This is a genomic window from Pseudomonas abietaniphila (assembly GCF_039697315.1).
In the GTDB taxonomy this organism is placed as follows: domain Bacteria; phylum Pseudomonadota; class Gammaproteobacteria; order Pseudomonadales; family Pseudomonadaceae; genus Aquipseudomonas; species Aquipseudomonas abietaniphila_B.
Map to the genome: position 1 here is coordinate 3,440,108 of NZ_CP155619.1, position 115,343 is coordinate 3,555,450.

97 protein-coding genes, 1 tRNA gene and 2 pseudogenes (2 of these 100 running past the window's edge) are annotated in these 115,343 nt (G+C 59.9%); 50 read left to right on the top strand and 50 right to left on the bottom strand.

Annotated elements, in window-relative coordinates; all coding sequences use genetic code 11:
• The 5 genes from ABDX87_RS15370 to ABDX87_RS15390 all read right to left on the bottom strand — a co-directional run.
• Positions 1-362, bottom strand: the 5' portion of a protein-coding gene (locus ABDX87_RS15370; protein ID WP_346828657.1) for a hypothetical protein. 130 nt of this gene lie to the left of the window's left edge; 362 of the gene's 492 nt are visible here — the first part of the coding sequence; the start codon lies at positions 360-362; its stop codon lies beyond the left edge, outside the window.
• 157 nt (positions 363-519) lie between these two features.
• Positions 520-595: transfer RNA gene (locus ABDX87_RS15375), tRNA-Phe, on the bottom strand.
• A gap of 102 nt (positions 596-697) precedes the next feature.
• Positions 698-970, bottom strand: coding sequence for an oxidative damage protection protein (locus ABDX87_RS15380; RefSeq protein WP_074758025.1), 273 nt, complete (start codon positions 968-970; stop codon positions 698-700).
• The gene (gene mutY, locus ABDX87_RS15385) at positions 967-2,034 is read right to left on the bottom strand and encodes an A/G-specific adenine glycosylase (RefSeq protein WP_346833526.1); all 1,068 of its coding nucleotides are present in this window, start codon (positions 2,032-2,034) and stop codon (positions 967-969) included. Before mutY ends, ABDX87_RS15380 begins: the two co-directional genes overlap by 4 nt.
• Positions 2,035-2,301: 267 nt before the next feature.
• Entirely contained in the window at positions 2,302-4,539 is a 2,238-nt protein-coding gene (locus tag ABDX87_RS15390) for an AsmA family protein (protein WP_346828658.1), read from the bottom strand.
• A 321-nt stretch (positions 4,540-4,860) separates the two neighbouring features.
• Here ABDX87_RS15390 and ABDX87_RS15395 point away from each other — a divergent pair, with 321 nt between their 5' ends.
• The 7 genes from ABDX87_RS15395 (at position 4,861) to ABDX87_RS15425 (ending at position 11,309) form a co-directional block, all read left to right on the top strand.
• Entirely contained in the window at positions 4,861-6,522 is a 1,662-nt protein-coding gene (locus ABDX87_RS15395) for an OFA family MFS transporter (protein WP_346828659.1), read from the top strand.
• 374 nt (positions 6,523-6,896) lie between these two features.
• On the top strand, positions 6,897-7,490 hold the full coding sequence (hisB, locus tag ABDX87_RS15400; protein ID WP_062379429.1) for an imidazoleglycerol-phosphate dehydratase HisB: 594 nt from the start codon (positions 6,897-6,899) through the stop codon (positions 7,488-7,490).
• Complete coding sequence (gene hisH / locus ABDX87_RS15405) at positions 7,490-8,128, top strand: imidazole glycerol phosphate synthase subunit HisH (protein WP_346828660.1); 639 nt, start codon at positions 7,490-7,492, stop codon at positions 8,126-8,128. Before hisB ends, hisH begins: the two co-directional genes overlap by 1 nt.
• Entirely contained in the window at positions 8,128-8,385 is a 258-nt protein-coding gene (locus tag ABDX87_RS15410) for a DUF2164 domain-containing protein (RefSeq protein ID WP_081563619.1), read from the top strand. Before hisH ends, ABDX87_RS15410 begins: the two co-directional genes overlap by 1 nt.
• Positions 8,386-8,473: 88 nt before the next feature.
• Positions 8,474-9,211 (top strand): 1-(5-phosphoribosyl)-5-[(5-phosphoribosylamino)methylideneamino]imidazole-4-carboxamide isomerase, encoded by a 738-nt coding sequence (gene hisA, locus ABDX87_RS15415; protein WP_346828661.1) that lies wholly within the window; start codon positions 8,474-8,476, stop codon positions 9,209-9,211.
• A gap of 167 nt (positions 9,212-9,378) precedes the next feature.
• Entirely contained in the window at positions 9,379-10,149 is a 771-nt protein-coding gene (hisF, locus tag ABDX87_RS15420) for an imidazole glycerol phosphate synthase subunit HisF (protein ID WP_346828662.1), read from the top strand.
• A 404-nt stretch (positions 10,150-10,553) separates the two neighbouring features.
• Entirely contained in the window at positions 10,554-11,309 is a 756-nt protein-coding gene (locus ABDX87_RS15425) for a substrate-binding periplasmic protein (RefSeq protein WP_346828663.1), read from the top strand.
• Between the two features lie 212 nt (positions 11,310-11,521).
• On the opposite strand, the gene ABDX87_RS15430 is transcribed toward ABDX87_RS15425, so the two are convergent.
• From ABDX87_RS15430 to gpmI, 4 genes are all read right to left on the bottom strand, one after another.
• Positions 11,522-12,292 (bottom strand): divergent polysaccharide deacetylase family protein, encoded by a 771-nt coding sequence (locus tag ABDX87_RS15430; RefSeq protein ID WP_431061151.1) that lies wholly within the window; start codon positions 12,290-12,292, stop codon positions 11,522-11,524.
• Positions 12,293-12,335: 43 nt separating this feature from the next.
• On the bottom strand, positions 12,336-13,667 hold the full coding sequence (locus tag ABDX87_RS15435) for a S41 family peptidase (RefSeq protein WP_074758045.1): 1,332 nt from the start codon (positions 13,665-13,667) through the stop codon (positions 12,336-12,338).
• 30 nt (positions 13,668-13,697) lie between these two features.
• Positions 13,698-15,008 (bottom strand): murein hydrolase activator EnvC family protein, encoded by a 1,311-nt coding sequence (locus ABDX87_RS15440; protein ID WP_346828665.1) that lies wholly within the window; start codon positions 15,006-15,008, stop codon positions 13,698-13,700.
• Positions 15,009-15,148: 140 nt separating this feature from the next.
• Complete coding sequence (gpmI, locus tag ABDX87_RS15445; RefSeq protein ID WP_346828666.1) at positions 15,149-16,684, bottom strand: 2,3-bisphosphoglycerate-independent phosphoglycerate mutase; 1,536 nt, start codon at positions 16,682-16,684, stop codon at positions 15,149-15,151.
• A 145-nt stretch (positions 16,685-16,829) separates the two neighbouring features.
• Between gpmI and ABDX87_RS15450 the strand changes: the two genes are divergently transcribed.
• The 3 genes from ABDX87_RS15450 to secB are packed head-to-tail and all read left to right on the top strand — an operon-like array spanning position 16,830 to position 18,030.
• Positions 16,830-17,243, top strand: coding sequence for a rhodanese-like domain-containing protein (locus tag ABDX87_RS15450; RefSeq protein ID WP_120127971.1), 414 nt, complete (start codon positions 16,830-16,832; stop codon positions 17,241-17,243).
• Between the two features lies 1 nt (position 17,244).
• Positions 17,245-17,499, top strand: a complete 255-nt coding sequence (gene grxC, locus ABDX87_RS15455) for a glutaredoxin 3 (RefSeq protein ID WP_062379408.1) — start codon at positions 17,245-17,247, stop codon at positions 17,497-17,499.
• A gap of 45 nt (positions 17,500-17,544) precedes the next feature.
• Positions 17,545-18,030, top strand: a complete 486-nt coding sequence (gene secB, locus ABDX87_RS15460) for a protein-export chaperone SecB (protein WP_346828667.1) — start codon at positions 17,545-17,547, stop codon at positions 18,028-18,030.
• Positions 18,031-18,319: 289 nt separating this feature from the next.
• Here secB and trmL read toward each other — a convergent pair whose 3' ends face one another.
• Entirely contained in the window at positions 18,320-18,775 is a 456-nt protein-coding gene (gene trmL / locus ABDX87_RS15465) for a tRNA (uridine(34)/cytosine(34)/5-carboxymethylaminomethyluridine(34)-2'-O)-methyltransferase TrmL (RefSeq protein WP_074758058.1), read from the bottom strand.
• On the opposite strand from trmL, the gene ABDX87_RS15470 reads away from it, so the two are divergent.
• A complete protein-coding gene (locus ABDX87_RS15470; protein WP_346828668.1) occupies positions 18,774-19,214 on the top strand; it encodes a hypothetical protein in 441 nt (146 codons plus the stop codon). The two genes, trmL and ABDX87_RS15470, sit on opposite strands and share 2 nt — an antisense overlap.
• A 410-nt stretch (positions 19,215-19,624) precedes the next feature.
• On the opposite strand, the gene tauD is transcribed toward ABDX87_RS15470, so the two are convergent.
• The 4 genes and pseudogenes from tauD to tauA all read right to left on the bottom strand — a co-directional run bounded on the left by tauD (position 19,625) and on the right by tauA (position 23,314).
• Positions 19,625-20,458 carry a taurine dioxygenase gene (gene tauD / locus ABDX87_RS15475; protein WP_346828669.1) on the bottom strand — a complete coding sequence of 278 codons (834 nt, stop codon included), beginning with the start codon at positions 20,456-20,458 and terminating at the stop codon, positions 19,625-19,627.
• Between the two features lie 62 nt (positions 20,459-20,520).
• Positions 20,521-21,288: pseudogene (tauC, locus tag ABDX87_RS15480) on the bottom strand (taurine ABC transporter permease TauC); the annotation flags it as partial.
• Positions 21,289-21,371: 83 nt separating this feature from the next.
• Positions 21,372-22,154, bottom strand: a complete 783-nt coding sequence (gene tauB / locus ABDX87_RS15485) for a taurine ABC transporter ATP-binding subunit (RefSeq protein WP_346828671.1) — start codon at positions 22,152-22,154, stop codon at positions 21,372-21,374.
• Positions 22,155-22,336: 182 nt separating this feature from the next.
• Positions 22,337-23,314, bottom strand: coding sequence for a taurine ABC transporter substrate-binding protein (gene tauA, locus ABDX87_RS15490; protein ID WP_346828672.1), 978 nt, complete (start codon positions 23,312-23,314; stop codon positions 22,337-22,339).
• 816 nt (positions 23,315-24,130) lie between these two features.
• On the opposite strand from tauA, the gene ABDX87_RS15495 reads away from it, so the two are divergent.
• The 6 genes from ABDX87_RS15495 (at position 24,131) to ABDX87_RS15520 (ending at position 29,600) form a co-directional block, all read left to right on the top strand.
• Positions 24,131-25,516, top strand: a complete 1,386-nt coding sequence (locus tag ABDX87_RS15495; RefSeq protein WP_346828673.1) for an OprD family outer membrane porin — start codon at positions 24,131-24,133, stop codon at positions 25,514-25,516.
• Between the two features lie 150 nt (positions 25,517-25,666).
• Entirely contained in the window at positions 25,667-26,305 is a 639-nt protein-coding gene (locus ABDX87_RS15500; protein WP_346828674.1) for a peroxiredoxin, read from the top strand.
• A gap of 440 nt (positions 26,306-26,745) precedes the next feature.
• Entirely contained in the window at positions 26,746-27,711 is a 966-nt protein-coding gene (locus ABDX87_RS15505; RefSeq protein WP_346828675.1) for a sulfonate ABC transporter substrate-binding protein, read from the top strand.
• 27 nt (positions 27,712-27,738) lie between these two features.
• Complete coding sequence (ssuC, locus tag ABDX87_RS15510) at positions 27,739-28,527, top strand: aliphatic sulfonate ABC transporter permease SsuC (RefSeq protein ID WP_346828676.1); 789 nt, start codon at positions 27,739-27,741, stop codon at positions 28,525-28,527.
• Positions 28,524-29,333, top strand: a complete 810-nt coding sequence (ssuB, locus tag ABDX87_RS15515; protein ID WP_346828677.1) for an aliphatic sulfonates ABC transporter ATP-binding protein — start codon at positions 28,524-28,526, stop codon at positions 29,331-29,333. Before ssuC ends, ssuB begins: the two co-directional genes overlap by 4 nt.
• Positions 29,334-29,384: 51 nt before the next feature.
• Complete coding sequence (locus tag ABDX87_RS15520) at positions 29,385-29,600, top strand: TOBE domain-containing protein (protein ID WP_062379390.1); 216 nt, start codon at positions 29,385-29,387, stop codon at positions 29,598-29,600.
• A 202-nt stretch (positions 29,601-29,802) separates the two neighbouring features.
• Here ABDX87_RS15520 and ABDX87_RS15525 read toward each other — a convergent pair whose 3' ends face one another.
• Both ABDX87_RS15525 and ABDX87_RS15530 read right to left on the bottom strand, forming a co-directional pair.
• Complete coding sequence (locus ABDX87_RS15525; RefSeq protein ID WP_346828678.1) at positions 29,803-30,441, bottom strand: TetR/AcrR family transcriptional regulator; 639 nt, start codon at positions 30,439-30,441, stop codon at positions 29,803-29,805.
• Positions 30,442-30,721: 280 nt separating this feature from the next.
• The gene (locus tag ABDX87_RS15530) at positions 30,722-32,098 is read right to left on the bottom strand and encodes a glutamine synthetase family protein (protein WP_346828679.1); all 1,377 of its coding nucleotides are present in this window, start codon (positions 32,096-32,098) and stop codon (positions 30,722-30,724) included.
• Positions 32,099-32,375: 277 nt separating this feature from the next.
• Here ABDX87_RS15530 and ABDX87_RS15535 point away from each other — a divergent pair, with 277 nt between their 5' ends.
• From ABDX87_RS15535 to ABDX87_RS15570, 8 genes are all read left to right on the top strand, one after another.
• On the top strand, positions 32,376-33,170 hold the full coding sequence (locus ABDX87_RS15535) for a gamma-glutamyl-gamma-aminobutyrate hydrolase family protein (protein ID WP_346828680.1): 795 nt from the start codon (positions 32,376-32,378) through the stop codon (positions 33,168-33,170).
• Positions 33,171-33,212: 42 nt separating this feature from the next.
• The gene (locus tag ABDX87_RS15540) at positions 33,213-34,571 is read left to right on the top strand and encodes a glutamine synthetase family protein (protein ID WP_346828681.1); all 1,359 of its coding nucleotides are present in this window, start codon (positions 33,213-33,215) and stop codon (positions 34,569-34,571) included.
• A 73-nt stretch (positions 34,572-34,644) separates the two neighbouring features.
• A complete protein-coding gene (locus ABDX87_RS15545) occupies positions 34,645-36,009 on the top strand; it encodes an aspartate aminotransferase family protein (protein WP_346828682.1) in 1,365 nt (454 codons plus the stop codon).
• Positions 36,010-36,249: 240 nt separating this feature from the next.
• The gene (locus ABDX87_RS15550) at positions 36,250-37,347 is read left to right on the top strand and encodes a polyamine ABC transporter substrate-binding protein (RefSeq protein ID WP_074758082.1); all 1,098 of its coding nucleotides are present in this window, start codon (positions 36,250-36,252) and stop codon (positions 37,345-37,347) included.
• 277 nt (positions 37,348-37,624) lie between these two features.
• Positions 37,625-38,719 carry a polyamine ABC transporter substrate-binding protein gene (locus ABDX87_RS15555; RefSeq protein WP_346828683.1) on the top strand — a complete coding sequence of 365 codons (1,095 nt, stop codon included), beginning with the start codon at positions 37,625-37,627 and terminating at the stop codon, positions 38,717-38,719.
• Between the two features lie 55 nt (positions 38,720-38,774).
• Entirely contained in the window at positions 38,775-39,917 is a 1,143-nt protein-coding gene (gene potA / locus ABDX87_RS15560; protein WP_346828684.1) for a polyamine ABC transporter ATP-binding protein, read from the top strand.
• Entirely contained in the window at positions 39,914-40,834 is a 921-nt protein-coding gene (locus tag ABDX87_RS15565) for an ABC transporter permease subunit (RefSeq protein WP_346828685.1), read from the top strand. The genes potA and ABDX87_RS15565 overlap by 4 nt, the downstream gene beginning before the upstream one ends.
• Positions 40,831-41,721 carry an ABC transporter permease subunit gene (locus ABDX87_RS15570; RefSeq protein WP_346828686.1) on the top strand — a complete coding sequence of 297 codons (891 nt, stop codon included), beginning with the start codon at positions 40,831-40,833 and terminating at the stop codon, positions 41,719-41,721. The genes ABDX87_RS15565 and ABDX87_RS15570 overlap by 4 nt, the downstream gene beginning before the upstream one ends.
• Before the next feature lie 299 nt (positions 41,722-42,020).
• Here the strand turns inward: ABDX87_RS15570 and ABDX87_RS15575 are convergent, their stop codons facing one another.
• On the bottom strand, positions 42,021-44,420 hold the full coding sequence (locus ABDX87_RS15575; protein ID WP_346828687.1) for a penicillin acylase family protein: 2,400 nt from the start codon (positions 44,418-44,420) through the stop codon (positions 42,021-42,023).
• Between the two features lie 232 nt (positions 44,421-44,652).
• Between ABDX87_RS15575 and ABDX87_RS15580 the strand changes: the two genes are divergently transcribed.
• Positions 44,653-45,567 carry a ParB/Srx family N-terminal domain-containing protein gene (locus tag ABDX87_RS15580; protein WP_346828688.1) on the top strand — a complete coding sequence of 305 codons (915 nt, stop codon included), beginning with the start codon at positions 44,653-44,655 and terminating at the stop codon, positions 45,565-45,567.
• A 28-nt stretch (positions 45,568-45,595) separates the two neighbouring features.
• On the opposite strand, the gene ABDX87_RS15585 is transcribed toward ABDX87_RS15580, so the two are convergent.
• Entirely contained in the window at positions 45,596-46,183 is a 588-nt protein-coding gene (locus tag ABDX87_RS15585) for a DUF6436 domain-containing protein (protein ID WP_346828689.1), read from the bottom strand.
• 105 nt (positions 46,184-46,288) lie between these two features.
• Here ABDX87_RS15585 and ABDX87_RS15590 point away from each other — a divergent pair, with 105 nt between their 5' ends.
• Positions 46,289-47,230 (top strand): alpha/beta hydrolase, encoded by a 942-nt coding sequence (locus tag ABDX87_RS15590; RefSeq protein WP_346828690.1) that lies wholly within the window; start codon positions 46,289-46,291, stop codon positions 47,228-47,230.
• A 133-nt stretch (positions 47,231-47,363) separates the two neighbouring features.
• On the opposite strand, the gene ABDX87_RS15595 is transcribed toward ABDX87_RS15590, so the two are convergent.
• Entirely contained in the window at positions 47,364-48,104 is a 741-nt protein-coding gene (locus tag ABDX87_RS15595) for a DUF2059 domain-containing protein (RefSeq protein ID WP_346828691.1), read from the bottom strand.
• 195 nt (positions 48,105-48,299) lie between these two features.
• On the opposite strand from ABDX87_RS15595, the gene ABDX87_RS15600 reads away from it, so the two are divergent.
• Positions 48,300-48,938: a 2OG-Fe(II) oxygenase gene (locus ABDX87_RS15600; RefSeq protein WP_346833527.1), complete on the top strand. Its 639-nt coding sequence runs from the start codon at positions 48,300-48,302 to the stop codon at positions 48,936-48,938.
• Positions 48,939-49,269: 331 nt separating this feature from the next.
• A complete protein-coding gene (locus tag ABDX87_RS15605) occupies positions 49,270-49,707 on the top strand; it encodes a DUF4399 domain-containing protein (RefSeq protein WP_346828692.1) in 438 nt (145 codons plus the stop codon).
• Positions 49,708-49,919: 212 nt separating this feature from the next.
• Here ABDX87_RS15605 and serA read toward each other — a convergent pair whose 3' ends face one another.
• Complete coding sequence (gene serA, locus ABDX87_RS15610) at positions 49,920-51,149, bottom strand: phosphoglycerate dehydrogenase (protein WP_346828693.1); 1,230 nt, start codon at positions 51,147-51,149, stop codon at positions 49,920-49,922.
• Between the two features lie 200 nt (positions 51,150-51,349).
• On the opposite strand from serA, the gene ABDX87_RS15615 reads away from it, so the two are divergent.
• The 4 genes from ABDX87_RS15615 (at position 51,350) to ABDX87_RS15630 (ending at position 55,697) form a co-directional block, all read left to right on the top strand.
• Positions 51,350-52,744, top strand: a complete 1,395-nt coding sequence (locus ABDX87_RS15615; protein ID WP_346828694.1) for an FAD-binding oxidoreductase — start codon at positions 51,350-51,352, stop codon at positions 52,742-52,744.
• A gap of 67 nt (positions 52,745-52,811) precedes the next feature.
• Positions 52,812-53,477 carry a fumarylacetoacetate hydrolase family protein gene (locus tag ABDX87_RS15620; RefSeq protein WP_346828695.1) on the top strand — a complete coding sequence of 222 codons (666 nt, stop codon included), beginning with the start codon at positions 52,812-52,814 and terminating at the stop codon, positions 53,475-53,477.
• Positions 53,478-53,652: 175 nt separating this feature from the next.
• Positions 53,653-54,573 carry an SdiA-regulated domain-containing protein gene (locus ABDX87_RS15625; RefSeq protein WP_346828696.1) on the top strand — a complete coding sequence of 307 codons (921 nt, stop codon included), beginning with the start codon at positions 53,653-53,655 and terminating at the stop codon, positions 54,571-54,573.
• A gap of 212 nt (positions 54,574-54,785) precedes the next feature.
• Entirely contained in the window at positions 54,786-55,697 is a 912-nt protein-coding gene (locus ABDX87_RS15630) for an SdiA-regulated domain-containing protein (RefSeq protein ID WP_346828697.1), read from the top strand.
• A 162-nt stretch (positions 55,698-55,859) separates the two neighbouring features.
• Here ABDX87_RS15630 and rpiA read toward each other — a convergent pair whose 3' ends face one another.
• Positions 55,860-56,531 carry a ribose-5-phosphate isomerase RpiA gene (gene rpiA / locus ABDX87_RS15635; protein WP_346828698.1) on the bottom strand — a complete coding sequence of 224 codons (672 nt, stop codon included), beginning with the start codon at positions 56,529-56,531 and terminating at the stop codon, positions 55,860-55,862.
• Positions 56,532-56,784: 253 nt separating this feature from the next.
• Between rpiA and ilvA the strand changes: the two genes are divergently transcribed.
• Positions 56,785-58,299, top strand: coding sequence for a threonine ammonia-lyase, biosynthetic (gene ilvA / locus ABDX87_RS15640; protein ID WP_346828699.1), 1,515 nt, complete (start codon positions 56,785-56,787; stop codon positions 58,297-58,299).
• Between the two features lie 1,070 nt (positions 58,300-59,369).
• Positions 59,370-59,798 carry a DUF2269 family protein gene (locus ABDX87_RS15645; RefSeq protein ID WP_346833528.1) on the top strand — a complete coding sequence of 143 codons (429 nt, stop codon included), beginning with the start codon at positions 59,370-59,372 and terminating at the stop codon, positions 59,796-59,798.
• A 37-nt stretch (positions 59,799-59,835) separates the two neighbouring features.
• Here ABDX87_RS15645 and ABDX87_RS15650 read toward each other — a convergent pair whose 3' ends face one another.
• Complete coding sequence (locus tag ABDX87_RS15650) at positions 59,836-60,492, bottom strand: HAD family hydrolase (RefSeq protein WP_346828700.1); 657 nt, start codon at positions 60,490-60,492, stop codon at positions 59,836-59,838.
• Positions 60,493-60,657: 165 nt separating this feature from the next.
• Here ABDX87_RS15650 and ABDX87_RS15655 point away from each other — a divergent pair, with 165 nt between their 5' ends.
• Both ABDX87_RS15655 and ptsP read left to right on the top strand, forming a co-directional pair.
• Positions 60,658-61,137 (top strand): RNA pyrophosphohydrolase, encoded by a 480-nt coding sequence (locus ABDX87_RS15655; RefSeq protein WP_074751434.1) that lies wholly within the window; start codon positions 60,658-60,660, stop codon positions 61,135-61,137.
• 21 nt (positions 61,138-61,158) lie between these two features.
• Positions 61,159-63,438 carry a phosphoenolpyruvate--protein phosphotransferase gene (gene ptsP, locus ABDX87_RS15660; protein WP_346828701.1) on the top strand — a complete coding sequence of 760 codons (2,280 nt, stop codon included), beginning with the start codon at positions 61,159-61,161 and terminating at the stop codon, positions 63,436-63,438.
• Positions 63,439-63,576: 138 nt separating this feature from the next.
• On the opposite strand, the gene ABDX87_RS15665 is transcribed toward ptsP, so the two are convergent.
• Positions 63,577-64,323 (bottom strand): NRDE family protein, encoded by a 747-nt coding sequence (locus tag ABDX87_RS15665; RefSeq protein ID WP_346828702.1) that lies wholly within the window; start codon positions 64,321-64,323, stop codon positions 63,577-63,579.
• 115 nt (positions 64,324-64,438) lie between these two features.
• On the opposite strand from ABDX87_RS15665, the gene ABDX87_RS15670 reads away from it, so the two are divergent.
• From ABDX87_RS15670 to ABDX87_RS15690, 5 genes are all read left to right on the top strand, one after another.
• A complete protein-coding gene (locus ABDX87_RS15670) occupies positions 64,439-65,221 on the top strand; it encodes a sulfite exporter TauE/SafE family protein (RefSeq protein ID WP_346828703.1) in 783 nt (260 codons plus the stop codon).
• A 39-nt stretch (positions 65,222-65,260) separates the two neighbouring features.
• On the top strand, positions 65,261-66,073 hold the full coding sequence (gene lgt, locus ABDX87_RS15675; protein ID WP_346828704.1) for a prolipoprotein diacylglyceryl transferase: 813 nt from the start codon (positions 65,261-65,263) through the stop codon (positions 66,071-66,073).
• Positions 66,074-66,130: 57 nt separating this feature from the next.
• Positions 66,131-66,964, top strand: a complete 834-nt coding sequence (locus ABDX87_RS15680; RefSeq protein WP_346828705.1) for a thymidylate synthase — start codon at positions 66,131-66,133, stop codon at positions 66,962-66,964.
• Between the two features lie 962 nt (positions 66,965-67,926).
• A complete protein-coding gene (cfa, locus tag ABDX87_RS15685) occupies positions 67,927-69,084 on the top strand; it encodes a cyclopropane fatty acyl phospholipid synthase (RefSeq protein ID WP_346828706.1) in 1,158 nt (385 codons plus the stop codon).
• A 284-nt stretch (positions 69,085-69,368) separates the two neighbouring features.
• Positions 69,369-70,817, top strand: coding sequence for a catalase (locus tag ABDX87_RS15690; RefSeq protein WP_346828707.1), 1,449 nt, complete (start codon positions 69,369-69,371; stop codon positions 70,815-70,817).
• A gap of 177 nt (positions 70,818-70,994) precedes the next feature.
• On the opposite strand, the gene cadR is transcribed toward ABDX87_RS15690, so the two are convergent.
• Positions 70,995-71,453, bottom strand: coding sequence for a Cd(II)/Pb(II)-responsive transcriptional regulator (gene cadR, locus ABDX87_RS15695; RefSeq protein ID WP_346828708.1), 459 nt, complete (start codon positions 71,451-71,453; stop codon positions 70,995-70,997).
• Positions 71,454-71,537: 84 nt separating this feature from the next.
• Here cadR and ABDX87_RS15700 point away from each other — a divergent pair, with 84 nt between their 5' ends.
• Entirely contained in the window at positions 71,538-73,883 is a 2,346-nt protein-coding gene (locus ABDX87_RS15700) for a heavy metal translocating P-type ATPase (protein ID WP_346828709.1), read from the top strand.
• 368 nt (positions 73,884-74,251) lie between these two features.
• Here the strand turns inward: ABDX87_RS15700 and hutG are convergent, their stop codons facing one another.
• The 9 genes from hutG to hutU form a co-directional block, all read right to left on the bottom strand.
• On the bottom strand, positions 74,252-75,055 hold the full coding sequence (hutG, locus tag ABDX87_RS15705) for an N-formylglutamate deformylase (protein WP_346828711.1): 804 nt from the start codon (positions 75,053-75,055) through the stop codon (positions 74,252-74,254).
• Between the two features lie 13 nt (positions 75,056-75,068).
• Positions 75,069-76,274, bottom strand: a complete 1,206-nt coding sequence (gene hutI, locus ABDX87_RS15710) for an imidazolonepropionase (RefSeq protein ID WP_346828712.1) — start codon at positions 76,272-76,274, stop codon at positions 75,069-75,071.
• Between the two features lie 150 nt (positions 76,275-76,424).
• On the bottom strand, positions 76,425-77,831 hold the full coding sequence (locus ABDX87_RS15715) for an amino acid permease (protein WP_346828713.1): 1,407 nt from the start codon (positions 77,829-77,831) through the stop codon (positions 76,425-76,427).
• A 204-nt stretch (positions 77,832-78,035) separates the two neighbouring features.
• Positions 78,036-79,586: a histidine ammonia-lyase gene (gene hutH / locus ABDX87_RS15720; protein ID WP_431061152.1), complete on the bottom strand. Its 1,551-nt coding sequence runs from the start codon at positions 79,584-79,586 to the stop codon at positions 78,036-78,038.
• A complete protein-coding gene (hutH, locus tag ABDX87_RS15725) occupies positions 79,583-81,232 on the bottom strand; it encodes a histidine ammonia-lyase (RefSeq protein WP_346828714.1) in 1,650 nt (549 codons plus the stop codon). The genes hutH (ABDX87_RS15720) and hutH (ABDX87_RS15725) overlap by 4 nt, the downstream gene beginning before the upstream one ends.
• Positions 81,233-81,246: 14 nt before the next feature.
• Entirely contained in the window at positions 81,247-82,077 is an 831-nt protein-coding gene (locus ABDX87_RS15730; RefSeq protein ID WP_346828715.1) for a quaternary amine ABC transporter ATP-binding protein, read from the bottom strand.
• Positions 82,074-82,925 (bottom strand): ABC transporter permease, encoded by an 852-nt coding sequence (locus tag ABDX87_RS15735; RefSeq protein WP_346828716.1) that lies wholly within the window; start codon positions 82,923-82,925, stop codon positions 82,074-82,076. The genes ABDX87_RS15730 and ABDX87_RS15735 overlap by 4 nt, the downstream gene beginning before the upstream one ends.
• Before the next feature lie 334 nt (positions 82,926-83,259).
• Positions 83,260-84,729 carry a purine-cytosine permease family protein gene (locus ABDX87_RS15745; protein ID WP_346828717.1) on the bottom strand — a complete coding sequence of 490 codons (1,470 nt, stop codon included), beginning with the start codon at positions 84,727-84,729 and terminating at the stop codon, positions 83,260-83,262.
• 198 nt (positions 84,730-84,927) lie between these two features.
• A complete protein-coding gene (gene hutU, locus ABDX87_RS15750) occupies positions 84,928-86,625 on the bottom strand; it encodes a urocanate hydratase (protein WP_346828718.1) in 1,698 nt (565 codons plus the stop codon).
• Between the two features lie 425 nt (positions 86,626-87,050).
• On the opposite strand from hutU, the gene ABDX87_RS15755 reads away from it, so the two are divergent.
• Positions 87,051-87,635, top strand: a complete 585-nt coding sequence (locus ABDX87_RS15755) for a sigma-70 family RNA polymerase sigma factor (RefSeq protein ID WP_346828719.1) — start codon at positions 87,051-87,053, stop codon at positions 87,633-87,635.
• The gene (locus tag ABDX87_RS15760; protein ID WP_346828720.1) at positions 87,632-88,273 is read left to right on the top strand and encodes a DUF1109 domain-containing protein; all 642 of its coding nucleotides are present in this window, start codon (positions 87,632-87,634) and stop codon (positions 88,271-88,273) included. Before ABDX87_RS15755 ends, ABDX87_RS15760 begins: the two co-directional genes overlap by 4 nt.
• A 59-nt stretch (positions 88,274-88,332) precedes the next feature.
• On the opposite strand, the gene ABDX87_RS15765 is transcribed toward ABDX87_RS15760, so the two are convergent.
• The 7 genes from ABDX87_RS15765 to hutC form a co-directional block, all read right to left on the bottom strand.
• Entirely contained in the window at positions 88,333-89,073 is a 741-nt protein-coding gene (locus tag ABDX87_RS15765) for an anti-sigma factor (protein ID WP_346828721.1), read from the bottom strand.
• A 191-nt stretch (positions 89,074-89,264) separates the two neighbouring features.
• Positions 89,265-90,002 carry an anti-sigma factor gene (locus tag ABDX87_RS15770; RefSeq protein WP_346828722.1) on the bottom strand — a complete coding sequence of 246 codons (738 nt, stop codon included), beginning with the start codon at positions 90,000-90,002 and terminating at the stop codon, positions 89,265-89,267.
• Positions 89,999-90,565, bottom strand: a complete 567-nt coding sequence (locus ABDX87_RS15775; RefSeq protein WP_346828723.1) for a sigma-70 family RNA polymerase sigma factor — start codon at positions 90,563-90,565, stop codon at positions 89,999-90,001. The genes ABDX87_RS15770 and ABDX87_RS15775 overlap by 4 nt, the downstream gene beginning before the upstream one ends.
• A 101-nt stretch (positions 90,566-90,666) precedes the next feature.
• On the bottom strand, positions 90,667-91,197 hold the full coding sequence (locus ABDX87_RS15780) for a DUF3455 domain-containing protein (RefSeq protein ID WP_346828724.1): 531 nt from the start codon (positions 91,195-91,197) through the stop codon (positions 90,667-90,669).
• A gap of 121 nt (positions 91,198-91,318) precedes the next feature.
• Entirely contained in the window at positions 91,319-92,497 is a 1,179-nt protein-coding gene (nhaA, locus tag ABDX87_RS15785; RefSeq protein WP_346828725.1) for a Na+/H+ antiporter NhaA, read from the bottom strand.
• Positions 92,498-92,656: 159 nt separating this feature from the next.
• The gene (locus tag ABDX87_RS15790; RefSeq protein ID WP_346828726.1) at positions 92,657-93,250 is read right to left on the bottom strand and encodes a HutD/Ves family protein; all 594 of its coding nucleotides are present in this window, start codon (positions 93,248-93,250) and stop codon (positions 92,657-92,659) included.
• Complete coding sequence (gene hutC / locus ABDX87_RS15795) at positions 93,247-93,957, bottom strand: histidine utilization repressor (protein ID WP_346833530.1); 711 nt, start codon at positions 93,955-93,957, stop codon at positions 93,247-93,249. The genes ABDX87_RS15790 and hutC overlap by 4 nt, the downstream gene beginning before the upstream one ends.
• 196 nt (positions 93,958-94,153) lie before the next feature.
• On the opposite strand from hutC, the gene ABDX87_RS15800 reads away from it, so the two are divergent.
• Entirely contained in the window at positions 94,154-95,518 is a 1,365-nt protein-coding gene (locus tag ABDX87_RS15800) for a formimidoylglutamate deiminase (protein WP_346828727.1), read from the top strand.
• Positions 95,519-95,736: 218 nt separating this feature from the next.
• Here the strand turns inward: ABDX87_RS15800 and ABDX87_RS15805 are convergent, their stop codons facing one another.
• The 7 genes from ABDX87_RS15805 to ABDX87_RS15835 form a co-directional block, all read right to left on the bottom strand.
• Positions 95,737-96,282 carry a lipocalin family protein gene (locus ABDX87_RS15805; protein WP_346833531.1) on the bottom strand — a complete coding sequence of 182 codons (546 nt, stop codon included), beginning with the start codon at positions 96,280-96,282 and terminating at the stop codon, positions 95,737-95,739.
• A 35-nt stretch (positions 96,283-96,317) separates the two neighbouring features.
• Entirely contained in the window at positions 96,318-96,572 is a 255-nt protein-coding gene (locus ABDX87_RS15810) for an outer membrane protein assembly factor BamE (protein WP_346828728.1), read from the bottom strand.
• Between the two features lie 322 nt (positions 96,573-96,894).
• Complete coding sequence (locus ABDX87_RS15815; protein WP_346828729.1) at positions 96,895-97,497, bottom strand: DUF924 family protein; 603 nt, start codon at positions 97,495-97,497, stop codon at positions 96,895-96,897.
• A 6-nt stretch (positions 97,498-97,503) separates the two neighbouring features.
• Positions 97,504-98,514: a class 1 fructose-bisphosphatase gene (locus tag ABDX87_RS15820; RefSeq protein ID WP_346828730.1), complete on the bottom strand. Its 1,011-nt coding sequence runs from the start codon at positions 98,512-98,514 to the stop codon at positions 97,504-97,506.
• A 199-nt stretch (positions 98,515-98,713) separates the two neighbouring features.
• Positions 98,714-100,108 (bottom strand): DUF3999 domain-containing protein, encoded by a 1,395-nt coding sequence (locus tag ABDX87_RS15825; RefSeq protein WP_431061153.1) that lies wholly within the window; start codon positions 100,106-100,108, stop codon positions 98,714-98,716.
• Positions 100,105-102,954, bottom strand: a complete 2,850-nt coding sequence (locus tag ABDX87_RS15830; protein ID WP_346828731.1) for a DUF2339 domain-containing protein — start codon at positions 102,952-102,954, stop codon at positions 100,105-100,107. The genes ABDX87_RS15825 and ABDX87_RS15830 overlap by 4 nt, the downstream gene beginning before the upstream one ends.
• A 357-nt stretch (positions 102,955-103,311) precedes the next feature.
• Positions 103,312-105,795, bottom strand: coding sequence for a glycogen/starch/alpha-glucan phosphorylase (locus ABDX87_RS15835; protein ID WP_346828732.1), 2,484 nt, complete (start codon positions 105,793-105,795; stop codon positions 103,312-103,314).
• A gap of 443 nt (positions 105,796-106,238) precedes the next feature.
• Here ABDX87_RS15835 and pip point away from each other — a divergent pair, with 443 nt between their 5' ends.
• From pip to mdoH, 4 genes are all read left to right on the top strand, one after another.
• Complete coding sequence (gene pip / locus ABDX87_RS15840; protein ID WP_346828733.1) at positions 106,239-107,210, top strand: prolyl aminopeptidase; 972 nt, start codon at positions 106,239-106,241, stop codon at positions 107,208-107,210.
• Positions 107,211-107,359: 149 nt separating this feature from the next.
• A complete protein-coding gene (gene dtd / locus ABDX87_RS15845) occupies positions 107,360-107,797 on the top strand; it encodes a D-aminoacyl-tRNA deacylase (protein ID WP_346828734.1) in 438 nt (145 codons plus the stop codon).
• 264 nt (positions 107,798-108,061) lie between these two features.
• The gene (locus ABDX87_RS15850) at positions 108,062-110,041 is read left to right on the top strand and encodes a glucan biosynthesis protein G (protein ID WP_346828735.1); all 1,980 of its coding nucleotides are present in this window, start codon (positions 108,062-108,064) and stop codon (positions 110,039-110,041) included.
• Entirely contained in the window at positions 110,034-112,622 is a 2,589-nt protein-coding gene (gene mdoH / locus ABDX87_RS15855) for a glucans biosynthesis glucosyltransferase MdoH (RefSeq protein WP_346828736.1), read from the top strand. Before ABDX87_RS15850 ends, mdoH begins: the two co-directional genes overlap by 8 nt.
• 160 nt (positions 112,623-112,782) lie before the next feature.
• Here mdoH and ABDX87_RS29230 read toward each other — a convergent pair whose 3' ends face one another.
• From ABDX87_RS29230 to ABDX87_RS15865, 3 genes and pseudogenes are all read right to left on the bottom strand, one after another.
• Positions 112,783-113,679, bottom strand: coding sequence for a methyl-accepting chemotaxis protein (locus ABDX87_RS29230; RefSeq protein ID WP_431061259.1), 897 nt, complete (start codon positions 113,677-113,679; stop codon positions 112,783-112,785).
• A gap of 12 nt (positions 113,680-113,691) precedes the next feature.
• A pseudogene (locus ABDX87_RS29235) lies at positions 113,692-114,726 on the bottom strand (methyl-accepting chemotaxis protein); the annotation flags it as partial.
• Positions 114,727-115,000: 274 nt separating this feature from the next.
• Positions 115,001-115,343: the final stretch of a methyl-accepting chemotaxis protein gene (locus tag ABDX87_RS15865; RefSeq protein WP_346828738.1), read on the bottom strand. The gene runs 1,574 nt beyond the window's last position; the window shows 343 of its 1,917 coding nt (coding positions 1,575-1,917); its start codon lies beyond the right edge, outside the window; it ends in the stop codon at positions 115,001-115,003.

Consider the following 115,343-nt stretch of genomic DNA (forward strand, 5'->3'; position numbering starts at 1 on the left):
CGATACACGATCAGCAAGGCCATCAGGAAATCAGTGGCCGGGTCTTCTTCTTCCTCGGCAATCACCAGCTCCAGCACCGGGTATTGCAGGAACACGACGCACATCGCCAGCAGGCTGATCGACTCGGCAGCTTTCATCGCCTGGAACAGGTCGTCGTAGTCGGCGGGTTCGAAGCCGTTCTCCATGATGTCCTTGAAGTCGAACTTGCTCAGGTCGAGGAAAACGTCATCGAACGGCTCATTTACGGAAGGATGATTCAGCACCGGATGCACCGGACTTGGCTTGCCCTTGCCGGAACGGTTTTGCTTGGCCTTCGCTTTGGCCCGCTGGGCGCGTTTTTGCTGTTTGTCTGGGGAGGCCATGCACGTCGGTCCTTTTGCAGGCGAGGGTGATTTTGCGGTGGGCTATTGAATCGTAGCCGCTGGAAATTACCAAGGGCAGCCGGGCGGGATTGTCCCGAAAAAATCGTAGCCAATAAAAAACCCCTGAATCTTTCGATGCAGGGGTTTTTCGGTATTTTGGTGCCCAGAGACGGAATCGAACCGCCGACACGGGGATTTTCAATCCCCTGCTCTACCGACTGAGCTATCTGGGCAACGGGGCGCATTAGACGTGTTTTTCAGGAGGTCGTCAAGCGTGTTGTTTAAAAAAATTTGAATTATTTCCTCCGCTTACGATTAACACCGTCTGCAAAGGGTTATTCGGCCGGTGGAACGTAGCCTTCGGCCTTGGCGTATTCCTCGCCCGAGAGGTACTTGTCCATCTCGGCCTGCAAGAACTTGCGGTCTTCGGCGTTCATCATGTTCAGGCGGCGCTCGTTGATCAGCAGCGTCTGGTGTTTCTGCCAGTCGGCCCAGGCCTTCTGCGAAACGTGGTTGTAGATGTCTTCGCCTTTGGCGCCTGGATACGGTGGGCGGTCCAGGCCGGGCAATTCTTCTTTGTACTTGCGGCACATTACGGTGCGGGTCATGACGACTCTCCTGCGTTCAATACGTCGGCTGCGTTTTGCAGCAGCTTCTTCACCGGGGCGGCGAGGCCCAGGCGCGGCGGGGTGGCGAGGTTATACCAGAGCCAGTCGTCCTCGGCCACGTGATGGCCGGACTCCTCGACCCGGACCAGCCAGGGTTCGATGGTCAGTTGAAAATGGCTGAACGTGTGGATCAAGCCCGGCAGTGCCTGATGTTCGCCCATCTCCAGTGAGTGCTGATCGGCCAGATGCTGCATGTCATCGAAGTCGTCCAGCTCCGGCAGGCTCCAGAGCCCGCCCCACAAACCGGTCGAGGGGCGACGGTAGAGCAGAATCTCGCCTTGATCGTTGGCGAAGATCGGCATCAAGGTGCGCTTCTGCGGGACGGTCTTGCGCGGCTTGGGGATCGGGTAGCGGGTTTCCTGGCCGAGCATGTGCGCTTGGCAGCCGCGCTCCAGCGGACATAACAGGCAGCTGGGTTTGCTGCGCGTGCAGAGCGTGGCGCCCAGGTCCATCATCGCTTGAGTGTAGTGATTGACCCGGCTGTGAGGCGTGAAGCGCTCTGCAGTCGCCCACATTTGCTTCGCGACCTTGGGTTCACCCGGATAACCCTCTTGGGCTGTAAAGCGCGCCAGAACGCGTTTGACGTTGCCGTCGAGGATCGGCGCACGAATGCCCATGCTGATGCTGGCAATGGCGCCTGCAGTGGACAGACCGATGCCGGGCAGCTCCGTGAGCTTTTCGACGTCGCGGGGAAACTCGCCGCCGTGTTCGGCGACGACGATTTTCGCGGCCTTCTGCAGGTTTCGGGCGCGGGTGTAGTAACCCAGGCCGGTCCACAAGTGCAGGACTTCGTCTTCCGGCGCATCGGCGAGGGCCTGAACGCTGGGCAGCGCTTCCATGAACCGGTCGAAGTAACCCAGCACGGTGCTGACCTGGGTCTGTTGAAGCATGATTTCCGACACCCAGACGCGGTAAGGCGTGATGTCGTGTTGCCAGGGAAGATCGTGACGGCCGTGACGGTCGTACCAGTCAAGGACGGCGGAAGAAAACTGCTCGGGTTGCATCATGGTTCCGGTGTTCAGGAAAGGTGGAGGTCGGGTTAGCCCGATCCCTGTGGGAGCTGCCGGAGGTTACGACGGTGGCGAAAGCGGTGGATCAGACAGACCGCATTCGCCACCGTCGTAACCTCCGGCAGCTCCCACAGGTGTTGAGTTGTTCCGCCGATCTGAGACCGGCAGCTCCCACAGGTGTTGAGTTGTTCCGCCGATCTGAGACCGGCAGCTCCCACAGGTGTTGAGTTGTTCTGCCGATCTGAGACCGGCAGCCGACGGTTATCGCTTGAACAATCCCTTGATGGCGTCCTTGAGCTCGGGACTGACCTTGTCTCCCAGCTTTTCGTCGATCTTGTCGCCAATGCGATCCGTGGCGAGTTTTGCGGCGACTTTGCCCAGTCCTTCGTTGTCCAGACGGCAGGCCTTGGCGCCAAGTTCCAGCGGGCCGCGGCAGAGAATCGGCCATTCGATGCCGACAAAGCGCGGGTTCACTTCGCAGGCAGGGTCCGGCATGTCGCTCTTGTCGCCTTCGATGATCACGCCGACCCGGTAATTCATGCCCAGCACGCGCAGGTCGATGTCGCCATCGCCGTTGACCGTGAGACCCGGCGTGCGGACTTTGAGGTCCGGGTTGCTGGCCACGCCGTTACGGAATGTCAGATTGCCGTTGAGCTGCTGGAAAGGCGTGTCCTTGCCGCGTGGCTCGCCGCTCAGGGTCTTGCGATTGAGCACCGAAATGCCGCGACACAGCTGCTGCTCGAGGTTGGCGTTGACCAGCACGCCGTCGTTGAGCGCAAAGCTGGCGGTGCCGTTGAGACTTTCGACCAGCGCCTTCTCGCTGTTGCCCTTGGCGGTGACGTCGCTGTTCAGATTCAGCAGGCCGCGCAGCGGAGGCGTGGTGCCCTGGCTCTGGATGAAACGCTCGACCGGCACTTTGACGATGTGGGTCTTCACGCTGGCCAGCGGTACTTCCGGGCGCACGTCCAGATTGCCTTTGACTTCGAAGTTACCGTTGTAGAGGTCACCGCGCAGGCTGTCGACCGTGATGACGCCGTCCAGCGCCGAGGTCTTGAGCGCAGCGTTCTGGATCGGCAGCTTCTCGACGGTCAGCTTGCCGAAACTCAGATCGGCGTCGACGTCGAGCTTGCGCATGCGCTCCAGCGGCAACAGCCTGGTGTCGCTCCAGGCGACTTGTGTCGGCTGGTTGGGCAGGGGGCTGGTGCCCGATGCGGCCATCGCTTCGGCTTCGTTACCCTGAACTTCGGTTTTACGCGCAGCACCTGCGGCCTTGGACTGTTCGCTCTGTGGCGGGCGATATCGGTCCGCGTCAAACGTATCGGCCTTCAGTTGCAGGCGCAGCGACTGCTTGGCGAAATCATCCACGGCGACTCGGCCGGTGAAGGTGCTGTCATCCAGGCGCAGCGTCAGGTCGTCCAGCGAGACACTGGTTTGCGTTGCTGCAATGCGGCTGACCATTTCCAGTCGGGTCAGGCTGTTGTCGCCCAGGGTTGGCGCGGTCTGGCCGACGCTGTCGAGGAACTCGCGCAGGTTGAACTGGGCAATGGAAATGCCGCCGCTCAGTTGTGGCGCTTTGTCCAGATCGCGTACGTGCAGCTCGCCCAGGGCGCGCAGCTGGTTGGCGGAAAACTTGAGGTTGGTCCACTCGGCCACGTTGGCCGACATGTCGGCCAGAAGCTGGCCTTGCGCGGAGAAAGTCAGGGTCTTGCCTTGCAGCGGATCGCCTGCCGCCTCGCCCGAGAAGCGCATGTCGTCGAACTGATAACGCTTGAGCGCGCGGTCGAACCGCAGTTTGCCGGTCAGTTCTGTCTTGGTGCGGATCACCGGCTGGTTGGTGCTCAAGAAGGCTGTCAGCTTCACCGGAATGTCGGTAGCGTTGTGGACCGGGCCGGTGCTCAGTTGAATGCTCTCGGCGGTGAACTGCCGGGCTTTCTGCACATCATTGAAGTCAATGCGTGCGTTGTTCACGGTCAGGCTGTCGATGTCCAGTTTGAGCGGTTGCCAGGCCTTGTCCGGTTTGGCGGCCGCTGTGTCCGGTGCGGCATCCGGCGAGGTCTGAGCGACAGGAGGCTGCGCGGGATTGGTCGCAGCGGCAGGCACCTTGCCGATGTCTTCCCAGTTGCCGTGGCCGTTTTCGTCTCGGGTCAGCATCAGGTTGAGGCCTTCGACCCGCACGTCGCTCATCTGCACTTCTTTGCGCAGCAAGGGCAGGACACGGACCGAGAGGCCCAGCATCTGCAAATCGGCAAACGGTTTTGACGGCTCGGTCAGCGTGGCGACGCTGGCGTCGTGCAGCTCCAGGCCCAGCCAGGGGAACAGGCTCCAGCCAATGTCGCCATTGAGCGTCAGCTCGACGTGCGCCCTGTCGCGGACCAGTTTACGAATCTCGTCTTTGTAATCGTTGGGATCAAACAGATGGGTCAAGGCAAAGCCGAGAGCCACGATGATCAGCAACAGCCCGAGAATGAATAGTCCCAGGATTTTGCCGAACGCTTTCATGGGCGAGTCCTTGTAATCGAGTCGTTCAAAATTTAGCCCGCGAGTATAGCGTTCTCACGCAGACGCCGGGCTCTGGATGGCCTTATGCACTTTAGTGAAGTTCATACAGTGACAAACGGTATAAAAATCGTAGTAGCAGAGTGCTTCCTGTCATGCATCAGATGGTAATCTCTCGCCGTTCGCGGGTCATGCTGCGTCGAAATGTCACGTAATGAGGCTTTCTGCCGATAAAACTCCCGATGCTTGCGTGCATGAAGAGGGGTGGCGGAAGCAATGCCGTTGTTCTTGCGGGACACAACTATAAATAGGGGCAAAACTTAAATGACTACAAGCACTGCTCTGGGCGGCTCAATCGCTCAGCCTGCGTTCTTGTCCAAAGAACGCATTATCGCCAAGCGCGGTTTCAACCGCTGGCTCGTACCACCGGCCGCACTGGCCATTCACCTCTGTATCGGTATGGCTTACGGCTTCTCGGTATTCTGGTTGCCGCTGTCCAAGGCCATCGGCATCAAGACCGCCGTTGCCTGCGCACCGGACATGAGTTTCTTCCAGCAAGTGTTTTCGTCCAGCTGTGACTGGCCGATCTCCATGCTCGGCTGGATTTACACCCTGTTCTTCATCTTCCTGGGTTGCTCGGCGGCTATCTGGGGCGGCTGGCTGGAACACGCGGGTCCACGTAAAGCCGGTGCCGTTTCGGCCCTGTGCTGGTGTGGCGGTCTGCTGATCTCGGCGCTGGGTGTGTACACCCACCAGATCTGGCTGATGTGGATTGGTTCGGGCGTGATCGGCGGTATCGGTCTGGGCCTGGGTTACATCTCGCCTGTTTCGACCCTGATCAAGTGGTTCCCGGACAAGCGCGGCATGGCGACCGGCATGGCGATCATGGGCTTCGGCGGTGGCGCGATGGTCGGTGCTCCACTGGCGACCGCGTTGATGAGCCATTTCGCAACGCCTGACAGCGTGGGCGTATGGCAAAGCTTCGTCGCCATGGCAGCGATCTACTTCGTCTTCATGATCGGTGGCGCTCTGGCGTACCGCGTTCCGCCAACCGGCTGGAAACCTGAAGGCTGGACCGCTCCTGCGAAGAAAACCAACAGCGCGATGATCACCAACCGCCACGTACACGTGAGCGTTGCGTGGAAAACCCCGCAATTCCGTCTGGTATGGCTGGTGCTGTGCCTGAACGTGTCGGCGGGTATCGGCATCCTCGGCATGGCCTCGCCTCTGCTGCAGGAAGTGTTCGGCGGCAAGCTGCTGGGCACCGATCAGGCGTTCGGTCAGCTGGACGCGTCGCAACTGGCTGCTATCGCTGCCATCGCAGCCGGCTTCACCGGTCTGCTGAGCCTGTTCAACATTGGTGGCCGCTTCTTCTGGGCGTCGTTCTCGGACTACATCGGCCGTAAGGCCACGTACTTCGTGTTCTTCGCGCTGGGCTTCCTGCTCTACGCATCGGTGCCGACCCTGAGCCACCTGGGCAGCGTTGCGCTGTTCGTTGCAGCGTTCTGTGTGGTGCTGTCGATGTACGGTGGCGGCTTCGCAACCGTTCCGGCGTACCTGGCTGACCTGTTCGGTACGCAGATGGTCGGTGCGATCCACGGTCGCCTGCTGACCGCCTGGGCCGCCGCTGGCGTACTGGGTCCGGTGCTGGTGAATTACCTGCGTGAGTATCAGCTGAGCCACGGCGTTGCGCGTGCCGACGCTTATGACATCACGCTGTACATCCTCGCTGGCCTGCTGGTGCTGGGCTTCATCTGCAACATGCTGGTGCGCCCGGTGGCCGACAAGTACTTCATGACCGACGCGGAGCTGAAGGCTGAACAAGCCATCGGTCACGACGCTGGCGCCGACCACACCACTTCCCTTGAGTGGAAAGCGGACGCAGGCACCAAGCCTCTGGCGATCCTGGCCTGGCTGGCAGTCGGCATTCCGCTGGCGTGGGGCGTGTGGATCACCCTGCAGAAGACTGCGGTGTTGTTTCACTAAGCCGTTTTTGGTGTCGGTCTGATCGGGCCGACATCGAACCTGTAGGAGCGCGCTTGCCCGCGAAGGCGTTTTTGTTAACGCCCTTGCCGGCCGGCGTCGCTGCTAAAGGTTCGGCCAGATGCAAAACCTGTGGGAGCGAGCTTGCTCGCGAAAGCGGTCAGACACTCGACAGAGATGTTGAAAGTGAGGGCCCATTCGCGAGCAAGCTCGCGCCCACAGTTGTTTTGAGTCCGCTTGCATGCGCCTGTATGCACATGTCTAACGTGTGCGGCGCTGGATTCAGCCCGTCAGTCATATCTCCCTTCGTGTTTCTGTTTCCCTCCTACACGCCTATAATGTCCGCCTTTTCGCCCAATGATTTTGCGGAGCTGGTGATGGCCGAACGTAAGGCGTTCGTCGAGCGCGACACCCTGGAAACCCAGATCAAAGCCTCGATCAACCTGGATGGCACCGGAAAGGCCCGATTCGATATCGGCGTTCCTTTTCTTGAACACATGCTCGACCAGATCGCCCGTCACGGGTTGATCGATCTGGATATCGAAAGCAAAGGCGACCTGCATATCGACGACCACCACACGGTGGAAGACGTCGGTATCACCCTCGGTCAGGCCTTCAGCAAAGCCATTGGCGACAAAAAAGGCATCCGTCGCTACGGCCACGCCTATGTCCCGCTGGATGAAGCGCTGTCGCGCGTGGTCATCGACTTTTCCGGTCGTCCTGGCCTGCAGATGCACGTGCCGTACACCCGCGCCACCGTGGGCGGCTTCGATGTGGACCTGTTCCAGGAGTTCTTCCAGGGCTTCGTCAACCACGCGAACGTCACGCTGCACATCGATAACCTGCGCGGTCACAACACCCACCACCAGATCGAAACCGTGTTCAAGGCATTTGGCCGCGCGCTGCGCATGGCCGTTGAGCTGGACGACCGCATGGCCGGCCAGATGCCTTCGACCAAGGGCGTGCTGTAATGCAGACGGTTGCCGTTATCGACTACGGCATGGGCAACCTGCACTCGGTGGCCAAGGCCCTCGAACACGTAGGCGCTGGCCGTGTACTGATCACCAGCGACGCCGACGTGATTCGTGAAGCCGACCGGGTCGTGTTTCCGGGGGTGGGTGCGATTCGCGACTGCATGGCTGAAATCCGTCGTCTTGGCTTCGATGCCCTGGTGCGTGAAGTCAGCCAGGACCGTCCGTTTCTCGGCATCTGCGTCGGCATGCAGGCGTTGATGGACCGTAGCGAAGAGAACGATGGCGTTGACTGCATCGGTGTATTTCCGGGCCAGGTGCGCTTCTTCGGCAAGGATCTCCACGAAGACGGCCAGCACCTGAAAGTCCCGCACATGGGCTGGAACGAAGTGACGCAGGCGGTGGATCACCCGCTGTGGCACAACATTCCGGACAAGGCGCGGTTCTACTTCGTGCACAGCTATTACATCGAGTCGCCGAACCCTCGGCAGATCGTCGGTCGCGGTCATTACGGCCATGACTTCGCTGCCGCGCTGGCGGACGGCTCGCGTTTCGCGGTGCAGTTCCACCCTGAGAAGAGCCATACCCATGGCCTGCAATTGCTGCAGAACTTCGCTGCGTGGGACGGCCGCTGGTAATGAGCAAGAAGAACAAGCCGCCGATCCTGACCCTCACTCCCGAACAGGAGAGCGAGGCGTGTCACAAGATCAAGCGGTTCATGGAAGACCGCTTCGAACTGGACCTGGGTTCGTTCGAAGCGGCTGAAATCCTTGAATTGTTCACCCGCGAGATTGCTCCGCACTATTACAACCGGGCGATCTTCGATGTGCAGGCGCATTTGAAAGAGCGCTTCGAAAGCATCGAAAGCGACGTCTGGGCGCTCGAGAAAAATTAAAGGCGGCTTCACGCTGCAAGAATGATGACGCGTATCTGCTTGCAGCTTATCGCTTGCAGCTCGCAGCTCTTTGACGAAGGAAAAGCTCATGCTGATTATCCCCGCTATCGACCTTAAAGACGGTGCCTGCGTGCGCCTTCGTCAGGGTCGCATGGAAGATTCCACAGTGTTCTCCGACGATCCGGTGAGCATGGCTGCCAAGTGGGTTGAAGGCGGTTGCCGTCGTCTGCATCTGGTCGATCTGAACGGCGCGTTCGAAGGCCAGCCGGTCAACGGTGACGTGGTCACTGCCATCGCCAAGCGTTATCCGAACCTGCCGATCCAGATCGGTGGCGGTATTCGCTCGCTGGAAACCATCGAGCATTACGTCAAGGCGGGCGTGAGCTACGTCATCATCGGTACCAAGGCGGTCAAGGAGCCTGAATTCGTGGCTGAGGCCTGCCGCGCGTTTCCGGGCAAAGTGATCGTCGGTCTGGACGCCAAAGATGGCTTCGTCGCCACCGACGGCTGGGCTGAAGTCAGCTCGGTTCAGGTGATCGACCTGGCGAAGCGTTTCGAAGCGGACGGCGTCTCGGCCATCGTTTATACCGACATCGCCAAAGACGGCATGATGCAGGGCTGCAATGTTCCGTTCACCGCTGCGTTGGCGGCTGCCACGAAGATCCCGGTCATCGCTTCCGGCGGTATCCACAACCTGGGCGACATCAAGGCGCTGCTGGACGCGAAAGCACCGGGCATCATCGGCGCAATCACCGGGCGTGCGATCTACGAAGGCACGCTGGACGTTGCTGAAGCCCAGGCGTTCTGCGATTCATACAAGGCCTGAGGGTACTGATTCTGTGGGAGCGAATTCATTCGCGAGGCACCCGTTCAATCGACATTGATCGTCATCTGGATGGCCGCATCGCGAATGAATTCGCTCCCACAGAGATCCGGTTTTAAAACAAAGTTTGACGTTGGGTTCATGCCCATCAGTTTCTGGAGAACATCCCAATGGCCCTCGCCAAACGCATCATCCCTTGCCTCGATGTCGACAATGGTCGTGTGGTCAAGGGCGTTAAGTTCGAGAACATTCGTGACGCCGGCGATCCCGTAGAGATCGCCCGTCGCTATGACGAGCAGGGTGCCGACGAGATTACCTTTCTCGACATCACGGCCAGTGTCGATGGTCGTGACACCACGTTGCACACCGTAGAGCGCATGGCCAGTCAGGTGTTCATCCCGCTGACAGTGGGCGGCGGCGTGCGGACCGTGCAAGACATCCGTAATCTGCTCAATGCCGGTGCCGACAAGGTGTCGATCAACACCGCCGCGGTGTTCAACCCCGAGTTCGTCGGCGAAGCCGCTGCGCGTTTCGGCTCGCAGTGCATTGTGGTGGCGATCGACGCCAAGAAGGTGTCCGGGCCGGGTGAAGAGCCGCGCTGGGAAATCTTCACCCACGGCGGTCGCAAGCCAACCGGCCTGGACGCTGTGCAGTGGGCCATGAAGATGGAAGGCCTGGGTGCCGGTGAGATTCTGCTGACCAGCATGGATCAGGACGGCATGAAGAACGGCTTCGACCTGGGCGTGACCCGCGCGATCAGTGATGCGCTGGGTATCCCGGTCATTGCTTCCGGTGGCGTGGGCAACCTGCAGCATCTGGCTGACGGCGTGCTCGAAGGCCACGCGAGCGCCGTTCTGGCCGCGAGCATTTTCCACTTTGGCGAATACACCGTGCCGGAAGCCAAGGCGTTCATGGCCAAACAAGGGATTGTGGTTCGCTGATCCCGTATGTGAATGCTTCATCTGTGTGTGATCGCTCCCACGCTCTGCGTGGGAGTGACTCGCGTGACGCTCTGCGTCACCGGGACGCGGAGCGTCCTGCCCTGCATTCCCACGCAGAGCGTGGGAACGATCAACAACAGCTGATGCGAACACCTCATCTGTGGGAGTGAGCTTGCTTACGAAGACTCGGGTACAGCCGCTGGGGATGTGGCGGATGTACGGGCCTCTTCGTGAGCAAGCTCACTCCCACAGTGGTCGGTGATAGTCTTCGACCTCGCCACATCTACCGCCCCAGACGCTTCGAGACACCTCTGTCCTGAAAGCGACGCCACCCATTCCCGAACTGGACAACGCCCTGTGTTAACGGCACTCTCTTGCCGACGTCAGGATCGGGTGCCAGGGATATGTTCAAAGGTGTTTTTCTTGCGCTGATCAGCGTGGCCACATTGCTGACAGGAACCGCCCGGGCAGAGGATGCGCCGGCGTATTCGATGGTGTTGCTCACCGAGAACTTCCCGCCTTACAACATGGCCATCGATGGCAAGAATTTCGCCCAGGAAAGCAATATCCAGGGCATCGCCGTCGAAATCGTTCGCGAAACCTTCAAGCGTGCGGGCGTCGGCTACAACATGACGCTGCGTTTCCCGTGGGACCGCATTTACAAACTTGCGCTGGAAAAGCCCGGTTACGGCGTGTTCGTGACGGCGCGTTTGCCTGAGCGCGAGAAGCTCTTCAAGTGGGTCGGCCCTATTGGCCCGGATGACTGGATCATGTTGGCCAAAGCCGACAGCCCGATTCAGTTGAATACCCTGGACGAAGCCCGTCAGTACAAGATCGGCGCCTACAAGGGCGATGCGATCGCTGAAGAGCTGGGGCGTCAGGGCATGAACCCGATTGTGGTGCTCAGCGACAAGGACAACGCCAAGAAGCTGGTCGACGGGCAAATCGACCTCTGGGCCACGGGTGACCCGGCCGGGCGTTATCTGGCGCGGCAAGAGGGCGTGACCGGATTGAAAACCGTGCTGCGCTTCAACAGCGCCGAGTTGTTCCTGGCGCTGAACAAAGACACGCCGGATGACGTGGTGAAGAAGCTGCAGACCGCCCTGGATCAGCTTCGCAAGGAGGGAACGGTGGACAGTATTTTGGGTAAATACCTGTAAACAGGGTGCGATTTATCTCTGTGGGAGCGAATTCATTCGCGATGCGGTGCGACTGCTGAAAAAATGTGCCGGGTATACGGGCCAATCGCGAATGAATTCGCTCCCACAGAAGAAGGCTGCCTGCTCCATCCATTTCTATCGGATGACAGCCCGCATTCGCGGCCCTCGTAACCTCGGACTGCTCCTACAGGGGTCTGTGTGAGCCGGTAGATCTACCGATAAATCCCATTCTTCCCGTGCCCACCCATCGCCTGATTGCCACGGATGCTGATCATGTGGCGCAGTTCGATCCAGTCGATGCCCTGGGCCTTGAGCTTGGGCAGTTCACGTTCCAGCACCTCCATGGTCACCGGATACGGATGGCCGATTATCACCGCCGAACCCTGCTTGTGCGCCAGCCTGACCGCGCTTTGTAGCTGACCGCTGATGGCCTCGGCGGTGCGCTCGTCATCGAGAAACACATCCCGGGAAAGACTGGCCAGGCCGATCTTCTGGGCTTCGGCTGCCGCAACGGTCTTGGCACTGGTGCGGCTGTCCACCAGAAACAGGTGACGCCGCTGCAGTTCACCCACCAGCCAGTTCATCGCCACCGGCTCGGCGGTCATGCGGCTGCCTTCGTGATTATTGATCCCCGCCGCATACGGCACTTTGAGGAGCGCTGCGTTGAGCCGCGATTCGAGTTCGGTCAGCGGCAGGTCGGGACGCCAGGCGTACGGCCCGGTGGCAGGGTCCATAGGCATGTGCAGCATCACCGTCTTGCCCGCCTTGTGGGCCTGGCGCGCGAAGTCGGTGGCGTGTGGGGTGTCGGGCATGATCGCCAGTGTCACGGGGCCGGGCAGGGCCAGCGCGCGGCTGTCCTTGTCGGGACTTTGTCCGAGGTCATCGATGATCAGACTGATGTAAGCGGCCTTCGGCGTTTTGCCGTCGGTTTCCGAGGGTTCGGCGGATGCCGCGTGTGCGGCATCCGTCAGAACAACAGCCATCACTGCAAGGGCTCTCGCGAGCCCGGTCAACCAGAAGCGCATATCAATTGCCGCGTGTGACACTCAATCCCTTGAGCAGACTGAGGGCCTGGTTCAGCTGGTAATCGTCGTCCTGTGGACGCGCCTTGCCAGCCTTGGACTTGGTGGTCGGTTTGTCCGCGCCGCCGTTGCCGTTGCCCAGGTGGCCGAGCAGGTCGGCCTCTTTGTAGTTCTCGCCGTCGGCCTCGGTGGTGACCTTGGCACGTTTGACTTCGATGTCCGGGTTGATGCCTTGCGCCTGAATCGAACGACCATTCGGCGTGTAGTACAGCGCCGTGGTGATCTTCAGCGCGCGGTCGTTGGCCAGCGGCAGAACGGTCTGCACCGAGCCCTTGCCGAACGAGTCGGTGCCCATCAGGATGCCGCGTTTCTGATCCTGCAAGGCACCGGCGACGATCTCGGAAGCCGAGGCGCTGCCGCCGTTGATCAGAACAACCAGAGGCGCGCCTTCGCTGGCGTCGGCCGGGTCTGCCGAGAAGCGCAGTTCGGAGTTGGCGATGCGGCCCTTGGTGTAAACGATCAGGCCTTTGGTGAGGAAATGGTCAGCCACTTCGACCGCTGCCTGCAACACGCCGCCAGGGTTATTGCGCAGGTCGAGGATCAGGCCGTTCATCTTCTTGCCGTTGTCCTTGCGCAGCTTGGCCAGCGCCTTGCCGACTTCTTCACCGGTCTTGACCTGGAACTGGGTGATGCGGATATAGCCGTAGCCAGGCTCCAGCATCTGCGACTTCACGCTCTTGACCTGAATGGTCGCGCGGGCCAGCGTCACGTCGAACGGGTTGCCGCCGTCGCGCACCAACGTGAGGGTGATCTTCTCGCCGATCTTGCCGCGCATCTTGTCGACGGCTTCCTGCATGGTCTGGCCCTGGGTCGGCGCGCCGTTGATCTTGACGATCAGGTCGCCGGCCTCGATGCCCGCCTTGGACGCAGGCGTGTCGTCGATCGGCGACACGACCTTTATAAAGCCGTCCTCGACGCCGACCTCGATGCCCAGACCACCGAACTCGCCGCTGGTGCTTTCCTGCAGCTCCTGAAAGTCTTCAGGGCCCAGATAGGCGGAGTGCGGGTCGAGGTTGCTGAGCATGCCCTTGATAGCGTTTTCCAGCAGGGTCTTGTCATCGACCGGCTCGACATACGCAGCTTTGATCCGGTCCATCACCTCGGCAAAGGTGCGCAGCTCGTCGAGCGGCAGCGGCGCCTTGATGTTCGCGGCATTGGCAGGCGCGGAAGCAGCAGGCGCCGCAGCGGGAGCGGCACCGGCAGCCTGCGCAAGAGGCGCGCCGATAACCACGGCGATAGTCAGGGCCAGCGAGGTGAGGCGGGACGAAAACAGCATGTCTTACGAACTCCTGAGTGAGGTGTCGACTTATCCTTGAGTGCGACACCATTGGGCCGGATCACTAGGGCGACCCTGCTGACGAATAGCGAAATACAGCGCCGGAGTGTCCTGACCGCCACCACTGTTGCCCACGGTGGAGATCGCCTCTCCGGCTTTTACAACGTCCCCAGCTTCCTTCAACAGACTCTGGTTGTGACCGTACAGACTCAAATAACCGTTGCCGTGGTCGAGAATGACCAGCAGGCCAGCGCCCCGCAACCAGTCGGCGAAGACCACACGACCACCATGCACAGCGTGTACCTGACTGCCTGCGGCAGCACTGATCATCACGCCGTCCCACTTGGTTCGCTCGTCATCGCCACGGGTTTCACCGAAACGCGCCAACAATCGACCATCAACAGGCCAAGGAAGTTTTCCCCGTGCTTGCTCAAAAGGTCCGCCGTAGGACTGACCGGCACTGGAAACCAGCGCGCCGGGGGCTTTGGTGGGGCGACGCGGCGCTTCATCGCTGTCGTCTTTTCCTCGGCTTTTGGCCAGCGCTTCCTGCTCGCGCTGGCGTTTCTCGGCTTCCTGCTGAGCCAGTAGCGCTTTCTGACGCGCCTCTTCGGCTTCGCGGGCCTGCCGCGCAAGGGTTTCTTCGATGGTCTTGAGGACTTTAGTCAGGTCTGCCTGATCTTGCTGGCGAGACTGCAGTTTCTGGTCCCGAGCCTTGTAGTCCTGATTCAGCTTGGCCAAGGCGACCTGACGTTGCTGGCGAACGGTGTCGAGCTGCGCTTTCTGGTCATCCAGTGAGCTCTTCTGCACCAGCAGCTGGGCTTGTTGCAGGTCGATGTCTTTTTCGACTTCTGCCAGTTGGCGCAGCGTTTCGTTGAAGCTGCGCAGCTGCTCCAGGCGGGCCTGGCTCAGGTAATCGTAATAGGTGAGGGTGCGTGCGAATTTCTCGGGGTTCTGCTGGTTGAGCAGCAGTTTGAGGTATTCCTGACGCCCGTTCTGATAGGCGGCGCGGGCCTGAATTGCGATCAGGCGTTGCTGTTCAACGCGTGCGCTTTGGAGTTTTTTTTTCTCTCCATCGAGCCGTTGAAGCTCGGTTTCACTCTTTTTTAGTTCCTTCTGCAGGGCCTCCACCTGCTTTTCCAGCTTGCCCATTTCGGTTTCGGTTGAGCGCAGATCTTTCTGAACGCCGGATTTTTCTTCCTGGAGCTGGCTCAGCGCCTTCTTCAGTTCGGTAATGTCCTGACGCGTGGCATCCAGCTGTTTTTGGGTTTGTGCGCGCTCATCGTCGGCAAAGGCCGGATTGAGCAGACAAATCAAAGCGAGGGCGATCAGGGCGCGGAGCATGGAGTTGGGCGATACCAGGAGTGAAGACGGGCTTAGTATGCCCGGCGATGGCTGCAAAAAAAACGCTCATAGGGCCGCGCTTTCAGACATTTCATACAAAAACCGGCCTGCCGGTTAACGGCAGGCCGGTTTATGTGGGCTTATTTGGCAACCAGAATCGATTTGCCGGTCATTTCTTTCGGAATGTCCATGCCCAGCAGCGTCAGCATGGTCGGCGCCACGTCTGCCAGCACGCCGCCCTCACGCACGCTCAGGTCACGCTTGCCGACATAGATGAAAGGCACGGGCTCAGTGGTGTGCGCCGTGTGCGCCTGGCCTGTGGCGTCGTCGGTCATCTGCTCGACGTTGCCGTGGTCAGCGGTGATCAGCGCTTCGCCGCCGACTTTTTCCAGGGCCTCGGTGATGCGACCCACGCAGACGTCGAGGCATTCAACGGCCTTGATCGCGGCTTCCATGATGCCGCTGTGGCCGACCATGTCACCGTTGGCGTAGTTGACCACGATCACGTCGAAACGCTGATTTTCAATGGCGTCCACGATTTTGTCCGTGACTTCCGGCGCGCTCATTTCTGGCTGCAGGTCGTAGGTGGCGACTTTCGGCGACGGGATCAGGATGCGCTCTTCGCCCGGGAACGGCTCTTCACGGCCGCCGGAGAAGAAGAATGTTACGTGCGCGTATTTTTCGGTTTCAGCGATACGCAGCTGGGTTTTGCCGTTATTCGACAGGTACTCACCCAGCACATTGTGCAGGCCTTCTTTGGTGAACGCAGCCGGTGCAGGGATGGTGGCGGCGTACTGGGTCAGCATCACGAAGCCGGCGAGTTTTGGCTGACGTGCGCGGGCGAAATCTTTGAAATCGTCTTCAACGAACACGCGGGTCAGTTCACGGGCGCGGTCGGCACGGAAGTTCATGAACACGACGGCGTCGCCGTCCTGGACTTCAACCTTCTCGCCAATGCTCGTGGCTTTGACGAATTCGTCGTTTTCGTCGCGCGCGTAAGCAGCGTCCAGCGCGGCCTTGGCGGTGTCAGCCTGGAATTCAGACGTGCCGTCGACAATCAGGTTGTAGGCGGATTCGACACGGTCCCAGCGGTTATCGCGGTCCATGGCGAAGTAGCGGCCGACGATCGTTGCAGTGCGACCTTTGCCCAGACGCTTGTAGGCCGTCTCCATGGTGTCGAGGTACTTGTGCGCGCTGCGTGGCGGCGTGTCGCGACCGTCCAGGAAAGCATGCAGGTAGATCTTCTCGGCGCCGCGTTTGACCGCCAGTTCCACCATCGCCACCAGGTGGTCTTCATGGCTGTGAACGCCGCCATCGGACAGCAGGCCCATGATGTGCACAGCCTTGCCAGCGCCAACGGCCTTGTCCACGGCTGCGCAGATCGTCGGGTTTTCGAAGAACTCACCGTCGCGGATCGCTTTGGTCACGCGGGTGAAGTCCTGATAAACGACGCGCCCGGCACCCAGGTTCATGTGGCCGACTTCGGAGTTGCCCATCTGGCCGTCCGGCAGGCCGACGTCCATCCCGGATCCAGAGATCAGGCCGTTGGGCATGGTCTTGTAGAGGCGATCGAAGACCGGCATCTTCGCCTCGTAGACCGCGTTGCCGTGATGGCTGTCGCTGTGACCGAAGCCGTCCAGGATGATCAGAACCAAAGGTTTAGGCGTGGTAGTCATGAATCCCACTCTTTGTGAAAAGATGAAGTAGAGAAAAGATCGACAGTTTAGGGACAAGTTCAGACGGCGTCACTGCCGTACGGGCTTTGGCCGACCTTGGGTGCTGTGTATACTGGCCGACATTTTAACGCCCTGGAACCTAATGATGGTTGATCACCTGATTGCATTTGCCACTAATCACTATTTGATCTCTGGCGCTTTCGTCATCCTGCTGGCACTGCTGATCGCGACAGAACTCAACAAGGGCGGCAAAAGCCTGAGCACCGGCGAACTGACTGCGCTGGTCAACCGTGACGAGGCGGTGGTCATCGATGTACGTCCCAAGAAGGACTATGCCACCGGTCATATCGTCGGCTCCTTGAACTTCCCGCAGGACAAGGTCATGTCCCGTACTTCGGAGCTTGAGAAGTACAAATCCAAGACCCTGATCATCGTCGACGCCGCCGGTCAGCACGCAGGGCACGTGGCCAGCGAGCTGCTCAAGGCCGGTTTCACCGCCGCCAAGCTGTCCGGTGGCGTTTCGTCGTGGCGCGGCGACAACCTGCCGCTGGTGAAGTGAAATGGCTGAAGTCGTCGTCTACTCCAGCGATTATTGCCCTTACTGCTCGCGGGCCAAGTACCTGCTCGAGAGCAAGAATGTCGACTTCGAGGAGATCAAAGTCGATGGCAAGCCACAGATTCGCGCAGAAATGACTAAAAAGGCTGGCCGCACGTCGGTTCCTCAGATCTGGATCGGCTCGGTCCATGTCGGAGGTTGCGACGACCTGTTCGCCCTGGAACGCGCTGGCAAGCTCGACGCATTGTTGAGCGCCTGAATTCGAACCCTACGTACAAGACCTGAAAAGTAAGAAGGATCTGAGATGACCGATCAAACGAATAACGGCGCCACTTCCAACGAAGAAGCACCACAGTTCTCCCTGCAACGCATCTACGTTCGTGACCTGTCCTTCGAAGCGCCAAAAAGCCCGGCGATCTTCCGTCAGGAGTGGACCCCAAGCGTGAGCCTGGACCTGAACACCCGTCAGAAGCAGCTGGAAAATGACTTCTACGAAGTCGTGCTGACCCTGTCGGTCGAAGTGAAGAACGGCGAAGAAATCGCCTTCATCGCTGAAGTCCAGCAAGCCGGTATCTTCCTGATCAAGGGCCTGGACGCCTCTTCGATGAGCCACACCCTCGGCGCGTTCTGCCCGAACATCCTGTTCCCGTATGCCCGTGAAACCATCGACAGCCTGGTTGTCCGCGGCTCGTTCCCTGCGCTGATGCTGGCTCCGGTGAACTTCGACGCCCTGTACGCTCAAGAGCTGCAGCGCATGCAGGAATCCGGCGAAACGCCGACCGTTCAGTAAGCCTTGCGGCCTGAATGAAAAAAGCGCCTGTGATGGGCGCTTTTTTTGTATGGGCGGACGCTAAAAACTGTAGGAGCGTGGCTTGTCCCGCGATCGGCGGGGAACCCGTCGTAAATCCGTGTGATGTGCGGTGAACCAAAAATACCGTGGGCGCTGCATTTGCTGCCGGTGCCCGGCAGATCGCGGGACAAGCCACGCTCCTACAGGTGTGGATGCGATCGGTGTAGGAGTGAGCTTGCTCGCGATCAGGCCCGCAGGGCATCCGTGTAGCGATCCCGCGCCGGAAGGGTTATTTAAAACCCAACTGCCGCCAGCCTTCATAGACGGCGACCGCCACGGTATTAGACAGATTCAGGCTGCGGCAGCCCTCGCGCATCGGCAGGCGCAGACGTTGGTCGCTCGACAGCGGGTCCAGCACCTCGGGCGGCAAGCCACGGCTTTCGGGGCCGAACACAAACGCATCGCCTTCCTGGAACGCCACGTCATGGAAAGGCTTAGAGCCCTTTGTGGTAAAAGCGAACAGGCGCGGATGACCGATGCTTTCCAGGCAACTGGCAAGGTCGGCGTGGCGATGCAGGGTGGCGTACTCGTGGTAATCGAGACCGGCACGACGCAGGCGCTTGTCATCCAGCTCGAAGCCCAGCGGCTCGATCAAATGCAGGCTGCAGCCGCTGTTGGCGCAGAGCCTGATGATGTTGCCGGTATTCGGCGGAATTTCTGGTTGAAAAAGGATCACGTGAAACATGCACGGCTCCGAACATAAGGACGGGATGCATTCTACCCCCGAAGAGGACCCGAGGCCGAAGCTATGGCCGCGGTTTTTGGGTTCCATTGCGATTTTCGGGGTCATGGTCGGGCTGATGATCGGTCGCCTGACCACGCCGGACCCGATCGCACTGCAGCAAATCGAAGCACTGCCCAATGGCGTGGCGGTGTGGTTCAACCGCGAGCCGCAACTGCACGGTGAAATCGTCGATGGCGCAGTGGCGCTGCTGTTCAACGCCAAAGGCGAGGCGCAACGAGGCGAACTCAAGCTCAATGGTCGGGATGTGCGCTGGAGGGTACAGAAGAGCGATAAGGGATTGTTGCTGAACCTGCTGGCGGCCCGTCCGTTACGCGGTGAGTGGCACGGCGCAACGCTGGACGGGCGCTGGAGACTCGAGGTGAGTCTCCGGGAGGAATAAAAGAGGGGAATCCCCGGCCTGCCTGTACCAAGGTCCCCAAAACTGGTGATGCTTAACCTATTGCAGCCTGCGTGCCAGTTTTGAGAATTGCCTGTAGGAAAGATGAAAGTATCTCGTCAGAGCCCGGTTTAAAGCCCGCATCCCGATGCATCAGGCAAATGGGCGTGGTTCGAGCGTTCGGATCAGCGTTCACATTTGGGTGTTTATTGATCAGTTTTGCACGCTATTCGCGCATTTTCGGGCGAGGGGTTACCAAAGTGATGCACAGGTCAGCCTGCGATGGTCCCCCGCTGATAAACCTGTGGGAGTGAGCATGCTCACGAATGCTGCGTTCCAGCCCATGAAAAAGCACCGAATGTTCTGGCCCTTTCGTCAGCAAGCTCACTCCCACAGAGGGCATTGATCGCCGATTAAAAAGGCACATCCCCCAAAATCGTCGCGCGGTGCATCACGCGGCGTTGCGGTCGGTAGTCGTCCACCGCGTAATGCTGGGTCACTCGGTTGTCCCACATCGCTACATCGTTTTCCTGCCAACGCCAGCGGATGGTGAACTCGGGTCGCGTCGCGTGGGCGAACAGCATTTTCAGAATCGCCTCGCTTTCTGCGGGCTCAAGTTCATTGATCCGGGTGGTGAAACCCTCGTTCACGAACAGCGCTTTGCGCCCGCTGACCGGGTGTGTGCGGATCACCGGATGGGACAAAGGCGGGTTTCTGCGGCGGGTTTCTTCCCAGCGCGCCAGGTCCTCGGCGGTGTTGCCGAAGCGCTCCAGCGGGAAAGAGCGAGTGAAGTCGTGGGTGGCCGTCAGCCCGTCGAGCAGTGCCTGCATCGGTCCGGACAGAGCTTCGAACGCCGCAATCCCGCTGGCCCATAACGTGTCCCCGCCATAAGCCGGTAGCAGCTTGGCACTCAATACCGCGCCGAGCGCCGGAGTGGGCAGGAAGGTCACGTCGGTGTGCCAGATCGCGTTGTCGCGAACATCGGTCACTGCCGTGTCGAGGATCAGCACTTCCGGCTGCTCGGGCACGTTAGGGTAAATAGGGTGGATGTGCAGATCGCCGAAGTGCGCGGCGAAGCGCGCTTGCTGTTGAGGCGTTACCGGCTGATCGCGGAAGAACAGGACCTGGTGCTTGAGCAACGCCTGTTCGATGGCATCGCGTTGTTCTGCATTCAGGTCACGGCTCAGGTCGACGCCGCTGATGTGCGCGCCCAACGCTGAACTGAGCGGGGTAAGGGTGAGGCTCATGGTCGTTCTCATATCCGGCGCCGAGGTGTCGGCGTAGTCAGTGTGTGTCGATGAAACAGCAATCAGTGGTTCTGTCCGTGCCAGGGCACCAGCTTGCGTTGCAGGGCCCGCAGTCCCATTTCCAGGGCAAACGCGATCAGCGCGATGACCAGAATTCCCAGCACCACCACATCGGTGACCAGGAACTGCGCGGCGGACTGCACCATGAACCCCAGGCCGCTGGTGGCGGCGATCAATTCAGCTGCGACCAGCGTCGACCAGCCCACGCCCAGGCCGATACGAACGCCTGTGAGAATCTCGGGCAGTGCGCTGGGCAGGATGACGTGACGGATCAACTGCCAGCGACTGGCGCCCAACGACTGCGCCGCCCTGAGCTTCGCGCTGTCGACTGTCCGCACACCGGTGGCGGTCGCAATCGCGATGGGCGCGAAGATGGCCAGATAAATCAGCAGCACCTTGGAGAACTCGCCGATGCCGCACCAGATGACGATCAGCGGCAGGTAAGCGAGCGGTGGAATAGGGCGGTAGAACTCGATCAGCGGGTCGAAGATGCCGCGAGCAATCCGGTTATGGCCGATGGCAATGCCGACGGGGATCGCTGTCAGTACGGCGAAAAACAGCGCAAGTCCGATGCGTTGCAGGCTCGCGCCCAGGTGCTGCCAGAGGGTCGACTCCATGTAGCCTTTGGTCATCAGCAGCCAGGCTTTTTCCAGCACGGCCGAGGGAGGCGGCAGGAACAACGGCTCAACCCATTCGAATGCCGTGACCAGCCACCAGGCGGCGAGCAGTACGGCGAGTGTCAGGACGCTGATGGCCCGCGTGCTCAAAGACAATCCGCGTGACCTTTTGACCTCGGTGTTGGCGGGCGACGGCTTGATCAACGCCTGCGCAGCAGGAGGCGACTGGAGTTGAGTCATGCTCGTTGCTCCTGACGTTGAAAAAATACGCGGGCCAGGACGTGCTCGCGGGTTTCGATGAATCGAGGGTCGGATTTGATCGCCCGCGCCGATTCGCCGGCGCTGTAGCGCTGACCGAAATCAAGCGTGAGGTGTTCGACGATCTGTCCTGGATTCGGTGCGAGCAGGATGAGGTCGGTCGCCAGAAATACGGCCTCCTCGATGTCATGGGTAATCAGAAAGACCGGCTTGGCGCTGCGCTGCCAGACCTGCAGAAGCAGCTCCTGCATCTGTTCGCGGGTGAAGGCATCCAGTGCGCCGAAGGGTTCGTCCATCAGCAGTACGCGAGGATCGGCGGCAAGCGCGCGGGCCAGGCCAACCCGCTGTTTCTGGCCGCCAGACAGTTGCAAGATACGGCGCTTCTCGAACCCGGCCAGATCGACCAGGGCGAGCATCTCGCGCGCTTTCGCTTCGCGTTGCACTCGAGGCACGCCTGCAAGCTCAAGCCCGAAGGCAACGTTGGCCAGTACGTCTTGCCAGGGCAGCAAGGCGTCGTCCTGGAACACCACACCGCGCTCGGCACTCGGACCTTTCACCGGCACCTGATCAAGGGTGATGCGACCGGCACTGGGTTCGACGAAACCCGCGATTAGATTCAGCAGAGAAGTCTTGCCGCTGCCAGACGGACCCAAGGCGACCAGCAGTTGTTGCGGGCCCAGGCTCAGGGAGATGTCCGACAGCACCGGCTCGGCCGCACCGGGATACTGTGCGCTGATGCGCTCCAGCTGTAACAAGGCCATGGCAATGACTCCGCTTCTATATAGAGGTACTGGTCGTGCTGCATTAGCAGGTCGGCCTCCTGGTGTGAGCGAATTCACTCGCGATGCAGTCTTTCAGTCGACATTTCTGTGTCGTCTGAAACAGCTTTCGCGAATGAATTCGCTCCCACAGGAGATGGCGCCCTACCTGCCTGGGCGGTGGCTTACTGAGTAACGAACTTGGCGCTGACGTAAGGCGTGTAATCCGCCAGCACCGCATCGACCTTGCCTTGTTCCTTGAGGAACGCTGCGGTCTTGCCGATGGCTTCGGTGGTCGGGGCGCCCAGCTGGGTGACTTGATCAGCCGCCAGCGGGTAAACGTTGCCTTCCAGCAGGCCCGGAATGTCAGTGGCCTTTGCGCCGGACAGCTTCACCAGCTTGTCGATGTTGCTGCTATTGGCAATCCAGCCGGCCGGGTCCTTGCGGTAGTCGGCGTAGGCGTCGAGGGTGGTTTTAGCGAAGGCTTTCACGATCTCGGGGTGCTTGTCGGCGAAGTCCTTGCGTACGATCCAGGCATCGAATGTCGGTGCGCCCGCTTTGGCCAGTTCGCCGGAAGTAATCAGCACCTTCCCGGTTTCCTTGGCGACGCCCAGCGCTGGGTCCCATACGTAGGTCGCGTCGATGTCGCCACGCTTCCAGGCCGCCGCAATGGCCGGCGGCGCGAGGTTGAGGATGGTCACTTTGGCCGGATCGATGTTCCAGTGTTTCAGAGCGGCCAACAGGCTGTAGTGCCCGGTTGAAACGAAGGGCACGGCGATTTTCTTGCCGACCAGATCCTGTGGGCCGTTGATGCCCGAACCGTTGCGCACGACCAGTGCTTCAGCGGCCCCGATTTGAGTCGCGATCAGAAAGGTTTCGACAGGCAGTTTGCGCGTGGCTGCGGCGGTCAGCGGGCTCGATCCGAGGTACCCGATCTGCACGTCCCCCGAAGCGATCGCAGTGATCACGTCCGCGCCGTTTTCAAATTTGCGCCAGGCAATCTTCGAGCCCGTGGCTTTCTCGTATGCGCCGTCGGCTTGCGCTACTTTCGCCGGGTCCACGGTGGTCTGGTAGGCCACGGTAAAATCCGCCGCTTGGGCAATCAAGGCTGAGCCCGCCAGCGACAACGCCGCCAACAAGCGAAGAGGGTTGAGTCGTTTCATATTGACGCTCCGAATCGAGGCAGGCCGGGGGACTGAATAATGCGAAGCGTAAATGATCTAAGAAATGCGAAATAAATAACTTTTTGGTATGAGCTTAGAGAAGTTTCTTTCTTGAATGGGTCTGCGAGAGGGCGTTAACGGAAAAAACGGCCGGAGACCCATGACCGTTCATCGAATTGTCACAATCTGTAAATAGGATCTGTCCGCTCGCACGAGCTGTCTGTGTTTCGCCCTGCTTCTGTTCGTCAAAGCCAGCAGCAGCGACGCTGGGGCTCAGCAGAGTCTTTGCCCACACAGTCGATGCAGCCAGCTTTGCCAGTTAACTGATGAGTCTGTTCGCCATCTCGGTAAAAAACTGACGGCGTGCAGGGTGACAACAGTAACAATCGCGTCTACGCCGTTTGTAATTTCAGTAGTTTCAATGAGTTAGAGCTCTTGTTCTCATGTTGTTTCGCACGATGACCGTGACTCGGCGGTCAAGTTCCAGTCGTACGATGTGGCAAAACGGATCGATCTGACGAACGGAGTCGAAATATTTTTTGGGAATTAGGTAAAGACGCCGATACACTCCGCAACGGACGGCTGAAACGGCTTGTGACATATAACTGCTTGGCATAAAAGCAGGTCTACAAAGTCTTTTTAGGTTTAAAGGATTTCCCTTACCTTGCAGCCAGCTGTAAACGCGGTCTAGTCAATTAGTCTTGTGGCCATTGACTCATCGAGTCGGGCCAGCGCTAATCGCGCATCCGCGGTCTTGAGCCTTCGGTCTCAGAACCAAGGAACTACAAAAATTAGATTCAAGAGGAGCGAAACACAATGAAGAAGTCCACCCTGGCCTTGGCCGTGTATGCAGGTGTAATGGCCACTCAGGCTGGTGCAGCTGGTTTCCTGGAAGACAGTAAGGCAACCATCAGTTCCCGTACCATGTATTTCGAAAACGACCTGCGTGAAGGCGTTCGTGCGCAAGATCAGCGCGAAACTGCCGAAGGTCTGCTGTTCAACTTTGTTTCGGGCTACACCCCAGGCACCGTGGGCTTCGGTCTGGACGTGCAGAGCATGTTGGGTATCCATCTGGGCGGTGGCATTGATCACCACACAGCAACCACGTCCAACTCGTTCTTCCCGACTGACACTGACGGCTCCTCCGTTGATAGCTGGAACCGTACCGGTGCCAACGTCAAAGCGAAAGTTTCCAAAACTGAGCTGAAAGTAGGTACGGCTCTGCAGCCTAACCTGCCAATTCTCGTTGCAAACGATGGTCGTCTGCTGCCACAGAGCTTCACTGGCGGCACTATCCAGATTAAAGAAATCGATAACCTGACCATCAACGCCGGTAAGCTGGAACATCAAGCCGCACGTGCTTCGAGCAACTACTCGGGTCTGTCGGTAAACGGTGCAACTCAGGATTCCAACAACTTCATGTTCGCCGGTGCGGACTGGAAAGTGACCAAAGACCTGACGTTGCAGGCTTACCATTCGCAACTGGAAGACTTCTACAAGCAGACCTTCCTGGGTCTGGTACACGTATTCCCGATTGCTGACGACCAGTCCTTCAAGACTGACCTGCGCTACTTCGACAGCAGCTCCGACGGCAAGAATGGTCAGGCCGCTGCGGGCTACCGTTTCAACAACAACGGCGGCTATGCCAAGAACGTTGGCGAAGTTGACAACAAAACCTGGTCGGCCATGTTCACCTACCAGTTGGGCGGTCACTCGCTCATGGTCGGTCACCAGGACGTGGGCGACGACGGCGGTATGGTCTGGCTGAACCAAGGCAGCGTGACCAAAGACGGCACTTCCGCGACTCACAGCGACGGTCAGGGCGGCTCGAGCTTCTACCTGTTCACTGACTCGATGATTGCTCAGTTTGCCCGTGCCGGCGAAACCACCAACTTCGGTCAGTACTCGTACGACTTCGCGCGCGTGGGCATTCCAGGTCTGAAAGCGGCGATCGCGTACCTGAAAGGTACCAACATCAAACCTACCAGCGGCGCGTCGGTTGGCGACAGCTCTGAGTGGGAACGTGACATGCGTATCGACTACGTGTTCCAGGACGGTCCTTTGAAAGGCTTCGGCGCTACTCTGCGTCGTGCCAACTACCGCTCCAACTTCGACAACCACGGTACTGCGGCTCAGAACACCCGCATCTCCGATGCTGACCAGACTCGTCTGATCTTCAACTACACCTACGCATTCAAGTAAGTGTGTTGAGCTGTTGAGCTAAAAAGAACCCCGCTTCGGCGGGGTTTTTTTATGCCTGAAACCATGACGATCATGACCATTCGTTCCTTCAGTTTTTGAGCGTCGACATGCACAGTAGGCCGATAACTCAAACCAAAGGAGCACGACTGTATGGGCATAAAACTCGGCGACATCGCCCCTGACTTCGAGCAGGACTCCAGTGAAGGGCGGATCAAATTTCACGAGTGGCTGGGCAACAAATGGGCGGTGCTGTTCTCTCACCCTGCCGATTTCACGCCAGTCTGCACCACTGAGTTGGGCTTCACCGCGAAGCTCAAGGACGAGTTTGAAAAACGCAATGTGAAAGCCATCGCGCTGTCGGTGGATCCGGTCGACTCGCACACCAAGTGGATCGAAGACATCAATGCTACGCAGAACACGGTCGTCAATTTCCCCATCCTGGCGGACGCGGATCGCAAGGTGTCCGAGCTGTATGACCTGATTCATCCCAACGCCAGCGAAACGCTGACCGTGCGCTCGCTGTTCGTGATCGACCCGAACAAGAAAGTGCGCCTGACCATTACCTATCCCGCCAGCACGGGGCGCAACTTCCACGAGATCCTGCGGGTGATCGATTCGTTGCAACTGACCGACAACTACAAAGTCGCGACGCCTGCGAACTGGAAGGACGGTGAAGACGTCGTGATCGTGCCGTCGATCAAAGACGAAGCCGAGATCAAGGAACGCTTTCCTAAAGGCTATAAAGCCGTCACGCCTTACTTGCGCCTGACGCCGCAGCCCAATCGCTGATACACCGATTTCAACCACGACATTCGGGCCGATTTATCGGCCCTTTTTTATTGGGTGACAGTTATTGGGCAGGTTGGCCGCTTCGGCCGTACGCCGCACCTGTGGGAGTGAGCTTGCTCACGAAGGCGGTAGTTCAGCCCCTGTACTCGGTATGGATGTACCGGCCTCTTCGTGAGCAAGCTCACTCCCACAGGAAACCGTTTGCGGTGGCATGAGTGATCGTGAGCCAGGCGCGCAGCGGTGTGTCTATTCGGTAAGGCGCTTCATATTCAATTCAGTGCTAACCAAATGAATAAATATGATTTTAGTGAATAACAAACCCCTGTTATGGTCTCTCCGTCCTGGCGATATGTCGCCAGCAATGGATCCCTAAACACCTTACTCGTCCGCTATCGGACAAGCAGGTGCCACCTGTTAGCTACACAGCAAAGGAGCGTGCCATGCGCACTGTCATTTTGCGTCGAGGCCTGGTCGCTCTGTTTGCTGCGGCGGTGTCGTTCGGCGTCCTAACACAAGCTCAAGCCGATACCTTGCGCATCGGTTATCAGAAGTACGGCACGCTGGTGCTGCTCAAGGCCAAAGGGTCTCTGGAAAAGAAACTCGCAGAGCAAGGCGTGCAGGTGCAATGGACCGAATTTCCAGGGGGCCCTCAGCTTCTTGAAGGCCTGAATGTCGGTTCCATCGACTTCGGTGTCACCGGCGAGACTCCCCCTGTTTTTGCTCAGGCCGCTGGCGCTGATCTGCTCTACGTGGCGTCCGAGCCACCGGCGCCGACCAGTGAAGCGATCCTGGTACCCAAGGACTCGGCGATCACGTCGGTCAAAGACCTGAAAGGCAAGAAGGTCGTCCTCAACAAAGGCTCAAACGTTCACTACCTGCTGGTGAGGGCGCTGGAAGAGGCCGGCTTGAAATACACCGACATCCAGACCGTCTTTCTGCCGCCCGCCGATGCGCGTGCCGCCTTCGAGCGCGGCAGTGTCGATGCCTGGGTGATCTGGGACCCGTACCAGGCAGCCGCCGAACAACAGTTGCAGGCACGCACGCTGCGTGATGGCAAAGGCATCGTCGACAACAACCAGTTCTATCTGGCGACCAAGCCCTATGCGCAGCAGCACCCCAAAGTGATTCAGGCCCTGGTCGAAGAAGTTCGCGCCGTGGGTGAGTGGTCCAAAGCCAACCCCGACGAGGTCACTAAACAGGTCGCTCCGTTGCTGGGCCTGCCGGAAGACATCACACGGACTTCGGTCAAACGACAAGGTTACGGCGCGTTGTTCATCACCCCTGAAACCGTCGCGGCGCAACAGAAAATCGCCGACACGTTTTATCAGCTCAAGTTGATTCCCAAACCGCTCAGCATCGCCGATGTGATCTGGACGCCACCCGCTGCTGTTGCGAAAGCGCAGTAAGCCTCGGCCTTGAGAGGAGACAACTCCATGAGCGTGGAAAAATACACTCACAGACTGGCGCCCTGGCTGCTACCGGTCCTGTTGCTTGCGATCTGGCAGCTGGCGGTCAGCGCCGGTTGGCTGTCGACCCGAATTCTGCCAGCGCCCAGTGCCGTGATCGAAGCCGGCGTGACGCTTGTGCGAAGTGGCGAGATCTGGACCCATCTGGCAATCAGCGGCTGGCGTGCCGGCATCGGCTTTGCCATTGGCGGTGGCATCGGCCTGGCCCTGGGGTTCATCACAGGCTTGTCGAAGTGGGGCGAGCGCCTGCTCGACAGCTCGGTGCAGATGATCCGCAACGTGCCGCATCTTGCGCTGATCCCGCTGGTCATCTTGTGGTTCGGTATTGATGAAACCGCCAAGATTTTTCTGGTGGCGCTGGGGACGCTGTTCCCGATTTACCTGAACACCTATCACGGGATTCGCAACATCGATCCCGCGCTGGTGGAGATGTCGCGCAGTTATGGTTTGTCGGGTTTCGCGCTGTTCTGGCACGTCATTTTGCCAGGTGCGATGCCTTCGATTCTGGTGGGTGTGCGCTTCGCGCTGGGCTTCATGTGGCTGACGCTGATCGTGGCTGAAACCATCTCCGCCAGCTCCGGCATCGGCTATCTGGCGATGAATGCCAGGGAGTTTCTGCAGACTGATGTGGTGGTGCTGGCAATCGTGCTGTACGCCGTGCTCGGTAAATTGGCTGACCTCGCTGCGCGGGGTCTGGAGCGGGTCTGCCTGCGTTGGCACCCTGCGTATCAAGTGGCAAAAGGTGGCGCGCGATGAGCAATCTCCAACAACCGGCAAACCTGTTGCGCGGGATTCCCCTGCAAGTGCGCAAGCTGAAGAAAACCTTTGGCTCGCGTGAAGTCCTCAAAGACATCGACCTGCATATTCCGGCCGGGCAGTTCGTGGCGGTGGTCGGTCGCAGCGGCTGCGGCAAAAGTACCCTGCTGCGCTTGCTCGCAGGCCTTGATCAGCCCTCAAGCGGTCAGTTACTCGCCGGCTCGGCTTCGCTGGCCGATGCGCGAGAAGACACACGATTGATGTTCCAGGAAGCCCGCCTGCTGCCGTGGAAAAAGATCATCGACAACGTAGGGCTGGGTCTCAGCGGAGACTGGCGTGGCAAAGCGCTGGAAGCACTGGAGGCCGTCGGTCTGGCCGAGCGTGCCAATGAGTGGCCCGCGTCGTTGTCGGGCGGCCAGAAACAACGTGTGGCGCTGGCGCGTGCGCTGATTCACCAACCGCGCCTGTTACTGCTGGACGAACCGTTAGGCGCGCTTGATGCCTTGACCCGCATCGAGATGCAGCAACTGATCGAAAACCTCTGGCAGAAGCACGGCTTCACGGTGTTGTTGGTGACGCACGATGTCTGCGAGGCCGTGGCGATTGCTGACCGTGTGTTGCTGATCGAAGAAGGCCGCATCGGGCTTGATTTGCAGGTCGATCTGGCCCGACCCCGTGCACGTGGCTCACACCGGCTCGCCACGCTGGAAACCGAAGTGCTTAACCGCGTGCTGTCGCTGCCAGGCAGCCCGCCCGAACCCGAACCGACATCACCCCTGCCCACGCAATTGCGTTGGGCCAATTGAATCCAGGCGCAATGTCGCGTCTGGAACTGATCACTCAAAGGAAGACCTATCATGACTATTAAAGCCATCAACGTTCGTAACCAGTTCAAAGGCACCATCAAGGAAATCGTCACCGGCGACGTGCTTTCCGAAATCGACGTACAGACCGCGTCCGGCATCGTCACTTCGGTGATCACCACGCGTTCGGTTAAAGAACTTGAGCTGGTGGTCGGCAGCGAAGTCATCGCGTTCGTGAAATCCACCGAGGTGTCGATCGCCAAGTTGTGATCGATGCGTGGTGATCAACCCTGAAGGGTGCGAGCCCTTCGGGGTTTTTTGCTGTGTGGGATTTGGCGCGGCAGCCTGCTCGGCGGGCCGAAGCGCGATCTTGTGGGGGCGAATGTATTCGCGATGGGATTTATCAGGCCTCAGATATGAAAGGGCTGTACCGGCCTGTCGCGAATGAATTCGCTCCCACAGAAAATCTGCGTCAGGACTCAAGCACGCGCTTGGGCAAGAAGGGCGGCAGATACAACCCGAGGTAGGCATCGAAGACCCGTTGGCCTTCCTCGGCCATGCGCGGCGTGATCGCGTTGTGCAGTTGTACCGAGCGTGCATAAACGCGGTCGGCGAGTTCGAGGGCGAGGGCGAAGACTTCGATGTCGTCCGGCAAGGCCGGCAGCTGGAAGTGCTTGGCGAACAGCGCGTGCATGAGATTGCCCAGTTCGACGTCGTGCTGACGGTCGGCCTGGGTGACTTCTGTCAGGCCGTGCTGAGCCAGGATCAGCTGGCGAGCGGCGGCGTCTTCGCTGTAGATCGTGAGCATGCGCGCCTCGACCAGGCGCGACAGGTCTTGCCAGTGGTTGAGTTGGGCGTGGTCGATCGGCTGTTGCAAGCTTTCGCGAAAGGCAGCGTGCACATCGGCGGTCAGCCCTTCCAGCAATGCCGGGACGCTGGCGAAGAAATGATAGACCGAAGACGGTGGGATTTCCGCGCGCTCGGCCACACTGTAAATCGACAGGCTCGCCACACCGTCCGACGCCAGTAACGCACGCGCGGCCTCAAGGATCGAATCGATCCGGGCCTGACTGCGTGCGCGGGGTTTGCGGGGTGTGGCGGGGCGGGTCATCTAAGCGTCTCGAAGGCGAAAGTCCGGGCATTGTACGCGAGATCATTGAGCAGATTATGTTCGGTGTAGGAGCGCGGTTGCCCGTGATAGCGTGATGTCCGTTGATGCGTCATGCCTGACACAACACCATCGCGGGCAAGCGCGCTCCTACAATGTTTCGCAGGCCCGGCGAGCCAGACTGCTATCGAAAAACGATTCGAACTCGCCGTCTAAAATAAAAAACGCCCCCAGCCTTTCGGTTGGGGGCGTTCTTTTTATTTCACACCGCTATTTCACACCGTCAAACCGTGTGCAGATACCAGTTGTATTCAAGGTCGGAGATGGAGTGTTCGAACTCCTCCAGCTCACTTTCCTTGCACGCGACGAAGATATCGATGTACTTCGGATCGATGTACTTGGCCATGACTTCGCTGTCGTCCAACTCGCGCAACGCATCACGCAGGTTGTTCGGCAGGCTCTGCTCGTTCTGCTCGTAGGAGTTACCCTCCACAGGCGGTCCCGGCTCGATCTGGTTGGTCATGCCGTGGTGGATGCCCGCCAGAACCGATGCCATCAACAGGTAAGGGTTGGCGTCTGCACCGGCCACCCGGTGTTCGATACGCACGGCGTCCGCAGTGCCGGTAGGGACACGGACCGCCACTGTGCGGTTGTCCAGCCCCCAGGTAGGCGAGTTGGGTGTGTAGAACTGAGCACCGAACCGGCGATACGAGTTGACGTTCGGGCAAAGGAACGCCATCTGCGCCGGTAGGGTCTCGAGCACACCGCCGATCGCATGACGTAATGCGGCGTTCTGCTCGGGATCCTCACTGGTGAAGATGTTTTTGCCATCGCGATCCAGGATCGAGATGTGGACGTGCAGACCGTTACCCGCCTGGCCTGGATACGGCTTGGCCATGAAGGTGGTGTCCATCTCATGGTCGTAGGCGATGTTCTTGATCAGTCGCTTGAGCAGAACCGCGTAGTCGCAGGCTTTCAGCGCGTCAGCGGTGTGGTGCAGGTTCACTTCGAACTGCGCCGGAGCACTTTCCTTGACGATCGCGTCGGCAGGGATGCCTTGCTCTTTCGCACCTTCCAGAATGTCCTGGAGGCAATCGACGTATTCGTCGAGGTCGTCGATCAGGTAGACCTGTGTCGAGTGCGGGCGTTTGCCGGAGATCGGCGAGCGCGGAGGCTGTGGACGGCCGTTCACGTTCTCCTGATCGATCAGGTAGAACTCAAGTTCGAAGGCAGCGCAGATGGTCAGACCCATCTCGTCGAACTTGCTGACCACTTGGCGTAGCACTTCACGAGGGTCGGCGAAGAACGGCGCGCCTTCCAGTTCGTGCATGGTCATCAGCAGTTGTGCGGTAGGACGCTTCTGCCACGGTTCGTTGCAGAGAGTGTCGGGGATTGGATAACAGATTCGGTCAGCGTCACCGATGTCCAGGCCAAGGCCGGTGCTTTCCACCGTCGAGCCATTGATATCCAGTGCGAAAAGAGAAGCTGGGAGGTTAATGCCTTTTTCGTAAACCTTATGGAGGCTGGTGCGTTCAATGCGCTTGCCGCGCACCACTCCATTCATATCTGCAATCAGAAGGTCAACGTATAGAACCTCAGGATGTTCCTTAAGGAACGCGTTCGCTTCGTTGAGCTGAACGGCACGCGGGGGTACCGACATGATGCAACACCTTTGTTGTTGAAAATATCAATCATCGAGCATTACGGGGTTCAGTCAATCCGAAAGCCCGAATGAAGTCAAGAGAGCCCTGTTTTGCCCTAAAACGGCGCCTTGAGGCCGTTTTTGCCGCACTTTAGGGCGGATTTCAGCCGTTGGAGGTCTTGGGAACTGCGATCTTGAGCGGGGCGTATTTTATTTTTTACGGGGCTGTTGTGTAAAAAAATGAACAACGCTAAGCTCGGTCGCAACCCATAACAGCAATAATACCGGGGGTCACATGTCTCGCCTTCCGCTGATCGGCGTCACCGCCTGCACTCAGCAAATCGGCTCGCATGCCTATCACATCAGTGGTGACAAATACGTCCGCGCAGTCGCCGTCGCTGCCAAGGGCCTGCCGCTGATTCTGCCGTCACTGGCAGAGCTGATCGATCCAGCCGACATACTCTCGGCGGTCGATGGTTTGCTCTTCACCGGTTCTCCTTCCAACGTCGAACCCTATCACTATAGTGGTCCTGCCAGCGCGCCGGGAACTGCTCATGATCCTGCACGCGACCACACCACCTTACCCCTTATTCGTGCCGCTGTGGCCGCAGGCGTTCCTGTGCTGGGCATTTGCCGTGGGTTTCAGGAGCTGAATGTGGCGTTTGGTGGGAGTCTGCATCAGAAGGTTCACGAGACAGGAATCTTCATGGATCATCGTGAGCCAGACAACGAACCCGTTGAAATTCAATACGCTCCCAGCCATCCGATGCACATCGAGCCGGGCGGTGTATTGGCAGGTCTGGGTATGCGCGAGGAAATTCGTGTCAATTCAATTCACGGCCAGGGCGTTGAGCGTCTCGCGCCCGGTTTGCGGGTCGAAGCGACTGCTCCGGATGGCCTGATTGAAGCGATCTCGGTGCCAGCGGGCGCGCCTTTTGCTACAGCCAATGTGTTCGCACTGGGCGTTCAGTGGCATCCGGAGTGGCAGGTCACGCAAAACCCCGACTATCTTTCAATCTTCCAGGCATTTGGCGATGCCTGTCGAAAACGGGCAGTACAACGCGACGCACAAGCGTTAAAAAACGCCTGATCGCCATGATGGCGACCAGGAAATAAAACCCCTGAGGTATTTATGAGTACCAACCTCGACCAGCTCACCGATTGGTTGAAAGAACACAGGATCACCGAAGTCGAGTGCATGATCTCCGACCTCACCGGTATCACGCGCGGCAAGATCTCTCCGACCAACAAGTTCATTGCCGAGAAGGGCATGCGCTTGCCGGAAAGCGTATTGCTCCAGACCGTGACCGGCGATTACGTCGAAGACGACATTTATTATGAGTTGCTGGACCCTGCAGACATCGATATGTTCTGCCGTCCTGACCAGAACGCGGTGTATCTGGTCCCCTGGGCGATCGAGCCCACTGCGCAGGTGATCCACGACACCTACGACAAGCAGGGCAACCCCATCGAGCTGTCGCCGCGCAACGTATTGAAAAAAGTGCTCAAGCTCTATGCCGATCAAGGCTGGCAGCCCATCGTGGCGCCGGAGATGGAGTTCTACCTCACCAAGCGTAGCGACGACCCGGATTATCCATTGCAGCCGCCAGTCGGCCGTTCAGGCCGTCCGGAGACAGGTCGTCAGTCTTTCTCCATTGAAGCCGCCAACGAATTCGACCCGTTGTTCGAAGACGTCTATGACTGGTGCGAACTGCAGAACCTGGACCTCGACACGCTGATCCACGAAGACGGCACCGCGCAGATGGAAATCAACTTCCGTCACGGTGATGCGCTCTCGCTGGCCGATCAGATCCTGGTGTTCAAGCGCACCATGCGCGAAGCCGCACTCAAGCACAACGTGGCAGCGACCTTCATGGCCAAGCCCATGACCGGTGAGCCCGGCAGCGCCATGCACTTGCACCAGAGCATCATCGACATCGAGACCGGCAAGAACATCTTCTCCAACGATGACGGCACCATGAGTCAGCTTTTTCTGCATCACATAGGTGGCCTGCAGAAGCTGATCCCCGAGCTGTTGCCGCTGTTTGCGCCTAACGTCAACTCGTTCCGCCGCTTTCTGCCGGACACCTCGGCACCGGTGAACGTGGAGTGGGGCGAAGAAAACCGCACCGTCGGCCTGCGCGTACCGGATGCCGGCCCGCAGAACCGTCGTGTGGAAAACCGTCTGCCGGGCGCCGATGCCAACCCGTATCTGGCGATTGCCGCGAGCCTGCTGTGCGGTTTCATCGGCATGGTCGAAGGCCTCAATCCGAGCGCACCTGTGGTGGGCCGGGGTTATGAGCGTCGCAACCTGCGCCTGCCGTTGACCATCGAAGATGCGCTGGAGCGGATGGAAAACAGCAAGACCATCGAGAAGTACCTCGGGCAGAAATTCATCACCGGCTACGTCGCGGTCAAGCGCGCCGAGCACGAAAACTTCAAGCGTGTGATCAGCTCGTGGGAGCGGGAATTCCTGCTCTTCGCCGTCTGAAGATCCAGGCGCCACGCGGGCCTTGCGAGGCCCGTGGCGCCTGACACGCGATACCCGTCAATGGAGTGGTTTCATGAGTTCCAACAACCCGCAAACCCGCGAATGGCAAGCGCTCAGCAGCGATCATCACCTGGCGCCGTTCAGCGACTTCAAGCAGCTCAAAGAGAAAGGCCCGCGCATCATCACCAACGCCAAGGGCGTTTATCTGTGGGACAGCGAAGGCAACAAGATCCTCGACGGCATGGCCGGCCTGTGGTGCGTGGCCATCGGCTATGGCCGTGACGAGCTGGCCGATGCCGCCAGCAAGCAGATGCGCGAACTGCCTTATTACAACCTGTTCTTCCAGACCGCTCACCCGCCTGCATTGAACCTGGCCAAGGCGATTTCCGACGTCGCCCCTGAAGGCATGAATCACGTGTTTTTCACCGGTTCCGGTTCCGAAGGCAACGACACCGTACTGCGCATGGTCCGTCACTACTGGGCGGTCAAGGGCAAGCCGAACAAGAAGGTCATCATCAGCCGCATCAACGGCTACCACGGCTCCACCGTGGCGGGCGCGAGCCTGGGCGGCATGACGTACATGCATGAACAGGGCGACCTGCCGATCCCGGGCATCGTCCACATCCCGCAGCCTTACTGGTTTGGTGAAGGCGGTGACATGACCCCGGACGCGTTCGGCGTCTGGGCGGCCGAACAGCTGGAAAAGAAAATTCTCGAAGTTGGCGAAGACAACGTCGGCGCGTTCATCGCCGAGCCGATCCAGGGCGCGGGCGGTGTGATCGTTCCGCCTGACACCTACTGGCCGAAGATCAAAGAGATCCTCGCCAAATACGACATCCTGTTCGTCGCCGATGAGGTGATTTGTGGCTTTGGTCGCACCGGTGAGTGGTTCGGTAGCGATTTCTACGACCTCAAGCCTGACCTGATGACGATCGCAAAGGGCCTGACCTCGGGCTACATCCCCATGGGCGGCGTGATTGTGCGCGATGAAGTGGTGAGGGTGCTGAACGAAGGCGGCGATTTCAACCACGGCTTTACCTATTCGGGTCATCCGGTGGCGGCAGCGGTCGGTCTGGAAAACATCCGCATCCTGCGGGATGAAAAGATTGTCGAGCGTGTGAAATCGGAAACGGCACCATACTTGCAAAAGCGTTTGCGTGAGTTGAGCGATCATCCGTTGGTGGGTGAGGTTCGTGGCGTCGGCTTGCTGGGCGCCATCGAGCTTGTGAAAGACAAAGCCACTCGCGAGCGTTATGTCGGTCGAGGCGTGGGCATGATTTGCCGAACGTTCTGCTTCAATAACGGACTGATCATGCGAGCGGTGGGTGACACGATGATCATTTCGCCGCCGTTGGTGATCAGCTTCGCCGAGATCGATGAGTTGGTGGAAAAAGCACGCAAATGCCTGGACCTGACCCTTGAGGCACTTCAAAGCTGAGGGCGGATGTGGGAGTGAGCTTGCTCATGAAAGCGGAGTGTCAGTCACTGTATCCGGCACAGGCAGACCGCAGTCGTGAGCAAGCTCACTCCCACAGAATGGTGAGGTTGTTGGTGTGCAGATGAAATCTTTGAAAGTTATGCAATAAGGCAGGCCGGTCTGCTTGTAAGCCCGCTCAGGAAATTGCCAGACTAACGGTTGTTTTAGTCGCCGCTAACATAAAACATTGGAGCTGTACGAATGAAGAAATTTGGCAAAACCCTCCTCGCGTTGTCCTTGATGGGCGTGGTGTCCGCTGCGGCACACGCCGATGACAAAGTTCTGCATGTCTACAACTGGTCCGATTACATCGCGCCGAACACCATTGCCGATTTCGAAAAGGAATCGGGCATCAAAGTGGTGTATGACGTCTTCGACAGCAACGAGACCCTGGAAGCCAAATTGCTGGCCGGCAAGTCCGGTTACGACATCGTCGTTCCATCGAACAACTTCCTGGCCAAACAAATCAAGGCCGGTGTGTATCAGGAGCTGGACAAGTCCAAGCTGTCCAACTACAAAAACCTGAACGAGAAGCTGCTCAAGGCCGTCTCGGTCAGCGACCCGGACAACAAGCACGCCTTCCCGTACATGTGGGGTTCGATCGGTATCGGCTTCAACCCGGACAAGGTCAAGGCTGCACTGGGCGCCGATGCGCCGGTCAATTCCTGGGACCTGCTGTTCAAGCCTGAAAACATCGCCAAGCTGAAAGGCTGCGGTGTGAGCTTCCTGGATTCGCCGACCGAAATGCTGCCTGTTGCGCTGCACTACCTGGGTCTGCCAACAGACAGCCAGAAGAAAGAAGACATCAAGAAGGCTCAGGATCTGTTCCTGAAAATTCGTCCTTCGGTCACCTACTTCCACTCGTCCAAGTACATCTCAGACCTGGCCAACGGCAACATCTGCGTCGCCGTGGGTTACTCGGGTGACATCTACCAGGCCAAGGCGCGCGCTGAAGAAGCCGGCGGCAAGGTCAAGGTCAGCTACAACATTCCGAAAGAAGGTGCTGGTAGCTTCTATGACATGGTCGCCATTCCTAAAGACGCCGAAAACGTCGAAGGCGCCTACAAGTTCATGAACTTCCTGCTGCAGCCTAAAGTCATGGCCGAAATCACCAACGCCGTTCACTTCCCGAACGGTAACGCGGCGGCGACCGAGTTCGTCGACAAGGACATCACCTCTGACCCAGGCGTTTACCCGCCAGCCGATGTTCTGGCCAAGCTGTACGCAATCGCCGACTTGCCGGCAGCTACCCAGCGTGAAATGACTCGCGCCTGGACCAACATCAAATCGGGCAAATAAGCCTGGTCAAACCGTGCCGCCTTATCAGCGGCACGTGCATAGCTGTGTAGGAGTGAGCTGGCTCGCGATTGCGGTCTGCCTGAACCGGATGCGTCATTGACACACCGCTTTCGCGAGCAAGCTCACTCCTACAGGTCCCAAGTCGGGACAGCCATAACGAAAGTTTTTTTGCGAGCAGGGTTTATCGAAGGTAAGTTGCGCGCCGGATTTGTCACAGGCAGTCGTTACTGTCGTCGGCACGGCCAACAGGCCCACCTACTAAAAAAGGACTGCAAACGTGTCTATTTCTTTATTTTCCAAAGGCTTGCTACTGGGAGCCGGCCTGACGCTCGCCGTCGGCGCTTACGCGGAGTCCACCGTCCGCATTTATAACTGGTCCGATTACATCGGCACCACGACCCTGGCGGATTTCGAATCCAGCACGGGGATCAAGACCAAATACGACGTGTTCGATTCCAACGAAACCCTGGAAGGCAAGCTGCTGGCCGGGCACACCGGCTATGACGTGGTCGTGCCGTCCAACCACTTCCTCGGCAAGCAGATCAAGGCCGGTGCGTTTCAGAAGCTCGACAAGTCGCAACTCCCCAATTACTCCAACCTCGACCCCGAGCTGATGAAGCGCCTGGAAAAGAACGATCCGGGCAATCAGTACGCCGTCCCTTATCTGTGGGGCACTAACGGCATCGGCTACAACGTCGACAAGATCAAGGAAGTGCTGGGCGTCGATACCATTGATTCCTGGGCGGTGCTGTTCGAGCCGGAGAACATCAAGAAGCTGAAGAAGTGCGGTGTCGCCTTCCTCGACTCGGCGGATGAAATGATGCCGGCCGTGCTGAATTACATGGGCCTGAACCCCAACAGCACCGATGAGAAAGACTACAAGAAGGCCGAAGACAAGCTGCTGAAAGTCCGTCCGTACGTCACCTACTTCAACTCCTCGAAATACATCACGGACCTCGCCAACGGCGACATCTGTATCGCAGCCGGTTTCTCGGGTGACGTGTTCCAGGCCAAAGCGCGCGCCGAAGAGGCGGGCAAGGGCGTGAACATCGCGTATTCGATTCCGAAAGAGGGCGGCAACCTGTGGTTCGACATGCTGGCGATTCCGGCCGATGCGCCAGACGTCAAAGCGGCCCACGCCTTCATCAACTACATCCTCAAGCCTGAAGTGATCGCCAAGGTCAGTGACCAGGTGGGTTACGCCAACCCGAACCCGGCTTCGGGCGAGCTGATGGATCAGGACATTCGCAACGACGACTCGGTGTATCCCTCGAAAGAAGTGCAGGCGCGCCTGTACGTCAACTCCGAGCTACCGCCGAAAATTCAGCGTGTGATGACGCGCAGCTGGACCAAGATCAAATCCGGTAAATAAAGACCTGGCGCCCGGCCATATTGGCCGGGTGCAAGAACAGTTGGGAGTTTCACCCATGGCAGTTGCCTCCGGCGCCTACAAAAAAGCCCTTGAGGGTGGTCAGCAACCTAAACAGGTGCTGGTCAAAATCGATCGGGTCACGAAAAAGTTCGATGAGACGGTTGCTGTGGACGATGTGTCTCTGCAGATCAACAAGGGCGAAATCTTCGCCCTGCTTGGCGGTTCTGGTTCAGGGAAGTCCACGCTCCTGCGCATGCTGGCCGGTTTCGAGCGACCGACCGAGGGCCGCATCTTCCTCGACGGCGTGGACATCACCGACATGCCGCCGTACGAACGTCCGATCAACATGATGTTCCAGTCCTACGCGCTCTTTCCGCACATGACCGTGGCGCAGAACATCGCCTTCGGTCTGCAGCAGGACAAGCTGCCCAAGGCCGAGGTCGAGGCTCGTGTAGCCGAGATGCTCAAGCTGGTACAGATGACCCAGTACGCCAAGCGCAAACCGCATCAACTCTCTGGCGGTCAGCGTCAGCGTGTGGCGCTGGCACGTTCGCTGGCCAAAAAACCGAAGCTGCTGCTGCTCGACGAACCGATGGGCGCGCTGGACAAGAAGCTGCGTTCACAGATGCAACTGGAACTGGTCGAGATCATCGAGCGCGTCGGCGTGACGTGCGTGATGGTGACTCACGACCAGGAGGAGGCCATGACCATGGCCCAGCGTATCGCGATCATGCACTTGGGCTGGATCGCCCAGATCGGCAGCCCGGTCGACATTTACGAGACCCCTACCAGCCGTCTCGTCTGTGAGTTCATCGGCAACGTCAACCTGTTCGACGGTGAAGTCATCGAGGACATGGAAGGTCACGCGCTGATTCGCAGCCCTGAGCTCGAGCGCAATATCTACGTCGGCCACGGGGTCAGTACCTCGGTGGAAGACAAACACATCACTTACGCCATTCGCCCGGAAAAACTGCTGATCACCACCGAGCAGCCGGGCTACGAATACAACTGGTCGCGCGGCAAGGTTCATGACATCGCTTATCTGGGCGGTCACTCGGTGTTCTACGTGCAACTGGCCTGCGGCAAGCTGGTTCAGTCCTTCGTTGCCAACGCCGAGCGCCGTGGCGCGCGGCCGACCTGGGACGACGAAGTGTTCGTTTGGTGGGAAGACGACAGCGGCGTGGTACTGCGGTCATGAAAATTCGAAAAATCAAACGAGCGCTCAACCGAATAACGCCCAATGGCCGTCAGGCGGTCATCGGGGTTCCGTTTCTCTGGCTGTTTCTGTTCTTCGCGTTGCCGTTTCTGATCGTCATCAAGATCAGTTTTGCCGAAGCCGACGTCGCGATTCCGCCGTACACCGAGATCTTCACGTACGCCGAGCAGAAGCTCGACATCGTGCTCAACTTCGCCAACTACGCGTTATTGACCGGGGACGACCTTTACATTTCGGCGTACCTGGGCTCGTTGAAGATGGCCTTCTTCAGCACCTTGCTGTGCCTGTTGATCGGCTATCCAATGGCCTACGGCATCTCCATCGCCCGCAAGGAAATGCAGACGGTGCTGTTGCTGCTGATCATGATGCCGACCTGGACGGCCATCCTGATCCGCGTGTATGCCTGGATGGGCATCCTCAGCAACAACGGCCTGCTGAATGCGTTCCTGATGTGGCTGGGCGTGATTCAGGAGCCGTTGCAGATCCTCAACACCAACCTGGCGGTCTACATCGGCGTGGTGTACTCGTACCTGCCGTTCATGATTCTGCCGTTGTACGCCAACCTGGTGAAACACGATCAAAGCCTGCTGGAAGCCGCGTCGGACCTCGGTTCGAGCACCTTCAACAGCTTCTGGAAGATCACCGTGCCGCTGTCGAAAAACGGCATCATCGCCGGCTGCATGCTGGTGTTCATTCCGGTGGTGGGCGAGTTCGTCATCCCTGAATTGCTGGGCGGCCCCGAGACGCTAATGATCGGTAAAGTCTTGTGGCAAGAGTTCTTCAATAACCGCGACTGGCCGGTGGCGTCTTCGCTGGCGGTGGTGATGCTGTTGATCCTCATCGTGCCGATCATTCTGTTCAACCGTAGCCAGGCCAAAGAACTGGAGGGCAAAGCATGAGAGGCTTCCGATTCTCGAACCTGATGTTGGTACTGGGCCTGGTTTTCATCTACGCGCCCATGGTCATCCTGGTGATCTACTCGTTCAACGCCTCCAAGCTGGTGACGGTCTGGGGTGGCTGGTCGGTGAAGTGGTACGTCGGCTTGCTCGACAACACCCAACTCATGGCCTCCGTGGCGCGCTCGCTGGAAATCGCCTGCTACACCTCGGTCGCGGCGGTTGCCCTCGGCACCATGGCGGCGTTCGTGCTGACCCGCGTGACGCGCTTCAAAGGCCGTACGTTCTTCGGCGGTCTGGTGACCGCGCCGTTGGTCATGCCTGAGGTCATCACCGGTCTGTCGCTGTTGCTGTTGTTCGTGGCGATGGCGCAGTTGATTGGCTGGCCGCAGGAGCGTGGCATTGTCACCATCTGGATCGCCCACACGACGTTCTGTGCGGCGTATGTGGCGGTGGTGGTGTCGGCCCGTCTGCGTGAGCTCGACATGTCCATCGAGGAAGCGGCGATGGATCTGGGGGCGCGGCCATGGAAGGTGTTCTTCCTGATCACCATCCCGATGATCGCGCCGTCGCTGGCCGCGGGCGCGATGATGTCCTTCGCGCTGTCGCTGGATGACCTGGTGTTGGCGAGCTTCGTGTCGGGCCCTGGCTCGACCACCTTGCCGATGGAAGTGTTCTCGGCCGTGCGTCTGGGTGTGAAGCCTGAGATCAACGCCATTGCCAGCCTGATTCTGCTGGCGGTGTCGATCGCGACCTTCCTGGTGTGGTTCTTCAGCCGTCGTGCAGAAGAGAAGCGCAAGAAAGCGATTCAGCAAGCCATCGAAGAAGCGGCGGCGGATGGCTGGAAACAGCCGGACATCCGTCGTGCTCCGGTGGTTGAGACGGTTTGATCTGATCCAGCCGCACGACCTGATCGTTCCCACGCTCCGCGTGGGAATGCATCCGCTGACGCTCTGCGTCGTTGAAGACTAGACGCGGAGCGTCCTGGACGGCGTTACCACGCGGAGCGTGGGAACGATCAAAAAACTGATGGCGAATCTTTTAGGAGCGTGGCTTGTCCCGCGATCTGCCGGGGACCGGCAGCAAACCCTATGAATGAGTTCTGCCAGATGGCCCGTGTGTACCGGATTTGCGACGGGTTCCCCGCCGATCGTGGGACAAGCCACACTCCTACATATGATCGATGTCGTCAGTGACTCGGCACCAACCGCAACACCTCTTTGCTGTTCTCCGCCACATCCCCCTCACTGAACCGCTCCGGCACGTACTGGCTGGTGATGTAGCGCTGTGCCTGATCCGAATAGTGCTTGTCGAACAACACGCCGCTTTGCCCAACCGGGTTGATCCCCAACGCATGGGCCGGGTCGGCGAAGTCGATCAGGCGGCGGGTGGACGGGCCATAGGTCACAGGCCAAGGAGCGGTGGTGATGCTGGCGGACAGGTTATTTGGCACTTCATGGGTGCCGGGCGCGGCAAATGGGCCGACGTTGAACAGCATGTCCAGCGGCGGCTGGCGGCCCAGTGGATGTTCGTGCGTCAGCGTGTGCGCCTTGCCCCAAGTCCACTCGTCTGCGTTCAGCCCATAGAGCGACTTCAAATGGGACACCGCGGCATGCCACGCAACTTTCACGGTGTTGTCGCGGCTTTCCGGGGCGGGCGAGTTGCGATTGTTCCACCAGGGTGACTTGGCATCGGCGGCCAGTTTTGGCAGCGCCATGTCGATCACGCGTGTCGAGAGCAGGGTCGCGAACAACCCGTCGCCCAGCTCATCCCGAAAGGTCTGGTCGCTGAGGTTGTAGAGGAACTGGTTGAACAGCGTCGCGCCCACGGAATCGACCGAGTAATCGCCTTTCCAGACGGCCAGACGTTCGATCAGATCGTGTTCTTCCGGATCGCTGATCACCCGACGCAGTACCGGCATCAATGGCTTGAGAATTTGCGCGGCATAGTCGGTTCGGGTGCCCAATTGCAGCGCCTGGCTGTTTTCCAGGTTCCACTTCACCGACGGGTCGCTCAGCTGCTTGTTCAACTGGCGACCGCGTTCGGCGAGGTTGTAGTAGCCCGGAATTTCCATCCCCGTTGGCGAAACGGGCTGGAAGTTGGCCGACACGATATAACCCCGCGCCGGGTTTTCTTCCTGAGGGTTGGCGCTGAACGGATAGAAACCTTCCTTGTCGGCCTGATCGGTGCTGCCGTCGAGAAGGAAGGTCGGGTTAACGCCTGCCGGCCGCTTGGGCAACTGCGCGGCCGCCCACCAGCCGATATCGCCTTTGGCGTTGGCGTAGACCACGTTCAAGCCCGGTGACTGGATCTTCTCGGCGGCGCTGCGCATCTTGTCCAGCGTGTCGGCACGGTTGGCCTCGTAGAAGCCTTGGAGGATCGGGTTCTCGGATTCAAGGAACGACCACCACATGGCGACCGGCGTGTCGGCGTGCTCCTGAATACCGCTGGCGTTCAGCACGTCATTGACGATCGGGCCGTGGGGCGACTGGCGCAGCATGAAGGTGATCGGCGATTCGCCTTTGACCTTGATCAGTTCGGGCCGCGAGGTCATGTCTGCCCAGGCGCCGTGGTACCAGACCTGATTGGGGTTCTCGGGGTTGACCTTCTCGGCAATCAGGTCGACGTCGTCGTTCTGGAACATGGTCAGGCTCCAGCCGAAATCCATGTTGTGGCCGAGGAGGGCGAACGGATTGAGCGCCTGAAAGTGGCCGTACAACTCGAAGTCGGGAGCAGAGAGTTGCGCTTCGTACCACACCGCGGGCACCGAGAAGCGAATGTGCGGATCGCCCGCCAGCAACGGCTTGCCGCTCTGCGTGCGACTGCCTGACACTGCCCAGGCATTGCTGCCTTCGAATTGCGGCAGGCCTGCATCCTCCAGCGCTTGCTGGCTGAGCAAGGCCAGATCGCTCAGGCGTTTCCAGTCCTTGTTGCTCAGTGCAGGCCCTTGGCCCAGCGCGCCATGGGGCTGCCAGTCGAGATCGAAGACCTTCAGGTAATCCGCCCCGAGCTGATCGCGTACATACGTCAGCAGCGGTTCGGTACGAAACGCCGCCGCAAAGCTGTAAGCCAGATAGCCGCCGATGCTCAGGGTGTCTTCTGCGGTGAAGGGGCGCTTGTCGATGCCCAGGACGTCGAACTCGACGGGCCTGGGGTGAGTCGCCTGAAACTGGTTCACGCCATCGAGATAGGCTTGCAGGGCCTTCCAGGCAGGCGTGTTCTTGTCCTGCCGGGCCACGTACTTGTCGGCATGCTCGCGAATACGCAGACTGCGGAACAGCTTGTCAGTGTTCACTAGCTTCGGCCCGAGGATTTCGGCCAGTTCGCCACGGGCGAGCCTGCGCAGGATTTCCATCTGGAACAGGCGATCCTGCGCGTGCACATAACCCAGCGCGCGGTACAGGTCGTCCTGATTTTCGGCCTTGATGTGCGGTACGCCACGCTCGTCGTAACGCACACTGACCGGCGCCTTGAGACTGTTCAACGCCAACTCGCCGGTGCGCACCGGCTGTTTGCTGTGGATATACCAGGCACCGCCGCCAGCGATCAGGACGATCAGCAAAGCGATGACGGAAAGGCTGCGTTTCATCCAGAAGGCTCAAAGGTGATTGAGAAGGTTTCGCAGGCTACAGAATCGGCGCGACGCTGGGTAGGCGGCGATGACACCCGATTGTGCAGGAGCGCCCGCGCTGAACGATAACGCGGGTTCCCTGATAAGCCGTGACGCCCCATTCGCGGGCAAGCGCGCTCCTACAGGTTGGCGACTCGTATCAGATCGTATTGCGTTAAGCTCCTGCCTACGCCACCAAAGGGCTTTATCCATGCGAATTCAATCTTGCGCCCTGACGCTTTTGTTGGCGCTGCTTTCTGCTCACGCAATTGCTTTCACTGGCCCCAAGCCGGGCGATGTCATCGAAGTCACCCTTGATCAGGTTCACCCCACGCAGGCGGTGATCGGGTTCGATCAGGTGTATTACAAGCTCGAGCGCTTCGCCAAGGATCGCCAGAAACTGTTCGATGAGATCTGCGAAAGCAACGGTCAGGATGAAGCGAAAACCGTCGGTGAAAGTGCCGACCCACTGAAGCCTGACAGCTTCACCTGCAAGGACGAACCCAACGCCCATCCCGAAGAGATGAAAACCGTGGTGGTCGGTCCCGGTGGCCAGTTCTATCTCACGGATGGTCATCACACCTTCACCACGCTGTGGGAGCAGCCCGGCGCGGGGGCGCAGATGAAGATGAAGGTGCGCATCACAGATGTTTTCAGCGACAGCGCCGACATGGCGACATTCTGGAAACGCATGGAAAAGGCCCATAAGGTCTGGCTCAAGGACGGCAACGGCCAGTCGCTTTCACCCGATCAATTGCCCGCGCAGCTTGGCTTGAAGTCGATGCAGAACGACATCCTGCGCAGCATCGTCTATTTCGTCCGTGGCGCCGCCTATGACAAACCCAAGGCTGGCGATGTGTCCCCGGAATTTCTGGAGTTTTATTGGGCTGACTGGCTGCGTGATCGGCTCAAGCTGGCCGACTTCAACCTCAGCGAGCGCAGCGGTTATCACCAGGCGTTGCAGGCAGCGAGTGATCTGATGGTCAAGCCGCCGTTGAGCAAGACCATCGGTGGCGGTCTGACGGCGAAACAGCTGGGTGGTTTCAAATCGGTGAAGCGCAAGGCGTTGACCAAGACCGCGAGTGAGAAACTGCCGTACGTGATCGACTACAAAGACACGCATTGATCCCGATGGCGGGAGGCACCTCGCTGTGTCAGTCAGCGGGCTGCCAAGGGCAATAGCAGCCGACCGCCATTGTGTGCGTGGCGCTGACCGTGCGATCGGCTTTGAGCGCCAAGAGAATCGGCTCGATAAAGCTGTTTTGTGAGTTGCAGACCAGCCCTTCGCTGTAAGGCCCGAAATACGCAAGTTTGCCCTGGCGGTCCCAGATCGCGACCGCAGGGCTTGAGGTGACCCGCTCGGCACCCGGCAGGCTGGCAAGGGGTTTGATGGCGCTCAAGGTAGACGGCAGTTGTCCATGAGTCCCTGGTTTCTGGACCGCATAGAAGTCCACGCCGTTGGCGCCCGCGAAATGCTCCACGAGCTGGCTCAAATGCTCCTGATTGCCGACGTTGCAGGGGCACGCCGGGTCCCAGAAATGCACAACCCGGATACGTCCCGGTCCGGCCAGCGCTGGCGGCAGGCTCAGAACATCGCCGGCAAACAACGCCGTCTGATCACTGAACGCACGGATGTATCGGCCCTCAAACCATTCATAGCCCGTCCATAACGCCGCCGCGCAGATGACAGTGGTCAGTGCAATGAATGCAGTGCGACGTCGAGTGTGTGGGTGGACGTTCATGGGCGGGCTTCGATTTGGGTGACGTAGCTTGCCACGCCTGAGTGGACAGAAGAAACTCACGGGCAGTGGTCACTTTTTATTTCCTGTTTGGCTGATGGATTACCGATGTCCAACTCGTTCGACCCCGATCACCTGAGGGCCAGCCTGCAACCGTTGAGTGCCCGGCAGACGATTTCCGATGAAGGACAGGCTTACCAGCGTTTCTACAACCTGGTCGGGCTCGGTCGTGACGGTCAGGTGAACAGCCGTCTCGGTCGTTTCGAGGTCGGCGGCTACGAGATCGTCACCCAACTCTGGATGCCTGAGAACCCTGTGGCGACGCTGGTGTTGGTGCATGGCTTCTACGATCACATGGGGTTGTACCGCCACGTCATCGAATGGGCGCTCGATCTTGGCTTTGCGGTGGTGTCCTGTGATCTGCCAGGGCACGGACTGTCCAGCGGGAGCCGGGCAAGCATTACCGATTTTGCCGAATATCAGCTGGTGCTCGACCGGTTGTTCGTCGAGGCCGAGATTCTCCAGCTGCCCAAACCCTGGCACTTGTGCGGACAGAGCACGGGCGGTGCTATCGTCATTGACCACTTGCTTAATCACGGCGACGAAAGCCCTGCGCAGGGGCAGTCGATCCTGCTCGCGCCGTTGGTACGGCCAAGGGGCTGGACCTGGTCGAAAGTCAGTTATTATCTGTTGCGGGCGTTCGTTAAAGGCATCGACCGGCGCTTCAGCGAGAACTCCAATGCGCCTGCGTTCCTGCCGTTTCTGATGGCCGACCCGTTGCAGCCCAGGCGCTTGCCGACGGCATGGGTCGGGGCGCTGGCCAGATGGATCGAGCGCATAGAAAACGCGCCTCGCAGCCGCCGCAGCCCGTTGATCGTGCAAGGCGAGTCCGACATGACCGTGGACTGGAGTCACAATCTTGCGGTGCTCAACGACAAATTCGATCACCCGCAGATTTTCATGCTGCACGAGGCGCGGCATCACCTGGCCAATGAGTTGCCGGAATTACGTGAGCGGTTCTTTGAGTTTTTGACGCGAAGGATGATGTGAGGCTTCATCGCGCGCTACCTGTAGGAGTGAGCTTGCTCGCGATCGCGCAGAGTCAGTCGCCGCAGATGTACCTGACATACCGCCTTCGCGAGCAAGCTCGCTCCTACAGGGTTTGTGGTGCGTTAAAACGTGATTAATTCACGTTCTGCCCGACCGCCAACCCTGCGCGAATCGCGGCCAGGGCGGCTTGATAGTAGGCCTTGCCTTCGCTGGATTCGGCAAACGTCGAGAACTCGTCCAGCTCCGAGTCTGACAAGTCGCGGTAGACATATAGCAGCGTGTTGCTCATGTCGTTGCTGATCTGCGCCATCAGGCGTTGGCGCTGGCCGTCGAGCATGGCTTGCGTTGTTCCTCCACCCATCAGCCCCGGAATCATCGAACTCAGGCTGTCGGCGGCCACGCCAGCGATGGCCAGACTCACTTCTGCGCCCGCCTCTTTGGCAGGTAGCGCGTTGACCAGATGACCAATGATCAGCAGACGGTTGTCAGTGGCCTGCATTTTCGGCAGGCCCTGGGCGTTCTTGGCCAGTTGATCGGGGCGCGTGGCGGTGAGTTCAGCATTGACGATCTTGCGGCCCAGCGGTGACTGGAAGAATTGCAGCGCAGGGTTGGGATCTTGAAGCGTCTGACGCAGTTTCTGTTCGGCACGCTGGTCCATGGCCTGCGGCGCGAAGCGTTGGTTGCTGTTATTCACCAATGCGTCGAACACGGCAGGCGGCAGGCTGTTCTTGTAGCGCTGTTGTGCAGCTTTGAGGGCGTCGTTGAAATGCGCGCGTTGTTCTGGCCAGCCGGCGACCTTGTACAGCTGGTCGTGGCCGTCTGCCCAGGCGGGCATGGTGCAGAACATCAACATCAGGAAAAACAGACGGCGCATTAGAGACTCCTGTCGGCAGGCCGCTATTCTCGGCGGGGCGGCGGGGATTTGTCGAGTTAACAGTTGCCAGACCCCAAGAAAACCGATGTGTTCGGCCCGTTTGCGTGTAAATCGGCCAAGGGTTTTTAAACCTGAAAAAATATTCCTCGATTGGCGGACCACGAGCTCTGTTGGATTGATCGGCGTATGGATACTATGCGCGCCATGCGCATATCCCCTGATCACCCACTGCTGTTACGAATCGTCGACGACCTGGCCGAGCGCGGCTGGTCGCAGCAGAATATTTTTCTGCCGGACAGCCTCACCCGTGAGCTGGCGCTTGAGTGTCGCCAGCGGGCAGCCGAGGGTGAACTGGCGCCTGCAGCCGTCGGGCGCGGCCCTGCGCAGGAAGTGCGTGAGGGAATTCGGGGTGATCACATTCAGTGGCTGGAACCGGGACAGGCCGAGTCCTGTGACCGTTATCTGGAACTGATGGACAGCTTGCGCCAGGCGCTCAATCGCGGGCTGTTCCTGGGGCTTGAGGATTACGAGAGCCATTTCGCGCTCTACCCGCCGGGCGCTTTCTATCGCAAGCACGTCGACCGGTTCCGCGACGACGACAAGCGCATGGTGTCGGCGGTGATCTACCTCAACGACGCGTGGCTGCCGGAGCATGGCGGCCAACTGCGCATGTTCCTCAAGGACGGCACCGAGTATGACGTGCAACCCACCGGCGGATGTCTGGTGGTGTTTCTCTCCGGTGACATGCCGCACGAAGTCTTGCCTTCTACCCGGGAGCGCCTGTCGCTTACTGGCTGGTTCCGCCGACGGGGCAATGAGCCGTTTGAGCTTTGAGCGGGCATAAGGCTGCCAACTCATTCTCATGGCAGTGATCCGCTTTGCTGTGGGAGCGAATTCATTCGCGAAAAATCTGATTGACGACCGTGATGCGTCAGCTGTGTGGGCCTCTCGCGAATGAATTCGCTTTCACAGAGTGACAGTCGTCATTGAGTGCGGTGTCCGCAAAAATATGAAATTTTCTACATAAATCCGGTTGGCTGCACATATCGGTCTCAAGCCAGACTAAGGTAAACGCCATGCTAGAGCGTTTAACAGAGGCGCGTGGACCGGCCCTTTAAGCTCGCGGTCCGAAGCAGCGTTCATAAAATCAAGAACCGGAGAGATCATGAAGACCCTATTCGCAAGAACTGCCCTGACTGGCCTGCTCCTTGGCTCGACCTTTCTGGTCCAGGCCGCCGATGTGCCTCGCACCCCATCGCCCGCTGGCGCGGAGGTTTACATCATCTCGCCCAAGGACGGCGCTGTCGTCAACGGCGCGTTCAAAGTCCAGTTCGGCCTCAAGGGGATGGGCGTTGCCCCCGCGGGTGTTGACGTACCGGATACGGGGCACCATCACCTGTTGATCGACGTGAAGGATCAGCCGGACATGAACGCGCCCTTGCCGACGACCGACAATATTCGTCACTTCGGCAAAGGCCAGACTGAAACCGAACTGAACCTCACCCCAGGCCAGCACACCTTGCAGCTGCTGGTGGGCGACAAGAGCCACGTGCCGTTGAACCCGGTGGTCGAGTCGCAGAAGATCACGATTACGGTGAAGTGACGCATTGGTCCACGTGGGTGACGCCGTCTCTGTGGGAGCGAATTTATTCGCGATGCTAAGTTTCAGGCAATAAACCTGTATCGGATGCACTGGCTTGATCGCGAATGAATTCGCTCCCACAGAAGGTGTGCCAGTCAGGTGTATCGCATTACTGGCAAGCACAAAAAAAGGAGACCCGAAGGTCTCCTTTTTCATGGCCCTGAAAAAGCGGCTTAGAACAGAACGCGGCTGCGGATGGTGCCTTTGATGTGCTGCAGCTTCTCTTGCGCCAGGTCCGAGTATTCGGCGTCGACGTCGATGACCACGTAACCGACTTTCTCGTTGGTCTGCAGGAACTGACCGGAGATGTTGATGCCGTTTTCCGCGAACACTTTGTTGATCTCGCTGAGCACGCCCGGAATGTTTTCGTGGATGTGCAGCAGGCGGTGCTTGCCCGGGTGAGCCGGCAGGGCCACTTCAGGGAAGTTGACCGAGGACACCGACGTACCGTTGTCGCTGTACTTGACCAGCTTCTCGGCCACTTCCAGACCGATGTTGGCCTGTGCTTCGGCGGTGGAACCACCGATGTGCGGGGTCAGGATCACGTTATCCAGGCCACGCAGCGGGCTTTCGAAGATGTCATCGTTGGAGCGAGGCTCGACCGGGAACACGTCGATGGCCGCGCCGATCAGGTGCTGGTCCTTGATCGCGCTGGCCAGGGCGTCGAGATCCACCACGGTGCCGCGCGCGGCGTTGATCAGGATCGCGCCTTTCTTCATGGCGCGGATTTCTTTCTCGCCAATCATCATTTGCGTGGACGGCAGCTCAGGCACGTGCAGCGAAACGATGTCGGCCAGCCCCAGCAATTCGGTCAGGCTGGCGACCTGGGTTGCGTTGCCCAGCGGCAGCTTGGTCAGCGGGTCGAAGAAGAACACCTGCATGCCCAGGCTTTCTGCCAGAACCGACAGTTGAGTACCGATCGAGCCGTAGCCGATGATGCCCAGTTTCTTGCCACGGATTTCGAACGAGTTGGCAGCGCTTTTGATCCAGCCACCACGGTGGCAGGAAGCGTTCTTTTCCGGGATGCCGCGCAGCAGCAGAATCGCCTCGGCCAGAACCAGTTCCGCCACCGAACGGGTGTTGGAGTACGGGGCGTTGAAGACGGCGATACCACGCTCGCGAGCGGCGTTCAGGTCAACCTGGTTGGTACCGATGCAGAAGCAGCCCACTGCGACCAGTTTCTTGGCGCAGTCGAACATTTCTTCGGTCAGTTGGGTGCGAGAGCGGATACCGATGAAATGAGCGTCGGCAATCTTTTCCTTCAGTTCGGCTTCCGGCAGAGACTTGGTGTGGTACTCGATGCTGGTGTAACCGGCGGCCTTGAGGACGTCGACTGCGGATTGGTGGACGCCTTCGAGAAGAAGGAACTTGATCTTGCTCTTGTCGAGGGAAGTCTTGCTCATCTGCGTAAACCTGTGTCCCGGAAAAAAATGGCAGGGAATGGACAGCTCGAGCTGGCCTCACGGCGCAACGGCGCCATCGCAGGTCGGCCTCAGGCACGTCTCTGCGGGGGCGGTATGCTAGCATATGTGCCCCGCTAAATACCCGCTCCTGCGACGTGAAGCGTTCTCAGGATGACCATGAATAGTTCGAGAGTTCGCCCATGATCGATGTTGCCGTAATCGAAGCGCTGAAGACCTTGGTTGAGCCCGGGAAAGTCCTCACCGACGCCGCCTCCCTCGAAACGTACGGCAAGGACTGGACCCGCCAGTACACCCCGGCGCCCAGCGCCATCGTCTTCCCGAAAACCACCGAACAGGTTCAAGCCATCGTGCTGTGGGCCAACAAGCACAAGGTCGCACTGGTGCCTTCGGGCGGCCGGACCGGGCTGTCCGGCGCGGCGGTGGCGATGAACGGCGAGGTGGTCGTTTCGTTCGATTACATGAATCAGATCCTCGAACTCAACGTCACCGATCGCACGGTGCGCTGCCAGCCGGGCGTGGTCACTAAGCAACTGCAGAATTTCGCGGAAGAAAACGGCCTTTATTACCCGGTGGATTTCGCGTCTTCCGGCTCCAGTCAGATCGGCGGCAATATCGGCACCAATGCCGGCGGGATCAAGGTCATTCGCTACGGCATGACCCGTAACTGGGTATCGGGCCTGAAAGTGGTGACCGGCAAGGGCGATATCCTTGAACTGAACAAGGACCTGATCAAGAACGCGACCGGCTACGACCTGCGTCAGCTGTTCATCGGGTCTGAAGGCACGCTGGGCTTTGTCGTCGAAGCCACAATGCGTCTGGACCGCGCGCCAAAGAACCTGACCTGCATGGTCCTCGGAACGCCGGATTTCGACGCGATCATGCCGGTGCTGCATGCCTTTCACGGCAAGCTCGACCTGACGGCCTTCGAGTTTTTCTCCGACAAGGGGCTGGCCCGCATCATGGCGCGGGGGGATGTGCCTGAGCCGTTCGAGACCAAGACCCCGTTCTATGCCTTGCTGGAATTCGAGGCGAGCAACGAAGAGATTGCCAACGAAGCGCTGGCTACGTTCGAACACTGCGTGGAACAAGGCTGGGTCATCGATGGCGTGATGAGTCAGAGCCAGCAGCAGTTGCAGAACCTGTGGAAGCTGCGCGAATACCTTTCCGAAACCATCTCCCACTGGACGCCGTACAAAAACGACATCTCAGTCACCGTGTCGAAAGTCCCGGCGTTCCTCAATGAGATCGACGCGATCGTCAGCGAGCATTACCCCGACTTCGAGGTGGTCTGGTATGGCCACATCGGTGACGGCAACCTGCACTTGAACATCCTCAAGCCAGAAGACCTCCCTAAAGAAGAGTTCTTCGCCAAGTGCGCGACCGTCAACAAATGGGTGTTCGAAATCGTCGAGAAGTACAACGGCTCGATTTCCGCCGAGCACGGCGTGGGTCTGGTCAAGCGCGACTACCTCGAGTACAGCCGCTCGCCCGTGGAAATCGACTACATGAAAGCGGTGAAGGCTGTGTTCGACCCCAATGGCATCATGAACCCCGGAAAGATCTTCACGGTGTAAGCTTCGAGCTGCCCGCCGGCCGGTTCACGATAAAGACAAGCAGCAAGACCCGTATTCAGGAGCGCTCATGAGCTATCAGCACAAGTATGTCGACGGTACCAAGGTTCATTTCCCCTTGGGTAAAGTGGTCTGCATCGGCCGTAACTACGCCGAACACGCCAAGGAACTTGATAACCCGGTGCCGACCGAGCCCCTGCTGTTCATCAAGCCCGGCAGCTGCGTGGTCGAGATCGAAGGTGGTTTCACCATCCCGCAGGACCGTGGTTCGGTGCATTACGAAGCTGAAATCGTGGTACTGATCGGCAAACCGCTGAGCAAGAACCCAAGTCGGGAAGAAGTGCTGGATGCGATTTCCGGTTTCGCGCCGGGCCTTGATCTGACGTTGCGCGACGTGCAGTCCAAATTGAAGGAAAAAGGCCTGCCTTGGGAAATCGCCAAATCGTTCGACGGCGCGGCGGTGATTGCCCCGTTCGTCTCGGCCGACGCGTACCCGGACCTGGCCGATATTTCCATTCGCCTGACCGTTAACGGCGAAGTGCGTCAGGACGGCAACAGCAACCAGATGCTCAACCCCATCGTGCCGATGATTCAGCACATGGCTTCGCAATTTTCGCTGCAGGCGGGCGACTTGATCATGACCGGCACGCCTGCGGGCGTTGGGCCGTTCCAGGTGGGCGATGAGATCGTGCTGGAGCTGCCGGGCCACAGCCGTTTTGAAAGCGACGTCCGCTGATTCATAGCGGACTCGGCTATTGAAGGCCGCTTGTGAGGGTTCACAAGCGGCCTTTTTTGTTTCGCGGACATATCGGTTTGCCAGGTTGCCGTTTTTTTCACAACCGATCTGGATAATCCGTCGCCGACCGCAGCGCCTTGCCGCTGTGCCAATGAAATTTTTCAGGATCGTTTCGATGGCCGTTGATGCACAACAACTGAGCAAGCCCCCACGCCGCACACGTTTTCATTGGTCCTGGTTGCTGATTGCCCTGGTGGTGATTCTCGTCGGCCTGTCGTACGCATGGCATTGGGACGATCGTGGCCTGCTGTGGTTGCGCGAGCAAAGTGCTTCCGCCGAACAACGTGCGGCCAGCGTCTGGCTGCCGGACTACAAAGTGGATATCGACGGCAAGTCGATGGTAGGACTGGAAAAGGACGAGGCGTCGGATCTGTCCTATGACCCGGTCAGCAAAACCTTGTACTCGGTCATGGGCAAGAACGCATTCCTGGCTGAGCTGAGCCTGACCGGCGACGTGCTGCGCAAAATCCCGCTGGTGGGCTGGAGCAACCCGGAAGGGGTGATGGTGTTGGGCAACGGCCTGATTGCCATCGTCGACGAGCGTCAGCACCTGATGACGATGGTCACGGTGACGCCTGACACCAAGACCCTGGACATCAAGGATTTCCCGAAATACGACCTGGGCCCGTCGGTGGATCAGAACAAAGCGTTCGAAGGCGTGACCTGGGACGCGCGGAATCAGCAGATCCTGCTGGGCGAGGAACGCCCGCCCGCATTGTTCAGCTGGAAGTCCGATGGCAGCGCCATCTTGAAGGGCGACAAGCGCAAGCTGGTGAACGACAACCTGATCATGCGCAACCTGTCTGCGCTGTACGCCGACCAGAAAACCGGGCATCTGCTGGTGTTGTCGGCTGAATCGCACCTGTTGCTGGAGCTGGACGAGAAGGGCAACAAGGTGAGTTTCATAGCGCTGGTGACGGGCCTCAATGGCCTGGCTCATACCATTCCTCGCGCCGAGGGCGTCACCATGGACGAGAATCGCACTATTTATATGGTCAGCGAGCCGAACCTGTTTTATTCGTTCAAGAAGAAATGATGAGTCGTTGATATTCGGGTTTGCACCTCACCTGTGGGAGCGAGCTTGCTCGCGAAGAGGCCGGCACATTCAACGCGTTCGGTCGTCTGGGCGGGCGTCGCGAGCTTGCTCGTCACACATGATTTATGGACGGGCACGGGTTGCGCGCTTTAAGGCTGGATTCAGACTAGGGTGATATTAAAGCGCCTCCTGTTTGTCGCCGAGCCCACTGCATGCGTCGTCTCTCCCCCCTGAAAAGCGTTCTGCTCACGTTGCTGGTTCTGTGCGTGCTCGCGGGGTCCTACCTTGTCGCCCGCGAATACCGCGTCATCGAGCGTCTCTGGTTCAACTGGCACGTCTTCTGGCAAGCCAGCGATGCGCAGGCGCTGGGACTCGATGACTATGAGGTGGTGATCGAGGCGCGCGTCATTGACGGGTTGCCCGACAACGTCTCGGCGCTGAGTTATGACCCGCACCGTAAAACCCTGTTCACGGTCACCAACAAAAACCCGGAGCTGGTCGAGTTGAGCCTCGACGGGCGCATCGTGCGGCGCATTCCGCTCACCGGCTTCGGTGACGCCGAGGCCGTCGAATACATCAGCCCGGGCACCTATGTGATCAGCGACGAGTACAACCAGCGACTGATCAAGGTGCACATCGACGACAGCACGCTGTTTCTGGATTCAGCCGATGCAGAGCAACTGACATTGGGCATCGACGCGGGCGGCAACAGCGGTTTCGAGGGGCTGGCGTATGACAATCAGGGCCAGCGCCTGTTTGTGGCCAAGGAGCGCAAGCCGGTACAGATCATCGAAGTGCGCGGTTTTCCCAACCTCGTTCCTGGTTCACCCAATGTCCTGGAGGTGACGTCCAGCAAACGGCGTGATGCCGGATTGTTCGTGCGGGATCTGTCCAGCTTGCAGTTCGATGAGCGCAGCGGGCACTTGCTGGCGCTGTCGGATGAATCCCGGCAAATACTGGAGCTTGATACGGAAGGTCGGCCTGTAGGCAACGTGTCGCTGAGCAAGGGCAGCATGGGCTTGAGCAAAAGCGTGCCGCAGGCGGAGGGAATCGCGATGGGGGAGGACGGGACGTTGTACGTGGTGAGCGAGCCGAATCTGTTTTATGTGTTCAGGAAGCAGTGACCGACGCCCAGTTTCATGGCTGCGCTGTACCCGTGGGAGCGAATTCATTCGCGATTGGCCCGGACATCCGCTACATCTCCATCGGATTTGCCACCGCATCGCGAATGAATTCGCTCCCACAGGGTTTTAGTCCAGCACTGCTCGGCGTTGATCGAAAAGTGATCAGCGCTTCAGGGTTTTCACGCCTTCCTGAGTGCCCAACAGCAGCAGGTCAGCCGGACGTGCCGCGAACAGGCCGTTGGTGACCACGCCGACGATGGCGTTGATCTGGGCTTCGAGCTCCACCGGGTTGGTGATGCTCATGTTATGAACGTCGAGGATGATGTTGCCGTTGTCGGTCAGCACGCCTTCGCGGTACACCGGGTCGCCGCCCAGTTTCACCAGTTCGCGGGCAACGTGGCTGCGGGCCATCGGGATGACTTCGACCGGCAGCGGGAACGCACCCAGTACGGGCACCAGCTTGCTGCCGTCTGCAATGCAGATGAACGTCTTGGCCACAGCGGCCACGATCTTCTCGCGGGTCAGGGCTGCGCCGCCGCCTTTGATCAGGTTCAGGTGCTCATCGCTTTCGTCCGCGCCGTCGACGTAGAACTCCAGATCGCTGACGGTGTTCAACTCATACACCGGAATGCCGTGGCCTTTGAGGCGGGCGGCGGTGGCTTCGGAGCTGGCGACGGCGCCGTCGAATGCGCCTTTGTGTTGGGCCAACGCATCGATGAAGCAGTTGGCGGTGGAGCCGGTGCCGACACCCACGATGCTTTTGTCGTCGAGTTTCGGAAGGATGAAGTCGACAGCGGCCTGGGCAACGGCCTGTTTGAGTTGATCCTGGGTCATGCGGGGTTTGGCTCCAGTGATAGAGGTCTCCTGTAGGCGCGCGCTTGCCTGCGATAGCGTTGTGTCTATGCCCGATGTATCGACGGGCACTGCGCTATCGCGGGCAAGCGCGCTCCTACAGGGGATAGCGATATGCCGAGGGCGGGCATTATAACGACATGCCGGGGTTAAAGCCTGACTCTTGGTGTGGTCGTGCGTCGGGACGCGGGGTAGACTTCTGGGCCTTGCCCCTCTCGCCAGTGATGCTTTCCCGATGCTCGAACAGTACGTCAAGAAAATCCTCACCTCGCGCGTCTACGACGTGGCCGTGGAAACCCCGCTGCACGGCGCTCGTCAGCTGTCCGAGCGGCTGGGCAACCAGGTGTTGCTCAAGCGCGAAGACCTGCAGCCGGTGTTTTCCTTCAAGATTCGTGGCGCCTACAACAAGCTGGCGCAGCTGAGCCCGGAAGAACTGGCGCGGGGCGTGGTCACGGCGTCGGCGGGCAACCATGCGCAAGGCCTGGCGCTGGCGGCGAAGACCCTGGGGGTGTCGGCCACCATCGTGATGCCCAAGACCACCCCGGAGATCAAGGTCGAAGGCGTGCGCTCGCGCGGCGGCAAGGTGGTCCTGCACGGCGATTCCTTCCCCGAGGCGCTGGCGTATTCGCTGAAGCTGGTCGAGGAAAAAGGCTACGTCTACATCCACCCTTACGACGACCCAGACACCATCGCCGGGCAAGGCACGGTGGCCATGGAAATCCTGCGTCAGCACCCGGGCCAGCTGGACGCGATCTTCGTGCCAGTGGGCGGCGGCGGGCTGATCGCCGGCATCGCGGCGTACGTGAAATACCTGCGCCCGGAGATCAAGGTGATTGGCGTCGAACCCGACGACTCCAACTGCCTGCAACAGGCCATGGCCTATGGCGAGCGGGTCGTGCTGCAGCAGGTCGGGCTGTTTGCTGACGGCGTGGCGGTGGCGCAGATCGGCCAGCACACCTTCGACATCTGCAAGGATTACGTCGATGAGGTGATCACGGTCAGCACCGACGAGGTCTGCGCGGCGATCAAGGACATCTACGACGACACCCGCTCGATCACCGAGCCGGCGGGCGCGCTGGGCGTGGCCGGGATCAAGCGCTACACCGAGCAGTACGGGGTCAGCGGCCAGACCTTCGTCGCCATCGACTCAGGCGCCAACGTCAACTTCGACCGCTTGCGCCACGTCGCCGAGCGCGCTGAATTGGGCGAAGGCCGCGAAGCGATCATTGCCGTGACCATCCCCGAGCAACCGGGCAGTTTCAAGGCGTTCTGCGAGGCCGTCGGCAAGCGCCAGATCACCGAATTCAACTACCGCTACCACACCGACCGCGAGGCGCACATCTTCGTCGGCGTGCAGACCCACCCCGAAAACGATCCGCGCAAGGCGTTGATCGCCAGCCTGACCGCTCAAGGCTTCCCGGTGCTGGACCTGACCGACAACGAACTGGCCAAGCTGCACCTGCGGCACATGGTCGGTGGGCATTCGGAGCGGGTCAGTGACGAAGTGGTGTTTCGCTTCGAATTCCCCGAGCGGCCGGGCGCGCTGTTCAACTTCCTCAACAAGCTGGGCGGCAAATGGAACATCTCGATGTTCCACTACCGCAACCATGGCGCAGCGGACGGGCGCGTCGTCGCGGGTCTGGTGGTGCCGGAGGATGAACGGCATCTGGTGCCCAAGGCGCTGGCGGAGATTGGTTATCCGTACTGGGACGAGACGAACAACCCGGCGTACAAGTTGTTTCTCGGCTGACAGGGATCTACTTCTTTTGTAGGAGCGCGCTTGCCCGCGAGTGCGGTGAGTCAGTGAACACATCCATGACTGATATACCGCATTCGATGCCGTCGTAACCTCCGACGTCTCCCACAGGGACCGTATAGGCCCAGAGCCCTTGGTTGTCGCAAGACTTGTGACTGCCGCAGAACCTGTGGTTGCCTCAAATGTGTGGCTGGCGCAAACCTGGGGTGTCTCAAAATGTGGCTGGTGCAAAATCTGTGGGAGCTGCTGGAGGTTACGACAGTGGCGAATGCGGTGGGTCAGTGAACACATCCATGACTGACATACCGTATTCGCTGCCGTCGTAACCTCCGACGTCTCCCACAGGGACCGTACAGGCCCAGAGCCCTTGGTTGTCGCAAGACTTGTGACTGCCGCAGAACCTGTGGTTGCCTCAAATGTGCGGCTGGCGCAAACCTGGGGTTGCCTCAAATGTTTGGCAGACGCAAAGCCTGTGGCTGCCTCAAAATGTGGTTGGCGCAAACCTGTGGGAGCTGCTGGAGGTTACGACAGTGGCGAATGCGGTGGGTCAGTGAACGCATCCATGGCTGACATACCGCATTCGCTGCCGTCGTAACCTCCGACGTCTCCCACAGGGACCGTACAGGCCCAGAGCCCTTGGTTGTCGCAAGACTTGTGACTGCCGGGGAACCTGTGGTTGCCTCAAATGCTTGGCTGGCGCAAAACCTGGGGTTGCCTCAAATGTTTGGCAGACGCAAAGCCTGTGGCTGCCTCAAAATGTGGTTGGCGCAAACCTGTGGGAGCTGCTGGAGGTTACGACAGTGGCGAATGCGGTGGGTCAGTGAACACATCCATGGCTGACACACCGCATTCGCGAGCAAGCTCACTCCTACAGGTTTAGCGTTGACGCGCGATACGGGGTGAATTTATAGCCATTCGCGGGCAAGCGCGCTCCTACGCCTTCGGCAGAAGCAGATCGCGTCTTTGTGCAGGACGTTTCGTGTAGAGGCGAGATGACGGACCAACGCAACTTCTGCGGCCCGACTACGCTCAAAGCACGGCTTCCCGATAAGGATCAAACCCGCATGGAACACTTCGCAGCACTGAAAATCCTGCACACGGTCGCTACCGCGTTGCTGTTCATCTGCGCACTGGCGCTTACGGTCTGGATCGTTCGCGGGCGCAGGGCAGGGGATCTGACGGTGCAGAATCGCAGCATGCAGCGGCCTTGGGGGTTCGTCTGGCTGTTGATGGGGCTGTGCTTGCTGATCTTGCCCATCAGTGGATGGTGGCTGGTGCATTACGCGGGTTGGTCACTGGGGCAGACCTGGCTTTTGGCCGCGAGCATTCTTTATACGTTCGGCGCCTTGAGCTGGGCCTGGCTTGCGGTGCGGGTCAACCGGCTGCGTCGGCCGGTGATCGTGGGCAATCCGACGTTCACCCTAGCGCTGGCGATCTTCAGTGCCGTGTGTTTCGTCGCTATCGCCGGATTGATGGGCGCCAAACCCGTCTAGGGCAGCGTCGACACGACGTGCCCCAGCCCGGGGTTCTTCAATCGCGCAGCGAAATCACTGGCCAGCCGCGGCGAGTGGCCTCAGCGCGCAGTTTGTCGTCCGGATCGACCGCCACCGGATTCGCGACTTGCTCCAGCAGGGGCAGGTCGTTCATCGAGTCGCTATAGAAATAGCTGCCTTCCAGGTTGAAGCCGTTCTCTTCGATCCAACGGTTCAGACGAGTGACTTTTCCCTCGCGGAAGCACGGCACATCGGTGGTCCGGCCGGTGTAACGGCCGTCGACGATCTCGCATTCGGTCGCCAGCAGCGTGTCGATACCCAGGCGAGCAACGACAGGGGCGGTCACAAAGCGGTTCGTCGCGGTGATCACCACCAGTTTGTCGCCCGCAGCGCGGTGTTTCTCGATCAGCGCCAGGGCCTTGGGCAGAATCAACGGCTCGATGCAGTCGCGCATGAAGTCCCGATGCCATTCGTCGAGCTGTGCCATGTCGGTGCGGCCGAGAATTTCCAGGCTGAAATTCAGGTAGTCGGTCAGGTTCAGGGTGCCCGCCAGGTAGTCCTGGTAAAAAGCATCGTTACGCGCTTTGTAGGCGGCACCGTCAAGGATGCCGCGTTCGCACAGGTAATCGCCCCAGGCGTGATCGCTGTCACCGCCGAGAAGGGTGTTGTCGAGGTCGAATAATGCCAGGCGCATGCGGTTACTCGCTGAAATAGCTGAAAAAAGAGCACAAGAATACGAGGTTTCATCAAGAGATCGCATCTATTAATGCAGTTGTCACGATAAGCTGTCGAAGCCTCGTTGCTGCCTTCACGATCTTTGTGGAACAATGCGGCGACATGCGTTTGCGAGGTTGTAGCCGTGATCGACCCCGATGGTTTCCGCCCTAATGTCGGGATAATTCTGACAAATGATGCTGGCCAGGTCTTATGGGCTCGCCGTATCAATCAAGATGCCTGGCAGTTTCCGCAAGGGGGAATCAACCCTCAGGAGACGCCGGAAGACGCGCTCTACCGTGAATTGAACGAAGAAGTCGGGCTGGAACGGCATGATGTTGAAATACTTGCCTGCACCCGTGGTTGGTTGCGCTATCGTCTGCCGCAACGTTTGGTTCGTACCCACAGCCAGCCGCTGTGTATTGGCCAGAAGCAAAAATGGTTTCTCCTGCGCCTGATCTCCAACGAGCAGCGGGTGCGGATGGATTTGACCGGTAAACCGGAGTTCGATGGCTGGAAATGGGTCAGCTATTGGTATCCGTTAGGCCAGGTGGTGACATTCAAGCGCGAGGTGTATCGACGCGCACTCAAAGAGCTTGCCCCGCGCCTGTTGGCGCGCGACTGACACGGAGTTCGACCCCGAGCCATGCTCAATACGCTGCGCAAGATCGTCCAGGAAGTTAACTCCGCCAAGGATCTCAAGGCGGCGTTGGGGATTATTGTGTTACGCGTCAAAGAGGCCATGAGCAGCCAGGTCTGCTCGGTCTATTTGCTCGATCCCGAAAGCAATCGTTTCGTGTTGATGGCCACAGAGGGCTTGAACAAGCGCTCTATCGGCAAGGTCAGCATGGCCCCCAATGAGGGTCTCGTCGGTCTGGTCGGTACGCGCGAAGAGCCGCTGAACCTGGAAAACGCCGCCGATCACCCTCGTTATCGCTACTTTGCCGAAACCGGTGAAGAGCGTTATGCCTCCTTCCTCGGTGCGCCGATCATTCACCATCGCCGCGTTGTCGGCGTTCTGGTCATTCAGCAAAAGGAGCGTCGTCAGTTCGACGAGGGCGAAGAAGCTTTCCTCGTGACGATGAGCGCGCAGCTCGCCGGTGTTATCGCCCACGCTGAAGCCACGGGCTCGATCCGCGGGCTGGGGCGCCAGGGCAAGGGCATCCAGGAAGCCAAGTTCGTGGGCGTGCCGGGATCGCCGGGTGCTGCGGTCGGTACGGCGCTGGTCATGCTCCCACCGGCCGATCTGGAGGTGGTGCCGGACAAGACCGTCTCCGACATCGGTGCCGAGCTTAAGCTCTTCCAGAACGCCCTTGAGGGCGTTCGTAGCGATATGCGTACCCTTTCGGCGAAGTTGGCTACACAATTGCGCCCTGAAGAGCGTGCGCTGTTCGACGTCTACCTGATGATGCTCGACGATGCCTCCCTGGGCAGCGAAGTCACCAACGTCATCAAGACCGGCCAATGGGCTCAGGGCGCATTGCGTTCGGTGGTCAACGAGCACGTCAAACGTTTCGAGCTGATGGACGACGCCTACCTGCGCGAGCGTGCATCGGATGTCAAAGACCTCGGCCGTCGTTTGCTGGCGTACCTTCAAGAAGCGCGTCAGCAAGCCCTGGTCTATCCCGACAACACCATTCTGGTCAGTGAAGAGCTGACGCCGGCGATGCTGGGCGAAGTACCGGAAGGCAAGCTGGTCGGCCTGGTGTCGGTATTGGGTTCGGGTAACTCCCACGTCGCGATTCTGGCACGGGCCATGGGCATTCCCACGGTCATGGGCGTGGTCGACCTGCCGTATTCGAAGGTCGATGGCATCGAGCTGATCGTCGATGGTTACCACGGTGAGGTCTACACCAACCCGAGCGAAGTGCTGCGCAAGCAGTACTCGGTGGTCGTCGAGGAAGAGCGTCAGCTGTCTCAGGGCCTCGATGCGTTACGCGAATTGCCGTGCGTCACGCTGGACGGTCACCGCATGCCGTTGTGGGTCAACACCGGTCTGCTGGCAGACGTGGCGCGGGCTCAACAGCGCGGCGCTGAAGGCGTTGGTCTGTACCGCACCGAAGTCCCGTTCATGATCAACCAGCGTTTCCCGAGCGAAAAGGAACAACTGGCGATCTACCGCGAACAACTGGCTGCCTTCCATCCCTTGCCCGTGACCATGCGTACGCTGGACATCGGCGGCGACAAGGCGCTGTCTTATTTCCCGATCAAGGAAGACAACCCGTTTCTGGGCTGGCGCGGCATTCGCGTCACCCTCGATCACCCGGAGATCTTCCTGGTGCAGACCCGCGCGATGCTCAAGGCCAGCGAAGGCTTGAACAACCTGCGGATTCTGCTGCCGATGATTTCCGGCACGCACGAGACCGAAGAAGCGCTGCACCTGATCCACCGTGCATGGGGCGAAGTGCGCGACGAAGGCACTGACGTGCCAATGCCGCCCGTGGGCGTGATGATCGAAGTGCCTGCAGCGGTCTATCAGACCCGTGAGCTGGCGCGTCAGGTGGACTTCCTGTCGGTAGGCTCCAACGACCTGACCCAGTATCTGCTGGCGGTCGACCGAAACAACCCGCGCGTGGCCGATCTGTACGACTATTTGCACCCGGCGGTGCTGCAGGCGCTGCAAAATGTCGTGCGCGACGCCCATGCCGAAGGCAAGCCGGTCAGTATCTGTGGCGAGATGGCAGGTGATCCGGCCGCTGCGGTGCTGTTGATGGCGATGGGTTTCGACAGCCTGTCGATGAACGCCACCAACTTGCCGAAAGTGAAATGGATGCTGCGCCAGATCAACCTGAGCAAGGCCAAGGAGCTGTTGGCTCAATTGATGAAAAACGATAACCCGCAGGTCATCAGCAGCTCGCTGCAGCTGGCGCTGAGAAATCTCGGGTTGTCGCGGATGATTAATCCTTCTTCAGTAAAAGGGCATTGATCGGTAGTCAATCCTCTAAAAATACCCTCTGTGGGAGCGAATTCAGTCGCGAGAGGCCGGTACATTCCACACATGTCTGTCGGATGCACTACCGTAGCGCGAATGAATTCGCTCCCGAAGGAAATCTGCTTCCGCCTGTTACACCGCTAATTCCACCTCACCCAATCTCCCGCCATACGGCCCAAAACTGCGCTCGATCAACCGCCGGCTACCGTCCGCATTGACGATCAGCACGGTGCTCGCTCGCGTGCCGTAGTTGGGGCTGGCGATAAACACGCTGGACAGCAGTTTTTCGGTGGCCAGGCCCACGCCGGTGTTGGGCAAATCGGCGTCGGCCGCCGCGTCGGGATCCGCCAGGAAGCTGAACAATGCGTCAGGCTGCGGGTGGTCCAGGTGTTCGGAAAGCGCAGCTTTGGCTTTCGTCAGTTTCGGCCAGGGCGTATCGAGTCCGGCGTTGGAAACACCGTAGACCCCGGCTTGCAAGCGGCGGGGCACGGGATCGGTCGCGTTGATAAAGTGCAGTGCCTGACGATTGCCTACCAAGAGATTGAAGCCGCCGTACTCTGCCGAGCGCCCGGCAACTTCGTTCAGGTATTCGTCAATCGACAATGAGCCGCTCAAAAAATCAGCAACCAGCTCGCCACGTGAGCGCCGGCCCAAGGGTTTTCCCGGATCGCGAATGTTGGTCAGTGCTGCGAAACGCCCCTCCTTGCTGACGCCCAGCCAGGTGCCACCTGCCTCCAGATCACGCCCGGCGTAGACGTGCGGTGTCTCTTCCCATTGCGCGAGGGGCAGGGTTGGACGGGCGTAGAATTCGTCACGGTTGGCCGCCAGGATCAGCGGTTGTGAGTGGTCAGGTCGCCAGGCGAAGACGATCAGGCACATGCGGGGCCTCCTTTTTTCGCCACTCTACGCACAGATCCGGCGGACATCCATCGCGCGCTGCTAGAGGTCACTTGCCGGGTCCGGTAACATGCCGCACTGGTTTTCGGAGGCACCCATGGAATTTCTGCTCTATCTGGCCCTGGGCGCCTGCGCGGGCGTGCTGGCTGGCCTGTTTGGTGTGGGCGGCGGCATCATCATCGTTCCGGTGTTGGTGTTCAGCTTCACGCTGCAAGGGTTCGACGCTTCCGTTCTGACGCACCTGGCGGTGGGCACTTCGCTGGCCACCATCGTCTTTACTTCGATCCAGTCAGTCCGCGCCCATCATCGCGTGGGTGCCGTGCAGTGGCGGGTGTTCGCCTGGATGACCGTGGGGATTCTGATCGGAGCAGGGCTCGGCTCGCTGACTGCGAGCTATATTGCAGGGCCCAACCTGCAGAAGATCATCGGGGTGTTCGCCATTCTGGTGGCGATCCAGATGGCGCTGGACTTCAAACCCAAGGCCAGTCGAGGCGTGCCCGGCAAGCCGGGTTTGACCGCAGCAGGCGTGGTGATCGGCTGGGCGTCAGCGATTTTCGGTATTGGCGGCGGTTCGCTCACGGTGCCATTTCTCACGTGGCGCAGTCTGACCATGCAGCAAGCCGTGGCGACCTCTTCGGCGTGTGGGTTTCCCATCGCGGTGGCCAGTGCCATAAGTTTCATGATTCTTGGGTGGCACGACCCCGTGTTGCCACCGCATAGTTTGGGTTTCGTGTATTTGCCTGCGTTGATTGGCATTGCCGTGACCAGCATGTTCTTCGCCCGGTTCGGCGCGAAGCTGGCGCACAAACTGTCACCCAGGGTGCTAAAACGACTGTTCGCGCTGTTGCTGGTCGTGGTCGGTACAAGTTTTCTGATTTGATTCGTCGCTCCCCGAGCGTCCCATTTTTAAGGAGTCGCAATGCTGCCTTACCCGCAGATTGACCCGGTAGCCGTGGCCATCGGTCCGCTGCAAATTCACTGGTACGGCCTGATGTATCTGGTCGGCATCGGCAGTGCATGGTTTCTGGCGTCACGCCGTCTGAATCGATTCGACCCGACGTGGACCAAGGAAAAACTCTCGGACATGATCTTCTGGGTCGCAATGGGTGTGATCGTCGGAGGGCGGCTGGGCTACGTGCTGTTCTACGACCTGCCTAATTACATCGCCAACCCGCTGTTGATCTTCGAGGTGTGGAAGGGCGGCATGGCGTTCCACGGCGGATTCATCGGCGTGATGATCGCGACCTATTGGTTCGGCAAGCGCAACGGCAAGTCGTTCTTCCAACTGATGGACTTCATTGCGCCGATGGTGCCGATCGGCCTGGGCGCCGGACGCATCGGCAACTTCATCAATGGCGAGTTGTGGGGTAAACCAACCGACCTGCCTTGGGCCATGGTCTTCCCGCCATACAGCGATCCTGCACAGTTGCCGCGTCATCCGTCGCAGCTCTACCAGTTCGCGCTGGAAGGTGTGGCATTGTTCGTCATTCTCTACTTCTTTTCGCGCAAGCCGCGTCCGACCATGGCCGTTTCCGGCATGTTCGCGCTGTTCTACGGGATCTTCCGTTTCGTCGTGGAATTCGTTCGCGTGCCGGATGCCCAGCTGGGTTACCTGGCTTGGGGTTGGGTCACCATGGGTCAGATCCTCAGCTTGCCGATGATCATCGGCGGCCTGGTGCTGATCTGGCTGGCCTACCACCGCGCGCCTGCTGCCAACAACGCAGCCATTTGATTTGAATGGCCGGGCCTGCGGGCCCGGCGGATTCACCGATACAGAGGGCCTTTGGGCATGAAGCAATACCTTGAGCTGTTACAGGACGTCATCGCCAACGGGACGCGTAAAGGCGACCGCACCGGCACTGGCACCACCGCTGTGTTCGGCCGTCAGATCCGCCATAACCTGGCCGACGGTTTCCCGCTGCTGACCACCAAGAAGCTGCACTTCAAGAGCATCGCCAATGAGCTCATCTGGATGCTCAGCGGCAACACCAACACCAAATGGCTCAACGAAAACGGCGTCACCATCTGGGACGAGTGGGCGACCGAAGACGGCGATCTGGGCCCGGTGTACGGTGCGCAATGGACCGGCTGGCCAACCAAGGACGGCGGCAAGATCAACCAGATCGACTACATGGTCGACTGCCTGAAAAACAACCCGAACAGCCGACGCATTCTGTTCCACGGCTGGAACACCGAGTACCTGCCGGATGAGAAGCTTTCGCCGCAGGAGAACGTGAAGGCCGGGCGTCAGGCGCTGGCGGTGTGTCACCTGCTGTACCAGGCGTTCGTCGCCGACGGCAAGCTGTCCATGCAGTTGTATATCCGCAGCTCCGACGTGTTCCTCGGCCTGCCGTACAACATCGCCGCACTGGCGCTGCTGACCCACATGCTGGCCCAGCAATGCGACCTGATTCCGCACGAGATCATCGTGAGCCTGGGTGACACCCATGCGTATTCGAACCACGAAGAGCAGATTGCGACCCAACTGACCCGCACGCCGAAAAAGCTGCCGCAGTTGAAGATCAACCGTCGCCCGGAAAGCATTTACGACTACCGTTTCGAAGATTTCGAAATTGTGGGCTACGACGCAGACCCAAGCATCAAGGCACCTGTGGCGGTTTAAGTCGAATGCTCGTAACCTCGGCTTGCTCCTACAAAGATCGCTAATGCCGTGGGTGCTGCCCGGCACAAACCTTGTGGGAGCTGCAGGAGGTTACGATGGTGGCGAATGCGGTCTATCACCCGCCAGAAGTGCGTTGATCGTACCGGCCTCTTCGCGGCCCTCGTAACCTCGGACTGCTCCTACAGGGATCGCGTAATGCCGTGGGTGCTGCCCGGCACAAACCTTGTGGGAGCTGCAGGAGGTTACGACGGTGGCGAATGAGGTCTATCACCCGCCAGAAGTACGTTGACCGTACCGGCCTCTTCGCGGCCCTCGTAACCTCGGACTGCTCCTACAAAGATCGCGTAATGCCGTGGGTGCTGACCGGCACAAACCTTGTGGGAGCTGCAGGAGGTTACGACGGTGGCGGATGAGGTCTATCACCCGCCAGAAGTGCGTTGACCGTACTGGCCTCTTCGCGGCCCTCGTAACCTCGGACTGCTCCTACAGGGATCGCGTGACGCGATGGTGGCTGCCCGGCACAAACCTTGTGGGAGCTGCAGCAGGTTACGACGGTGGCGAATGCGGTCTATCACCCGCCAGAAGTGCGTTGACAGTACCGGCCTCTTCGCGGCCCTCGTAACCTCGGACTGCTCCGACAGGGATCGCGGCGGTTTGATGCTTGCGGTGCACTTCCCGCGGAGAAGGCTTTCTGGGATTCCAGATTACGTATAAAACCGCACAAACCTTCTATGTTCTAACCGGTACGAACTTACGTTTGCCCGGTTTATATAGGGACTTGGAAGTTTGTATTGTTGCAGTTACGTAATAACTGTTTTGCAAGGCAGTAAACAAAATTGTCTTGATAGATATTTTCAATCTACAGATTGAAACTATCGAGTTTAAATCGCTGGAATGTTTGTTCTATAGTCGGGGCTTACCCATAAGTCTTTAGCCTGACACGCGTTTGGAAATAGCTATCCATGACCACGACGAACTTCAGCACTGACACCTTCTCCGACCACACCTCCGGGCTTTATCGCACCGCCGCACGGATACTCAACGAAGCAGGCATTCAGATTAATGGATCGGCCCCTTCGGATATCCGCTTCAACGGCCCAGGGGTTATCGAAAGGGCGTTTGCGCAAGGGAATCTGGGGCTGGGCGAGGCCTACATGGATGGCCAGTGGGACAGCGAACATCTGGACGAGTTTTTCCACCGGTTGCTCAAGACCGGAATGACCGACGATGTGAAACCCGTGCGCCTGGTGTTGTATGCGCTGATGGCGAAGTTCATGAACCGCCAGAACATCAAGCGCTCCAAAACGGTCGGCGAAGTGCATTACGACCTTGGCAACGAATTCTATTCAACGATGCTCGATTCGCGAATGACCTACACCTGTGGGTATTGGGAGAACGCGAGCAATCTTGAAGAAGCTCAAGCGGCCAAGCTGGACCTGATATGCCGCAAACTTCAATTGAAGCCGGGTATGCGGGTGTTGGACATCGGTTGTGGTTGGGGAAGCTTCATGAGTTATGCCGCCGAACACTACGGTGTCGAAGCGGTGGGCGTGAGCATTTCCAAGGAGCAGATCGCGTGGGCCAAAGAGCGCTACAAGGACCTGCCACTGGAGTTCCGCTTCCAGGACTATCGTGAACTGGACGAGCAGTTCGATGCCATCGCCAGCGTCGGCATGTTTGAGCACGTAGGTCGCAAGAACCATCGTGAATACATGGAGCTGGCCCACCGCTGTTTGAAACCGGGTGGATTGTTCCTGCTGCACACCATCGGCAAGAACCAGCGAAACTCCTATCCGGATCCGTGGATCGACAAATATATATTCCCCAACGGCGACCTGCCTTCGATCGGTCAGATGGGCGATGCCATGGACGGGTTGTTTGTCGTCGAAGACTTACACAACTTCGGGTCCGATTACGACAAGACACTGATGGCCTGGCACGACAACTTCATGAAAGCCTGGCCGCAGTTCGAGGCGCAACTGGGCCAGCGCTTCTTCCGCATGTGGCGTTATTACCTGCTGTCTTGCGCCGGGGCCTTCCGCGCGCGGGACATCCAGCTTTGGCAGTGGGTCCTGTCCAAAGGCGGCGTACCGCATGGATACCATCGCAACCAGATTTAAGCCTCTCTACCTGTAGGAGCGCGCTTGCCCGCGATGAACGATGACGAGTTCTGTCTGAGGGACCGCATCGTTTTTTTCGCGGGCAAGCGCGCGCCTACATTGCGGCAGCGTCATCACTGCACGCTATCGATCAATAAATAACCGATTGAATTCCTCTATTCACCCAGTGCGGACTCACAATGAGCGTATGCGCCGGGTTTTGCTTATCGTTCTCTCCATCGGACAGACAAAGGTCGGCTTCAACAGAGGTCGCCCCAACAGTGATTACCTGTGGAGACACGCGCATGAGCAACAAACTGACGACCGCATTCGGCGCCCCCGTAGTCGATAACCAGAACATCCAGACCGCCGGCCCGAATGGCCCGGCGCTGCTGCAGGATGTCTGGTTCCTGGAAAAACTGGCTCACTTTGATCGTGAAGTGATCCCGGAGCGCCGCATGCACGCCAAAGGCTCGGGCGCATTCGGCACCTTCACGGTGACCCACGACATCACTCAATACACCCGTGCGAAACTCTTCTCGCAGATCGGCAAGCAGACTGAAATGTTCGCCCGCTTCTCTACCGTTGCCGGTGAGCGTGGCGCGGCTGACGCCGAACGCGACATCCGTGGTTTCGCCCTGAAGTTCTACACCGAAGAAGGCAACTGGGACCTGGTCGGCAACAACACGCCAGTGTTTTTCCTGCGTGATCCGCTGAAATTCCCGGACCTGAACCACGCCGTCAAACGCGATCCGCGCACCGGCATGCGCAGCGCCGAGAACAACTGGGACTTCTGGACTCAACTGCCTGAGTCGTTCCACCAGGTCACGGTGGTCATGAGTGAGCGCGGTATTCCGCGCAGCTACCGTGAGATGCATGGTTTCGGCAGCCACACCTACAGCTTCCTGAATGCCCAGCATGAGCGCTTCTGGGTGAAATTCCACTTCGTGTCCCAGCAAGGCATCGCCAACCTGAGCGACGCCGAAGCGCAGGATCTGGTGGGTCGTGACCGTGAGTCGCACCACCGTGACCTGTACGAGAACATCGAGAGCGGTAACTTCCCGCGTTGGAAACTGTTCGTGCAGATCATGCCGGAGAAGGAAGCAGGCTCGTATCACATCAACCCGTTCGACCTGACCAAGGTCTGGCCGAAGGCTGACTACCCGCTGATCGAAGTGGGTGTGTTCGAGCTGAACCGCAACCCGGAAAACAACTTTGCCGACGTCGAACAGGCCGCCTTCGCGCCTTCCAGCGTTGTGCCCGGCATCAGCTTCTCGCCAGACAAAATGCTGCAAGGCCGGTTGTTCTCCTACGGTGATGCTCAGCGCTACCGTTTGACCGTTAACTTCCACCAGATCCCGGTGAACTCGCCACGGGCCGCCTTGCACGTGAACAGCTACCACCGCGATGGCGTGATGCGGATCGACGGTAACCGCGGCGGCATGACCTCGTACGAGCCGAACACCAAAGGCGCGTTCGTGGAACAGCCTGACTTCAGAGAGCCACCGCTGTCCATCGAAGGCGCGGCAGGTCACTGGAATCACCGTGTGGATGACGACTACTTCTCGCAGGCGGGCAACCTGTTCCGCAACATGAGCCCGACAGAGAAACAGTCGCTGTTCGACAACACCGCACGCTCACTGCGCGGTGTGTCGGCTCCGATCATTCAGTTGCACATCAAGCACTGCACCCTGGCGGATGCCGCGTACGGTGCGGGCGTGACGGAAGCGGTTGAGCGCATTCATCACGGTTGATCACCGTTAAAACAGCGCCCCCGATCTGACATACAGATCGGGGGCGTTTTCGTTTCCGCAGGTTGACGCGTCCACTGTAGGAGCGCGCTTGCCCGCGATGGGGGAGTGTCAGTGACGAATATGTCGACGGGCAGACCCTTATCGCGGGCAAGCGCGCTCCTACAATGGATCGCTTGATCAATGCCCGTGGCTACGACCCACATGGGAATGCTCAACCTCGGGCGTCACCACGCTGCCGCTCACTTCCAGCCGATCCAGAATCCCGCAATGATCCGGCGCACCTTCACTGCAACGCTGGCGCAGATCGACCAACTGTTCCTGCAACGCTTGCAAGCTGGCGATGCGCGCGCTGACGTGCTGGATGTGCTCGTCGATCAGCGCATTCACGTTCTCGCACTGATCCTGCGGGCTGTCGCGCAAGGTCAGCAGGCTGCGGATTTCATCGAGGGTCATGTCCAGGCTGCGGCAATTACGAATGAACGTCAGGCGCTCGACGTGTTCTTGTGTGTACAGCCGATAATTGCCCTCGCTGCGGGCAGGCTCAGCCAATAACCCCTCGCGCTCGTAATAGCGAATGGTTTCCACCGGGCAGTCGGTGAGTCTGGCCAGTTCGCCGATCTTGAAAGACGCATTCATGGTCATCGATCTCAAATTGTGTCTTGACCCTATAGTGGCTACAGGGTGTTCACTTGGCAACACGCACCTTTAGAGACTCAACCCATGAGTGACTCTGTACACAAACATTCGCCTCAGCGCCCGGTTAATCACGCGCATTCAGATCCTGACCATGCTGGCCACGATCACTCGGCCCATGGGCATGACGATCACGCAGGTCATGACCACGCAGCTCACGATCATTCGGCTCCGGCAAAATTCACCCCCGTGGGCAAGCACGAGCACCAGGCTCATTCCTGCTGCTCCCACGACAGCGCTCCGGCCGTCGTGACGGTTGGCAGCGGCTCCACGGATAGCGCGCAGCTGAGCAGTTTCCGCATCGAAGCCATGGACTGCCCGACCGAGCAGACGTTGATCCAGAACAAGCTGGGCAAGATGCCCGGCATTCAGAAGCTGGAATTCAACCTGATCAACCGCGTGCTCGGCGTCTGGCATGAGTTGCCGTCGACCGACCCCATCCGCGAGGCCATCGGCTCGTTGGGCATGCAGGCTGATGTGATCGAGCAGGGCGCCGACAGTGAAACCGTGTCGCTGCCAGCGCCGAAAAAGCCTTGGTGGCCGTTGGCGTTGTCGGGTGTCATGGCCGTGGCGGCCGAGGTCATTCACTTCACCGATGCCGCCCCGAACTGGGTGGTGGCAATCGTTGCTCTGGTCGCCATCCTCAGCGGCGGCTTGACCACCTACAAAAAAGGCTGGATTGCGCTCAAGAACTTCAACCTGAACATCAATGCGCTGATGAGCATTGCCGTCACCGGTGCCGTGCTGATCGGGCAATGGCCGGAAGCGGCGATGGTGATGTTCCTGTTCACCGTGGCGGAATTGATTGAGGCCAAATCCCTTGATCGCGCCCGTAACGCCATTGGCGGTCTGATGCAGCTGACGCCTGAAACCGCGACCGTGCAACAGGACGGACAGTGGGTTGAAGTCGAGGTCAAACAGATTGCGCTCGGCAGCGTTGTGCGGGTCAAGCCGGGTGAGCGCATCGGTCTGGACGGTGAGGTGGTGTCAGGTCAGTCGACGATCGACCAGGCGCCGATCACTGGGGAAAGCCTGCCGGTGGAAAAAGCCGTGGGCGACAAGGTGTTCGCGGGCACCATCAACCAGGCCGGCTCCCTGGAGTACAAAGTGACGGCGGCGGCGAACAACTCGACGCTGGCGCGGATCATTCATGCGGTCGAAGCCGCTCAAGGCGCGCGTGCGCCGACACAGCGTTTCGTCGACAGCTTTTCGAAAATCTACACACCTGCCGTGTTCTTGCTGGCCTTGGCCGTGGCCGTCATTCCGCCGCTGTTCATGGGCGCGGCCTGGTTTGACTGGATCTATCGGGCGCTGGTGTTGCTGGTGGTGGCGTGTCCGTGTGCGCTGGTGATTTCTACACCGGTGAGCATTGTCAGCGGCCTGGCCGCTGCGGCACGCAAAGGGATTCTGGTGAAGGGCGGCGTCTACCTCGAAATGGGCCACAAGCTCGATTACCTGGCGCTGGACAAGACCGGGACCATTACCCATGGCAAGCCGGTTCAGACCGATTACGTGTTGCTCGATGAGTCGTTCGGCGAAAAGGCCGTTGCGATCTCGGCAAGCCTGGCGGGGCGCTCCGATCACCCGGTTTCTCAGGCCATCGCAACGTCGGCCCGGTTGGACGTGCATCTGCAGGTTGAAGCGTTCGAAGCGCTCAGCGGACGCGGCATGAAAGGTGAAGTCGAAGGGCGGTTGTACCACTTGGGCAACCACCGTCTGGTGCATGAGTCAGGGCTGTGTTCGCCTGAGCTTGAGGCGCGTCTCGAAGCGCTGGAAAGCCAGGGCAAAACGGTGGTGTTGCTGTTTGACGAGACAGGTCCGCTGGCGCTCTTTGCGGTTGCCGACACCGTCAAGGACAGCAGCCGCGAAGCTATCGCGCAACTGCATGCGCTGGGCGTGAAAACCGTGATGCTCACGGGCGATAACCCGCACACCGCCAAAGCGATCGCGGCGCAGGTCGGCATCGATCAGGCGCACGGCAACCTGCTGCCGACCGACAAGCTGCAAGCCATCGAGGATCTTTACGCGAAGAATCACCGTGTCGGCATGGTCGGAGACGGGATCAACGATGCACCGGCGCTGGCGCGTGCGGAGATCGGTTTTGCCATGGCGGCGGCCGGGACTGACACGGCGATCGAAACCGCTGATGTCGCCTTGATGGACGATGATTTACGCAAGATTCCGGCGTTCATCCGCCTGTCGCGAGACACCTCGGCGGTGCTCAAGCAGAACATCGCGCTGGCGCTGGTGATTAAAGTGATCTTCCTGGCCGTGACCTTTGCGGGCGTGGCGACCATGTGGATGGCGGTGTTTGCGGATATGGGCGTGAGCCTGCTGGTGGTGTTCAACGGGTTGCGGTTGTTGAGGAAGTAAGCGATCCCGCCTATGGGGATACGCCGCACTGTACGCCGGCTTGCTGGCAAATGTGGTGGGTCAGCACCCTCCACAATGACTGACACACCGCCTTCGCTGCCCTCGTAAACTCGGACGTCTCCCACAGGATCCGGGTTGACGCACGAACGTGTGTTCGGACCTCAGACCTGTGGGAGCGAGCTCGCTCGCGAATGCATTTGACCGGTCACCGCTGCAGTGACTGACACACCGCCTTCGCTGCCCTCGTAAACTCGGACGTCTCCCACAGGATCCGCGTTGACGCACGAACGTGTGTTCGGAGCTCCCACAGAGTGGACTGCTCTAAAAACTTGATCGTGCCCACGCTCCGCGTGGGCACGATCATCCCGTCACTTCCCGTATTTCTCGCGTCCCCAGGCGATCATGTTTTCCAGCAACGCCTTCAGTACCGCGCGAGTTGGCTCTGCCAGGTCCGCGCGGTAGTGGAAGGGTACGAACTCCTCCATGTACGTGCTCTGCGTCAGTTCCAGTTGCACGGCGTGGATGTGTTCGGCCGGGTTGCCGTAATGACGGGTGATGTGGCCGCCCTTGAAGCGCCCGTTCAGCACATGGCTGTAGAGCTTGGCGGCGGCGCAGGTGGCTTCCAGGCGATGAGCCAGCGACTCGTCGCAACTGGCGCCGTTGAAGGTGCCGAGGTTGAAGTCTGGCAGGCGGCCTTCGAACAGGTGCGGGATGTGCCCGCGAATCGAATGGGCATCAAACAGCAGGGCATAGCCGAATTCGTCGCGCAGGCGCTCCAGCTCGTTACGCAGCGTGTCGTGGTACGGCGTCCAGATCTGCTCCAGATAGGTCGCGCGTTCTTCCTTGCTCGGCGTTTTGCCTTCCTTGAATAACGGATCGCCCTCGAACAGCGTCGACGGGTACAGCCCGGTGGTGGCGCCGGCGTACAGCGGCGTGTCGTCGGACGGGCGATTGAGGTCGATCACGAAGCGCGAATATTCGGCGCTCAACACGCTGGCGCCCAGGTCATGCGCGAAGTCGTAGAGGCGCGGGATATGCCAGTCGGTGTCCGGCAAGCTCACGGCCTCGTCGACCAGGCCTTCACGCACGGTCGGCGTCAGGTTCAGGCCAGGGTGCGGCATGCTGATCAACAGCGGTACACGACCGCGAGTGAAACTCAGAACCTTATCCACAGTAGTCTCCCGATTAAAAAGTGCTCTCGACGCCGTGACGCACGACGCGTTTCTCAATGTCTCCACCGAGCCAGTACGCCAGATCGGCCGGCCGCTCGATGTTCCAGGCAACAAAGTCCGCGACCTTGCCGGCTTCCAGCGAGCCATGGGTGTCGGCCATGCCCAATGCCTGGGCGGCGTGGATCGTGGCGCCGGCCAGTGCTTCCTCGGGCGTCATGCGGAACAGCGTGCAGGCCATGTTCAGCATCAGTCGCAGTGACAGGCCCGGCGAGGTGCCGGGGTTGAGGTCGGTGGCGATGGCGATTTTCACGCCGTGCTTGCGCAAGGCGTCCATCGGCGGCAGCTGTGTTTCCCGCAGGAAATAAAAGGCGCCCGGCAACAGCACGGCCACTGTGTCAGAGGCCGCCATGGCGATGGCGTCTTCTTCGGTCATGAACTCCAGGTGATCAGCGGACAGCGCTTGATAACGCGCCGCCAGACTCGACCCGTGCATCGATGACAATTGCTCGGCGTGCAGTTTCACGGGCAGGCCGAGTTGCCCTGCTGTGATGAACACTTGCTCGACCTGCTCGGTCGAGAACGCCAGGTATTCGCAGAAGGCATCGACCGCATCCACCAGATTTTCCGCTGCCAGTGCGGGCAGCATGTCGCTGCAAATGTGGGCGATGTAATCGTCGGCGCGATCCTTGTACTCCGGCGGCAGGGCGTGAGCGGCAAGGCAGGTGTTGCGCACCGTGACGGGCAGTTGCTCGCCGAGTTGGCGCGCGACACGGAGCATCTTGCGCTCGCTGGCGAGGTCCAGACCGTAGCCGGATTTGATTTCCACGGTGGTCACGCCGTCCTTGAGCAGTTGCTGCAAACGGCGCTTGGCGCTGGCGAACAGATCTTCTTCACTGGCGGCTCGGGTGGCCCGCACAGTGCTGGCGATGCCGCCGCCCGCCGCCGCGATTTCTGCGTAGCTGACGCCCTGCAGACGCTGCTCGAATTCACCGCTGCGATTGCCGCCGAACACGGTGTGGGTGTGGCAGTCGATCAGGCCGGGTGTGACCCAGGCGCCATTCAAATCCACGGTTTTGATGTCGCCCTGATCCGGCACCTCAGCGCGCGGGCCGATCCAGACGATGTGCGCGCCTTCGGTCACGATGGCGGCATCCTCAATGATCGAATAGGCGCCGTTCGCCATGCTTGCGACGTGACAGTTTTGCCAGAGCGTTTTCATCAATACCTCCCAGGGTCTTAAATGGTGTTTTGCGCGCCATGCGCAGAACCCTGTGGGAGCGAATTCATTCGCGAGAGGCCTGTACATTCGATAGATACCTATTGGATGTAATACCGCATCGCGAATGAATTCGCTCCCACAGGCTGTGTGTCAGTCAGCGAATCGGCGTTTCGCCTCGGGGTTGCTTCTGTCTTGGCCCGGCTTCACCCACACCGAATAAGCAATCACCAGCAGCACGATCCACACGGCGCCGACCACGAGGGCGGCCTGGGTGTCGGGGAAATACCCAAGTACGCCGAACACGAACACCATGAACGCTGTTGCCACGATGGGCGCCACCGGCCAGAACGGCACCGGGAACTTGAGCTGCGCGACTTCATCGGCGCTCATTGAACGGCGCATTGCGATCTGTGTGACCAGAATCATCAGCCACACCCAGACCGTGGCGAAGGTCGCGATGGACGCAATCAGCAGGAACACGTTTTCCGGAATCAGGTAGTTCAACACCACGCCGCAGAGCAGGGCGGCGCCCATCACCAGCACGGTCATCCACGGCACGCCGTTGGCCGACAATTGCGCAAAACCTGCGGGGGCCTGGCCCTGTTTCGCCAGGCCGTACATCATGCGTCCGGCGCCGAAGATGTCGCTATTGATCGCCGACACGGCGGCGGAGATCACCACGATGTTGAGGATGATCGCGGCGGAGGAAATCCCCAGATGGTCGAAAATCTGGACGAACGGGCTGCCTTGATCGCCGATCTGGTGCCACGGATACAGTGACATCAACACGAACAACGTCAGCACGTAAAACAGCAGAATACGCAGCGGCACAGCATTGATAGCGCGCGGAATCACGCGCTCCGGATTGCGCGCTTCACCGGCGGCGACGCCAATGATTTCGATGCCGCCGAAGGCAAACATGACCACCGCCAGCGACGCCACGAGGCCGCCGATGCCATTGGGCATGAAGCCGCCCTGGGTCCACAGATTGCTCACATGGCTGACAGATTCGCCAGACGCCGAACCGATGCCGAACAGCATGATGCCGAAGCCGGCCAGGATCATCGCGATGATGGCGCCGACCTTGAGCAGCGAAAGCCAGAATTCGAGTTCGCCAAAGACTTTGACGCTGCACAGGTTGAGCGCGCCGATCAGGAACACGATGCCCAGCACCCAGATCCAGCGTGGGGCGTCGGGAAACCAAAAGCCCATGTAAATGCCGAAGGCCGTGACGTCGGCCAGGCAAACGATGATCATCTCGAAGGCGTAGGTCCAGCCCAGGACGAAGCCTGCCAGAGGACCCAGATACGTCGTGGCGTACTGGCCAAAAGAGCCAGACACCGGATTGCGAACGGCCATTTCGCCGAGTGCGCGCATGACCATGTACACCATGGCGCCCGCGATGAGGTAGACCAGCAGCACCGCCGGTCCCGCCAGTTTGATGGCGGAGGCCGAGCCATAGAACAGCCCGGTGCCGATCGCCGAACCCAGCGCCATGAAGCGAATGTGACGAGCACTGAGCCCGCGTTTCAGATCTGTTGCGTTTTGCGGTTTCATTTCACACTTTCCTAGTCTTTCTTTGCTGTGAAACGAAGGTGAGACACAGGTCCATGTAGGAGCGCGCTTGCCCGCGATTGCGGTGTGTCAGCCAATGCATTCATGTCTGATCCACCGCCATCGCGGGCAAGCGCGCTCCTACAAAGGAACAGCGTCATGCCTTCACCCTCATTCCATCGACAGGCCCTCCTGGCCTGTCACCGATCAAAAACTCGGTAGCAGATCAGCAGAAACCAGCTCGCTCAGGCAGTTCGAAGCCAGCAGTTCAGTAGCAGCTTCGATGTCTGGCGCGAAGAAGCGGTCTTTTTCGTAGAACGGCACTTTGCCGCGCAGGGTGGTGCGGGCCGTTTCCAGTTTTTGAGAGGTCTTCAGGCCGTTACGCAGGTCCAGGCCCTGACACGCAGCCAGCCATTCTACAGCCAGCACGCCTCGGGTGTTCTCTGCCATTTCCCAAAGGCGCTTGCCGGCAGCCGGGGCCATCGACACATGGTCTTCCTGGTTGGCCGACGTCGGCAGGCTGTCGACGCTGTGCGGATGCGCCAGTGCCTTGTTTTCGCTGGCCAGGGCCGCTGCCGTCACCTGCGCGATCATGAAGCCGGAGTTCACGCCGCCGTTGGCCACCAGGAACGGCGGCAATTGCGACATGTGCTTGTCCATCATCAGCGAGATGCGGCGTTCGCTCAGCGAGCCGATTTCAGCGATGGCCAGCGCGATGTTGTCTGCGGCCATGGCGACAGGCTCGGCGTGGAAGTTACCGCCCGAGATCACTTCGCCTTCGGCCGCGAACACCAACGGGTTGTCCGACACGGCGTTGGATTCGATCGCCAGCACTTCCGCCGCCTGACGCAGCTGAGTCAGGCAGGCGCCCATGACCTGCGGTTGGCAACGCAGAGAGTACGGGTCCTGAACCTTGTCGCAGTCGCGATGGGACTCGGAGACTTCGCTGCCGTCACCCAGCAGGTCACGGTAAGCGGCAGCGGCGTCGATCTGACCGCGCTGACCACGGGCGGCATGAATGCGCGGGTCGAACGGTGCACGCGAGCCGAGCACGGCTTCGACGGTGAGGGCACCGCAGCTCAAGGCGCCCGCGAACAGGTCTTCACCTTCGAACAGGCCACGCAGCGCGTAGGCGGTCGAGACTTGCGTACCGTTGAGCAGCGCCAGACCTTCCTTGGCCGCCAGTGTCAGCGGCGTGAGACCGGCGACGGCCAGTGCTTCCACCGCATTCAGCCATTGGCCTTTGTAACGCGCCTTGCCTTCGCCCAGCAGCACCAGCGACATGTGCGCCAGTGGCGCCAGGTCGCCGGACGCACCGACCGAACCCTTGAGCGGGATGTGCGGGTACACCTCGGCGTTGATCAGAGCGATCAGTGCGTCGATGACCTGACGGCGGATGCCGGAGAAACCACGGCTCAGGCTGTTGACCTTGAGCACCATGATCAAGCGGACCAGATCGTCGCTGAGGGGCGCACCGACGCCCGCTGCGTGCGACAGCACCAGGGAGCGCTGAAGATTTTCCAGGTCGGCGCTGGCGATGCGGGTCGAGGCCAGCAGGCCGAAGCCGGTGTTGATGCCGTAGGCCGTGCGGTTCTCGGCCAGGATCTGCTCGACGCACGCTACGCTGTTGTCGATCTGTTGATCGGCGCTGGCGTCCAGCGTGAGGGTCACAGGGTGCTGATAGATCGCGCGCAGTTGCGCCAGGGTCAACTGGCCGGGGATCAGGTTCAGCGGGGTCGCCTGTTGGGTATTGGTCACGATGCTGCTACTCCTTCGTTGATGTCGGTCGTGAGCCTTGAACTGGCTCCTGCCTGTTCTGCGCTTGTGGCGCCTGGGCTGCGACTGTGGCGGGTGTTGTTGTCGTTGTGGGTCTGCGCGTAATCGCGGCAGACCTGAAATACGGTTTCCAAAGACTCTTCGTTCTTGAGCAGCGTCACGCTGCTGGCGATGTCCGGCGCCAGCCAGCGGTCTTCGTCGTAGGCCGGCACGCGCTCGCGCAAAAGACGCCAGGCCACTTCGGTGCCGACGCCGAAGCGCGGGCCTTTGAAGAACTCGAACGCCTGAGCCGCCAGCAGGTACTCGATGGCGAGGATCTGTGTGACGTTTTCCAGCACCTTATGCAGTTTCAAGGCGGCGCTGGTGCCCATGCTCAGGTGATCTTCCTGTAGGCCGGAGGTGACGTAGTTGTCGATGACCGCCGGTTGCGCCATCTGGCGGTTTTCTGCGCACAGCGAGGCCGCGACGTACTGCACGATCATCATCCCGGAGTTGACGCCCGGCTGGCTCACCAGAAACGCCGGCAGTCCGCTGACGGTCGGGTTGATCAGGCGATCCAGACGTCGTTCGGCAATCGAGCCCAGTTCGGCCATGGCGATGGCCAGCAGGTCGGCGGCCATCGCGACGGACTGACCGTGCGGGTTCGCCTGAGATACCACGCGGTAAGCGTCCGGGGTGCCCAGCAACAATGGGTTGTCGGTGGCCGAATTGAGCTCGGTTTCGATCTGCCGCGTGGCGTGCGTGAGCTGATCGCGGGTCGCGCCGTGGACCTGCGGGATTGAGCGGATGCTCAAGGCGTCCTGCGTGCGAATGCCCTTGCTGTTGGCGAGCACTTCGCTGCCCGCCAGCAGACCGCGCAGGTTTTTGCCGACTTGCTGCATGCCGGGATGCGGTTTGAGCGCGATGATTTCCTCATCGAAAGCGTCGAGCTGACCGCGCAGGCCCTCGAAGGTCATGGCGCTGATCACGTCCGCCCACTGCATCAGGCGGTTCACGTCGGCGATGGCCAGGCAACTGAGGCCGGTCATGCACGGCGTGCCGTTGACCAGGCACAGACCGTCCTTGGCCCCCAGCTCAACGGGTGACAGGCCTTCCTCGCTCAAGGCTTGCAGCGCGGAGATCACCTGGCCGCGATAACTCACCTGGCCGACGCCCAGCAGCGCGATGCCGATGTGCGCCATGTGCGTGAGGTAACCCACCGAACCCTGAGACGGCACTTGCGGGGTGATGCCATGGTTGAGCAGCGCAATCAACGCTTCGACCACCTGACGGTGAATCCCTGATTTGCCCTGGCCGTAGTTGATGATCGCGGCGCAGATGATCGCGCGGGTCTGCTCATCGGGCAGCGCTGTACCCACGCCGCAGGCATGGCTGAGCAGCGTGTTGCGTGAGAGACGACTCAGTTGCTCGCCCTCCAGCGACACGTTGCACAACGCGCCGAGACCGGTGTTGACGCCGTACGCGCGCTCACCGCTGGAGACAATGCGCTGCACGATGGCCTGCGCATTGTCGATGCGCCCCCAGGCGTTTTCCGACAGGGTCAACGTGGCGCCGTGACGTGCCACGGCGGTGACATCCTGCCAGGTGACCAGGCGATCGCCGATGATGATCTGTTCTGCTCGCGACATGACTGCAACCGTCCTTAAAGGGTCGCCACGCGCCGCTGGACGAAACGATCAACGTAGTCGTCTGCAGGCGAGTAGAGGATTTCTTTTGGGGTTCCGACCTGAATCAGCCGGCCGTCCTTGAGGATGGCGATGCGGTTGCCGATGCGCACGGCTTCGTCGAGGTCGTGGGTGATGAACACAATGGTTTTCTTCAATGTCGATTGCAGTTCCAGCAACTGGTCCTGCATTTCGGCACGAATCAAGGGATCGAGGGCGCTGAAGGCTTCGTCCATGAGAATGATGTCGGTGTCGGCGGCCAGTGCACGGGCCAGACCCACCCGCTGGCGCATGCCGCCGGACAGTTGATGCGGGTACTTCTTTTCATAGCCCTTCAGGCCCACGGTGGTGATCCAGTGTTGGGCGCGCTCGGCACACTGCGCCTTGCTCTCTCCGCGTATCGTCAGGCCGTAGGCGACGTTATCCATCACGGTTTTGTGCGGCAGCAGGCCGAAGCTCTGGAACACCATGCTGATCTTGTGGCGACGGAAGTTGCGCAGCGCTTCCATGTCGTAGGTCAGGATGTTCTCGCCGTCCACCAGAATCTCGCCGCTGGTGGGGTCGATCAGACGATTGATGTGGCGCACCAGCGTGGATTTGCCGGAACCGGACAGGCCCATGATCACGAAGATCTCGCCACTGGCGATGGACAGCGACAGGTCGTTCACGCCGACCACACAACCGGTCTTGGCCAACACCTCATCCTTGCTCTGGTTCTGCCGGACCATCCCCAGCGCTTCTTTGGCGCGGTTGCCGAAGATCTTGTAGACGTTCTTGACGACGATCTTGTTGGGTTCTGCGCTCATCATTTGCTCGCCTCATGCCGTGGACGGCCGTAGGCCTGCGTGATCCGGTCTATCACGACCGCCAGAATGACAATGGCCAGACCCGCCTCCAGCCCACGACCGACGTTGAGGGTCTGAATCCCTATCAACACGTCTTCGCCCAGACCGCGTGCGCCGATCATCGAAGCGATCACCACCATCGACAGGGCCATCATGGTGGTCTGGTTGATGCCGGCCATGATGCTCGGCAGAGCCAGCGGCAGCTGCACGCCGAACAGTTGCTGCCAGCGATTGGCGCCAAACGCGTTAATCGCTTCCATGACCTCGCCGTCAACCTGACGAATCCCCAGATCGGTCAGACGGATCAGCGGCGGTGCGGCGTAAATCACGGTGGCGAAGATCGCCGGAACCTTGCCCAGACCGAACAGCATCAGCACCGGAATCAGGTACACGAAGCTGGGCATGGTCTGCATGATGTCGAGCAGCGGCATCAGCACCGAGCGCAAGCGGTTGCTGCGAGCCGAAAGAATGCCCAACGGCACGCCGATGAGCACCGAAATGAACGTGGCGACCAGCATCAGCGCCAGCGTCTGCATCAGCTTGTCCCACAGCCCGACCGCGCCGACCAGGAACAGCAGGCCGATGATGATGACGGTGGTGGTTATTTTGCGTGTCGCGTGCCACGCAATGAGGCCGACGATCGCCAGCAACACCCACCACGGCGCCACGCGAAGCAGACCTTCGAGTTTGACGATGGCCCACAGCAACGTGTCGGAGATGTGCCGGAACACATCGCCGTAGTGGGTGACCAGCTTGTCGACCCAGTCGTTGACCCAGTCGGCAATGGAGAACGTGAAGCTTTCGGGGAACATAAGCGTGTCTCTAGTCTGTTAGGTGGTGCGGGCCCGTTGTCGGGAGCAGCGCTGTTCGTGTAGGAGCGCGCTTGCCCGCGATTGCGGTGTGTCAGGCGATAAATTCATGTTTGACACACCGTCTTCGCGGGCAAGCGCGCTCCTGCAGTAGTTAGCCCTCAGCCTTGCAACGACGCATCGACCTTCTTTCCAGCGTCTTCGCTGACCCTCGGGCACCCGACATCAGGATGTTCCTTGAGGAAGATCTTGGCCAGTTCTGGTGACCCGACGGCAGCGTGGACAGCTGGGTTTCCGATCATTTGTCGCGTTTCTAACAGATGTTCAGGACAGTGGATCAGTTCACCGCCGCGTGGGCCGGTGCTACGTTGTGGCTCGCCTCGGGCATGTCCTGCTCGGTCGGCAGAATCAAGCGGTCAGCGATCTTGCCGGGCCATTTCTTCGCAGCGACGTAATACAGCGCAGCAGGTACGACCAGGCCGATGATCCACGAGATGTCGGTATCGTCCAGGCTGGCCACCAGCGGACCGGTGTAGAAATGGGTCGAGATGAACGGCATTTGAATCAACACGCCGATCACGTAGATGCCAATGCCGATCCAGTTCCAGCGGCCGTAACGGCCATCCGGGTTGGAGAGCGCCGGGATGTCGTAACGTTCTTTGGTGATGCAGTAGAAGTCGACGAGGTTGATCGCGCTCCACGGCGTAAAGAACGCCAGCAGGAACAGGATGAACGCCGAGAAATCCTTGAGGAATGAGTCCTTGCCCAATAACGCCAGCGCGGTGGCGATGCCGACCATCGCAAAGATGTAGGTCAGGCGCAGTGCGCTGGAGATGTGGCGGTTGCCACGGAAGCCGCTGACGATGGTGGCGATCGACATGAAGCTGCCGTAGGCGTTGAGCGTGGTGATGGTCACCTTGCCGAAGGCGATGCTGAAATACAGCGCTGCCGCGACCGCGCCTGTGCCGCCCAGGCCGACGATGTACGAGACCTCATGGTGGGCGAAGTTCTTGCCGGCCAGCGCCGCTGCGAACACACCGAACACCATGGACGCCTGGGCACCGATCACGGCACCCAGGCCAACCGCCCAGAACGTTTTGCTCGCCGAGGTGCTGCGCGGCAGGTAGCGCGAATAGTCAGCGACGTACGGGCCGAACGCGATCTGCCAGGAGGCCGAGAGGGAAATCGCCAACAGGAAGCTGCTCAGCGAAAAGTGTTTGTTGCCCAGCAGCGCGCCGACGTCGTTACCGGCCAGCAGGGCGCCGAACAGGTAGATGAACGCGATCACGCCGATGATGCTGGCGACCCGGCCGATCATGTGGATGACCCGGTAGCCGAAGATGGTCAGGACGACGATGGCGGCGGCGAAGATGACGATGCCTTGCCAGTCGGGAACCTGAATCAGTTGAGCGACGGCTTGCCCGGCCAGCAACGAGCCGCTGGCGGAAAAACCGATGTACATGAGGCACACCAGCACCAACGGAATCACGACCCCGTAGACACCAAATTGCACTCGACTGGAAATCATTTGTGGCAAGCCCAGTTTCGGGCCTTGCGCCGCGTGCAGCGCCATGACGCCACCGCCCAGCAACTGACCGATGAACAGCCCGATCAGCGACCAGAACACATCGCCGCCCAACACCACGGCCAGGGCCCCGGTGACAATCGCAGTGATCTGCAGGTTGGCGCCCAGCCACAGGGTGAATTGACTGAACAGACGGCCATGTCGTTCCGCGTCAGGAATGTAGTCGATCGAACGCTTTTCGATCACGGAAGAGGGTGCAGCACGATCATCTGGAACAGCCATCTCAAACATCCTCAAAAGTCTGGGCAGGACATCAAGTAAAACTGTGCGAACCACGGAGGACTCATTGCTGAACCCAGCTCAAGTGGGAGCGAATTCATTCGCGATTGGCCGGTACATCCGATAAATCTCTGTCGGTTGTGCCGTCGCATCGCGAATGAATTCGCTCCCACAGGTGGTGCGTACACCCGTGGGATTCGATCAGTTATTGATCATCGGCAGGTTCAGGCCCTGCTCTTTGGCGCAGTCGATCGCGATCTGGTAGCCCGCGTCGGCGTGACGCATGACACCGGTCGCCGGGTCGTTGTGCAGCACGCGGGCGATGCGTTCGGCCGCTTCGTCGGTGCCGTCACAGACGATGACCATGCCCGAGTGCTGCGAGAAGCCCATGCCGACGCCGCCGCCGTGGTGCAGCGACACCCATGTCGCGCCGCTCGCGGTATTGAGCAGGGCGTTGAGTAGTGGCCAGTCGGACACGGCGTCGGAGCCATCCTGCATGGATTCGGTTTCGCGGTTCGGGCTGGCGACCGAGCCGGAGTCCAGGTGGTCACGACCGATCACGACCGGTGCCGACAGCTCACCGCGACGCACCATTTCGTTGAACGCCAGGCCCAGCTTGGCGCGCTGGCCCAGACCGACCCAGCAAATACGGGCCGGCAGACCCTGGAAGCTGATGCGCTCGCGCGCCATGTCCAGCCAGTTGTGCAGGTGCGCGTCGTCCGGGATCAGTTCCTTGACCTTCGCGTCGGTCTTGTAGATGTCTTCCGGATTGCCCGACAGCGCAGCCCAGCGGAACGGACCGATGCCACGGCAGAACAATGGTCGGATGTAAGCAGGGACGAAGCCGGGGAAGTCGAATGCGTTACTCACGCCTTCTTCTTTGGCCATCTGACGGATGTTGTTGCCGTAGTCGAAGGTCGGGATGCCTTGTTTCTGGAACGCCAGCATCGCTTCAACGTGTTTGGCCATCGACTGCTTGGCGGCTTTGACCACAGCGGCCGGTTCGGTCGCGGCGCGGTCGCGGTACTGCTCCCAGGTCCAGCCGGCTGGCAGGTAACCGTTGAGCGGGTCGTGGGCGCTGGTCTGGTCGGTGACCATGTCCGGGCGCACGCCACGCTTGACCAGTTCGGGAAGGATTTCAGCCGCATTGCCCAGCAGTGCGACGGAGATCGCCTTGCCTTCGGCGGTGTACTTGGCAATACGGGCCAGCGCGTCGTCGAGGTCGTTGGCTTGTTCATCGACGTAACGGCTTTTCAGGCGGAAATCGATGCGGCTCTGCTGGCATTCGATGTTCAGCGAGCACGCGCCGGCCAGGGTTGCGGCCAGAGGCTGTGCGCCACCCATGCCGCCCAGACCTGCGGTCAATACCCACTTGCCTTTCAGGCTGCCGTTGTAATGCTGGCGACCTGCCTCGACGAAGGTTTCATAGGTGCCCTGAACGATGCCTTGGCTGCCGATGTAGATCCAGCTGCCGGCGGTCATCTGGCCATACATGGCCAGGCCCTTGGCGTCCAGCTCGTTGAAGTGTTCCCAGCTTGCCCAGTGCGGGACCAGGTTGGAGTTGGCGATCAGCACGCGGGGAGCATTGCTGTGGGTCTTGAACACGCCGACCGGCTTGCCGGATTGCACCAGCAGGGTTTCGTCGTCGTTCAGGTGGGTCAGGCTTTCAACGATTTTGTCGTAGCACTCCCAGTTACGCGCTGCACGACCGATACCGCCGTAGACCACCAGTTCGTTCGGGTTCTCGGCGACTTCCGGATCGAGGTTGTTCATCAACATCCGCAGCGGCGCTTCGGTCAGCCAGCTCTTGGCGGTCAGTTGGGTACCACGGGCGGCACGGATTTCCACGTCGCGGCGTTTGGTCCATTGCTGAGCTGGGGTTTTGTTGTCAGTAGTCACGTCACAATCCTCGATGATCAATCCGGCCCAGGCACTGGGCTGACGGTGCCTGTGTCGAACAGGCGGAATATGGGTTTAGCAGATCGGGTGCCGCTGTCGGTGTCTCGAAGCGGGGCACTGCCGGTACTCTTGCATACTCATATTTACTTGTACATACAAGCATATGCAACCAAAGGGCCAACTCGTCGATTGCTTGAGTTAAAACACTGGAAAGGCGCGTCTGCTCTGGGCTGAGCTAGATTGATGGGCAGGCAAGGTTGTATGCCGCAGCGTTACTCGCGGGGCAGGATTGTTACTTTTGGGGGCGTGCGCCCTACGACGGTGCAATCGGTAACAGAAAGTTGAATTGTTTCTCGCGACCATTCGGCATCTACTGCGCCAGCTTTCATAAAAATATTTCACCGCAGGTGTAACCAAGGCGAGCGATGGACCGAACTACTGATCACGCTACGCACAATGCGGCTTTGCAGAACCGGGAAATGCACCTGAAATCGCTGTTCGTGGCGAGTCAGGACGGGGATGGGCGTGCGTATCGAACATTCCTCTCGGAGTTGAGTACCCATTTGCGCGGGTATTTGAGAGGGCGGCTGCAGCGCCAGCCAGGTGAAATCGAGGATCTGCTTCAAGAGGTATTACTGGCGATCCATAACGGTCGCCACACGTATCGCTCGGATCAGCCCCTGACGGCCTGGGTATTCGCCATTGCCCGCTATAAACTCACCGACTTTTTCCGCGCCCGTTCACGGGGCGATGTGTTCAACGATTCGCTGGACGACACGGCCGAGCTGTTCGCCGAACCCGAGCTTGAGCCGGCTCAGGCCAGTCGCGATCTGAGCAAGTTGCTGAACGAGCTGCCTGACCGTCAGCGTTTGCCGATCATGCACGTGAAGCTGGAAGGCCTGTCGGTCACCGAAACAGCGAAGATGACGGGGCTCTCCGAGTCGGCCGTCAAGATTGGCGTGCATCGCGGCCTCAAGGCGCTGGCGGCGCGCATACGAGGTACACGATGAAAACAGATGACCTGATTTCGATGCTCGCTGGCGGTATTGCGCCTGTGGATCGCGGGCTGCTCGCCAAGCGCTTCAGCCTGGCCGTGGTCATGGCTGCGCTAGGTTCGCTGCTGATGACGCTCGCCGTTTTTGGTGCCCGACCGGATTTGGCGATCATCACCCGAACCCCGCTGTTCTGGGCAAAGGTCGCGTTGCCGCTGTGCCTGGCCATCGGTTCGCTGTGGATGGTCACGCGTCTGGCCAGGCCGGGCATGAGCGCAGGCTCGGGCCGCTGGGTGGTCAGTGCCGGAGTTCTGGTGGTCTGGCTGGCGGGCCTTTATGCCTTGTTTCAAGCTGAGCCGGACACGCGAGTGGCCATGATCTTCGGCAAAACCTGGCGGACCTGTGCGTTCAACATCACGCTTCTGGCGATCCCCGGTTTTATCTCGATCTTCTGGGCCTTGCGCGGCATGGCGCCGACCCGGCTCCGCCTGGCGGGCGCGTGCGGTGGGCTGCTTGCCGGTTCGCTGGCGACTATCGCCTATTGCCTTCATTGCCCGGAGATGGAAATTCCGTTCTGGGGCGTGTGGTATCTGCTGGGGTTGTTGCTGTCCACTGCGATCGGCGCGCTGCTGGGGCCACGAGTGCTGAAGTGGTAGTCACACCGGTGTCCAACCTGTGAGCGCCCATTCAACGGTTGTTGGCCCAAAGGGTCGTCTTAGCCCGCCTTGACCGCCCGCCCCGCAAACTGAATCGGCCCGCTCGGCTTGTTGGTCGGCGAGCCTCCGGCCTTTTCCAGCGACAGTTCGAACAGTTGATTGGGTTGCAGCGGCGGCAACCGGTCGGTCGGCACTTTCAGTGTTTGACCGGGTGCGACGAGCCCCAAAGAAATCGGGCCTTCCCAGTCATCGGCCTGGGTCCAAAACTGCAAGACCTTGCCCGGAGGCGGCACGTCAGAGGTGTCCAAAGGCACCAGATTGATCCCGCGCAGATTGGTGGCCTGAACCACCCAACCGGGATGATTGCTGTCTGGCGTGGAAAGCACCGATAGATACGCCGATGCGGGGGGCGTCGGAACTTGCCCGAGCAGTTGCGTGGTCAATATCACCGAAGCCGCCAGACCGAGGCAGGCCAGCATGCGCCAGAGGCCTGCGTTGTCCCAGGTTCTGGTGCGGCGTTTCTTGCGCGGGGATTTCCCCGCCTTCTGGGCAAACGGCAGCCCACCCAGATTACGCTCGATACGCTGCCACAGGCGGGGAGCGGGCGTGGGCGGTTCGGCCATTTCGGTCAGCGTCAGCAGTCGCGAGCGCCAGCCGTCTATGGCCTTGCGCAACGCCTCGTCGTGCAGCAGGCGTTGCTGCACCTCAGCCCGTTGCTGCGCGCTCAGGGTCCCCAGTACGTACTCACCGGCGAGGGTCTGTACGTCCATCTCAGGAATCTTGTCTTGTTTTTCACTCATCCAAGCCACTCCCGCAGCGCAGCAGGCCCGCGCTCAATGCAGGCGTTCACCGTGCCCGACGGCGCACCAAAGACGCGTGCGATTGCTGATGAGAATAACCGCCGGCGCATTCCTGAAACACACTGTTACGACGCACGGGAGCGATTTTTCAACATCCGTGCGCAGATGCCTGCGGCTTCATGCGTCAGCCTTCAGATCACCTTGACCGCACGCCCGATGAACTGAATCGGCCCTGTGGGCTTGTTGACCGGCGAGCCCGTGGATCTTTCGAGGGTCAGCTCGAACAACTGGTTGGGCTGCAGGGGTGGCAGTGAGTCCAGCGGCACACTCAGCACCTGGCCAGGTTTGACCAGCCCTAGAGAAACGGGGCCCTGCCAGTCGTCGGCCTTGGTCCAGAACTGCAGCGCCTTGTCTTCGGGTATGGACGTTTCGCCCAGCGGGATCAACTGAATATCACGGCTGTTGTTGGCCTGAATCACCCAGCCGGGCGCCTTGTCCTGAGGAGCAACGAGCACCACCAGATAAGACGGCAGCGGCTTGGCGGGCTGCTGGGTCACCAGCACCGCCGCCAGCGCGACCGACGCGGCGATACCGAATCCGGCCACGCTGCGCCACAGATTGAGGCTGTCCCACCACCGCGTGCCTCGGTCGCGTTTTGCCGTTGCTTGCGCCCCAGGTGCGGGTGACAGCACGTCGAGGGAGTGCTCGATCCGGTTCCAGAGCGAGGCGCGCGGCGCAATGGGCTCCGCCAGATCGGTGAGTGCCAGCAAGCGGATTTCCCAATCATCCACCGCCCTGCGCAAGTCGGCCTCCTGTTCAAGGCGCCTCTGAACCTCTGCGCGTTGCTCAGCATCCAGTGTGCCCAGCACATACTCACCGGCCAGAGCGTGGAGATCGTCATCAGACGGGGTGCCAGATCGTTCGTTCATCCGATGCACTCCCGCAACGAGGCCAGACTGCGCTTGATCCAGGCTTTCACCGTGCCCAACGGTGCCCCCAGTTTCTGCGCGATCTGCTGATGAGAGTAGCCGTCGACGTAGGCATGAAAAATACAGTTGCGGCGCACCGGCTCCAATTGTTCAAGGCAGGTATAGACCCGCCCCGGGTTCACTCGCCAATCGAATGCGTCGCCCATCTCCTGCCAACCTTCAAGCGTTGTCTGAGCGTGACTGTCGCTATCGCTGTCGTCGTCCATCGACACTTCACGGGCGCTGTTACGCACACTGTTGAGCGCCAGGTGCCGCGCCACGGTAAACATCCAGCCTCGAGCGCTGCCACGCGTGGCGTCGAAGCCCGCAGCGCCGCTCCAGATCTTGATGAAAGCGTCGTGCACGATGTCTTCCGCGCGTGCACGATCGTTCACGATACGTTGCACCACCCCGAGCAAACGAGGGCTTTCCTGTTCGTAAAGCCGTTGCAGCGCCGACCGCTCACCGCGGGCGCAGTCATGCAACGCTGCTTCGTAATCAAAGGGTGTCTGAGGTGCGGGCAAATTAATCAGCCATGAAAAAATACGCCGTCCACGAACCGGATTCGGGGCTCCTGCGCAGGAGCATAGCCCAGTTCCTGCGCAGGATAGTGAATCGCCAGCGATCAGTTACTGGCCCAGAAAATGTAGTCAGCCTGGTACTTCACCACTTCCTTGGCGCCTTTGTTGGCTTGCGTGCAACCGCTGGAAGGCGCAACGCCCCCTTTGAGCGCGACGCGCTGGATGTAGGTGACGCCGGTCATGGCGCCTTTGCCTTCTGCAGGATTGGCTTTGACCAACTGGTAGGGCAGGTTGCCCGCGCTGGAAGGGGCGACGGCCAATTGGGTGCCAGTCACTTTCGAGCCGTCTTTGGCTTCCCAGGTCGCTGGCGGACCGAAGTAGGTGCCGACTTGCTTGCCGCTGCGGTCATTGAGGACCGCTTTGGGGCCGACGAATACCCATTCCGTTTCCGTGGCGCTGTTGGCTTTGGCTTTGCACTCGTAGGTGATTTCACCAACGCCGGTCGTTTGCATGCTGACTTTATGGCCGTCAGGGACTTTGATGCTGTCGGGCAGGTCGGCTTGGGCAAATACAGAGGTGACACAGGCCAAGGTGAGAGTGCTGGTGGCCAGTCGCAGGCAGGTTTTAGCATTCATCGCAATTTCTCCTGGAGGGTATTCCGTTCGGCAGCACGAGCTGCTGTCTGTACTACCCGCCAGAAGATCGATTGGATGCAGTCGTTAAAAATTATTTTCCGTCAGATGAATCTTTGGGCACTCAGGGCCGACACAACCGGCTGCGCAGCAACAGCACGCCCACCACCGCCGACAGAATGGAACCCATCAGCACGCCCACTTTCACCTCATCGATCAAATGCGCTGCGCCAGGGAAGGCCAGGTTGCCGATGAACAGGCTCATGGTGAAGCCGATGCCACACAGCAATGCCACGCCGTACATCTGCGTCCAGTTACTGCCTTCAGGCAGCGTGGCCAGCCCCGAGCGAATTGCCAGCGCTGCTGCGACGAACACACCGATCTGCTTGCCGACGAACAGGCCCAGCGCGACGCCAAGCGGAACCGGGTCGACCAGATTGCCTAACGTGATGCCAGACAACGAAACGCCAGCGTTGGCGAATCCGAACACCGGCACAACGGCGAACGCGACCCAGTAGTGCATCTTTTCTTCGAGAAACAGCAGCGGCGACCGCGCTTCTTCCTGACGTGTCCCCAGCGGAATGCAGAGTGCCAGTGCGACCCCCGCCAGCGTGGCGTGTACGCCTGACTGTAAAACGAAGAACCACAGCAGCAGACCCAGCAGCAGATACGGCAGCAGACGCTGCACGCCCATGCGGTTCATGACGATCAGGACTGCCAGCGTGGCGAAAGAGGCGCCGAGCATCGGCAGGTTCAGGCCGGTGCTGTAGAACAGCGCGATGATGGTGACGGCGCCGAGATCGTCAAGAATCGCCAGTGCAGCCAGAAAGACTTTCAGTGACGCGGGAACACGCTTGCCCAGCAGCGACAACACGCCCAGGGCGAAGGCAATGTCAGTGGCCGCTGGAATGGCCCAGCCGCTCAGCGTTTCGGCGTTTCCCCAGTTGGTACCGACGTAGATCAGTGCGGGTATCAGCATGCCGCCTGCCGCCGCGAAGCCGGGCAGGGCGCGCTGACCCCAACTGGCCAAGCCGCCGGCCAGCACTTCACGTTTGATTTCCAGCCCGACCATCAGAAAGAAGATCGCCATCAAGCCATCGTTGATCCACAGCTCGATCGACAGCCCGCCCCATACGCTGTGCAGCGCGGCGAAGTACAAGGAGGCCATGGGGGAGTTTGCAACGATGATCGCAGCCAGCGCAGCGCCCATCAGTACGATGCCGCCAGCGGATTCCGACGCGAGGAAACTGGCGAGAATGGCGAGGGCTCGCGGGCTTTCTTTCTGGTTGTTGAGCGTCGTCATCGGCGTCCCTGGGCAGGTGAAAAAGAACGCAAATTAACACAGGTGGCAGGGTTTCTTTCTGTAGGAGCGCGCTTGCCCGCGATTCAGGCAACGCGGATGTTCAGGTGCACCGCGTCATTGTTCATCGCGGGACAAGCCACGCTCCTACAAGGGTTTTGCTTAGATTGCGGTCAGTTCGATCACGCAGCAGCGGCTTGCGCGGGGCGCGTAGAGCACGACTTCCAGCAACGAGCCCTCAGCGTTATCCAGTTGCAGGCAGTCATGGCGTTCGAGCAGCTGCGGCGGGTGTTCGCCGACGTTGGCCGCCATCTGTTCGGCGGCGCTGAACACCAGAAAGACGTTAGCCGAACTGAAGAAGCGTTGAGGCTGCAGCACGTCGATCCATTGCAGCCGCGCGCGATAGCGGGTGGGCGAGTAGATCAGGTTGAAATCGCGAATCGGTCCGTCCAACAGGGTGCAGGACACTTGGCTGTCGCCGCTGAAGGCAAACGGATCGGACACCAGCAAAGCCTCACTGTCCTTGCCGTCGATCTTCAGCGTCATGCCGGCGCCTTGCAGCACCGTGATGATGCGCAAGTAACTGGCAAACACCGAAAAGCCACCGGATTCACCGATGTCGGCAATCGACAGTCGCCAGCCGAAACCGTCCAGCCCTTCACCTGAGTCTCGGGTGATTTCCTCGGTGCTGCCGCCGCCGTTTTTCCAGGGCATGCGCGGGTAATCGACGGCGCGCAGAACAGTCAGTCGGGTCATTTGCTGAAGCGTCCTTCCAGGCGATGGCGAGAGCCGGGGTGAATCAGGCGCGCGGCGGTCACCGGCTGACGACCCGACCATGTGCGACGACGCACCAGCAGGCACGGTTCGCCTTTCTCGATTTGCAGCAGCTTGCATTCATCAGGCTCGGCCAGAATGGCCTCGACCACGTGCTCGCCTTCTGTCAGCGGAGCGACCTGATTCAGGTACGCATATGGCGTCTGTTTGGTGAAGTCCTGCTGCAGGTAATCCGGCGCGACCAGCGCATTGACGAAACGGTCTTCGATCTGCACGGGAATGTCATTTTCGAAATGCACGATCAACGAATGAAACACGCGCTGACCTTCACGCATGTCCAGCGCCAGCGCGCGCTCGGAGCCCGCCGCTTCTTCGCAGAGAATGATCACCTGGCAGGTGTGCGTGTGGCCGCGCGCCGCGATTTCATCGGCGATGTTGTGGACTTCGAACAGCGCAGACTGGGTCTTGGGTTCGGCGACGAACGTCCCGACGCCTTGCATGCGCACCAGCATGCCCTCGGCGGTCATCTCGCGCAGGGCGCGGTTGATGGTCATGCGGCTGAAGCCCAATTGAGTCACCAGCTCGCTTTCGGACGGCACACGATGATGCGGCGGCCAGGTTCCGTTCTGAATCTGCTGGGTGATCATTTGCTTCACCCTGGCGTACAGCGGCGCCGGACTGTCACCCATCTGGGCGGCCAGCGGAGAGTTGGCAGGCGGAGTCGGCACAGAAAAATCCTTGTTATGGCGTAAAAGTCGGAGGCAAATGGCGTCGTATGGCGCTCACGCTAACCATTTACGCGTTCAACGACAAGCTTGCCGCAGTTTACCGGGCAGACAAACGTCTGTATATGTATAGACAATTTCACGCGAGGGGTGCGAAGCCATGTCCGTTTTCTTTGCCGAACGAGCGTTATTGCCTGCTGGCTGGGCCAATAACGTGCGTTTTGAGGTCAGCGCCGATGGCCTGTTGACCAACGTCCAGGCCGATGCCGAGCGTCATGGCGCTGAACTGATCAACGGTCCTGTGGTGCCGGGCATGCCGAACCTGCACTCACACGCGTTTCAACGCGCGATGGCGGGTCTGGCGGAAGTGGCGGGCAATCCGAACGACAGCTTCTGGACCTGGCGTGACCTGATGTATCGCCTTGTCGGGCAGATCAGCCCGGAGCAACTGGGCGTCATCGCGCGTCAGTTGTACATCGAGATGCTCAAGGGCGGTTTCACCTCGGTGGCGGAGTTTCATTACGTTCACCAGGACACCAGCGGCCAGCCGTACACGAACCCGGCGGAGTTGGCGTTGCAGGTCAGTCAGGCCGCCGCCTCCGTCGGCATTGGCATGACGCTCCTGCCCGTGCTGTACACGCACTCAGGGTTTGGCGGGCTGGCACCGAACGAAGGCCAGCGCCGCTTCATCAACAGCACCGACGGCTACCTCGATCTGCAATCATGCCTGAAACCCCTTATCGATGCGCAACCGGCGCAGGCGCTGGGCCTGTGCTTCCACTCGCTGCGTGCGGTCACGCCGCAACAGATCGGCGACGTGATGGCCGCCAGCAACACGCAGTGCCCGGTCCATATCCATATTGCCGAACAGCAGAAAGAAGTCGATGACTGCCTGGCCTGGAGCGGGCGTCGTCCGTTGCAATGGCTGTACGACAATGTGGACGTCGATGAGCGCTGGTGCCTGGTGCATGCGACCCATGCCGAAGCCGATGAAGTCGCCTCGATGGCTAAAAGTGGCGCGGTTGCCGGTCTGTGTCTGACGACTGAAGCCAACCTGGGCGACGGTATTTTTCCGGCCGTCGATTACATCGCTCAGGGCGGACGCTGGGGCATTGGATCGGACAGCCATGTTTCGCTGAGCGTCGTCGAGGAGCTGCGCTGGCTGGAGTATGGCCAGCGTTTACGCGATCAACGCCGCAACCGGCTGTATCGACCGGATCAGCCGATGGTGGGTCGCACGCTGTACGACGCTGCGCTGGTGGGCGGGGCTCAGGCGATGGGGCAGCCGACGGGTGCGCTGGAAGTGGGTAAGCGCGCGGACTGGTTGGTACTTGATGGCAACGATCCGTATCTGGCGACTGCGTCGGGTGATGCGATCCTCAACCGCTGGCTGTTCGCTGGCAGCGATCGGCAGATACGTGACGTGATGGTCAACGGTCGCTGGGTGATCCGCGAAGGTCGGCATGCCGATGAAGCCGAGAGCAGCCGAGCGTTTGCGCAGGTATTGCGGGAATTGTTGGGCTGAAGCTCGGCTAATCCACTCCATCCACAGGTTGAAATGAAATCCTTGTAGCCGGCATTACTGGCGAATGCGGTGGGTCATCTGACATTTTTGCCACTGACCCACCGCGTTCGCTGCCCTCGTAACCTCGGACGTCTCCCACAGGTAATGCGTCGTTCCCATGGCTTGCGGCCGACATCGAACCTGTGGGAGCCGGCCCGCAAAAAAACCACTGACCGGCGCTATTCGGCCACCTTGGCGATCTTCGAATCTTCAACCCGCCAGATCAACCGGGTGGTGTCATAGCCCTGTTGTTGAGCCTTCATCAGCAGCTCATTGCGGGTTTTGTCATCGACATGCGCCGTGCGTGACAGCAGCCACAGGTACTTGCGATTCGGGTTGCCAACGATCGCGAGCTTGTAATCTTCGCTGACGTCGAGCACCCAGTAGTTGCCTTTCGCGACGCCGGGCAGCAGCCGTGAGAACCAGTTATCGAACACAACCCACAGCTTGTCGGTCTTGCCTTCGACCTGCGGCGACGCGGTGCCCGTGGCTTCCTCCCACTGGCCGTCCATCGTCCGACAGCGGTTGGTCACGGCAATGTTGCCGTCAGGTTTGAGCGCGTAATGCGCCTCGGATTGCGCGCAGTTGCGCTGAAAAAACATCGGCAGGCGCGCCAGTTCGTACCACGTGCCCTGATAACGCTTTAGGTCTACATGGCCTTCAGTTCTTGGCGCCATCGACTCTCCTGGCGTCGACGCGCACGCTGTCAGCCACAACGTTGCCATCGCCAATGCACCTGCGCGGATCATGCGTGAGATAGTCATTTGAGCCCCTGACCCGAATACAGAACCACTTTGTCAGCGGCGTATTGAACGCTGATGAACGTTTTTTGATCGCCCCAGGTGCAGCTCGCCATCCCCAGTGCGCCCGAGCACTCGGTCGGGCTGCCGAGCAACTGCTCGATTTCGGCCTTGGACATGCCTGCCGAGATTTTCGAATAGTTTTCCTGATTGATCTTGCTGCAGGCGGCCAGCAGCACGCAGAACGACAGCAACATGAGAGAGCGCAAAGACATGGGTGAAGCTCCTGAACCGAGAGGGGGCGACGTCGCAGTGTTACGCCTTGGGCGCACTCACTGGCGTGATGCCGAAAGCTTAGAAGAGAAAAGGGTGTGTCTGGTTCCCTAACGATATTTACCGCGCTGCGCTCTTCATTTGATTCTGGCCGAAGGCCGTGGGAGCGCAGCTTGCTCGCGATCTGCCGGGGACCGGCAGCAATTACTGGCAACCCGGTATACCTGATGCTCCCGATTCGTCTGATTCTGCTGCCGCTTCGCGCCAGTTCGCGAGCAAGCTGCGCTCCCACGGCCTTCGGCCAGAAGCTTATCGTTCGCGGGCCTAGAACCGCGACCCACGCTCCTTCAGAAACTCCACTTCCTCAGCCGTGGACTCACGCCCCAGCACTTCGTTGCGATGGGGGAACCGACCAAAGCGTTCGATCACCTCGCGGTGCTTCTTCGCGTAAGCCAGCGTCTGGGTGAAGTAGTCGCGATCAGTGGCGGGCAGTAAAGGGAGAAGGTCGGCGAAGCGGCGGATGGCTTCGTCCTGAGCGTCCAGCCGTTCGGTGTGTTCGAGCACCAGATAGATAAAGGTGCGTTGTATCGGCGTCAGCGCCAGATCGCGCTGCAGCTTGAGGCCATGATTGACCAGCGCCTGGGCACGACTGTCGCCAGCATAAGATTTGGGTGTGTCGCGGAATATCATGCGCGGCAGTTGATCGAGCAACAGCACCAGCGCCAGCCAGCCCTGCGGGGTTTCGGTCCATTCGGACAGCCCGCCCTTGAGTGCCTGCTCGACCAGTCCACCGAAGCGGTGCAGCGCATCGGTGTCCTGGGATTTCTTCTTGCCGAACCAGAGCTTGTTTTTCGCCTTGGCTGTCTCGGCCGGAGATTCGGCAGAACCGAACCACCAGTCCAGCAGCGGCAGCCAAGGCGCGCTCATGATGGCTTACTCTTTGTGGTACGCAGTCGCGCGTTCAACTTCTTCTTTCGAACCCAGGAACACCGCTACGCGCTGGTGCAGGCCTTCGGGCTGGATGTCGAGAATGCGTTGATGGCCGTCAGTGGACGCGCCGCCCGCCTGTTCCACCAGGAACGACATCGGGTTGGCTTCGTACATCAGACGCAGTTTGCCCGGCTTGGACGGCTCGCGAGCGTCGCGAGGGTACATGAACAGGCCGCCACGGGTCAGAATGCGGTGTACGTCGGCAACCATCGCCGCGACCCAACGCATGTTGTAGTTCTTTTTCAGCGGGCCTTCTTCACCGGCCAGCAGTTCTTCGACATAGCGCTTGACCGGCGCTTCCCAGTGGCGCTGGTTGGACATGTTGACGGCGAATTCCTGAGTGGACTCCGGAATCTTGATGTCTTCATGGCTCAGCACGAAGCTGCCCATCTCACGGTCGAGGGTGAAGCCTTTGACGCCGTCGCCCAGCGTCAGGACCAGCATGGTCTGCGGGCCGTAGATCGCGTAACCAGCGGCCACCTGTTGGGTGCCCGGCTGCAGGAAGGCTTTTTCGTTCAGGGCTTCGTTCTGGCTCAGGTATTCGTTCGGGCAACGCAATACCGAGAAGATGGTGCCGACCGGGGCGTTGATGTCGATGTTCGAGGAGCCGTCCAGCGGGTCGAACACCAGCAGGTAGGCGCCCTTCGGGTATTTGCCCGGAATCTGGTAGGCGTTGTCCATTTCTTCCGACGCCATGCCGGCGAGGTGACCGCCCCATTCGTTGGCTTCGAGCAGGATTTCGTTGGACATCACGTCCAGCTTCTTCTGCACTTCACCTTGAACGTTTTCAGTACCCATGCTGCCCAGCACGCCACCCAGGGCGCCTTTGGATACTGCGTGGCTGATTTCCTTGCACGCACGCGCCACCACTTCGATAAGGAAGCGCAGATCGGCAGGAGTGTTGTTGCTGCGGGTCTGCTCAATCAGATAGCGACTCAGGGTAACGCGGGACATGGAGAGCTCCGAAGAAGGGAATAAAAAACGCGAACAGTTTAACGCGTGTAACGACTTAATACTGCCTGTCAGACCGACTGGGTAGTGATTCAGTTCACGGGCTACAGAATCGTAAACGCTCCACAGTGACAAGACGGTGTACATCCTCCGCGTTTTTCGAGGTGCGGGATCGGTTCAGCCAGCGAGACAACACCAATCGTTATTTAAGCCGGGATGCGCGGAGCGTGCTAATCGCCATCCAGCCCAGAAAAATCACGCCGAGCACCAATACAGCCCACAGTCCCATACGTTTCCAGTCGGGACCCGCAGCCACAGGCACCGCAGCCGTGGGGACCGAGACAGGCGTCACCGAAAGCTTTGCGCTGCCCAGCGCTGCAAGTTTCTCTGGCGTAATCCCGGGCACCAAGGTCGACAGGGGCAAGTTGGCGCCCTTTATCGTCGCGTTGCCGATGGCGAGGCTGTAAGGCGGTGCGCCACGGGCGAGGAACACCAACTGCGTGGCGCGCACCGCGAAGCTCAGCTTCGGCGCTTCGTTACCCAGACCGCCGCCCCGATCATCGACCTCCAGCTTCAATTGCTGCACGACATTGCCCGGCAGCTCCATCTCGTCCTGCACCACGTCCTGACCGTTCTGGGTCAGCCGATAGAGCAAGCCGCTGTCGATCGGTTGCCACGGCGCGGTGTTGTCGCGGCGTCCATACAAGGTTGCAGGTGCAAGGCTGTTGGGCTGGGCGATGGCGACTTTCATGCGCTCGAGCGGCAGGGCAACCGGCAGTTGCCAGACATACACACCCGGCTTCTCAACGCTGCCGTTGATGCTCGGCGACCAACTGAGCGGCATGACACCGGGGCGCGTGCTGATCAGTTGCGCGGACGCGAGCGTCGGGGCGGTTTGGGGCGTGGTCCACAACAGGCGCAGGTAACGGGCATTACGCCCCGGCAAGGTGACGACACGCTGCTCGACCAGCTCGTCGGCAAACGACAGCCGCGCTACTTGGCCTTCGCCCCAGCGCTTCCAGTGCTGAAGGTCGTCGCTGGCCTCAATGCTGAATCGCTGGAAGCCTTCGCGTTCGGTGCTCCAGTCGAGCACGAGTCGATCCAGCGGCCCGTGGATGGCGCTGGTGTCGAGCAACCAGCCCCGTAGGATTTCTTCGCCGGCCTCGATTTCGCCCTGAGGCTGCACCTCGACCAGCGTGCCCGTGGTCGTGCGCTCGACGCGAATCTTTGGCTCGGCGTCCTTGGCATCATCGCTGTTGTAGAGCGGAAACCACTTCACCGCGACCGGCGTCTGGTCTTCTTCACGCGGGGGCTGACTGAACGTCAGCGCGTAGGGTTGGGCCTGGCCGTCGGCATTGAACACGCGCACATCGTTGAGCGTGCTTTGTTGCGCATTCAACTGCAGCGCCAAGGGCAATTCGAGCCGATACCACGGGCCTTCGCCACTGAGGGTGAGCGGCGTATGACGGGTGAAGTCGTCCGGTAGATCCTCCGTCTGAACCTGGGCGTTTGCCAGCTGTGCTGCGGACAGCAAGACGCTGAACACTGCGGTCGTGATGAGGGACAGACGAATCAACTGCGGGCTCCTGGGCGTCATTGCGGTGCCGAATCCGGAGGCGCAGTGTCGGTGGAAGACGGGCTGCTTGCAGGGTTCTTCGGCGGTAATGGTGCGAAATATCCCACTACGAGCAGCAGAATGCCAACGCCGATAAACGAGACGATGCGCTCCAGTCCGCCCCGGTTGCTAAGTTCGACGAAGAACAGTTTGGCGACCACGATGCCGATCAACACCGCACCGACGATCCACATGTCGCGCCGTGCGCGCAGGTGACCGCCGATCATCAGGGTCAGCGCCATCAAGGTCCAGACGATGGAGAGGCCCGCCTGCACGCGCATGGATTCAAGCAGCGCGTCAGTGTGCCAGGCAACGCCCGCCCAGTGATGGGCGCCGCGCATGACCATGGCGGTGACCAACGCGAAGATCGACGCGCCTGCAATCATCAGTGCGACCTTGCGTGCATGGGCTGCGCTGACGCCTGACTGCGGCAGCTGGGTGCGGGTCCAGCTGAAAATGCCGGCCAGCGTGATCAGCAACCCCAGTTCAAGCGGGTTGATCAACGGGATGTACGGCAGCGGGTCGGCGTTGCCATCGCTGAACCCGTTGGCGAGCCAGAACCACGCCAGCATCAGCGCTGCGAGTGGCGCCGCGGCCCAGACCCGGTATTCACGGGGATACGCACTGATCGGCCAAGGCCAGTTGTGTGGAGCGGTCATCGCCAGCAGATACAAGCTTGGCAGCAACGCCCAGCCCAGCCAGCGCCAAGCGTTATACGACTCCGACAGCACCAGCAATCCATAACGCAGCTCCAGCGAGAGCACGCTGATGATCAGCCAGCAGCCAACGACATGCGCGACGCTGCGCAGGCGCGGGAGCAACACGGTGTCGAGACGTTTCAGAGACAGGAAATGGACCACGAACACCGCGAGCCAGCCCAGCCAGCCGCCATCGTCCGCCGGATTGAAATACGGATTGAACAGCATCAGTCCCAGAAGCAGAGCACTGGCCGGTGTCAGTAAAACGCAGAGCTGAGCCAGTCCGGCCCATTTCAAGCGCAGCGCGACGACAGTCCATACAGCCACGCTGACGGCGCCGAGCAGTAATAACGTCGGCACTTCCCGCTCGCCGGGAACGTAATGGGTGCTGACGCACAGCGCAATTGCCCACCATAACGCTCCCCAGATCAGCAATGACGGCTGCAGCAGCCGCTCGCTGAAGGCCAGGCGCAAGGTCCCAATGCGCTCGACGGTAAATGCGCTGATCAAGCCCGCCAGAGCAATGATCAAGGGCGTCCAGAAGTCGCCATGGTTGAAGCTCGGTGAGTACCAGCGCCCGACAATGCCCAGGAACGCGAACCCTGCACCGAGCTGCAGCAGCAGACCGAAAAAGCGCGCCAACAACCGGTTCTGTCGCATGCCCAGCCAGAACACGGCGGCGCCTTCGACGGCCCAGGCCACGGTGGTCCATTGCGCGCTCAGGCCCAAGGGAATCGCCAATGTGGCGAACACGACGCCCAGCGCCAGGCAGGTTTCCACCAACAGCAGTGCGCGTCCGGGCGCACGGCCCGCGAGCACCCGCGCGATACCCATGTACAGGAGGCCCATGACCAGCGCGCTGAAGGCGGCGCCGAACTCGATGTGCTGGATGATCGCGTATTGCAGGCCAAACCCCGCAATGGGCGTGCCGAACAGCAGGCTGCCATCGACGTAATGGCTCTGCTTCGCCGACCAACGCAGCATCGCTTCCCGGCTGTCATCCTCCGGGCCGGTGCTGTGTGCCTGCAACTTGCGCCGGGCGAACAACAGCCCTATCGCCAGGTACATCAGGAAAAACAGAATCAGAAACGGTTCGGTGCTCCAGAAAAGCGCTGGCGTGTAAGCCTTCAATCCCCAGGCGAAACCGATGCCGAAGGTGCCGACGAAGCCGATCAGGTTCAGCGGTCGCCAGGCCTTGAACCACGCGATGGCGAAGATGCCCGCGTTGAGCAGCGCGAAATAACTGAACAGCGCAACGTGGCTGCCTTCCCCGGTAGACGTCAGCAACGGCGCCGCGAAACCGCCGAGCGCCGCCACGCAGGCCAAGGCGAGAGAATTCTGCGTCAGCGCGAGGATCGCCGAGAACACGGTCACCCCGACCAGCAGTCCAAAAGCCATGCCGGGCGCCAGCAACGTGTGGACTTTCATGGCGGCGAAAACCGTCAGGTACATCACCGCCACGCCTGTGCCTTGCAGCATCAATGCAAAAGACGCATTGCGCTGTCGCAGCCACCAGCCCAGCCCCAGCAAGACCAGCGCGGCGAACGCAACGCCGGCGTAACGCGCTTCGATTGGCACAACCATGCCTTCGGTGGCGTAGCGCAACAGGAACGCCAGGCCGAGAAACAGCAGCACTACGCCGACACGCAACACGGTATTGCCGCCCAAAAGCCATTCTTTGGCGCGCAGCAGTGCGCTGTCGAACACATTGGGTACGGCGGGAACGGGAGGTTTAGTCGTCGGGCGAACGGGTTTCGCGACGTCGGGCGGTCGGCGCCATTCGGAGTCGCCGGAGAGCTCGGGCGCTGCGGGTTCCAGATCCGGCAGGTCCCAGAGCAGTTCAGGGCCGGCGTCGGCGATCGGCTGAACGTCGAGCGGAGCGGGGGCGGGTGCATCCGGTAGTTGGACGGCGGCGGAGTCGAGCTGATTCAGGCGTTGTTGAATCGCGTGCAAGTCTTGTCGGGTTTTCGCCAGCTCGGCTTTCTGCTCGGCTGCTTCGCGGGACAGGGATGACAGCCGCAAGCTCAAGCCAATTGCCAGACCGACCACCGCACCCACGGCCCCGCCTGACAGCGACTCATCGAGCACCGCGCCGATAAACAGACCAGCCAGCAAAAGAATCCATTGCACGCGACGACATCCCTTCTCGGCCGGTGACCGGCGATGGCGAGAAGTATATCGGGCGGAGGGGAAGAGGAAACAATTTGTGTCGGAGACTGAAGACTCCGACGGGTGATTTTTGCGTTCACGAATGTTGTGATCGACAGAGATTCTGTAGGAGCGAGGCTTGTCTCTGGGCCGCATCCGGACGATCGGCCGCGAAGCGGTCGCAAAATCGGTGAGCGCGATATGACAGGAATACCGCATGCGCCGAATGTGCTGTTGCTGCGCAACAGATCGCGGGACAAGCCACGCTCCTACAGGTATCTGCGTCGTCGCCGATGGAGGAATCGGCACCAGTCAATGTAGGGGCGCGCTTGCAGGCTATTAATCCAGCGCCTTCCAGATCTCGTTGGCGTACTCACGAATGGTCCGGTCCGAGGAGAACCATCCCATGCGCGACGTGTTGAGCACCGCCGAGCGCCACCATTCCTTCGTGTCGTGCCAGCGCGCTTCCACTCTCGCTTGCGCCGCCCAGTAGGACTCGAAGTCCGCACAGACGAAGAAGCGATCGTAGTTGATCAATTGCTCGATCAAACCGACGTACCGATACGGATCATCCGGCGAGAACACACCGCCACGAATCGCCTGCAACACGTCATTAAGGCGCGCGGACGACGCGATGTCGTTGTGGGCATTGAATTCGCCAGCATGTTTGCGCGCTTCGACTTCCTGCGCGGTCATGCCGAAGATGAACATATGCTCCAGCCCGACCTGCTCACTCATCTCCACGTTGGCGCCGTCCAGCGTGCCGATGGTCAACGCGCCGTTAAGGCCGAACTTCATGTTACTGGTGCCCGAGGCCTCCAGACCCGCCGTGGAAATCTGCTCCGACAGGTCGGCCGCCGGGATGATGCTTTCCGCCAGACTCACGTTGTAGTTGGGGATGAACACCACTTTCAGCCGACCGCGCAGGGTCGGGTCGTTGTTGACCGTCCGCGCGATGTCGTTGGCCAGTTTGATGATCAGCTTGGCCGAGTGATAACTGGCCGCCGCCTTGCCCGCGAAGATCTTCACGCGTGGCACCCAGTTGGTGCTCGGGTCGGCGCGCATGGCCTGATAAAGCGCCACTGTATGGAACAGGTTGAGCAACTGGCGTTTGTACTCGTGAATCCGTTTGACCTGCACGTCGAACATCGCTTCAGGGTTGAGGGTGATCCCCATGCGGTCCTGAACGATCGCCGCCAAAGCGCGTTTGCTGTGCAACCGCTGCGCCGCAAACTCTTTCTGGAAGGAAGGCTTGTCCGCCAACGGCTCCAGTTTCAGCAACGCGGTTTCGTGATTGTCGAGCACCTGCTCGCCCAGTTCCTTGACCAGCATCGCTGTCAGCTGCGGGTTGGACTGGAACAGCCAGCGGCGGAAGGTGATGCCGTTGGTTTTGTTGTTGATGCGGTCGGGATAAAGCTTGTGCAGATGCGCAAACACGGTCTTGCGCATCAACTGAGTGTGCAGCGCCGATACGCCGTTGATGCTGTGCGAGCCGATGAACGCCAGGTTACCCATGCGCACGCGGCGGCCGTTGTCTTCTTCGATCAGCGAAACGGCGCGCAGCAGGCCGAACAGATCAGGGTCGTCCTTGTGTTCCAGGCGGACATCGTCGATGTGCTGGGCGTTGATCATGTAGATGATCTGCATGTGGCGCGGCAGCATCCGCTCCATCAGACCGACCGACCAGGTTTCCAGCGCTTCGGGCAGCAGGGTGTGGTTGGTGTAGGCGAGGGTGCCGACGGTGATGCGCCAGGCTTCGTCCCACTCCACGTCGTACAGGTCGATGAGGATGCGCATCAGCTCCGCCACGGCAATTGACGGGTGCGTGTCGTTCATCTGGATGGCGGCGTGTTCCGGCAGGCTGTTGATGGTGTAGCCCATGTTCTTGTGGCGGCGCAGCAGGTCTTGCAGCGAGGCCGACACAAAGAAGTATTCCTGACGCAGGCGCAGTTCCTGGCCGGCTTCGGTGCTGTCGTTCGGGTAGAGAACCCGCGAGATACTTTCGGCGCGCACGACCTCGGCGACCGCCCCGACGTGGTCACCGGCGTTGAAGCGTTCAAGGTGCAGGTCTTCCACGGCACGGGCACGCCACAGACGAAGCGTGTTCACGGCTTTGCCACGCCAGCCCACGACCGGCGTGTCATAGGCGATCGCCCGAACGGTTTCGCCTGCGTGCCACACCTGACGGGTTTCGCCCGAGGCGTCCAGCACGGGGGTTCCGGTGACATCGAGCACGGGCTGAACACTGCCGCCGAAGCCGATCTGGTAGATCACTTCCGGGCGTTCGAACTCCCACGGGTTGCCGAAATCCAGCCAGTTCTCAGTCTGTTCCTGCTGCCAGCCGTCGACGATCGCCTGACGGAACAGGCCGTGCTCATAACGAATGCCATAGCCATGACCGGCGATGCCCAAGGTCGACATGCTCTCCATGAAGCAGGCCGCCAGACGGCCCAGACCGCCGTTGCCCAGCGCCGCATCGGGTTCCAGCGTGCGTATGTTGTCCAGGTCGACATTCAGGCCCTTCAGGGCTTCGCGGGCAATGTCCATGATGCCGAGGTTGCTCAGGCTATCGAACATCAGGCGCCCGATCAGGAACTCGAGCGAGAGGTAGTAAACGCGCTTCCTTTCTTGCTTATAGACGTAGCGCGTGTGATTCATCCAGCGCTCGGCCATTTTGTCGCGGGTCGCTAAAGCGATGGCCATGAACCAGTCATGGTCGAACGCATGGGCGGCGTCCTTGCCGACGGCATACTCGAGTTTGTTCAGCACAGCTTCACGAAAGGCTGCCACTTCAGCGTCACGAACGTTGGGTTCCGGAGACATCGGGTACGACCTCAAGTTGGTTGGACGATTAAATGGGGTTGATTGACTGTAGGGCGTGTCATGGGTTATTTCCTGCCGATTGGATGAAATATACCGTTGCACGACCCACGGTTCGACTCAGACATCCCGCTCTGGTTCGCGACCATTTTTATCCCGTGAATCGCTTGCATTGATCGTTCCAGTTCCTTGCAAGGCAAAGGTGGCATTTGCAGGCGCGTGAGCCTGCGGTACAGGCGACGCATTCTTTCAGGTACAGCACTTCAAGATTCATCGCGGGCAAGCGCGCTCTACAGAGATTTATCCTCGGGATTCTTCAGGGGAACCGGCAAAATCAGAGGTGACAGCCGTGCAGAAACAGGCAAGCATGATCATTCCTCGATTCGGGTTTATGATGCCCAACGGCAGATAAATAGAAGCCCCTGAATTGGACTTATGGAGCACCTATGCAGACTTTGTACCCGCAGATCAAACCTTATGCCCGGCACGATCTGGCAGTGGAAGAGCCTCATGTGCTGTATGTCGATGAAAGCGGCTCGCCGGAAGGCTTGCCGGTGGTGTTCATCCACGGTGGGCCGGGTGCGGGATGCGACGCGCAGAGCCGTCGTTACTTCGATCCGAACCTGTACCGCATCATCACCTTCGACCAGCGCGGCTGTGGCCGTTCTACACCCCACGCCAACCTCGAAAACAACACCACCTGGCATCTGGTCGAAGACCTTGAGCGCATTCGCAAACACCTGGGCATCGACAAGTGGGTGTTGTTCGGCGGCTCCTGGGGTTCGACGCTGTCGCTAGCCTACGCTCAAACTCACCCGGACCGTGTGCATGCACTGATTTTGCGCGGCATCTTTTTGTGCCGTCCGCAGGAGATCAAGTGGTTCTATCAGGAAGGCGCGAGCCGTCTGTTCCCGGATTACTGGCAGGATTACCTGGCGCCCATTCCGCTGGATGAGCGTGGCGACCTGCTCACCGCTTTCCATAAGCGCCTGGTCGGCAGCGATCAGATCGCCCAGATGCACGCCGCCAAAGCCTGGTCCACGTGGGAAGGCCGCACCGCGACGTTGCGTCCGAACCCGCTGGTCGTCGACCGCTTCTCCGAACCGCAGCGCGCCTTGTCCATCGCCCGGATCGAATGCCACTACTTCACCAACAATGCCTTCCTTGAAGAGAACCAGCTGATCCGCGACATGCCCAAGATCGCGCATCTGCCGGGCATCATCGTGCATGGCCGTTACGACGTGATCTGCCCGCTGGACAACGCCTGGGAGCTGCATCAGGCCTGGCCGAACAGCGAACTGCAGGTGATTCGCGATGCGGGTCACGCCGCTTCAGAACCGGGCATCACCGATGCGCTGGTGCGCGCAGCGTCACAAGTGGCTCGGCGTTTGCTGGATTTACCGCCGGAAGAGGCTTGATGGTCTGAATCGGATTAAAACTGTGGGAGCGAATTCATTCGCGATTGGCGGTGCATCCGACGCTTCTGCATCGGATGTACCACCGTTTCGCGAATGAATTCGCTCCCACAGGGTCGGGGTGAATTCGAGAGCATTGCAGGAAGGCATAAATGAAAGGTTTGCTTCAACGCGTGCGCGGTGCACGCGTCGATGTCGAGGGCGCGACAGTGGGCGCCATTGATCAGGGTCTGCTGGTGCTGGTCGGCATTGAACCTCAAGACACCCGCGCCAGCGCCGACAAATTGCTGCACAAGCTGCTTAACTATCGTGTGTTCAGCGACGCCGACGGCAAGATGAATCTTTCATTGACTGATGTCGGCGGCGGTTTGCTGCTGGTTTCCCAGTTCACGCTGGCAGCGGATACGCGCAGCGGCATGCGCCCCAGTTTCTCGAAGGCAGCGCCGCCAGCGTTAGGCGCCGAATTGTTTGACTATTTACTGGAAAAGGCTAAAACCTCGCACAGGACAGTCGCTTCGGGCCAATTTGGTGCGGATATGCAGGTTCATTTGATCAATGATGGCCCTGTGACATTTTTACTTGAGACGTAAACCGCCGTTTTTGCCTGTCGTACCCGAATTTATTAGGCAAAAAGCCATAAATACTTTGTTTCCCCTGATGCGTTGTAACGCGCGCTACTAGATAATCGCGCGCTACAAAGACGGGCTATTGCCCGTCCAATCGGTATAAACGCAGACTGGTCCGAAATCGTTTGGGGAATCATTGGCCCCTTTCGGAGTCGGAACAATGCTCGCCAACCCGGCATTTGATAGCTGGCCGTTGGTTTCTTCATCTGTTTTCGGCGAGGGTTGCTCGTGATTGTTAGTCCATGTAATGCACCAAAGACCCCTGGCAAGCGCCTGCGTAGCGCCTTGTTGGCCGGGTCGGCTTTGTTTTGTCTGTTCGGCGCCGGTCAGCTGTGGGCGTTCGATCTCGACGACGTGGCGACAAAGGCCAAAGAACTGGCCGGACAGAAATTCGTAGCGCCAAAGAGCAACCTTCCAGCGGAATTCCGCGACATGAAGTTTGCGGATTACCAGAAGATTCGCTTCCTGCAGGACAAAGCTGAATGGGCCAATGACAAAACCCCGTTCAAGATCTCGTTCTACCACCAGGGCATGCACTTCGACACCCCGGTCAAGATCAACGAAGTGACGGCGACCGCCGTCAACGAGATCAAGTACGACCCGAGCCGTTTTGATTTTGCTGACGTGAAGTTCGATCCGAAGTCGACCGAGAACCTGGGTTATGCCGGTTTCCGCGTCATGTACCCGATCAACAAGGACGACAAGCAGGACGAAATCATGACCATGCTGGGCGCGAGCTACTTCCGCGTCATCGGCAAGGGTCAGGTTTACGGCCTGTCGGCACGCGGCATGGCCATCGACACCGCGATGCCGTCCGGCGAAGAATTCCCGCGTTTCACCGAGTTCTGGATCGAGAAGCCGAACCCGGATGACAACCATCTGGTGATCTTCGCGCTGCTGGATTCCCCGCGCGCCACCGGTGCTTACAAATTGACCCTGCGTCCGGGCACCAACACCCTGGTCGACGTTCAATCGCGCATGTACCTGCGTGAAAAGGTCGGCAAACTGGGCGTTGCGCCGCTGACCAGCATGTACCTGTTCGGTGCCAACCAGCCTTCGAAAGTCCTCAACTACCGTCGCGAGCTGCACGATTCCAGCGGTCTGTCGATTCAGGCGGCCAACGGCGAGTGGATCTGGCGCCCTCTGAACAACCCGAAACACCTGGCGGTCAGCAGCTTCTCGGTTGAAAACCCGCGCGGCTTCGGTCTGCTGCAACGTGGCCGTAACTTCAGCCACTACGAAGACCTCGATGACCGCTACGACAAGCGCCCAAGCGCCTGGATCGAACCTAAGGGCAACTGGGGCAAAGGCACCGTTGACCTGGTAGAAATCCCGACAGCCGATGAAACCAACGACAACATCGTTGCATTCTGGAAGCCGGAAACCCAGCCAGAGCCAGGCCAGCCGATCGACTTCAACTATCGCCTGCACTGGACCATGGACGAAGACTCCATTCACTCGCCTGATCTGGGCTGGGTCAAGCAGACCCTGCGTTCGACCGGTGACGTGAAACAGTCCAACCTGATCCGACAGCCAGACGGCAGCGTTGCCTACCTGGTCGATTTCGTCGGCCCGACCCTGGCCAAACTGGGTGAAGACCCGGCGATCCGTAGCCAGGTCACCACCGACGACAACACCGAGCTGGTCGAGAACAACCTGCGCTACAACCCGGTGACCAAAGGCTGGCGCCTGACGCTGCGCCTGAAGGTCAAGGACACCAACAAGTCCGTCGAAATGCGCGCTTATCTGCTGCGTGAGACCCCGGTTGAGCCAGGCAAGGAACCTGCAATCATCACGGCGGATAAATCAGACAAGAAGCCTGATAAAAAAGCAGACGCCAAGGCAGCTGCCGTCGCGGCGGCGCCGAAGGATGACAAAGCCGAAATCGTTAAAACCGACGCTGTGAAAGCCGGTGATGCGAAAGACGCCAAAGTGGCTAAAGCCGACGCGAAAGCCGATGGCAAAGACGCCGCCAAAGGCGACAAGGCCGATGCTGCGAAAGCCGCTGAAGCCGCCAAGGTTGCAGAAGCCAAGTCCGACGAAGCTTCGCGTCCTGAAGCCGCTCTGGGCGACGCAGCCAAAGCCAACAAAGGCATCAAAGACACCCCGCAGCCAGCTGTAGAGGCCGCATCCACCCAACAGGGCCCGGCCATGAATCAACAAGTTCTGACCGAGACCTGGAGCTACCAGTTGCCAGCCGATGAGTAATTCACACGCCGTGCCAGAGTCTCTCAGCGAGTACCTGGCGCACCTGCCGATGACCGATGAGCAGCGGGCCGAACTGGCCAGCTGCACCTCGTTCGCTGAGCTGCATGAACGCCTTTCGGCGCAGACCGTCACTGACCCTGCCGAGGCCGCTCAGGCTTCGGTCGGGCGTCGTTTGACGCTGACCACCGCTGACGAACTGCAAGAAGCAGAAATGCTGAGCGTGGACGCCATTGGTCGGGTTCGCCTGAAGGCAACGCCGCCGATTCGCCGTACCAAGGTCGTTCCCGAGCCGTGGCGCACCAATATTCTGGTGCGTGGCTGGCGTCGGCTGACGGGCCGAAAGAACCCGCCGAAACAGGCCCACGACGATTTGCCGCGCGACTTGCCCAAGTCTCGCTGGCGTACGGTGGGTTCGATTCGTCGTTATATCCTGCTGATCCTCATGCTGGGCCAGACCATCGTGGCTGGCTTCTACATGAAAGGCATCCTGCCTTACCAAGGCTGGTCGCTGGTTTCTTTTGATGAAATCAGTCACCAGACCCTCTGGCAGACCGCCGTTCAAGTGATGCCGTACGCACTGCAGACCAGCATTTTGCTGTTGTTCGGGATTCTGTTCTGCTGGGTATCGGCCGGTTTCTGGACCGCGCTGATGGGCTTCCTCGAGTTGCTCACCGGTCGCGACAAATACCGCATCTCCGGCGCAAGCGCTGGCAATGAGCCGATTGAAGCCGGTGCGCGTACCGCCCTGGTGATGCCGATCTGTAACGAAGACGTGCCGCGTGTGTTCGCCGGTCTGCGTGCAACGTTCGAATCGGTTGCCGCCACGGGCGATCTGGATCGCTTCGACTTCTTTGTGCTGAGCGACACCAACGAAACCGACATCGCCGTTGCCGAGCAACAGGCGTGGCTGGACGTTTGCCGCGAAACCGGCGGCTTCGGCAAGATCTTCTATCGCCGTCGTCGCCGTCGCGTGAAACGCAAAAGCGGCAACCTCGACGACTTCTGCCGTCGCTGGGGCGGTGATTACCGTTACATGGTCGTCCTTGACGCCGACTCTGTGATGAGCGGTGAGTGCCTGACCAGTCTGGTGCGCTTGATGGAAGCCACACCGGACGCCGGTATCATCCAGACCGCGCCACGCGCCTCGGGCATGGACACGCTGTACGCACGCATGCAGCAGTTTGCAACCCGCGTGTACGGCCCATTGTTTACGGCCGGTCTGCACTTCTGGCAACTGGGTGAATCCCACTACTGGGGTCACAACGCGATCATCCGTATGAAGCCGTTTATCGAGCACTGCGCCTTGGCGCCGTTGCCGGGTAAAGGTGCGTTCGCAGGGGCGATCCTGTCTCACGACTTCGTTGAAGCCGCGCTGATGCGCCGTGCTGGCTGGGGCGTCTGGATTGCCTACGACTTGCCGGGCAGTTACGAAGAGCTGCCACCAAACCTGCTGGATGAACTCAAGCGTGACCGTCGCTGGTGCCACGGTAACCTGATGAACTTCCGCCTGTTCCTGGTAAAAGGTATGCACCCGGTTCACCGCGCCGTGTTCCTGACGGGCGTGATGTCTTACCTGTCGGCGCCGTTGTGGTTCTTCTTCCTGGTGTTGTCCACGGCGCTGCTGGCGGTGAACACGCTCATGGAGCCGACCTACTTCATGGAGCCACGCCAGCTCTATCCGCTGTGGCCACAATGGCACCCGGAAAAAGCCGTCGCACTGTTCTCGACCACCATCGTGCTGCTGTTCCTGCCGAAGCTGCTGAGTATCGTGCTGATCTGGGCCAAGGGCGCCGTCGGTTACGGTGGCCGTATCAAGGTGACGCTGTCGATGCTGCTGGAGATGCTGTTCTCCATGCTGCTGGCGCCGGTTCGCATGATTTTCCACACCCGTTTCGTACTGGCCGCTTTCCTGGGCTGGGCCGCGACCTGGAACTCGCCGCAACGTGACGACGACTCGACGCCATGGAGCGAAGCGGTCAAGCGTCACGGTCCGCAGACATTGCTGGGTTTTGCCTGGGCGTTGCTGGTGGCCTGGTTGAACCCGAGCTTCCTGTGGTGGCTGGTGCCTATCGTGGGTTCCTTGATGCTGTCGATCCCGGTTTCGGTGATTTCCAGCCGGACCAATCTGGGCCTGAAGGCGCGTGACGAAAGTCTGTTCCTGATCCCTGAAGAGCACACGCCGCCTCAGGAACTGGTCTCCACCGATCAGTACACCCATGAGAATCGCTGGCATGCGCTGAACGACGGCTTCGTGCGCGCCGTGGTCGATCCACAGCAGAACGCCCTGGCGTGTGCGTTGGCGACCTCTCGCCATCGTCATGCCGAGCCGATCGAGTGGATGCGCGTCGAGCGCGTGCGCCACGCGATCAAAGGCGGTCCTGAGCACTTGAATAACAACGAGCGCCTGCAACTGCTGAGCGACCCTGTTGCACTGGCTCGCCTGCACGAGCTGGTCTGGGCCGAGGGCAACCAAGCCTGGCTGGACGCATGGAGGGCTTCAGTGAAAGCCGATCCGCATGCGCCGCTGTTGCCGTTGCAACCGGCGACTCACGTGAATGAGCACACGCTCGCCAACGCCTGAGTAACCCGCTGAACGACAACGCCGCCGAAGAGTGATCTTCGGCGGCGTTTTTGTTTCGGCGATCAGTGACACCTGTGGGACTGTCCGCCAGGACTTGGACGTCCAAACCCGTTTGCAGAGGCAGTCCAGGGACTGAGTCTCGTCTCTCTCGGAGAGCGGCTTAGCTCACCCGAAACTTGCCCACCATCGCCTGCAACTGTGCGCCCAGACGCGCGAGTTCGACGCTGGAGGCTGCGGTTTCTTCGCTGGCGGCGGCGGTCTGCTCTGAAACATCCCTGACGTTGATCACGCTGCGGTTGATCTGATCGGCGACCACGGTCTGCTCCTCGCCGGCTGTAGCGATCTGCTGATTCATGTTCTGAATCGTCGATACCGTACGTGTGATGTGTTCAAGCGCGTTGCCGGCACGACGGCTCAGCTCTACGCTGCTGTCGGACAGGCTGCGGCTGGCGTCGAGTGTACCGACGACCTGCTGCGTTCCATTCTGCAGCGCGGCGATCAAGACTTCGATTTCCTCGGTCGACTCCTGGGTTCGCTGAGCAAGGCTGCGCACCTCGTCTGCGACCACCGCAAAGCCGCGTCCGGCTTCGCCTGCCCGTGCCGCTTCGATGGCAGCGTTCAGCGCCAGCAGATTGGTCTGCTGGGAGACGGACTTGATCACGTCGAGCACGCCGCCGATCTTGTCGCTTTCGAGCTTCAACTGCCCCATCGCGAGGGTCGAATTATTGACCTCCGTGGCCAGACGTTCGATCTGGCTGATCGCATCACTCACCACTTTGTCGCCTTCACGGGCCTGTTGGTCCGCCTGTTGGGCGGCTTCGCTGGCTTCTTCCGCGTTGCGCGCGACCTCCAGCACGGTTGAGGTCATCTGGTTCATGGCTGTGGCGACCTGATCGGTTTCGTCCTTTTGACTGTTCACGCCTGCGCTGGTCTGTTCGGTCACGGCAGACAACTGCGTCGCCGCGCTGGCGATCTGTGCGACTCCGTCGCTGATGCCGCTGATCAGTGTGCGCAGGCTCTGAGTCATGTCCTGAATGCTGTGCTGCAGATCGCCCATTTCATCGCGTCGCTGAACGTCGAGGTCCACGCTGAGATTGCCTTGGGCGATGCGCTTGGCCGCGTTCAACGTCTCGCGCAGCGGCGCGATGATCTGCTGGGTGATCAACCAGGCGGCCATCAATCCCAGCATCATGGCCAACGCAGCCACGCTGATCAGTGCCTTACGCGATCGGGTGGCCTCGTCGTCACGTCGCAGGCCTTGCAGGGTGCTGATCTCTTGGGTCGAGGTCAGCAGACTGTCGCCCATGGCTTCCATCGATTCATGTGCCGCCTCGACCTGAGTCTGCAGCTCCTTGAAGCGGATTAGCTGTTCACGGTATCGCTGTAATGCCTGTTTGGCGGTCAGCAATCCGCTGATATCCCCGTCGGACTGGTCAGCGGTTACGTCCTCGAGTTCCTTCAAGGCCTCATCGATGGCCGTCAGCGCGGACTCTTCATACGATGCAAGGCCGCTGAAGACATACGCCTGAACCTCATACCGTGCGTTCTGGATTTGCCGGCGCAACTGCAGAAGATTGGTGAATTCATCCAGTTGTTCGCTGCTGTCCGCCTCCTGACTGACGGCCTTCAAGACCTCGCGTTCAACCTCATCCATGACCTTGATCGCAGCGTCGGACAGCGCCGTCAGCTGTACTCTGGCGGCGTCTTTGTTGAGGAGTGACTGACCCAGTTGGGTAAACGTTTTCTCAAGCGAACGAACCGTGTCGCTCTGGTTGTTGATCAGTTTGAGGATGTCGGCGGGCGGGTCGTCGCCCCGAAGCGTCGTCAAATGCGCCTCGATCTGATCGATGCGCGCGGTCACGCGTTTGGCATCCTCGGCAGTGTTGTCTACCCGGAAAACGATGCGCTCGGCGCGCAGGTCCTTGGTCAGTTCATTGAGCCGGGCGATCGCGGTCAGCGACTCGGAACGTTCGATCATCGTGTCCAGCCCGTGCCACCCCGTCAGCGTGATGGCCAGCGTCAATACCAGGACCAGGCCAAAGCCCAGCGACAGCTTGAGTTTGACGCTGGTATTGGCCAGTGCCCTGTTGATGCCTTGCAACATGATGCGTCTCCTGCGAATGAGCGATAAACGCGCATCGGCAGGGGAGCCTGAGGCGTGACCTGAAGAGGGTGTAGGAGATTTCTGAGCGCAGGCGTGGGGTGATGCAGGTCACAGTTTGGTCAGTAGAACCCTGTCCTCTGGCAGAGCACTACTCTGGCCTGTGGGAGCGAATTCATTCGCGATGCGGCATTCCTGACGAGGAAGGTATGTCGGCTGGGCCAACCTCTCGCGAATGAATTCGCTCCCACAGTGTTTTCAGTTGCCTTGAGATCCATCAAACCCTGAACCGACCCACCAGCCCTTGCAGATGAGTGCCGAGCCGCGCCAGTTCCACGCTCGATGCCGCCGTCTCTTCGCTGGCCGCCGAGGTCTGCTCCGAGACATCGCGCACGTTGAGTACGCTACGGTTGATCTCTTCGGCCGTTGCGCTCTGCTGCTCGGCGGCGGCCGCGATCTGCTGGTTCATGGCCTGAATCGCGGAGACCGTCCGGGTGATGCTTTCCAGCGATCCACCCGCCCGGCGCGTCAGCTCGACACTGCTGACCGTCAAGTCGCGACTGTTGTCCATGATCGTCGACACTTGCTGGGTGCCGCTCTGCAAGCCCGCGATCAGGTCT

Bases quoted from the DNA above. Each gene is read 5' to 3' on its own strand.
- ABDX87_RS15670 (WP_346828703.1), top strand. From the start codon at position 64,439: ATGGAATTTCTGCTCTATCTGGCCCTGGGCGCCTGCGCGGGCGTGCTG.
- ABDX87_RS15715 (WP_346828713.1), bottom strand. From the start codon at position 77,831: ATGAAACCGCAAAACGCAACAGATCTGAAACGCGGGCTCAGTGCTCGT.
- ABDX87_RS15505 (WP_346828675.1), top strand. From the start codon at position 26,746: ATGCGCACTGTCATTTTGCGTCGAGGCCTGGTCGCTCTGTTTGCTGCG.
- ABDX87_RS15810 (WP_346828728.1), bottom strand. From the start codon at position 96,572: ATGTCTTTGCGCTCTCTCATGTTGCTGTCGTTCTGCGTGCTGCTGGCC.
- ABDX87_RS15665 (WP_346828702.1), bottom strand. From the start codon at position 64,323: ATGTGCCTGATCGTCTTCGCCTGGCGACCTGACCACTCACAACCGCTG.
- ABDX87_RS15765 (WP_346828721.1), bottom strand. From the start codon at position 89,073: ATGAGTGAAAAACAAGACAAGATTCCTGAGATGGACGTACAGACCCTC.
- ABDX87_RS15430 (WP_431061151.1), bottom strand. From the start codon at position 12,292: ATGGCTGTTGTTCTGACGGATGCCGCACACGCGGCATCCGCCGAACCC.
- ilvA (WP_346828699.1), top strand. From the start codon at position 56,785: ATGCTCGAACAGTACGTCAAGAAAATCCTCACCTCGCGCGTCTACGAC.
- ABDX87_RS15500 (WP_346828674.1), top strand. From the start codon at position 25,667: ATGGGCATAAAACTCGGCGACATCGCCCCTGACTTCGAGCAGGACTCC.
- ssuB (WP_346828677.1), top strand. From the start codon at position 28,524: ATGAGCAATCTCCAACAACCGGCAAACCTGTTGCGCGGGATTCCCCTG.
- ABDX87_RS15700 (WP_346828709.1), top strand. From the start codon at position 71,538: ATGAGTGACTCTGTACACAAACATTCGCCTCAGCGCCCGGTTAATCAC.
- ABDX87_RS15805 (WP_346833531.1), bottom strand. From the start codon at position 96,282: ATGGCAACGTTGTGGCTGACAGCGTGCGCGTCGACGCCAGGAGAGTCG.
- ABDX87_RS15525 (WP_346828678.1), bottom strand. From the start codon at position 30,441: ATGACCCGCCCCGCCACACCCCGCAAACCCCGCGCACGCAGTCAGGCC.
- ABDX87_RS15730 (WP_346828715.1), bottom strand. From the start codon at position 82,077: ATGATGAGCGCAGAACCCAACAAGATCGTCGTCAAGAACGTCTACAAG.
- lgt (WP_346828704.1), top strand. From the start codon at position 65,261: ATGCTGCCTTACCCGCAGATTGACCCGGTAGCCGTGGCCATCGGTCCG.
- ABDX87_RS15680 (WP_346828705.1), top strand. From the start codon at position 66,131: ATGAAGCAATACCTTGAGCTGTTACAGGACGTCATCGCCAACGGGACG.
- ssuC (WP_346828676.1), top strand. From the start codon at position 27,739: ATGAGCGTGGAAAAATACACTCACAGACTGGCGCCCTGGCTGCTACCG.
- ABDX87_RS15755 (WP_346828719.1), top strand. From the start codon at position 87,051: ATGGACCGAACTACTGATCACGCTACGCACAATGCGGCTTTGCAGAAC.
- ABDX87_RS15630 (WP_346828697.1), top strand. From the start codon at position 54,786: ATGCGTCGTCTCTCCCCCCTGAAAAGCGTTCTGCTCACGTTGCTGGTT.
- ABDX87_RS15425 (WP_346828663.1), top strand. From the start codon at position 10,554: ATGTTCAAAGGTGTTTTTCTTGCGCTGATCAGCGTGGCCACATTGCTG.
- ABDX87_RS15645 (WP_346833528.1), top strand. From the start codon at position 59,370: ATGGAACACTTCGCAGCACTGAAAATCCTGCACACGGTCGCTACCGCG.
- rpiA (WP_346828698.1), bottom strand. From the start codon at position 56,531: ATGACCCAGGATCAACTCAAACAGGCCGTTGCCCAGGCCGCTGTCGAC.
- ABDX87_RS15620 (WP_346828695.1), top strand. From the start codon at position 52,812: ATGAGCTATCAGCACAAGTATGTCGACGGTACCAAGGTTCATTTCCCC.
- ABDX87_RS15575 (WP_346828687.1), bottom strand. From the start codon at position 44,420: ATGAAACGCAGCCTTTCCGTCATCGCTTTGCTGATCGTCCTGATCGCT.
- ABDX87_RS15760 (WP_346828720.1), top strand. From the start codon at position 87,632: ATGAAAACAGATGACCTGATTTCGATGCTCGCTGGCGGTATTGCGCCT.
- ABDX87_RS15470 (WP_346828668.1), top strand. From the start codon at position 18,774: ATGCACGGCTCCGAACATAAGGACGGGATGCATTCTACCCCCGAAGAG.
- secB (WP_346828667.1), top strand. From the start codon at position 17,545: ATGACCGATCAAACGAATAACGGCGCCACTTCCAACGAAGAAGCACCA.
- hisA (WP_346828661.1), top strand. From the start codon at position 8,474: ATGCTGATTATCCCCGCTATCGACCTTAAAGACGGTGCCTGCGTGCGC.
- tauA (WP_346828672.1), bottom strand. From the start codon at position 23,314: ATGAAACGACTCAACCCTCTTCGCTTGTTGGCGGCGTTGTCGCTGGCG.
- ABDX87_RS15495 (WP_346828673.1), top strand. From the start codon at position 24,131: ATGAAGAAGTCCACCCTGGCCTTGGCCGTGTATGCAGGTGTAATGGCC.
- ABDX87_RS15745 (WP_346828717.1), bottom strand. From the start codon at position 84,729: ATGGCTGTTCCAGATGATCGTGCTGCACCCTCTTCCGTGATCGAAAAG.
- ABDX87_RS29230 (WP_431061259.1), bottom strand. From the start codon at position 113,679: ATGGGCGATCTGCAGCACAGCATTCAGGACATGACTCAGAGCCTGCGC.
- ABDX87_RS15780 (WP_346828724.1), bottom strand. From the start codon at position 91,197: ATGAATGCTAAAACCTGCCTGCGACTGGCCACCAGCACTCTCACCTTG.
- hutC (WP_346833530.1), bottom strand. From the start codon at position 93,957: ATGGGTGACAGTCCGGCGCCGCTGTACGCCAGGGTGAAGCAAATGATC.
- ABDX87_RS15625 (WP_346828696.1), top strand. From the start codon at position 53,653: ATGGCCGTTGATGCACAACAACTGAGCAAGCCCCCACGCCGCACACGT.
- ABDX87_RS15585 (WP_346828689.1), bottom strand. From the start codon at position 46,183: ATGAACGTCCACCCACACACTCGACGTCGCACTGCATTCATTGCACTG.
- ABDX87_RS15395 (WP_346828659.1), top strand. From the start codon at position 4,861: ATGACTACAAGCACTGCTCTGGGCGGCTCAATCGCTCAGCCTGCGTTC.
- ABDX87_RS15615 (WP_346828694.1), top strand. From the start codon at position 51,350: ATGATCGATGTTGCCGTAATCGAAGCGCTGAAGACCTTGGTTGAGCCC.
- ABDX87_RS15600 (WP_346833527.1), top strand. From the start codon at position 48,300: ATGCGCGCCATGCGCATATCCCCTGATCACCCACTGCTGTTACGAATC.
- ABDX87_RS15530 (WP_346828679.1), bottom strand. From the start codon at position 32,098: ATGTCGGTACCCCCGCGTGCCGTTCAGCTCAACGAAGCGAACGCGTTC.
- ABDX87_RS15380 (WP_074758025.1), bottom strand. From the start codon at position 970: ATGACCCGCACCGTAATGTGCCGCAAGTACAAAGAAGAATTGCCCGGC.
- hisF (WP_346828662.1), top strand. From the start codon at position 9,379: ATGGCCCTCGCCAAACGCATCATCCCTTGCCTCGATGTCGACAATGGT.
- ptsP (WP_346828701.1), top strand. From the start codon at position 61,159: ATGCTCAATACGCTGCGCAAGATCGTCCAGGAAGTTAACTCCGCCAAG.
- mutY (WP_346833526.1), bottom strand. From the start codon at position 2,034: ATGCAACCCGAGCAGTTTTCTTCCGCCGTCCTTGACTGGTACGACCGT.
- ABDX87_RS15390 (WP_346828658.1), bottom strand. From the start codon at position 4,539: ATGAAAGCGTTCGGCAAAATCCTGGGACTATTCATTCTCGGGCTGTTG.
- ABDX87_RS15590 (WP_346828690.1), top strand. From the start codon at position 46,289: ATGTCCAACTCGTTCGACCCCGATCACCTGAGGGCCAGCCTGCAACCG.
- hisB (WP_062379429.1), top strand. From the start codon at position 6,897: ATGGCCGAACGTAAGGCGTTCGTCGAGCGCGACACCCTGGAAACCCAG.
- hutI (WP_346828712.1), bottom strand. From the start codon at position 76,274: ATGAAAACGCTCTGGCAAAACTGTCACGTCGCAAGCATGGCGAACGGC.
- ABDX87_RS15835 (WP_346828732.1), bottom strand. From the start codon at position 105,795: ATGTCTCCGGAACCCAACGTTCGTGACGCTGAAGTGGCAGCCTTTCGT.
- cfa (WP_346828706.1), top strand. From the start codon at position 67,927: ATGACCACGACGAACTTCAGCACTGACACCTTCTCCGACCACACCTCC.
- tauB (WP_346828671.1), bottom strand. From the start codon at position 22,154: ATGGCCTTGTTACAGCTGGAGCGCATCAGCGCACAGTATCCCGGTGCG.
- ABDX87_RS15825 (WP_431061153.1), bottom strand. From the start codon at position 100,108: ATGACGCCCAGGAGCCCGCAGTTGATTCGTCTGTCCCTCATCACGACC.
- ABDX87_RS15770 (WP_346828722.1), bottom strand. From the start codon at position 90,002: ATGAACGAACGATCTGGCACCCCGTCTGATGACGATCTCCACGCTCTG.
- ABDX87_RS15595 (WP_346828691.1), bottom strand. From the start codon at position 48,104: ATGCGCCGTCTGTTTTTCCTGATGTTGATGTTCTGCACCATGCCCGCC.
- tauD (WP_346828669.1), bottom strand. From the start codon at position 20,458: ATGAGCCTCACCCTTACCCCGCTCAGTTCAGCGTTGGGCGCGCACATC.
- hutH (WP_346828714.1), bottom strand. From the start codon at position 81,232: ATGTCGCGAGCAGAACAGATCATCATCGGCGATCGCCTGGTCACCTGG.
- potA (WP_346828684.1), top strand. From the start codon at position 38,775: ATGGCAGTTGCCTCCGGCGCCTACAAAAAAGCCCTTGAGGGTGGTCAG.
- ABDX87_RS15735 (WP_346828716.1), bottom strand. From the start codon at position 82,925: ATGTTCCCCGAAAGCTTCACGTTCTCCATTGCCGACTGGGTCAACGAC.
- ABDX87_RS15540 (WP_346828681.1), top strand. From the start codon at position 33,213: ATGAGTACCAACCTCGACCAGCTCACCGATTGGTTGAAAGAACACAGG.
- mdoH (WP_346828736.1), top strand. From the start codon at position 110,034: ATGAGTAATTCACACGCCGTGCCAGAGTCTCTCAGCGAGTACCTGGCG.
- ABDX87_RS15815 (WP_346828729.1), bottom strand. From the start codon at position 97,497: ATGAGCGCGCCTTGGCTGCCGCTGCTGGACTGGTGGTTCGGTTCTGCC.
- ABDX87_RS15410 (WP_081563619.1), top strand. From the start codon at position 8,128: ATGAGCAAGAAGAACAAGCCGCCGATCCTGACCCTCACTCCCGAACAG.
- ABDX87_RS15520 (WP_062379390.1), top strand. From the start codon at position 29,385: ATGACTATTAAAGCCATCAACGTTCGTAACCAGTTCAAAGGCACCATC.
- ABDX87_RS15535 (WP_346828680.1), top strand. From the start codon at position 32,376: ATGTCTCGCCTTCCGCTGATCGGCGTCACCGCCTGCACTCAGCAAATC.
- ABDX87_RS15450 (WP_120127971.1), top strand. From the start codon at position 16,830: ATGGTTGATCACCTGATTGCATTTGCCACTAATCACTATTTGATCTCT.
- ABDX87_RS15580 (WP_346828688.1), top strand. From the start codon at position 44,653: ATGCGAATTCAATCTTGCGCCCTGACGCTTTTGTTGGCGCTGCTTTCT.
- ABDX87_RS15545 (WP_346828682.1), top strand. From the start codon at position 34,645: ATGAGTTCCAACAACCCGCAAACCCGCGAATGGCAAGCGCTCAGCAGC.
- gpmI (WP_346828666.1), bottom strand. From the start codon at position 16,684: ATGACTACCACGCCTAAACCTTTGGTTCTGATCATCCTGGACGGCTTC.
- dtd (WP_346828734.1), top strand. From the start codon at position 107,360: ATGAAAGGTTTGCTTCAACGCGTGCGCGGTGCACGCGTCGATGTCGAG.
- trmL (WP_074758058.1), bottom strand. From the start codon at position 18,775: ATGTTTCACGTGATCCTTTTTCAACCAGAAATTCCGCCGAATACCGGC.
- grxC (WP_062379408.1), top strand. From the start codon at position 17,245: ATGGCTGAAGTCGTCGTCTACTCCAGCGATTATTGCCCTTACTGCTCG.
- ABDX87_RS15435 (WP_074758045.1), bottom strand. From the start codon at position 13,667: ATGCTGTTTTCGTCCCGCCTCACCTCGCTGGCCCTGACTATCGCCGTG.
- nhaA (WP_346828725.1), bottom strand. From the start codon at position 92,497: ATGACGACGCTCAACAACCAGAAAGAAAGCCCGCGAGCCCTCGCCATT.
- ABDX87_RS15690 (WP_346828707.1), top strand. From the start codon at position 69,369: ATGAGCAACAAACTGACGACCGCATTCGGCGCCCCCGTAGTCGATAAC.
- ABDX87_RS15820 (WP_346828730.1), bottom strand. From the start codon at position 98,514: ATGTCCCGCGTTACCCTGAGTCGCTATCTGATTGAGCAGACCCGCAGC.
- cadR (WP_346828708.1), bottom strand. From the start codon at position 71,453: ATGAATGCGTCTTTCAAGATCGGCGAACTGGCCAGACTCACCGACTGC.
- ABDX87_RS15790 (WP_346828726.1), bottom strand. From the start codon at position 93,250: ATGACCCGACTGACTGTTCTGCGCGCCGTCGATTACCCGCGCATGCCC.
- serA (WP_346828693.1), bottom strand. From the start codon at position 51,149: ATGAGCAAGACTTCCCTCGACAAGAGCAAGATCAAGTTCCTTCTTCTC.
- ABDX87_RS15550 (WP_074758082.1), top strand. From the start codon at position 36,250: ATGAAGAAATTTGGCAAAACCCTCCTCGCGTTGTCCTTGATGGGCGTG.
- ABDX87_RS15650 (WP_346828700.1), bottom strand. From the start codon at position 60,492: ATGCGCCTGGCATTATTCGACCTCGACAACACCCTTCTCGGCGGTGAC.
- ABDX87_RS15565 (WP_346828685.1), top strand. From the start codon at position 39,914: ATGAAAATTCGAAAAATCAAACGAGCGCTCAACCGAATAACGCCCAAT.
- ABDX87_RS15800 (WP_346828727.1), top strand. From the start codon at position 94,154: ATGTCCGTTTTCTTTGCCGAACGAGCGTTATTGCCTGCTGGCTGGGCC.
- ABDX87_RS15440 (WP_346828665.1), bottom strand. From the start codon at position 15,008: ATGCTCCGCGCCCTGATCGCCCTCGCTTTGATTTGTCTGCTCAATCCG.
- pip (WP_346828733.1), top strand. From the start codon at position 106,239: ATGCAGACTTTGTACCCGCAGATCAAACCTTATGCCCGGCACGATCTG.
- ABDX87_RS15570 (WP_346828686.1), top strand. From the start codon at position 40,831: ATGAGAGGCTTCCGATTCTCGAACCTGATGTTGGTACTGGGCCTGGTT.
- hisH (WP_346828660.1), top strand. From the start codon at position 7,490: ATGCAGACGGTTGCCGTTATCGACTACGGCATGGGCAACCTGCACTCG.
- ABDX87_RS15605 (WP_346828692.1), top strand. From the start codon at position 49,270: ATGAAGACCCTATTCGCAAGAACTGCCCTGACTGGCCTGCTCCTTGGC.